We start from the raw sequence: 115,343 nt of genomic DNA on the forward strand, positions 1-115,343 counted from the left end.
AAACACATCTTCTCGGATTTTTTGGTGAAGCTGTTCTAAGGTTCGCAATAGGGATAACAGCATGAGGGTGTCATCATTAGCTTGGACGGTCAAATCCTGGATATTCTGGGTCAACAACTGCAATTGAGCCTCAAAATCAGTCTCCTGCTCCATAATTTCCTATTATGATTATGCTTGTTCACGATTTCATCATAGATCTAACCTGCTACCAATTTCCGCTTAAATCCGTAAATAAACCCAGGTAAAAACACTTAAAGCCGATAAATTTGTACTTCTGGTAACAAAAAAGTCGTAATCAGGGTAAAATGCTGTATTGGACAGCCCCCATATAAATGGGGTGGGATCAGGTGACTCGCTCAATCTAGGGAGCGGGGAGCGTCGATTCTGCCAACTAGAAAATTATGTCACATATCGATTTTGGATATTGAGGTTGAAAATGAAATATCGCGCTTTAGTGGCGACATTCTTGGCATTTTGCCTTTCGGTACTCACAGCTTGCTCTGAAAGTCCATCCGCAAAAGATCCATCATTACTAACTTATGATGATATTCGGAACACTGGTTTAGCGGTTAACTGTCCGAGTCTTCCTGAAACCGCCCGGGGTTCAATTCCCCTTGACCAAAATGCTTCCTATGAAATTACAGGCTTGTGTCTGCAACCTACTAGCTACTTTGTGAAAGAAGAACCGGCTAATAAGCGACAAGAGGCTGAGTTTGTACCAGGCAGATTGTTAACTCGCTTCACTTATAGCTTAGACCAGGTTCGCGGTCTCTTGAAATTTCAGCCAGATGGCAGCCTGAAATTTACTGAAAAAGATGGGATTGATTTTCAGCCCATTACCGTTTTACTCCCTGGTGGTGAGCAAGTGCCATTCCTATTCACTATTAAAGGGTTAGTAGCCACCAGTCAACCTGGACTGACTAGCATTAATACTTCTACCGACTTCTCTGGGGATTTTAATGTCCCTTCCTATCGTGGGTCTACTTTCCTCGATCCGAAGGCACGGGGTTTGGCTTCTGGTTATGATAATGCTGTGGCTTTACCTGCTACTGCTGACGAGGAAGATTATGTTAATGCCAATGTTAAACTTGCTGATACCAAGTTTAAGGCTGGTCATATTTCCCTACAGGTAGCTAAAGTTGATGGCGAAACTGGCGAAATTGCTGGCATTTTTGAAAGCGAACAGCCTTCTGATAATGATTTAGGTGCGAAAGAAGCTGTTGAGGTGAAAATCCGTGGTGCTTTCTACGCTCGTATTGAGCCTAAAGCATAGTCAACAACCCACCACTAATGGCAGTAGCCCTAATTGACGAATTGGGGCTACGGTGCAGATGAGGCATACCGTGCCAACAAGGGTTGCCCCTTCTCCGGGGTGCGGGCTAGATAGCCCGCTATATGATTAAGTGACGGGATTGGCTATTAGTATTTAAGGTCAGAGGCTACTAACATAGAGCCAATTCCCGCGTCGGTAAAGATTTCCTGAAGCAAGGCATGGGGAAGGCGACCATCGATAATATGGGCGGCGCGTACTCCCTGGGCGAGACTCCGCACACAGCAGGTAACTTTAGGAATCATACCGCCAGCCACAATTCCTCGTTCAATCAGTCCCCTGGCTTCCTGAATGTCTAACTTGGCGATTAGGGTCTCGGGTTTATGGTAGTCCTCTAAAATTCCGGCTGTGTCGGTGAGCAAAATCAATTTTTCTGCCCCTAAAGCGGCGGCGATTTCACCAGCAACAGTGTCAGCATTGATATTGTAGGCTTGACCTGTTTCATCAGATGCTACGCTGGACACTACAGGTATATAACCGCCATCAACTAAGGATTCTAGTAACTTGGTATCAATACTGGTTACCTCTCCCACAAATCCTATGCCCTCTTCACCCTGGGGACGAGCGCGGATCAGGTTAGCATCTTTACCACATAATCCTACTGCTAAACCTCCTACCTGATTGATGAGGGAGACAATTTCTTTATTGACTCGCCCCACGAGTACCATTTCGACTACATCCATTGTGGGGGCATCTGTGACCCGTAAGCCGTTTTTGAATTGGGGTTCAATTCCCAGTTTCCCTAACCAGGTATTGATTTCTGGGCCTCCACCATGTACGACCACTGGCCGAATACCCACACAGGACAGCAGCACAATATCTCGCATGACAGTATCTTTAAGGTTACTGTCTTTCATGGCCGCGCCGCCATATTTAACGACAATGGTACGACCAGCAAATTTTTGGATATAGGGGAGTGCTTCGCTCAGAATTTGGACGCGAATGGTCTGGTCTATTTGGGAAAAGTCACTATGTTTGAGCATGGTAGGGCATATAAAAATCTCGCTTAATGATTTTAGCTGCGATTCAGACAAGTATTGTGGGCTGTGTCCGACAAACTTATGTCGGAAATAGCTTGGGTGTACAGACAAATATCAACTCCTAGGGCGATTGTGCAACCTGTCTCGAAGGGCTTATAATCATTGGATGTACTGAAAATTAATCCCCTGTTCATGACAACCACTCCCCTACATTCCAACTCCTCAACGAACCCCAATCCAGTAATTGACCCATCTGTAGGACGGTTTGGGCAATTTGGTGGTAAATATGTCCCGGAAACTTTAATGCCAGCTTTGGCGGAACTGGAAGCGGCTTTTAAACATTATGTGAGCGATCGCGACTTCCAAAGGGAACTAGAAGACTTACTCCGGGACTATGTAGGGCGACCGAGTCCCCTGTATTTTGCCCCCCGTTTAAGCGATCGCTATGCTAGACCTGACGGTAGCGGTCCGAAAATCTACTTAAAACGGGAAGACCTCAACCATACTGGCGCTCATAAAATTAACAACGCCCTCGCCCAAGCTCTCCTAGCCTGCAAAATGCGCAAAAAACGGATTATTGCGGAAACTGGGGCGGGTCAACATGGAGTCGCTACCGCTACGGTTTGCGCCCGCTACGGCTTAGACTGTGTAATCTATATGGGCGTACAGGATATGGAACGCCAAGCCCTGAATGTGTTTAGAATGAGGCTATTAGGGGCAGAAGTCAGACCGGTGGCAGCGGGAACCGGAACCCTCAAGGATGCCACTTCTGAGGCGATTCGGGACTGGGTGACAAATGTGGAAACTACCCACTATATCTTGGGTTCGGTAGCAGGTCCCCATCCTTACCCAATGATGGTGCGAGATTTTCATGGGGTAATTGGTCGGGAAACCCGCGCCCAGTGTTTAGAGAAATGGGGTGGTTTACCAGATATTCTGCTCGCCTGCGTGGGTGGTGGGTCTAATGCTATGGGATTGTTTCATGAATTTGTTAATGAGTCCTCTGTGCGTCTAATTGGCGTAGAAGCAGCCGGCTCTGGTGTGGAGACTGGAAAACACGCCGCCACCCTAACTCATGGGCGTGTGGGGGTTCTACATGGCGCTATGAGTTATCTATTGCAGGATGATGATGGTCAGATTATTGAAGCACATTCTATTAGCGCGGGGTTGGATTATCCGGGAGTGGGACCGGAACACAGTTATTTGAAGGATACCCAACGGGCTGAATATTACAGCGTTACTGACCGAGAGGCGGTAGATGCTTTTCAGCGTTTATCCCAGTTGGAGGGAATTATTCCGGCTTTGGAAACTTCCCATGCGATCGCTTATTTAGAAACTCTCTGTCCTCAACTGGAAGGTAGCCCTAATATTGTTCTCAATTGTTCGGGACGGGGTGATAAGGATGTGCAAACTGTAGCTAAGTTTCTCGATTCAGAGATTTGACTATGACACGCAATTTAATGGCTTTGGCTTCTGTGGGAATGGGGTTAATCTTGGGTTATCATTTCTTCCCGGAAGTGGATTTTTTATCAGTTGTTAATCCCTCAAGTTCTGTGATTGCTTCTACCAGAGATATTGCTAGTTTGGAACGACAGGTTCATCAACAGGTGAATGAGTACCGCCAAAGCCGAGGTTTGTCACCTCTACAACTTGACTCTCGTATCAGTAATGAGTCTCGTCGTCATTCGGAGGATATGGCGGCGGGACGGGTTCGGTTTAGCCATGATGGTTCAAGAGAAAGGTTTGATGCGATCGGTAGTCAGATCCGCTTCCGCCAAATTGCTGAAAATCTTGCCTATAATTCTGGTTATGCTGATCCGGTAAAACAGGCGGTTAAGGGTTGGATTGATAGTCCGGGTCATCATAAAAATATGATCGGCGATTATTCTTTAACCGGAATTGGGGTGGCGAGGAATGCTAAGGGTGAGTATTATTTTACCCAGATTTTTGTCCGCCCTCGCTGAGAGGATGGATGGTTAAATACACCAGAGGGGTGAGTTATTATGAATGATTTTCAGGTGTGCGATCGCGATTTGAGTGATTCTCGTCTTTCGGAGTTCATGGCAGCTGAGGCTTTGGCTATCGATACGGAAACTATGGGTTTATTACCTGGGCGCGATCGCCTCTGTTTGGTGCAAATTTGTGACCCGAAAGGACAGGTGGTGGCGATTCGGATTGAACGCGGACAAAGGGAAGCACCCAATTTAAAAACCCTTTTAGAAACTGCTAATATCCTCAAGGTTTTTCACTTCGCCCGGTTTGATGTCGCTACTTTGCGCCATAATCTGGGGATTGAAGTTAACCCAGTATTTTGTACTAAAATTGCCAGTAAATTAGCCAGAACTTATACTGGGAAACATGGCTTAAAAGATTTAATCATGGAATTGGAGGGGGTGGAATTAGATAAATCTTCTCAAAGTTCCGATTGGGGGAATGCTGCCAATTTATCGGAAAATCAGCTTAATTATGCAGCTAATGATGTGCGATATTTACTATCAGCTAAAGATAAGTTAATTCAGATGCTCAAGCGTGAGGAACGCTGGGATTTAGCCCTGGATTGTTTCCAATGTTTGCCGACTATTGTAACCTTAGATTTAATGCAGTTCGATGATATTTTTAAGCATTAGTCAATCGTGGGCTTAATTAACAGTCAAGTTAGAGCATAGGTTTTTAGATAGGACTAATGGCTAATTCTCGCAGCCAATTCCATCTCGATCGCGATCGAACTTATGGGGGTCAGAACCGATCACCCGAAACTTGCGATCTGAGATATCCTTACAATTGAGGTCTGGTGGGTAAGGTGGGATGCAAATATCAGGATAGGAAGGGTCACATTTAGCCCGCAAATTGTCTGTTCTTTTCCTTGCTGTCTGGTTGACAACTGGCTTAGTTGTCGGGTTACCTTGTCCTCCCGTAACCGCATTTGTAGCAGCAACTGCGGGCGGGACTACCAAAAAAGTGACCGCGATCAACACACCTACAATAATTGCAAACAGCGTCCGTTTCATCTCTTCCAACTTGGTTCGATTGAGTTACAATAGTTTCTACCCCTATGCTAGGTGCAAATTGTCTGCAAATTGTCTGCAACAGAGCGACTACCCGGTTAAGTGTTCCCGTCGATCGCCCTTAGGATAAGGGTTTAAGTAAAATCGGAGCGGCGGGATTTGAACCCACGACCCCCACTACCCCAAAGTGGTGCGCTACCAAGCTGCGCTACGCCCCGATGTGCTTCACCATCATAACACACATAATCGAAATTTCCAACAACTTTTTAGAACATTTTTAAAATTTTCATGGCGGCCAGGAGTTCCGGGACTGCCTCCGGCGGCCAACTGCCCTCACAGCGCCGCCCGTTACTAAGGATAAACTCTAGGCTGTAGGCGTGGGGTACGCCTTCTAGCTGTACCCAAAGGCGATCGCTTTCAGCTTCACAGGCGAGGCGTTCGGAGTCCATAATTTCCGCAGCTATTTCACTAACGGTGTCGGCGAGTTGTCCACACAGACGACACAAATCATCTAATTCCGGTTCCGTTAACTCAACCGCCCATCCTTCTCCCCCGACTAACCCTTTAAACTCCGAGGCGTTGGGGTCCCAGCCTAACCGCCAGCCGACCCCTTTTCTCAAAATTTTGTCCATTTGTTAACTCAACTAAGGAAGCAACAATTCTGAGTCTCCCGGCTGGGGAAGGCGAGGGAGGGAAAAACGGCCATTATCACCAGCATCATTTGATGGGGGAGGTATTGGCGGCGTGTCTGCTGGGGGTTGTCTTTCTGATACAGCATTAGCCGCGCTAGGATTAAATATCCCCACCAGAACATCAACTAAGGCATCCCGTTGTTGTCTATTCAAAGTGCCGATCGCCTTTTTGTCTCCCTCTAGGGGATTTTCCTGCAAAACACGAGCGCGGGGGTATTGCTCAGGTCTCATTATTTGATTAGCACCTAAATAATCAGCCAGGGTCAGTTTCCAGTCTAGGCGAAATTGGGTAGGGCGATTTTGGATATAAACGTGATAGCGAATTAGCCGATCAATTAGGGTGTTATCTTCGGCAGGTTCTCCGGTTTCGGTGGAAATGTGGTGATTTTCCTTGGGTAGGTCTGGTAAAAGCTCATATACCTGTTGCCAGACATCACGCACCCGCAACATTCCCCCTTGGGCTAATTGCGAGGACTCCTGGGGGGGAATTTGGGCGCGGGTCGGAGATTTGGTCAAAGTAGCGATCGCTGTGAATATGATCAGACTCGCCACTGCTAATGCAACGAGTCTAGGATATGGCGCGCGCCGTGTTGAACTTGGTCTCATGAAACTTTAGCGATCGACAATAATTTCCGGTTGGCTTAACTCATCGGACATTTCCACAATAGCCCGCATAACTGGCTTCATCAGGTTGTCGTCAAAATTATCAAAATCCTCGTAGCGGCACTGCTTGGCGCGTTTAGCCACCTGAACAGTAATTTTATAGCGGTTAGAGGCAGCATCAAAAAGTTGTACTGCGCGACGATTAATTTCCAAAGAATCGATAGAACGTCTTTGCATAAGACTCCAACTATAGTTATCTTGTCGGATATATGTTAACCCATTCTAGCAGAACTTCCCCAGCTTCTGCCAAATTCTGACCAAAACTCAAAAAGCCGTCTTCATGTCCTCCCATGACTAAAATTCGCTGATCGGCTAGATTTTCCACCGCGAATAAACGGAACATTTCCTCTGCCATTTGCGGGGTTCCATAGGGAACATTAGGGTTAGTGGTAGGAACTTTAAACATCAATTTCTGCCAAATTTGGGGATGATGAACATGGGCGATCGCCGTAATTTGAGGTTGATGGCTATATATGGCAGCATGGGTTAAGGCTTCTGATGAGGCTTTAATCGGACCGCGACAGGTGATCCAATTTTCCGGCCAACTAAAATCGTAAACCAGGGTATAATGTTGGGGAGTTAAATGGGCTAGGTGTCCGGTTTGGGTTCCGGTGATGATAAATTCCCGGGAGTTTCCCACACGCACACTGACATTACCAAACCCAATGCCATTGTCATAGACTCCAATTAGTCCTAAAGAATATAAGCGATCGCGCCAATACATCAACTCCCCTAAGACGGGTGAGGCTAAGGGTTCAGCCTCTATCCAATTACATTGATATTTGATAACACCTTCATCAATCATGGTCATTTCGAGTTAACTGCCACTGCGGTAGGTTGGGAAATATTACCCGGCAATAATTCCCTCATCGAGTGATTTTATACTGTGTTGTTGATCCGGGCAATGATTCCGGCAATTTCGGGAAGATGAAAATCTCAAAACGGGCGATCGCATATTGACGAGCAGGTGTAATGTAAGATCAACAATAGTAGTGATAACTACCCCAAATATGAAGCGTCAAATCATCTGCACCAATCGCGCCCCTGCTCCTGTGGGGCCTTATAGCCAAGCAGTGATCGTCAATGGTATGGTATTTGTGTCCGGCCAAATTGCGATCGATCCAGAAAGCAATCAACTCATCGGTTCAGGAGATATTGAACAACAGACCAAACAGGTAATGGCGAACCTAGAAGCCATCCTTACCGCCGCCAAAAGCAGTTGGTCAGAAGTAGTCAAAACCACCATTTTCCTCAAGGATATGAGCCATTTTAGCAGCGTAAATGAAATTTATGCAAAATTTTTCGATTCCGAAAATGCTCCCGCTCGTGCCTGCGTAGAAGTAGCCAGATTACCCAAAGATGTACTGGTAGAAATAGACTGCATTGCCACAGTATCTGACAGCTAAAATCTCAACCTTGCCGGAAATGGTTGACGGGTGAGTGAACTTGAGGACTGACAACCACAAGAGCATGATTTAATCACAAATTCGGTTAATATTTTAGGGCAATACGGTATAATAAGCGAGAAGGGTTGAGGATAAACCTATTGCCAGATATGTCAAACCCAAGGAAGCCGCCCAAATCCTTGGAGTCCATGAAAGAACACTCCGCAGATGGGACGACAATGGCTCAATCGACACCATCAGAACCCCCGCTGGGCAACGACGATACAACGTTGAGTGATATACTGATTCCATATCAGGCAGTGACAAACGCAAAGTCGTTATCTATGCCAGAGTTAGTAGCCGCGCCCAGCAGTCCGACCTCAACCGACAGGTGGCCGCACTGTCCAACCTCTACCCCGAAGCAGAAGTCGTCTCAGAAATCGGAGGCGGGCTCAACTTCAAGGGAAAGAAAATGCTGGCCTTACTGGGACATCATTTGTCAGGAGATGTCCGCATGGTTGTCGTTGCCCACCCAGACCGATTGGCAATATGGGGATTTGACTTGTTTCGATGGCTCTGTGAGCAAAACAGGTGCTCACTCATGGTTCTCAACGAGACAAGTCTCAGTCCAGAACCAGAAATGGTTGAGGACATCCTCGCCATCCTCCACTGCTTCAGTTCCCGATTATACGGACTGCGTAAATATAAAACTCAGGTCAAAGAAGATCCGGATTTACCCCAGCCCCGAGCTAAATCAAGTCTGGCGCCAATGGCTGGCCGCTTGTCGGTATTGCTACAACCAAGCAATTGCATTATCTAGGAGTGGTAAACGACTAAGCAAGTTAAAGTTACGCAATAAAGTGATGCAGAGTGACTTACCCGAATGGGTCAAAGAAACACCCTGCCACATTCGGCAAAATGCCATCTTTGATGCCTATCAGGCTTTGAGCGCCAGTCCTGATGCCAGGTTTAGAAGTTGTCGTGACAGCTCTCAAGGGATTAAGTTCAATAATACTAATTTCTCTTCAGGGAGTTGGTATCCAAGACTAACGAAAGGATTAACTTTCATGGTTTCCGAACCCATCCCTAAAACTTGCGGGCAAGGGACTCAGTTGGTGTTTACCAAAGGTCGATGGTTTGCGATTTTCCCTGAACCAGTTGCCGTTACCCCAACTGACGCTACTGGCGTGATTGCATTAGACCCGGGTGTGCGAACTTTCATAACCGGGTTTGATGGTTCACGATTTCTGGAATTGGGCTCCGGGGATATTGGACGCATTACTAGGCTATGTCAACATTTGGATGATTTAATGAGCCGAATCGCCAAGGAACCCTGTCGTTCAAGGAGGCGACGGATGAGGCAAGCGGCTCAACGAATGAGAACCAAAATCCGCAATCTAGTTGATGAAGCCCACAAACAAATTGCTCACTACTTGACTCACAACTACAGCATAATTTTTCTGCCGACCTTCGAGACTTCCAACATGGTTGCCAAAGCCAAGCGGAAAATCAAATCCAAGACTGCCCGCGCCATGCTGACATGGGCGCATTATCGATTCAAACTAACCCTGAGACATCAAGCCGAGATAACTGGAACCACAGTTGTAGATGTGACGGAAGAATACACCAGCAAAACCTGTACTCACTGTGGTCATGTGCATTCCCAGCTAGGTGGCTCAAAAGTGTTCCGATGTCCTGAGTGCGGGTTCACTCTACCCAGGGACTGGAACGGTGCTTTTGGAATCTTTCTAAAAGCTTTGCGGGATACCGCCTCTGTTACCTTAACGGGTAATAGTGCTATCGTCGCATTGTCAGGCAATAGCCGGATAAATGTCGCGTAAATGTATCAGGAACCCTTCACCCCAGATGTCACTATCTGAGTAAACTGGGGTCAAATAGTCAAAGGGGTAGGCAATGGTTTCACGATTACCAGGGTCATCCTAAACCAGATTAGTGAACCTGTCTACCTAGGCAATTTAAATCAATTCACAGGACATAAGATAATGACCATTAACCCCAAAATTTCACCAGCTTTTGCTCCGTTTTTATCCAACACCGACCCCCAAGGGAAACAAGATGCGATCGTAATTTTCCAGGGACAATACCCCACAAATATCGCGCCGCGTGACTCTCAACAAAGATTTAATACTATCCAGCAAACGGCCACCAGTCACCAAGCCGAAGTTAGTAAACTAGCAGCCAGTTATAAAAGTGCTGTCGGTCAAAACTTCAATGTATCTGCTATTGGTTCAGGTGCATTACCCATTGCTACAGTAGAAGTGACCGCAGAGACTTTACCAGCTTTAGTGGAACAGCCAGGAGTGGTAGTGGTTTTACCCAACCAAAAAATCAAATTAATTGAACCTAGCGCCATTGACTATCAACAATTACGGAGACAGGAAGAAAACAACAAATTAACCTGGGGATTAGAACTCTTAGAAATTCCCAAAATGTGGGAAAAAACCAAAGGGAAAGGAGTTACAGTATCCGTTCTCGATACGGGAGTACATGGAGATCATCCAGCCTTAAAAGACCGGGTGAAAGGGTTTGTAGTCATCGACCCTTTAGGGCGACGAATTACCGCTACCCCTTCCTTTGACGGTGGAAATCATGGAACCCACGTTTGTGGTACTGTGGCTGGTGGTAAAACGGAAAGTGGGGTTTCAATTGGTGTCGCCCCAGAAGCTGACTTACTGGCGGGAGGGGTTCTGATTGGTAATGCCACCCTGCGAACCTTAATTGAGGGTATTTCCTGGTCAATTGAGAATGGGGCAGATGTGATTAATATGTCCTTGGGTATGAGTTACTATGAGCCTCTGTTTGCTCAGGTTTTCGATATGCTGATCAATCAATATGATGTTCTCCCAGTGGTGGCGGTCGGTAACGAAAATCATGGTAATACTAGCTGTCCAGGAAATGCTCATAATGCTTTCTCTATCGGCGCGGTGGAAATGCTCCCTAATTCTGAACTGGGAATTACATTTTTTAGCAGTGGCGCAAGTTTAGTATTTCCAGATGATGCTCCTAACCGCTTAGTGACTAAGCCTGATGTATCAGCCCCTGGGGCTCAGGTTTATTCGGCTGTTCCTCCCACTAAACAGGCTAATGGGTCTTTTGAGTATACTTATATGGATGGTACATCTATGGCGACTCCCCACGTGGCTGGAGTGGTGGCGCTATTGTTAGCTGCACAACCTGATGTTCCGGTGAGTAAAATTGTGGAAGTGTTGCGAGAAACCGCCGAACATCCTGGGGGAGAACAAATGCGCCCGGATAACCGTTGGGGATGGGGGTTAATTAAGCCCTGGGAAGCTCTACAAGCTCTGAAATAGGTTTAATTATCATATTAGTTAGGGGGGGGTAATTGTGATGATCCCATACGGCATAATTGGATTGACTTTGCTGGGGGTGGTGCCAGGAGATGCTAACCCAGCAGCGCTCCCCCCATTAACCCCATTAAACATTTGTGTTAGGGAGAACCGCGATATGAAAATTAGCCCCGAATTTGCTGCTCGTTTGGCGCGTCTCAAGTCTCAGGAAAAAATCCGGGTTTTGGTTTTCCTCCAGGTTCCCCCATCAAATCATCAGCGATCGCCACGTCTATCTCCTGAACAGCGAAAAGCTGAAATGGTTGCTACACAAAAGGCGGCGGAAAGTTCCCTTAATCAGATTAAGCCTATTCTGAATCAGTATAATGGTAAATTACTCGCCCCAAGCCCTAGTTTACTGGGTACGATTCCCGTTGAAATAACTGTGGCTGGTGTTTATGTCCTTAGTCAATCTAATGCGGTTAAATCGATAATTGAGGATCAGGATATTAACTGATAGATAGATGGTAATCATGAGGAAATATCTACTACTGGTTTTTTCCCCAATAACCAATAAGTAGTCATCTGTCCTTTTCCTTTGACCGGAATAGGACCGCGTTCTTTAAATATATAATTCTTCTTCAGGCGATTGTAGGTTTCCTCGGTGACTTGAATAGAACCCGGTGTTCCTGATGATTCCATGCGGGAAGCAATATTAACCGCATCTCCCCATAAATCATAAATAAATTTTTTAATCCCAATTACCCCAGCTACCACGGAGCCGGTATTGATACCAATGCGAATTTGGAAGGATTCTGAACCCACTAAATAACTACCTTGAAACTGCTTCATTGCTGCTTGCATTTCTAAAGCCATATCAGCGATCGCCTCCGCATGATTATCTTGCGGTAGTGGTAAACCTCCCACCACCATATAAGCATCGCCAATGGTTTTAATCTTCTCTAATTTATGTTTCTCGGCTAGGTGATCAAAAATCGAAAACATTTCATTAAGTAAACTCACTAAATCAATGGGGTGCATCCGTGCGGACAGCGGGGTAAATCCCACAATATCAGCAAATAAAATAGTCACTTCTTCAATAGCAGAAGCTATAGCTTTTTTATTGGCTTTCAACTGGTCTGCAATAGGCTTAGGTAAAACATTAAGTAATAGCTCTTCCGATCGCTCCTTTTCTTGAAGCAGCGCCGCCGTCCTTTCTAATACCCGTTGTTCTAATTCTCGGTTAGTATTTTCTAGCGCAATAAATGAATCCCGCAAATTCTGTATCATCATATTAAAGGATTCAGATAACATCCCCAATTCTCGGATCTTCTCAACTTTTACCTTTTGATTTAACTCAGCACTAGCGGTAGCATTACGAGCGCCACTAGCAATAGCACTGGAGGCTTCACTGAGGCGTAAAATCGGTTCACTAATCCATCTAGCAGTCAGAATACCCAAAATTATCGCTAACACTAACGCCATCATAAATAATAAAATTGTGATGCGGGTATTTTCATGGATCTGTTCCATAAAATCCGCTTCGGGAACCACCACCACAATTAACCAATCAATTCCCCTAGGGTCAATCATGGGAGTTACCTGGACAAACTCTCGCCGACTACTAGCATAAAAACTGAGGTGATCGTGATTATCTATTTGACTAATATAAGCTAATTTATTAGCCAAATATCGGGCAGTTTCTCTGGTCATTATGTCACTGCTTTCCGCTGCTAAAATTCTTTCAGTGTCGCGATTTTCTTCATCAGTAATAAAGGTTTTTTCTAGGGTAGAAGTTCCCACCAAATAACCATTACGTTCCACAATAAATGTTTGTCCGGTTTTGCCAATTTCTAAGGTACCGAGAAACTCACTAATTCGCTTTAAAGTTAGGTCACTGCTGGCTACACCTAGTAAATTTCCTTCCGGATCATTAATTGGTCGATTAGCAGAAACCACTAAGGCTTGGGAGCCAAAATACCCATAAATCTCACTCCAAACCGGCTTACCCGCCTCCACCGCGACCAGATACCAAGGTCTAACTCTAGGATCATAATTATCCCGGGAACTCACCAACTCAGTTCGGTTCCCCTGATCATCTGTTAACCATTTTTCTAACTGACGATTAGTGCTATCAGCTAAAATATCAAATTCAATAGAACCATCATCATAGCGTCCCGCGCCAATATAATCCCCGTTTTCCATACCCATACCAATATAGCTGGCGGTGGGGAACTGCTGTAATTGTGTCCATAGATAGCGTTCTAGTGCGGGAATGTTATCTATGGAAATTAACCCTTGATTGATAGCATCAACATTAATTTGATTAATCAAGTGAGGAGTTTCCAGATAGGTATTCATTTCCTGTTTAATCCGGTTACTAACCTCAACTTGTAACTGGGTAGCTAGGTCATTCATCGCGCGGGTTCTATTCCGATAAGATAACCATCCTGTTAATCCGAAAGCTATGGTAATTTGTAGCAAAAAAGGGACAATTAAGACTAGACGCAAAGATAACTTGGGTATGGGGGGAATAATAAATAAGCGCATGATTGATTAGTAGTGCCTCCCAAGATGTCTAAACTGAACCCGTGAAATATTGATAGGATTTGATGGTCAATGCGATCGCCATCGGATTTGAGCTTTCATAGCATTTAACTCAGCTTCAATTTCGGCATCAGAATAGTTATCATAGTTGTATTCATCTCCCCGGCTGATTAATTCTTGCGATCGCACTTCTAATTCAATAGCTCGCTCCTCAAGGCGGTCTATAATCCTAGTATAATCAAGGCTTTCCTCCATTTCATTCAAACGTTGGTAAGCCTCCAGAGAATAGGATCTAGACCGATACAGATCCCGCTGAGTTTTAGCATTAGCTGCACGCTCCGAGAGTTCTCGTAAATTAGATTTAAGTTGTGCCAAAATTTGTTGCTGTATCTGCAACTGTTCTTGCATCTGACTAGCTGTATGTAAGTAAGATTTCCTTCTAATTAGAGCCTCCCGTGCTACCGATTCAGAACCCTTTTTCAGACCCAACTGAGCCCTTTTGTGCCACTCCTGGGCACTTTTTTCAGCATCAATATAATCCTGTTCTATTTGTTTTTGGGTGCTACGGGTATCAGCTATGATCTGTCGTAGTTGAACTAGATCTGACTGCATTTGGTCTATAGCTTCCTTGAGCAGTTGGTCAGGATCTTTAGTTTGGTTAAATAGGCGGCTAACATGGGAGCCAACCATCTGCCAAACTTGATTCAGGAGTTGCATTTATTATGACCTGAAAAGGTGAACACTTGACCAATATTCAGAGATGGTCAACGGACAGGCGCGAAGCATGATACTATCCACAGATAGCAGCAATACCTAGCAGGTTAACCTGTCCTTATTGTAGCCTTTCGTTCCCCGAAAATGATCAGCAATTAAGTGGGTTCTACTGGTATTAATACCTCGGAGTTACCAGGAGGGCTTATCATGTGAACCATGGTTAAGATTACTCTCCTGGTGATGGGGTATCAAATTGAACGGCAATTCCTGCGGCTCGTAATTCTTCAGCGAGGAGTTTAGCCGATTCCGCATCACCCAAAGCACCCATTTGAATTTTGACACCTGTTTTAAATCTGCGGATGTAGGCATCAGGAACCACTCGGCGCACTGTTTCTAGCTTGGCATCATTGTCGTAATCTGTTACCACATAATAGAATCCATCTTCAGCCCTCACAGGATTAGCATTAACCTGGGTGGGAGTATTCGCCGGGGTGGGAGTATTAGCTTGGGGGGTAGTTCCGCCTGCGGGTGCTGCGGGTGCTGCGGGTGCTGCGGGTGCTGCGGGTGCTGCGGGTGCGGGTGTAGGTGCGACAGGTTGAGGTAACAGTTCCTGGGATAGGTTATTAAGTCCAGGACCAGTGGGAATCACCACAGACGGAGATGGAGCGGGGGGAGGTGTTGCGCTGCCATCTAGTGGAGCGGCTTGGGGTGCAGTGGTAGGGGGGTTAGGATTAGGATTGATGGTACTGAGGGTATTGAGATCTAACTCCACAAACTCCTGGGTAGCCAGGTTAGGAGATGTCGGTTCTACTCTGTTGGCATCCATTGGCTCAGAAGTAGGAGTCATAGAATCCCTAAACAGACGATTGAAGCCTAGTATTTGCAAGCCGGCACCACCTGTGACGACATAGCCTAAAATGGCACTAGAAATAAACAGCAGCAGCATAGAGACCATCCCCAAGGGGGTAAATAATCTATTAGTCCAACTTTGACTGCGTTGCTGTTTTCTATATTCGGCACGTTTTTCGATGCTGCTAATCAGTTTTTCGGTCGATTCCAGGTAGCCTAACGGTGAGGTGGCGCTTGAGGTTTCGACGCTGGAACCATTGCCGTTGGCTGTTGTTTGGTTTTGGCTATGGGGAACAATGGGAGCGGGTTCTGGTAAGACGACTGATTCCCAGCCTGTGGGGGGGCGCTGTGGTTCTGCTTGACTTGCGGGTAATTCTGGAGTTCTGACAGGAGGAGCGATCGCACCTGGAAATGATTGCGATTGGTTATTAGATGGCTCCCTAGGCTGCTGATTATCAGATTGAGATTGCCTTCTATATCGCCGATAGCGGGTTAGTTCCTGCTCTAGTTTTACGTCTAGGCTTTCCAAAACCGATTGGAGGACTGGTTGTAGTTGGGGGGGGGAGGAGGTAGTTTCAATTTGAGAAGATTGGCTCATAACAAAATTCCTGGAAAATGGGGTTGATTTTAATTGAACTTTGAATCCATTGATCAGATTATAAATACCTTTGCTGACCGGATTTTCACCCCGGAACAACAGCAGTTTCAGCTAGTAGTTAGCCATTGGCCTGATGTGGTCGGAAAATCAGCACAGGCTCATACTCGACCCATAACGATTTACCGAAATATTCTGCAGGTAGCTACTTCTAGCGCGGCTTGGACTCAGGAGCTTACCTTCAGGCGTAAGCAAATTGTCCGACACCTAAATCAGTGGCTGTGTGATCCTTTGCATGATATCAAGTTTTCCACGGCTCAGTGGTCTGATGGGTCTAATCTTTTGGCGGCGGGTGCTTTGACGGAAACCAAGGAGACTCAACAACATCCCAGCACTATCCCGGTTAATGGGGAATTTGGGACTATTGAGCAGAGGGGATCTGAGGATGTGGCTGCACCGAAAACGCCGATCGCTGCTTGGGAAATTTGGGCCAGCAAAATCCAAAGGCGATCGCAACATTGGCCCCTATGTCCTCGATGTCAATCCCCCACCCCTCCCGGTGAACTACAACGCTGGTCTGTTTGCCACATTTGCTTTGCCGAACTCCTGACACCTGATAAATGCCAAGACGAATAGGGGATTCAATCAATTAGCATTGATCCCCAATTGGTTTTGATGTCTTTAAACTGGATCCCCGATGCTTTACATTTCTTTAACAAATTAGCTAAGTTTGTATCTATATATGAAGAGAATATAAAACAATTATAAAGTTTCCTGAACGATAAAAACGGATTCTAAGGCATACTGGATAAGGGATGACGGATTATAGGCAGGGATCAAGGATATACGAGAATATAGGTATTGGATCATTCTTGAGCGAGGAAGCCTGCTATGGGAGCTTCAAACCTGTTAACGTCTGCTTGTCGTTGTTGTCAACACTACACTCCTGAGGGGAGACGTGGCGGGCTATGCCATCAACTCCACGTTCCGGTCCAGGGCAGTTGGAAAGCTTGTCCCCTAGCACTTCCCGTCTTTGCACCTTCTTGGGAAACGGTGGATACAGTAATTCATCTGAATCAAACTCTCCCGACCCTACGAGAAGCAATGGTGGGAGACTTCCCAAATATAACTGCAACTCACCCAGAATTAGAAGCTTCAAGGGATCAACCCTGAGAAGCGATCGCTGTTTAGCGCGAAAGCGGTCAAGGAAGCCATGGATACTGACGAAAATCTGGTTTTCGTTTTTCCAAAAACGCCTGTTTTCCCTCGGCTCCTTCCTCAGTCATATAATACAACAAAGTGGCATTCCCTGCCAACTCCTGTAACCCCGCCTGACCATCACAGTCAGCATTGAAAGCGGATTTCAAACAGCGAATAGCGATCGGGCTTTTTTCCAAAATCTCCAACGCCCATGTGACCCCTTCAGCCTCAAGCTGATCAACGGGAACGACACAGTTAACTAAACCCATATCTAAGGCTTGTTGGGCATTATACTGCCGACAGAGAAACCAAATTTCCCGCGCTTTTTTCTGACCGACAACACGAGCCATATAACTCGCCCCAAAGCCGCCGTCAAAACTGCCAACTTTCGGCCCAGTTTGACCAAAAATAGCGTTATCGGCGGCTATAGTTAAATCACAAATGAGATGGAGAACATGACCACCGCCGATCGCATAACCTGCTACCAGGGCGATAACGACTTTAGGCATTGATCTAATTAGGCGTTGGAGGTCGAGAACATTGAGACGGGGGACACCGATATCATCAATATAACCAGCTTCTCCGCGCACAGTCTGATCGCCGCCGGAACAAAAGGCATATTTGCCATCTGTATGGGGACCAGCCCCGGTAAACAGAACCACACCGATCGCCTGATCTTCCCTGGCATCTGTAAAAGCATCATACAGTTCAAATACCGTTTTCGGGCGAAAAGCATTGCGCTTATCCGGGCGGTTAATGGTAATTTTGGCGATTCCGTCCGCCTTACAATAAAGAATATCTTGGTAAGTTTTAGCGGTCTGCCATTGAATGGACATTGCTTTGCTAAGGTCGCTTTGGTATTTGATGGCGAAATATCATTGTATCTCAAAGGAGCTTTTTTTTAGCCAAAACTTCTCCTGTTGCTATTCCAAACCAATTAATTCTCGATTTCCAGGGACGACCTCCCCGACGGTATAACTAGGGATATGGTGTGATTGAAAGAATGCGATCGCCTCTGAGGCGTGATCGGGTGGGACAAAAACGACAAAACCAATACCCATATTAAAAGTTTCCCACATAGCACTTTGGGGAACATCTCCCAATTCCGCCAACCAGGTAAAAATGGGAGGAATCGGCCAACTGTGGGGAATCATGCGAATAGCAGCATTTTCCGGAATAGCTCGGGGCAAATTTTCCGGTAGTCCTCCGCCAGTAATATGAGCCATACCATGAATGGGTAAACCCTTAGCAATAGCATTCAGAATAGGTTTGACATAAATGCGAGTAGGAGTCAAACAGACCTGGCCAACAGTTTGACCCTCAAATTGAGTAGGGCGGTCATTCCAATCAATTTGGCGCGCGGCGATAATCTTACGAACGAGACTAAAGCCATTACTATGGAGACCACTACTAGCTAAAGCGATCGCCACATCTGCGATTTTCACCTGACTACCATCAAGTAACTGTTGCTTTTCGACAATACCGACACAAAACCCAGCCACGTCATACTCACCTGGGTGATAGAATCCCGGCATCTCGGCCGTTTCTCCCCCCAGTAAAGCACATCCAGCTTGTTGACAACCGGTAGCTATTCCGGTGATCACCTGGGTTAATTGTTCTGGTTCTAGTTTTCCGGTAGCCAGATAATCGAGAAAAAACAGAGGTTCCGCACCACAGGTCAACACATCATTAACACACATAGCCACCAAATCAATACCGATAGTATCGTGGCGGTCAACAGCATGAGCGATCTTTAGCTTAGTACCGACACCATCAGTACCAGATACCAGGACGGGTTGACGGTAGCCTGTGGGTAACTCCAAGCAGCCGCCAAAACCCCCTAAACCACCCAATACTTCTGGGCGATAAGTTCCCTGTACCAGATCGCGGATACGGTTAACAAAATCCCGACCCGCTACCACATCAACACCAGCTTCTCGATAATCCATAATTGATTGTTGTTTTTTTGTGTTCAGGCTTGGCCCGCGAACTCTCCTATAAGGCTTATAAGAAACTTTAATACTTTTTGGAACCACTTAGTATTGCGTCAGTAGAAATTACCCCAAGTCTTGATGACCGGGAATTTGAGCCGGAACCAAACTGTCCAGTTTGTCAGTCCGACGGCAAACTATGCCCCCAGACTAGCTCCCCAAATAGAAAAGTTCGTGCTAGTGTGTTGCAGTTCCTTCAACCCAAGCGAACAGGAAATTGAGTACCCATGACTATGGTGCTGTAATAGGCTCCCATGTAGGGTTTAAGTGAATTTCAGTTCAAACGTGGTTGTTTCATCTAAGAGATTTATGAACGCAAAACCTTGGAGTGGTCTAGTTTCTTTACTGGTTCTATCAGTTTGCGCGCCAGCTTATGCTGAAATTGAATGCGATCGCCTTTTATGTCCAGAAAGTGATGGGAGAAGCCATGTTGAGCAATTAGCCAGATCACAGGGGAACATCACCCAAATTGAAACCCATGAATTAGACGACAAACAAGCTGCAACCCTCTTCGTTCGTAATATCCCCGTTCTCACCTTTGTTCAAAACCCCTCAGAAACGACAGCCCGCCCCATCAACTATCAATCTGTCAATGTAGCTGAGAGTTCAACTGGTAATTTAATAGTGGCTTACCCCACACAAGCCAGCGATCCAGTCGCTAGAGCCAATAATGTCGCGGTCAAAATTAATCAGATCAGTCGAGACAATATTGATGCAGATACCATCAGAGTCCGATGGAATGATCAGGAAAAAAATTATGTGATCCAAGTAGGTGAGGAAAAATTAGTAGCCATTGATGGTAATACTATCCTCCCCGACAATACCCGTGATCTGGCTACAGATGCACTACAAGCTACTAACCGCCTGCGGAGACAGGTAGGTAATGCGCCACCCCTCAGCGACATTGAAGGAAGACCAGAGCCGGAAGTGACTACAGTAGCTGTGCGTTCTGTGGCTAATCGTCTCCAGGGTTGGGCTTCTTGGTATGGTCCTGGTTTTCATGGGAACCGCACGGCTAATGGTGAACGCTACAACCAATATGCTATGACTGCGGCTCACCGTTATTTACCTTTTGGTACAGAAGTCCGTGTTACCAATCAGCATAACGGTCGTTCTGTGGTGGTGAGAATTAATGACCGAGGCCCATTTATCGGAGGTCGGATTATTGACTTGTCTGCTGGAGCAGCACAGGCGATCGGTATGATTAGCAGTGGGGTGGCTCCGGTAACGGTGGAGGTGATCACGCCAGCTAATTAAGGTGGATGGTGCTGTTCCCTATACAATGAAGGGAATGATTGATATTAGGGTGCAATTATTGCACCCACAACTACTTTTATGCGCCTGTTTACAACTGTTGCGGCTTGGCGATCGTATTCCCAAGCCTGCCATAATCGGCAAATAGGTTTAGTCCCCACTATGGGGGGTTTACATTCAGGACATTTGAGCTTAATTCGTCAGGCTCGTAATGGCTCTGATCTAGTGGTGGTTAGCATCTTTGTTAACCCCCTACAATTTGGACCTAGGGAAGATTTCCAAAAGTACCCCCGTAATTTGGAGGCGGATTTAGCACTTGGTCGGGAAAATGGGGTTGATGTGGTATTTGCTCCGTCGGTTGAGGAGATTTATGGCTCTGAGGAGACGGGAAACACAGAAACTGGCTTATCTCAACAAACTTGTGTGATTGTCCCTGACTCGCTCACGTCCCGGCTGTGTGGTGCATCCCGTCCGGGACATTTTCAGGGGGTGACAACTATTGTGGCTAAATTGTTTAATTTAATTCAACCCAACCGCGCCTATTTTGGTCAGAAAGATGCTCAACAAGTGGCGGTAATTAGGCGCATGGTGGCGGATTTGAATTGGCCGATTGAGATTGTGGCCTGTCCGATTATTCGAGAGGCTTCGGGACTGGCTTATAGTTCCCGTAATCAGTATTTGACACGGGAACAGAAACAGCAAGCTACAGTTTTATATAAGGCTTTGCAGGCGGCGGGGCGGCGATGCGGTGAGGGAGTGCGATCGCGTGCGGGTCTGCTACAGGCGGCGCAGGAAATTCTGGCGAGAGTGCCGGGCGTGAAGCTAGAATATTTGGAACTGGTTGCGCCAGATACTTTAGTTCAATTGGAAACTGTTGAGGAAATAGGACTTTTGGCGATCGCCGCCTCTGTGGGAAATACTCGTTTGATTGATAATATTATGCTCAATACTCGCCAGCCTATTGTGGCGATCGATGGCCCGGCCGGAGCGGGTAAGTCTACTGTTACCCGTCATATTGCACAACTTTTAAATTTGATGTACCTTGATACCGGAGCGATGTATCGCGCTATTACCTGGAAGGTGCTTCAGTCTCAAATATCTGTGGATGATGAACCGGCGATCGCTCAGTTGGTTAGTGGTTCACGGATTGAGTTGATTCCTGATCAAGATCAAATTAGGGTTTTGATAGATGGGTCTGATGTGACTGAGGCGATCCGTACCCAGGAAGTTACCCGCAATGTATCGGCGATCGCTGCTCAGGTGGCAGTCCGTCGTGGTCTTGTTAAACAACAACAGCAGTTAGGTCGTCGGGGCGGTTTGGTGGCGGAAGGACGCGATATTGGCACTCATGTTTTCCCCGATGCTGAGTTGAAAATTTTTCTGACTGCTTCTGTGGAAGAACGAGCCAAGCGTCGCTATCTGGAATTACAACAAAAGGGTGATTTAAATACCAGTTTAGAAGAGATTAAACAGGACATTATCCGACGGGATGAATTGGATAGTAACCGAACTATTGCTCCACTGCGAAAGGCAGTTGATGCGATCGAACTTAGTACCGATGGACTAAGTATTGAGCAAGTTACTAATGAAATTGTTAGGTTATATACAGAACATCTGAAAAATGATGATGCTCCTGGCTCCAGTAATGGGGTTTAAGGGAGAGCCGAGATAGAGCTACTGTCTCAGGGATTGAACTTATCTAAAATTCCGGTGAATCTGCTGGGATTAGCGTAATCTGTAGTAACCTAGGGTAATTGTAGATCAATTTCCCCAATAATAACTACCTAGTGAAAATTAACAGAAAATTTAATTGGTGTGAAGGAGATATGACGTGGTTCAGCCTTACTACAGAGTATATCGTCGCCAACAAAGAGTTTTAACTCTGGCAATATTGGCAGCATTAAGTAGTTTTGTGATGGGTGTAGCTTTACCTTGGACTTTACATATAGACCGGGAAGCGAGAGTTACATATCAGCCGCCAATAAGTCAGCAAGTAGCGGCTGAGAGACAGACACAAGGAGAGGTAGAAAACTCTAATAATTCAAGACAGCTACCTGTCCCTAATTTAGGAATACCTGGGGTCAAACTGGCTCTAACTCAAAGGTTACAATCAACACAAAGCGCCTTGAACGAGTTAGAAAATGAACGCTTTACTTTTTCGGTTCCTCAACGATTCCAAGGAACTACTATAAAAGAGGTTAATTTGCCACCCGAACGGAAAGTTATTGCTCTGACTTTTGATGATGGTCCTTGGCCGCGAACGACGGAACAGGTTTTAGATATTCTCAGAAAAAATAATATTAAGGCGACTTTTTTCTTAATTGGGGCGGCTTTGAATAACAACAAGGAGATTGCCAAAAAAGTAGCAGATGAAGGTCATGCCTTGGCTAATCATACATGGAACCACCGTTATCATCAAGTAAGTCAGGCGGAAGCGGCGAAGGAGATTAATAGTACAGGGGATTTAATTGAGGAGGTGACAGGAACTAAAACGGCTCTATTTAGACCGCCGGGGGGGGTAATGACTAATGGTTTGGTTCAGTATGTTCATAGCCAAAATCAAGCTAATATTATGTGGTCTGTGGACTCAGCGGATTGGCGATCGGGTACAGATGCGATCGCTCGTAATGTTTTAACTCAAGCCCAACCCGGTGGCATTGTACTGATGCACGATGGAGGCGGGAACCGTGCGCCTACAGTAGCGGCTCTCCCCAGAATTATTGCGGAATTGAAACGGCAGGGTTATGAGTTTGTAACAATACCGGAACTGTTGGAAATTGCGGATGAGTATATGAGTGATGAAGATATCGCCAGCCAGGAACAAAAGGCTCGAGAAATGTCGGAGAGTGACGAAATGCCGATGTATCAATCCCCTTTACCTTATTAGAAGATCCTGATTAACATTGCCGAAGATGGAAATAATTAAACAATGAACCTGTATTCTTTACCAACTCAGTCAGATTTTGCCATTTCCCTAGGGCAGTTGTCCCTGGAAGATGTTTATAATCTGGTGGACGATCCGGCCAATGGTGCGATCGTGGTAATGAGTGGCATGGTTCGCAATCAAACGGACGGCAAACCGGTTAAGTCCCTGGAATATCAAGCCTATCAGCCCATGGCGCTGCGGGTGTTCCAGGAAATTGCCGAACAGATTAAAACTCAATGGCCTGATGTAACGCGGGTGGTTATACAACACCGGATCGGACATCTACAAATTGGGGATATTAGTGTATTGGTGGCCGTGGGTTGTCCTCACCGCCGAGAGGCTTTTGAGGCTTGCCAGTATGCCATTGATACCCTAAAGCATAATGCCCCGATTTGGAAAAAGGAACATTGGGTTGACGGATCTAGTAGTTGGGTTAGTATTGGCTTATGTGAAGCTACCTGCTAACCAGATGAACATTAGGAACTTAATCCGTTCATGTCGCGTCAAACATCAACAGCCTGCCTCAATACGCAAATTTGAAACCATGATCAGTCAATTTGTACCCCTATCCTGGTCTTCCGGGTCGGCAACCGCTCCCGAAGTTAAATTATCTCCTGAAAAGCTGTCGAACTATGATCTAGTTCTACGATGTCAGGAAGGCTTGCAACCAGACCGTCTTGCCTTTACAGAACTATTACGCCGCTATCAGTCCCATGTGGATAAGATTCTGTTTCACCTAGCGCCTGATTGGCAAGATCGGGCGGATTTGGCCCAAGAAATATGGATTCGAGTTTACCGCAATATTAAGCGACTACAGGAACCTGCTAAGTTTCAAGGGTGGTTGAGCAGGATTGCGACTAATTTATTTTATGATGAACTGCGGAAACGGAAACGGGTGAGACCGGCTTTGTCTCTCGATGCTCCTCGTACTGTTGATGATGGGGAGATGGAATGGGAATTGCCAGCAGATCGTCCGGGTCCTGATGAGGATTTAGCGACTAGAGAGTTTTATGATCATCTACAAGAGGCGATCGCTGATTTGCCCGAGGTGTTCCGCACTACTATTGTGCTGCGGGAAATTCAAGGCCTAGCTTATGAGGAAATTGCCGAAATCACCGGAGTTTCTTTAGGAACTGTTAAGTCTCGTATTGCTAGGGCGCGTCAGCGGTTACAATCTCAACTACAACCTTATCTAAATGATTAGTTGAGATGATGACTAATTCCGTTTGGAGGGAATATAATAGGAAGTTAATGGTCAGAAACCGGCGGTCTGTTGATTTTTGTGGCTCTACATTTTCTCCCCGATTAAATTCAAAAAGGTTGGACCGTTGGTTTCGATTTCTGCTTGCGTTTTAGGGGGGTGTCCCAATGAAGTCTAACCATGACGATCGCTTAGGAAATTTAAATCCGAATTGGCATCCTGAGTCCCAGGGAGAAGGGACTTGGGATGAACCAATGTATTATGAGCTACTTTCAGCCTATATTGATGGTGAGGCGACACCAGCAGAACGCCGCCAGGTTCAGCAGCGGTTGGATATTGATCGCCAATATAAGGCGGCTTATTTGCAAATGATGCAACTGCGATCGCGTTGGCACTCAATGCCGGGGCCGAAAAATACTGAATCCGCCCAACAGTTGGCTGGTGCTGTGTTCAACCAGGTTGAACGCCGGAATAATTTGATGGTGGTCAGTGGTGGGGGTGCGATCGCCGCTCTGTTTTTGGCGGTTTTAGCGAGTTGGGCTCCCACTGGTGGGGGTGGTACTCTCTTTGCTCAGTTGAACCGGGTGGAGTCGGAACCACTACAAATTGCTCTGAATGAGCCTTTGCTACCCATTGTAAATCCAGAGGCGGTTAGTTTGACCATAGATCAACCGCTGATTGTGATTCCTAAAGGTCCCATAGCTCACCCCTAGGTTAATTCTAGCTGGGTTTCCAGTCGCCACAGGGAATCAAGACTCCCTGAAAGGAGCTAACTACTTGGGGATACATGAAATAAGCCCAGGTCTCACGCAGAGGTTTTAGATCTGGGGTGTAGGTGAGAATGCGGCGGCGTTGATATTGGTTTTGCTCCGGTGGGCGATCGCTTTGGTAGTCTTCCAGGCGATCGAGGTCGGCGAGAAGGCTGGGGTCTGTGAAGGATAGGATAACTCCAGATACCCAGCGCGTCCCTGTGGTCATGGCTGGATAACCTAGGGAGAGGGAATATAATTCACCTAGGGCGCACGCTGGTAATTCCTCTATGGTGCGTCCGAGACAGTAACGGTTGTAATTGAACTCGCCGGGTTTGAGACTCCCGTAGACAAATACATGGATGAGATCATTTATGCGATCGTTTTCGGTGACTGTGGGTTTCATCGCCTGCCAAAATGTTTGTTAAGATAATCACTAAATCTGGAATAGGCCTGAAAGCGTTATCAGTTATGTTGCACCCGCAACCTTTCATAGCTACAGCTATCCAGTTCAGTTCTTTATGTTCTATTATCGTTCATGGTTTTAGCCACTAGCATTATAGAAAATTTCCTACCGCATCCACTGCCCCTAGGTGCTTTTTTACCCGAATTGGGCCTCGACAGCATTTTCTCAACTCAAGGGGTAATGGTGATGCTACTGGCCGCTTATGCTGTCGCTATGTGGATGTTCCTGACTAGCGCCCCCAAGGTTCATACCATTATGGTCACTGACTTAAATATGGCCAGACAGTTTTATGAGGGGTTGCTAAATTTGCCAGTGGCTGATGTTCCCCTACACTACTACTATAATTATGAGCAAACTTGGGGAGCTACTGGCATCGATCCTTTGTACCTTTCCACTAACATATCAACTGCTAATAACCAAGATTTAGGGGCTTCTGATGGCTTGTGGTATCAGTTGATGAAAAATACACAACTTCATATTATCAGTGGTGCTAGTTATGGTCCAAAAAATCGCCATCGCCATGTTTGTTTCGATCGCGATTGTTTAGACCAAATTTTGATGCGGGTACAAACCCAAGCCCTCAAGTTTAAAATCCGCAGTGAAAGACCTCTAAATTTTTTGGTGAAGGATTGGGATGGACGGGTGTTAGAGTTTTATGAGGTGAAAAACTAACCCGTAAATAGCCATAATGAACCGAAAAGAGACAAGGTTTAACTTGTCTCTCTGGTGGGTTTCAATGGGAAGATTGGGCAGTGATTAATCAATATCAAACAAATAATAATATTCACCGTCTATTAATTGCGGTGAATTGCCGTGATATTTAGCCACCGCCCTGTCTAAAAATGCTTGAGCTTCCTGGGGAGATATATTGGCGGCTTTGGCTAGGCTAGAAACCGTTACTAAGCCTCTATGATCTCGAATTAGGTGCAGAAATACCGATCGCTTATGTCTTTGGCGGCGGTAGAGTTCCCTGCGTCTTTCGCGATACCATTCCCACATAAACCACCCCCCCATAAACAGGGGAATGCTGCCCAAAATCAACCCCCCCGCCACTTTCCCCCAGGGATTATCTGATATGTTGGTGGGGCTAATTAATTCCGTAGCAGCGGATAACCAGAATATCAACCCCAGGGGAATCAAGAAACTGGCGACTATCAGCTTAAATATCTGCATGGTTTCATCCCCCTGACTTCCTTATTGAGGCTAAATTAATAATATCAACAGCGTATGGCTTCTAACAACCGTGAGAAATAAAACCTGGTAGAAATCATCGATTCTCGGCTAACGGTAAAGCCGTTATCTGAGAGAATTTTGATGATATCTGCCTCCCGGTGTTGATAGGCGCGGGTGGTTTTGCTGGGTCCAGGGAAAAATTCGCCAATTTTTTTAAGTATACTCAGGGCTAAGGTTTTGGGGGCGAAACTCAGAATGATCCTGTTTTCGGCGAGGGAACATAGATGAGAGATCATCTCTGCTGCTTGGTTTTGGGGATAGTGAATTAACACATCTAAGCAAATTACCGTGTGATAGCGACCTGTTAATTTTTCTAGGTCTTGCGCCATAAAGTTGATATTACTGGCGCGGGTGATTAGTTGGTTTCTGGCGCGTTGGGATGCTTCGGCGACCATTTTTTCGGAAATGTCGCTGGCGGAAACGATCGCCCCTGCGTCTCCCAAGGGTATGCTGAGGCTTCCGACTCCACAGCCTGCATCACATACCATTAAGCCGCCTAGGTTTCCATCAGCTTGCAGCCATTCTATGACGCGATCGACGGTTTGCTGGTGTCCGTCGCGGATATCCCGCTGTACCCGGTTGACTTCGCCGTTACCATAAATTCTTTGCCAGCGATCGAAGCCCGTTGAATTAAAATACTGCCGAACAACGGTTTTATCGTCTACCACACTCATGAAACTGCCTGCTGTGAAAAGGGTGTCCAACCCTTGATTCTACCATTTAGGGGTTACAATTTGGAGGTTTTGCTATCCTCAAATTCCTCAAGAAGGGTGGGTTCCTTCGGTACTAATACCCACAGTATGGCATAGATGATAATGCCGGGGGCGGCGGATAGGCCTAAAATAATAAAGGTGAGTCTCACTAGCAAGGGGTCAACATTGAAGTATTGGGCGACTCCTCCGGCTACTCCAGCGATTTGGCAATGTTCACGGCTGCGGTATAATTTTTTCATGGTGTCCTCTCCTCTAATGGGCGATCGTTTTGGTTGACAGTGATCACTTCAATTTCTGATGGAACAATTCCCGATCGCTTCATGATTAATTGGGGTTCGGAAAACCGCCCATCCCCTGTCCGGCTAACCATCCGGTTGTCCAGGCGTTTTGAAAATTGAAGCCTCCTGTCACGCCGTCAATATCAAGAATTTCTCCGGCGAAATATAGCCCCGGACACCGCCGACTTCCCATGGTCTTAAAGTCTATTTCTTTCAGGTTGACTCCGCCACAGGTGACGAATTCTTCTTTAAAGACTCCTTTACCAGTGATTTGATGGCGACTGCGTTTTAATTCTTCGATGAGTTGATTTAAGTGTTTTTTAGATAGTTCCGCCCAAGGTTGTTGGGGGTTGATTCCTACTCGGATAATTAGATATTGCCAGAGGCGACGGGGTAAATTAATCGGACAGTGGGAAGATGGCGATCGCTTGCCAAATTCAGATTTAGTCTGGAGGATAATTTCTCGCAATTGGTCTATATTTAATTCTGGTAGCCAATCAATTATTAAGGGGGTTTTATAACGACATTCCTGCAAAAATCTAGCCCCCCAAGCTGATAATTTTAAGACGGCGGGTCCACTAATTCCCCAGTGAGTAATTAACAGGGGTCCGGTTTGGGTTAAGGGGGTTCCGGTTAGTTTTAGATTCACTGAATCTACGGATATTCCGGCTAATTCCTGCAAGGGTTTATCGGCTATATTAAAGGTGAATAGGGAGGGAACTGGGGGGATGATAGTATGTCCTAATTTTTGGGCAAAATTATAGCCGGCGGGAGTGCTTCCTGTGGCTAGTAATAGGCGATCGCATTGGTAAACTTCCTGGGATTTTAAACAGACTTGAAAGCCTCGCTCAAGTTGAGTAATACCCACAACCGCCGCCCCGGTTTTGACTTTGACTCCCGCATTTTGGGCGCTATTTAATAAGCAATTAACAATGGTTGCCGAATCATCAGTTATGGGGAACATTCGACCATCAGCCTCGGTTTTTAACTTAACTCCTCGCTGGGTAAACCAGTCTACGGTATGTTTAGCTTGAAACCTAGTAAAAGGTCCGCGCAAGGCTTTGTTACCCCTGGGATAGTTGCGAATAAACTCCACAGGGTCAAAACAGGCGTGGGTAACGTTACAGCGTCCGCCGCCAGAAATACGAACTTTGGCTAGGGGAGTTTTTCCAGCTTCTAATAGGGTAACATGGGTTTTAGGGTAGGTTTCTTTACAGGCGATCGCCCCAAAAAAACCCGCCGCCCCACCACCAATTACAATGACTTCGATCATGTCTTGTTTCTCAAAGTTTTATTAATAATTGTACCCGATAAATACCCCAGATAAATGCTGAGTAAATATCAGGCACAATTCAGGAATACTTATCCCGCCAAATGTTCTAGCAGCAGGTCGTGGACAAAACGATATCTTCCCCCTACTCTTTGGAGAATTTGGCGATCGCAGGCTTGATTAAGAAACTCCACATAATTCCAGGGTATTACTTTTTTATCCAACAGAAACCAGCGCAGGCTATAGTGTTCGATTATAGTTGCACCTCCTAAACACAAACTAAACATTAAGGCTATGGCTATTCCCGGAATTATTGCTGATAATATGGTGATATATTCCCCGGTTATATACAGATATAACATCGATAAATTTATACCTATTGGACAGGCTATACAGAACATCACCAGGCTATTTTGGGCCGCTTGATTAATCGGCTGATTCGGATATTTGATATGAGTTATACCCATTTGAGTTAAGGGAAACAGCGCCAGGATAATCAAGACAGCCATTAATCCATAAATAAACCCATAAATCAACTGCCCCATTATCCCAGCAATTAAGGCAGTAATTATGCCGCCTACCATAGCAAAAATTACCCCCTTCTTAATTTTAGACCAACCATAATTTAAGAAATGCGGGTTGAAATCATTAGCTAGTATGCCAGCAATCAACCCCACAAATCCTGATGAAAATACATCCCATAAAAAAAATACATCCCATAAAAAATTATGTATTGTACCAATAAGAATGCCGATTGTCGCGCCAAAAATCAACACAAGAATCATCAGATAAATAAACTCCAACAGTTTATTACCCAAGAAATTATGTCCGATTTGGTGTAGTACAAACTCTGACTGATTTTGTGCTTGCATACGCTTGGCTAACCATCGCAGATACCGTTTAGCCATGACGGGTTCATGGTTCAAAATGCCATGAGATTTATCTGGTGTGTTGGGTAGGTTTTTAGTTAACCTTTGGCTAATATAGATATCTAATAAATCACTCTGCAATTGACTGAGATCAGCATCGTTATTATGAAACAAATAACTATCTATTTGAGGATATAAATTTTCCCTATCAATCACAGTTATTAAATCCAGGAATAAGGGAATACTAGCTAAGGTGAGCAATCCTTTGTCGTTTTGTATTACCTCCCAGATATGTCCGCCGTCTAAAGAGTGGAGATAATTATGAATATGCTGATCAGTTAATGGTTGTAAATACACTAATCCTTGTAAAGAATCAATAGTTTTTCCCGATTGTAAATAGTGGTCATCACGACAACAAACTACTCCATCTCGAACATTGAAAAACTCACTTAGTTTCTCAAAAGGTACTTGTTGTAATCCATCAATAAGAGGCAGTATTTTACCATTTTTCAGCCATTTTTTGGCAATAAATCTGGGTAAATTATAGCGATTTTTTAAATCTTCAACCAGCCAACTATCAATAGATTGTTTAGGATTGTTCAAAGTAGCTAATTCAAATAAAATCGGGATAGCACTATCTGAGTCTTCTTCGGCGATTTTAATTAAATCTCTGGCTAATTTCAAAAGTAGGGTGGTTTTTCCTATTCCTGGTTTCCCTAAAATTAATAGTTTCTGCTGGGATACTTTAAATATATCTAGGACTGTTTGTTGGGGTTCTTCGCCTTCTTTTCTGGTAAAAATATGTTCCGGGAGTTGGTGTCGCCATTGTTCCCTAAATGCAGGGTTTAACGAGGATGTTAGGGATAATTGGGGTATTCTGCCATTAGTTTCTGCTTCGGGTTTAGCCACCCGTGAAATTAATTGATCACTGTGGAGGGAATTGTGCAAACGAACTACTACATCATCTTGTTGAATTTTGAGAATTTGTGTACGCCAGTATGATTGGTCAAAATACATTGATAATCACGTAAAACTCCTGGGAGGGTTGGAAGCTCCGTGATTGATCACGGAGAGGAAAACCGACTCAAGCGGCTGACCGCCGCCAGCACCCCCTTGCGGGGTGGAGGGGTATGGTTGCCCCTCCATGGAGCTATGGTTGGCTCCGACTCCCTTGCGGGGTAATGTTTGCGCTTGCGCTAACGCGCACGCTGCGCGAACGCCAATGTTCAGAGTCGGTACTATCCAAATCGCACGTCCTTAACCCCTTAGAGATGTTTAACGATTCGGTTCTAGGGCCTGGAACTAGCACGCATTCCCGGGTAGGAACTTTAACTCTTGCTCTGAACGGAGCCAGTTAAGGCTATAGCTGGTCAGCTACCTGAAAGGGGGGCACGAAGCCCCCGTGCTTCAGCCGGGGGTGCTGACTTTGCTACAATTGGTCTAAGTACGATTATAGATCAAACTCGGATTTTTCGCAAATCCTATGTTAATGGGGAGGATAAACTATTACACGCTATAGAGTCGGTGTTGTCTACTGGTCTGGCTGAAGGTGAGAGTTTCGCCTAAGTTCATCAACTCAATAACTGTTGGTAGGTCACGAGTAAGGAAATTGGTAACATGGCTAAATCTCCCATCAAACTGCAACTAGCTTTTTTGTATCCGTTATTATACCCTCTGTTAAAATTCGGTTTTCCTAATTGTTTATGGAGTGGTAATTTATCTCAACGACAAATCGCCCTAACTATAGATGACGGTCCCCATCCTCAATATACCTTGGAATTATTGCAAGTTTTGGACTATTGTCAGATTAAAGCTAGTTTTTTTTGGTTGGGAATTTTCGTCGAAAAATATCCTAAAATTGCTCAAGAAGTCCATCAGCGCGGGCATTTGATTGGGATTCATGGTTATCAGCACAAGTCTTTTACTAGGTTAAATAAACGAGAATTAAAGTTAAGTTTAGACCGAACTCAATCGGCGATTTGTCAGATTTGTGGATTGCCAGAAAATCAAGTTATCTATGTGCGTCCTCCTAATGGATTGTTTACCGGGAAAACTTTACAACTTCTGAATAATTGGAACTATCGAACAGTGATGTGGTCTGTGGTTCCGGAAGATTGGGTAGAACCGGGGGTAGAGGTGGTGAGCGATCGCATTTTGCGACAGACTAAAAATGGCTCGATAATTGTCCTTCATGATGGCTATTTTGGTGGCTGTCATGTAGCAGAAACTAGCGCTAAGGTGATTCCAAAATTATTAAAACAAGGATATGAGTTTGTCACTATTGATCAGTTGTGGATGGGAAGAAAAAATGATACCCTGTTCCCTGTTAGTAATAAAATGCGATCGCCTAATTAACTATGGTATTAAGACCTGAAACTGATCCAATTACTGGTTTGCTGCGCCTTGTCGGAGATGATAACCCCGTAGATATCACCTTTTTTGAGAATCAATTAGGGGTGTTTCCCTTGGGAGTATTTCTAGGGTCTGGAAATGATACAGTCCGAAGTTTAGTAGACCCAGCACTAATTTATGGAAACCAGGGGAATGATCAAATATTTGGAGGGGGAGGAAATGACACCTTATATGGCGGTCAGGGAGATGATTATATCGAGGGTAATGAAGGTGATGATTTAATCTTTGGAAATGCTGGGAATGATATCCTATCAGGAGGACCGGGAAATGATACCATATTTGGGGGACCGGGAAATGATGTTATTGATGGAGATGCGGGAAATAATCTAATTTATGGTGGACAAGGTTCTGATATTCTTAGGGGTGGAGAAGGTAATGATTTAATTTTGGGAGATGCTGGAGAAAATACCATCTTTGGCGGACCAGGAAATGATACCTTATATGGGGGAACTGATGATGATCAAATTGGTGGCGGACTGGGAAATGATCTGATTTTGGGCGGATCTGGTGATGATATTATTAGCGGTGGCGAGGGGGATGATACCATCTATGGGGGACTGGGAAACGATCTGATTTTAGCAGACGAGGGTAATAATATACTATTCGGAAATTCCGGGAGTAATACCCTAGTGGGAGGGACGGGAAATGATACCTTTGTCTTAGAGGCTGGTAATGGTTTGACCACCATTGCTGACACTGATCAGATTTTTGATTTTACCCCCGGACAAGATACTATTTTGCTACTGGGAGATGCTCCCATAGACCAGCTAAATATTATTCTTGATGACACTAACCCTAATATAAATAATACCATTCTGGAAACTCCCACCGGAGAAATTATAGCCCTATTGCGAGGTATCCGTCCTAATGATATTAACCGCAGTGACTTTTTTGTTCCGGGTGTTTTATCCTTTGAATCAACCAGATTTGAAGTACAGGATAATGGCATGAGTACCCAACCCATTACCGTGGTGCGTTCCGGTGGTGAAGATGGTGCAGTTAGTGTAACTTTGATTCCCAGTTTATTAACTCCTTTACCTCCCAGGGGTGTTGATATCAGCCCAATTATGATTAATTTTCCCGATGGAGAATTGGGGGGTAAAACTGTATCAATTCTCATCGCTAATAATCCCATTGTTACCTATCCTGAAGTCTTAGAATTATCGTTACAAGATGCCACCGGAAATGCTACTTTAATTAATCCCACTGTGGCGACATTAAGCATTATTTCTGACCAGACTCCCCCTGACCCTATCCAAACCTTTAATAACCCCATACCTGAATCTTTTGCTAGGTTTGGCGCGGCTTTAGAAACTGTGAACAATCAGATTTTAATTGGTAGTCCGGGATGGAATAATTCCCAAGGTCTAGTTTATGTTTTAGACGGCACAACGGGAGAAGTTTTACCAGCCTTTCAGAACCCTTCTGCTAATGCTGGAAGTTCAGAGTTTGGCGCTGCTATTGCTAGTTTAGGTTTAGCCCCGGTAATTGGTGCGCCCACAGATAGTAGCATCGCCTTTGCTTCGGGTGCGGTTTATGTTTATAATACGATAACTGGTTTACCCGTAACTCAATTATTTAATCCCACCCCAGAACCTTTTGATTATTTTGGCTACAGTTTGGCGACTATTGGTAATGATATAATAATTGGTGCGCCAGGGGATAGTACATCGGAATTGCGAGGGGGAATTGCTTATTTATTTGATGGTATAACCGGAGAATTACGGCAAATTTTTAATAATCCTAACCCGCAACCAGATGATTATTTTGGGGCGGCGATCGCCTCTGTGGGAGACTGGGTATTAATTGGCGCACCGGGTAGTTTGGGAATTGGTCAGTCAAACAGTCCGGGTTCGGCTTATTTATTTAATAGTGTAACGGGAGATTTAATCCAGTCTTTCCGTAACCCTAACCCAGGACTAGATAATTTTGGTCATGCTGTCGCCTGGACGGGAATTGGACGGGATATTATCATCGGATCTCCGGGTGATGACCAGCGGGGAATAAATGCTGGGGCGGCATTTTTAATTGATGGTATTACTGGGTCAATTTTGGCAAATTACACACCGGAAAACTTGCGGACAGGCGATCGCTTTGGTGAGTTCATAACCACCACCAGCAACAATAATGTTGTGGTAGGATCTCCCGGTTTCGGTCCTTTCGATTTTGGGGCGGCGTTCAAATTCCAGTTACGCACCGGGGAATTATTAGAAACCTATTTACACCCCGAACTTCCTCCCAGTGATGGAGTGTTGAACTTTGGTAGTGCGATCGCCAGCTTTAATGCAGGGCTAATAATTGCCGCCCCAGACACGAATATCGGCTTAGAAGGTGTTGGGGCGGTTTATCAGTTTTAGGCGACTTTAATGGATTTATACCCGGCGCAAATCTAAGGTTAAAGGGTATTCAGGGCTTAAATTGGGGGTGGAAATTTCCCAAGTTCCGGGAGTGTGACCCATGGCTACAAACCTTTCTAACATCCGGGACTCAGCCTCCCTTTCATTAATGGGAAATGTTGTATAAACTACCCCATTAGGAGGGTTGATATAATAACTACATCCCCCAATAGAACGCATAGCCCAAGTATCAACAATATCGAATAATAGGGGAGTATGGGGGTTAATAGAAGGATGCAATAAAGCCGCATATTGTCGCGCCCGGAACCTGACCCCGCCCACATATTCCCCTGGTTTAAGGGTGGATTTTAACGGCACTGCATAGCCATTACAGGTGACAATATAACGATGGGAAAAGCCATCTAAACCGGGAGAATTTCCCATCGCCCCCCGTAACATAACCTGTAGCCTTTCCATGGAAGAATCAACATATCTAGCGTTACCACCATTTCCGGTTTCTTCTCCTAAAACGTGCCAAGGTTCTATGGCATTTCTTAACTCTAATGTCACCCCATCACGGGTAATTTCTCCATAGACGGGAAAGCGAAAATCTACAAATGGTTTAAACCACGCCAAATTAAAGGGATAACCCGCCGCGTTTAAATCCCTTAAAACTGTGCCTAAATCTTCTTCAATAAAATAGGGCAGTAAAAAGCGATCGTGTAGGGTAGTTCCCCAACGAATTAGGGGTTTAGTATAGGGATGTTCCCAAAACCAAGCTACTAGGGAACGAATTAACAACATTTGCAATAGCCCCATTTGTGCATGGGGAGGCATCGCAAAAGCCCGAAACTCTAATAGCCCTAACTGGTTGCGATAATTCTCTAATGGGTAGAGTTTATCAATACAAAATGCTGAACGGTGAGTATTTCCGGTGACATCAATTAGCAGATTTCGCAATAAGCGATCGACCAATCCGGGTGGTATTTCTCGCCCCTTTTCTAGCTCTTGAAAGGCGATTTCCAACTCATATAATCCTTCGTGTCTGGCTTCATCTACCCGGGGTGATTGGCTAGTCGGTCCGATAAATAACCCCGCAAATAAGTAGGATAAACTAGGGTGATTTTGCCAATAGGAAATCAAACTTCTTAATAAATCTGGGCGACGTAATAGGGGGCTATCTTGAACGCTTTTACCGCCAATGGTGATATGTGCGCCGCCTCCGGTACTTATGCGCCGACCATCTAGGGCATATTTTTCGGTTCCCAACCGACATAGCCGCGCTTCCTCATACAAGGTGGTGGTAATTTCGGTTAATTCTGACCAATTTTTGGCGGGGTGAATATTGACTTCAATTACTCCCGGATCTGGGGTAATCTGAAATCCCATAATCCCATCATTTCCAGGGGGGGTGTATCCTTCAACTAACACGGGAATATTAACAGCAGTGGCGGCTTTTTCAATGGCTGTAATTAAATCTAAAAAACACCGGGCGGAAGTTATGGGAGGAACGAAAACATATATACAGCCATCCCGCGCTTCTACCGCCATGGCTACCCGCACGGAATTTTCTGGTAAATTGATGGGTTCGGAACCAACCACAGCAGGTTTATGATCTAGAGATACTCGCGCTTCTGGGTGCAATTCTTCTGACCAACTTATGCTACTTAATGGCAGTCGAAATCCCAAGGGCGAATCACCTTTTAATAAAATCAATTTCTCCTGTGGTAATTTCCAAGGACAGCTACCCCAGCGTAATTCTTCGGACTCGACAACTGGTAAAATTGGTAAGGCATAACCGGCTAATTCTTCGGTTTCTAATTCATAGGTGGGAATAATGCGATCGCTTTCGATTCCTAAATGTTTAACTAATTCTTGAATAACGATTTCCGCCTGTTTAATCCCATAGCCATAATCGTCACCATCTACCGCCATGAAAGCCCGATTATGCCAAATAGGTTTACCGTCTTCTCGCCAATAACAGCCTAAAGCCCACCTCGGCAAAATTTCCCCCGGATACCATTTTCCCATGCCATAATGTAGCAAGCCGCCACCCTTGGAAAACTTATTTTCTAGGCGGTGTAATAACTGTCCGGCTAACCTGCGCTTTTCCTCTCCCAAGGCTTGTACCTGCCACTGGGGAGACTCAAAATCATCAATAGAAACAAAAGTAGGTTCCCCACCCATGGTTAAACCTACTCCCAAACTTTGCAATTTATCCTCTACTGCTTCCCCGAGGCGGTCTATGGTTTCCCATTGAGTGGGGCTATAGGGTTGACTGGTGCGGGGTTGATTTTCGTAGCGAGAAACTGTCACCGCAAACTCTAAATTTGACCCGCAAGGTTCCGCTGTTCCCTGAACTGGGGAGGCAGCCTGGGGGTCGGCGGTACACACTAGGGGAATATGACCTTCTGCTGCTAAAAAACCAGAGGTGGGGTCTAAACCAATCCAACCAGCGCCGGGAATATATACTTCCGCCCAAGCGTGTAAATCTGCATTATCAGCCTCTGGTCCTGGGGGTCCATCTAATGGGGGAACATCGGGTTTCAGTTGAATCAGATAACCCGATACGAAACGGGCAGCGAGTCCATAGTGCCGCAAAATCTGCACCATTAACCATGCTGTATCTCGACAGGAACCTATTTGAGTTTTTAGGGTTTCTTCGCAGGTTTGAATCCCTGGTTCAAATCTGACTGTATAATTAATATAATCAGAAATTTTCTGATTAATGGTAATGATAAATTCTGGGGTATATATATCTTTGACCCGGTGCTGTTCTACCCAGTCTTTGAGTATGGGGCTGGATTCATCTATTTCTAAAAAGGGGATTAATTCCCGCCCCAGTTGTTCTTCGTAGATAAACGGATAGCGTTCGGCATAGCTTTCCATGACGAAGTTAAACGGATTAATCGGGTGTAAATCCGCAATAATATCTACTGTGACCCCTAGGCGATCGGTTTTTGATAAAAAGTTCAGCCTCCCCAAATAATTGCCATAGGGGTCCTGTTGCCAGGTCATCGTATAATCACTAGGTTCAATCTTGAGGGAATAGCTATTAATGGGGGTGCGACAGTGGGGAGAAGGTCGCAATCCTAATGTATGAGGACCTAGAATTACTGGCTTTTCAAAATGGTAGACAAGCTGATGGTTTAGGCTAACTTTTACTGACATAACTCAATTTGGGCAAGAGGGATATATGGTTCGGAATTTCGCAATTTCAGCCGGCAAAAGACAATACAAAAAAGTTACCTCTCTTGCCTTTTGTCTCTTGCCTTTTGCCCATTGCTATTAATGGAGTTGATGACCACAGCTTCCGCAGAAGCGATCGTCAGGTTGTACTGTCGCACCGCAGTTACTACAGAATTTACGATTTCCTGATGATGGCGCAGATGATGGCTCAGAAGAACCCATTTTTAGTTCCATGGTACCCATCCGCATTTCCATGGGGTTCATACTCATTTGCATATTCCCCATTTGCATCGGTTTCATCGGTTCCATCGGTTTCATCGGTTCCATCGGTTTCATCGGTTCCATCGGTTTCATCGGTGGCATCGAAGATGCCGGGGTACTCGAAACCTGCTGAACTGACATCTGCTGGGCGCTTCCGAGGGAGGGTGTCTGACCCATGACACTCATACTACTTCCCTGGAGTTGCACGAAGTGTTCACCCTGAGCAGTTTCTATTTTCAACACTACCCCATTTCCCGTCCGATACAGGGAGGGGGGGGAAGTCCAGGTTCCGGTCTGGAACCCATTGCTGGCTTGCTGTTGCTGTCCGGGTGATCCACTGGCGATCGTCACAACAGTTTGCGACCCTTGGTTATCAAGATAAACTCTTTGACCGGTGCCTAGCTCGCATACATAAGGCATAATAGCCTCTTCCTACCATAAGAAACATCTAATGCTGATATTGTAAAATTGTTTCCTCACCAAATCCTACTTCTTAACATTTATATTATAAATTCCCCAACACTATACAGATAGCCGACTATACAGGTTCTTAACATTTTGCTGCCCTCCTCATCCAGTATATAAACTTATGTATCAAATTCCCCTAGTTATGTCATCGATATTTGATAAATCTACTGTGGCGATCGCTCTCCATATATTTATCAATACAATTACTCCTTTTTAATCTAATACCAATAACTCATAAAATCCCGAATAAATACTTAGTCATTAATAATCATGTTTGGCACACCCAACTCCCGCCTCCCCATGGTATAATTATCAAAAAATAGACTATACTATAAATACATTACTGGAGACAGCTATGACTATAGCTCAGGAATTAGAACCCACTCAAATCACTCCAGACCAAGATATTGAGTTTCCCCCCGGAGATTTAGAAAGTCAGGAGTTGCCATTGGAAAGTTATTTACACCTACAACAAATCTTGTTACTGATTAAATGCCTAGACTGGTTATGGCAAGACCGAAATGATTATTTTGATGCGGGAAACCTGACAATTTACTATAGTCCTCATCAGAAAAAATCATCAGATTTTCGCGGACCAGATTTCTTTGTGGTGTTAGACACGGAAAGGCGATCGCGGAAAAGTTGGGTAGTGTGGGAAGAAGGGGGAAAATATCCTAATATCATTGTCGAGTTATTATCAAGTTCCACAGCTAAGACTGACCGCACGGAGAAAAAGAAAATCTATCAAGATATTTTCCGCACTCCCGAATATTTCTGGTTTGACCCAGAGAGTTTAGAGTTTCAAGGATTTGCGTTAATTCAGGGAACCTATCAACCGATAACTCCCAATGATATGGGACATTTATGGAGTGAACAACTGCAACTATTCTTAGGGATAGAAAATCGTCAACTCCGCTTTTTTAGTCCTGATGGTGTTTTAGTACCAACTCCGGAAGAATCAGCCACTGAAGCTCAACAACAGTTAGGTAGCGTCCAAAATAAGTTAGTAACTACTCAAAATCAATTAGGAAGTGTTGAAAATGAGTTAGTCACTACTCAAAATCAATTAGGAAGTGTTGAAAATGAGTTAGTAATCACTCAAAATCAATTAGGTAGCGTCCAAAATGAGTTAGTAACCACTCAAAATCAATTAGAAATCGAACGACAACAGAAAGACCAACTAGCGGCTAAACTGCGAGAGTTGGGAATTGACCCCGAACAGTTGTAGATAATTGAGGTAAAAATTATGACAGTTACGGAACAGTTAGCATCACTGGAAACCTCACCAGAATGGGAAGATATCGAGTTTCCTCCCGGAGATTTAGAAAGTCAGGAGTTGCCATTGGAAACCTATTTACACCTACAACAAATCTTGTTACTGATTAAATGCCTAGACTGGTTATGGCAAGACCGCAATGATTATTTTGATGCGGGAAACCTGACGATTTACTATAGTCCTCATCAGAAAAAATCATCAGATTTTCGCGGACCAGATTTCTTTGTGGTGTTAGATACGGAAAGGCGATCGCGCAAAAGTTGGGTAGTGTGGGAAGAAGGAGGAAAATATCCTAATATCATTGTCGAGTTATTATCAAGTTCCACAGCTAAGACTGACCGCACGGAGAAAAAGAAAATCTATCAAGATATTTTCCGCACTCCGGAATATTTCTGGTTTGACCCGGAGAGTTTGGAGTTTCAGGGATTTGCGTTAATTCAGGGAACCTATCAACCGATAACCCCTAATGATATGGGACATTTATGGAGTGAACAACTGCAACTATTCTTAGGGATAGAAAATCGTCAACTTCGCTTTTTTAGTCCTGATGGTGTTTTAGTACCCACTCCCGAAGAATCAGCTACGGAAGCTCAACAACAGTTAGGTAGCGTCCAAAATGAGTTAGTAACCACTCAAAATCAATTAGGTAGCGTCCAAAATGAGTTAGTAACCACTCAAAATCAATTAGGTAGCGTCCAAAATGAGTTAGTAACCACTCAAAATCAATTAGAAATCGAACGACAACAGAAAGACCAACTAGCGGCTAAACTGCGAGAGTTGGGAATTGACCCCGAACAGTTGTAGATAATCGAGGTAAAAATTATGACAGTTACGGAACAGTTAGCATCACTGGAAACCTCACCAGAATGGGAAGATATCGAGTTTCCACCCGGAGATTTAGAAAGTCAGGAGTTGCCATTGGAAAGTTATTTACACTTACAACAAATCTTGTTACTGATTAAATGCTTAGACTGGTTATGGCGAGACCGAAATGATTATTTTGATGCGGGAAACTTGACAATTTACTATAGTCCTCATCAGAAAAAATCATCAGATTTTCGCGGACCAGATTTCTTTGTGGTGTTAGATACGGAAAGGCGATCGCGCAAAAGTTGGGTAGTGTGGGAAGAAGGGGGAAAATATCCTAATATTATTGTCGAGTTATTATCAAGTTCCACAGCTAAGACTGACCGCACGGAGAAAAAGAAAATCTATCAAGAGATTTTTCGCACTCCGGAATATTTCTGGTTTGACCCGGAGAGTTTAGAGTTTCAAGGATTTGCGTTAATTCAGGGAACCTATCAACCAATAACTCCCAATGATATGGGACATTTATGGAGTGAACAACTGCAACTATTCTTGGGGATAGAAAATCGTCAACTCCGCTTTTTTAGTCCTGATAGTGTTTTAGTACCAACCCCCGAAGAATCAGCCACTGAAGCTCAACGACAGTTAGGAAGTGTTCAAAATGAGTTAATCACTACTCAAAATCAATTGGAAATCGAACGACACCAGAAAGACCAACTAGCGGTCAAACTGCGAGAGTTGGGAATTGACCCCGAACAGTTGTAGATAATCGAGGTAAAAATTATGACAGTTACGGAACAGTTAGCATCACTGGAAACCTCACCAGAATGGGAAGATATCGAGTTTCCACCCGGAGATTTAGAAAGTCAGGAGTTGCCATTGGAAAGTTATTTACACTTACAACAAATCTTGTTACTGATTAAATGCTTAGACTGGTTATGGCGAGACCGAAATGATTATTTTGATGCGGGAAACTTGACAATTTATTATAGTCCTCATCAGAAAAAATCATCAGATTTTCGTGGACCAGATTTCTTTGTGGTGTTAGACACGGAAAGGCGATCGCGCAAAAGTTGGGTGGTGTGGGAAGAAGGGGGAAAATATCCTAATATCATTGTGGAATTATTATCAAGTTCCACAGCTAAGACTGACCGCACGGAGAAAAAGAAAATCTATCAAGATATTTTCCGTACTCCCGAATATTTCTGGTTTGACCCGGAGAGTTTAGAGTTTCAAGGATTTGCGTTAATTCAGGGAACCTATCAACCGATAACCCCTAATGATATGGGACATTTATGGAGTGAACAACTGCAACTATTCTTAGGGATAGAAAATCGTCAACTCCGCTTTTTTAGTCCTGATGGTGTTTTAGTACCCACTCCCGAAGAATCAGCTACGGAAGCTCAACAACAGTTAGGTAGCGTCCAAAATGAGTTAGTAACCACTCAAAATCAATTAGGAAGTGTTGAAAATGAGTTAGTAACTACTCAAAATCAATTAGGAAGTGTTGAAAATGAGTTAGTAACCACTCAAAATCAATTAGGTAGCGTCCAAAATGAGTTGGCAATCGAACGACAACAGAAAGACCAACTAGCTGCTAAACTGCGAGAGTTGGGAATTGACCCCGAACAATTGTAGATAATTGAGGTAAAAATTATGACAGTTACGGAACAGTTAGCATCACTGGAAACCTCACCAGAATGGGAAGATATCGAGTTTCCACCCGGAGATTTAGAAAGTCAGGAGTTGCCATTGGAAAGTTATTTACACTTACAACAAATCTTGTTACTGATTAAATGCTTAGACTGGTTATGGCGAGACCGAAATGATTATTTTGATGCGGGAAACTTGACAATTTATTATAGTCCTCATCAGAAAAAATCATCAGATTTTCGTGGACCAGATTTCTTTGTGGTGTTAGACACGGAAAGGCGATCGCGCAAAAGTTGGGTAGTGTGGGAAGAAGGGGGAAAATATCCTAATATCATTGTCGAGTTATTATCAAGTTCCACAGCTAAGACTGACCGCACGGAGAAAAAGAAAATCTATCAAGATATTTTCCGTACTCCCGAATATTTCTGGTTTGACCCGGAGAGTTTAGAGTTTCAAGGATTTGCGTTAATTCAGGGAACCTATCAACCGATAACCCCTAATGATATGGGACATTTATGGAGTGAACAACTGCAACTATTCTTAGGGATAGAAAATCGTCAACTCCGCTTTTTTAGTCCTGATGGTGTTTTAGTACCCACTCCCGAAGAATCAGCTACGGAAGCTCAACAACAGTTAGGTAGCGTCCAAAATGAGTTAGTAACCACTCAAAATCAATTAGGAAGTGTTGAAAATGAGTTAGTAACCACTCAAAATCAATTAGAAATCGAACGACAACAGAAAGACCAACTAGCGGCTAAACTGCGAGAGTTGGGAATTGACCCCGAACAGTTGTAGATAATTGAGGTAAAAATTATGACAGTTACGGAACAGTTAGCATCACTGGAAACCTCACCAGAATGGGAAGATATCGAGTTTCCTCCCGGAGATTTAGAAAGTCAGGAGTTGCCATTGGAAAGTTATTTACACCTACAACAAATCTTGTTACTGATTAAATGCCTAGACTGGTTATGGCAAGACCGAAATGATTATTTTGATGCGGGAAACCTGACTATTTATTATAGTCCTCATCAGAAAAAATCATCGGATTTTCGTGGACCAGATTTCTTTGTGGTGTTAGATACGGAAAGGCGATCGCGGAAAAGTTGGGTAGTGTGGGAAGAAGGGGGAAAATATCCTAATATCATTGTCGAGTTATTATCAAGTTCCACAGCTAAGACTGACCGCACGGAGAAAAAGAAAATCTATCAAGAGATTTTTCGCACTCCGGAATATTTCTGGTTTGACCCGGAGAGTTTAGAGTTTCAAGGATTTGCGTTAATTCAGGGAACCTATCAACCAATAACTCCCAATGATATGGGACATTTATGGAGTGAACAACTGCAACTATTCTTAGGGATAGAAAATCGTCAACTCCGCTTTTTTAGTCCTGATGGTGTTTTAGTACCCACTCCCGAAGAATCAGCTACGGAAGCTCAACGACAGTTAGGCATAGCCCAAAATGAGTTAGCCATTGAACGACAACAGAAAGACCAACTAGCTGCTAAACTGCGAGAGTTGGGAATTGACCCCGAACAGTTGTAGATAATTGAGGTAAAAATTATGACAGTTACGGAACAGTTAGCATCACTGGAAACCTCAGCCGAATGGGAAGATATCGAGTTTCCACCCGGAGATTTAGAAAGTCAGGAGTTGCCATTGGAAAGTTATTTACACCTACAACAAATCTTGTTACTGATTAAATGCCTAGACTGGTTATGGCAAGACCGAAATGATTATTTTGATGCGGGAAACCTGACTATTTATTATAGTCCTCATCAGAAAAAATCATCGGATTTTCGTGGACCAGATTTCTTTGTGGTGTTAGATACGGAAAGGCGATCGCGCAAAAGTTGGGTGGTGTGGGAAGAAGGGGGAAAATATCCTAATATCATTGTGGAATTATTATCAAGTTCCACAGCTAACACTGACCGGACTGAGAAAAAGAAAATCTATCAGGATATTTTTCGCACTCCGGAATATTTCTGGTTTGACCCGGAGAGTTTAGAGTTTCAAGGATTTGCGTTAATTCAGGGAACCTATCAACCAATAACTCCCAATGATATGGGACATTTATGGAGTGAACAACTGCAACTATTCTTGGGGATAGAAAATCGTCAACTCCGCTTTTTTAGTCCTGATGGTGTTTTAGTACCCACTCCCGAAGAATCAGCTACGGAAGCTCAACAACAGTTAGGTAGCGTCCAAAATGAGTTAGTAACCACTCAAAATCAATTAGGTAGCATCCAAAATCAGTTAGTAACCACTCAAAATCAATTAGGTAGCATCCAAAATCAGTTAGCCATTGAACGACAACAGAAAGACCAACTAGCTGCTAAACTGCGAGAGTTGGGAATTGACCCCGAACAGTTGTAGATAATTGAGGTAAAAATTATGACAGTTACGGAACAGTTAGCATCACTGGAAACCTCACCAGAATGGGAAGATATCGAGTTTCCTCCCGGAGATTTAGAAAGTCAGGAGTTGCCATTGGAAAGTTATTTACACCTACAACAAATCTTGTTACTGATTAAATGCCTAGACTGGTTATGGCAAGACCGAAATGATTATTTTGATGCGGGAAACCTGACTATTTATTATAGTCCTCATCAGCAAAAATCATCAGATTTTCGTGGACCAGATTTCTTTGTGGTGTTAGATACGGAAAGGCGATCGCGCAAAAGTTGGGTGGTGTGGGAAGAAGGGGGAAAATATCCTAATATCATTGTCGAGTTATTATCAAGTTCCACAGCTAAGACTGACCGCACGGAGAAAAAGAAAATCTATCAAGAGATTTTTCGCACTCCGGAATATTTCTGGTTTGACCCGGAGAGTTTAGAGTTTCAAGGATTTGCGTTAATTCAGGGAACCTATCAACCAATAACTCCCAATGATATGGGACATTTATGGAGTGAACAACTGCAACTATTCTTAGGGATAGAAAATCGTCAACTCCGCTTTTTTAGTCCTGATGGTGTTTTAGTACCAACTCCGGAAGAATCAGCTACGGAAGCTCAACAGCAGTTAGGAAGTGTTCAAAATGAGTTAGTAACCACTCAAAATCAATTGGGTAGCGTCCAAAATCAGTTAGCCATTGAACGACAACAGAAAGACCAACTAGCTGCTAAACTGCGAGAATTAGGAATTGACCCCGAACAGTTGTAGATAATTGAGGTAAAAATTATGACAGTTACGGAACAGTTAGCATCACTGGAAACCTCAGCCGAATGGGAAGATATCGAGTTTCCACCCGGAGATTTAGAAAGTCAGGAGTTGCCATTGTCAAGCTATTTACACTTACAACAAATCTTGTTACTAATTAAATGCCTAGACTGGTTATGGCAAGACCGAAATGATTATTTTGATGCGGGAAACCTGACTATTTATTATAGTCCTCATCAGCAAAAATCATCAGATTTTCGTGGACCAGATTTCTTTGTGGTGTTAGATACGGAAAGGCGATCGCGCAAAAGTTGGGTAGTGTGGGAAGAAGGGGGAAAATATCCTAATATCATTGTCGAGTTATTATCAAGTTCCACAGCTAAGACTGACCGCACGGAGAAAAAGAAAATCTATCAAGAGATTTTTCGCACTCCGGAATATTTCTGGTTTGACCCGGAGAGTTTAGAGTTTCAAGGATTTGCGTTAATTCAGGGAACCTATCAACCGATAACCCCTAATGATATGGGACATTTATGGAGTGAACAACTGCAACTATTCTTAGGGATAGAAAATCGTCAACTCCGCTTTTTTAGTCCTGATGGTGTTTTAGTCCCGACTCCGGAAGAATCAGCTACGGAAGCTCAACAGCAGTTAGAAGTTGAACGACAACAGAAAGACAAACTAGCTGCTAAATTGCGAGAGTTGGGGATTGACCCTGAACAGTTGTAAATAATGCGGGTTAAATCATTGACAGACATTAGAAACACTTAAATCTATGACGGCTTTCAAACCCTCATAAAATAGGATTTAACCCCGCCAAAATCTCCTTTAATAAGCTGTTCTTCGTCAATATAGAAATAGAAATAATCAGAACAATCAAAAGGATGATTAAATTCTAATAATAATTGTCCTTTGGCATTATGTAAAACTTCTGGTACATAGGAATGAAACTCTGGAAATCCTGCCATTTTAGCGTTAATACCAACTTGATTTTCTGGCTGATAATCTAAAAACCATTCGTCAAATTTATCGCCAATGTCTGTCAATTTATCGGGAATACTATTGTAGCAATAATCCCAAAATATATCCTCTCCTACAGAAAAATCGATTGTATAAATATGGTGATACCATTCATCCCTGTAACGCTTATCTAGGGTGAAGCTAAAATCTGTGACCAGGGTGCTTTCATCTTGAGAAATTTCTGGGAAATAGATAATCCGGTGTGGTTCTGGACCCAGTACACACATGGGGACACTGAGACTAGAATAGAACTGTAATAGACCCTGAGATGGCAATTTAAACCCGGGGAGAGAAGGAACCTCCGCACAGTTAATCTGGAGTAAAAACATCATCATTTCCCCAGTTTGACGATCGCAAGGATACTCCATTCCCTTGGGTAAATAGGGCAACCCTCCGACCTTAGTTTCCCACAACTTCAGGGGATCATTGCTGAGGTCTTTGGCTAAAAAACCCTGTTTATTAAAAGCCAGATTAATATAGGGTTGCACATTACTAACCAGGAAAGAACGCAGAGATTCAAACTCCGGGGGTAAATCTTCTAACAAGCGAGGTGTTACCATAAATAAAACTGCGACGGCGCACAGTCTTAAAGAACTTGATACTGTTTTAGCATAGTTTGGCGAAAGTTGCTAGGTCAAAGACAAATCATATCTTAACTGCTATTTATAATAACACTAATTGTGACTATATTGTTGATTGGTTCCATGTCGGCTTTGTCTCTATAAAATCGATATCGCATATTTAATCCAATCTTCTGCACTATTATTTTCTGATAAATTAGGATGAGATGTAATAGCTTTTAAGGCTTGCATAACTTCGGAAGTGGTATAACCTAAAGCCAACAGAGATATTTCTACTTCCTCTTGGATTTCTGCACTTAAATTAGATGTGGAAACTGTAGGAAGTCCTGCTTGTTTTCGCCACTCTGATAACTTGGTTTTTAATTCTAGGGTAATCCGTTCGGCTGTTTTTTTTCCCACTCCCGGAGTTTTAGTTAAAATCCCGGTATTTCCGCCCACAATTGCTTGGACTAAATCCGGTAATGCGAGGGTATCTAAAAGGGCGATCGCCAATTGCATACCAATACCACTAACACTCACTAATTGACGAAATAGATCTCGTTCCGCCATACTGCTAAACCCATACAAAACCATCAGATCATCCCGGATATGTAGATGAGTAAATACCTGTAAATTTTCGCCTATTTTAGCATCTAAATTCTGCATCCTGGGTAAAATTTGCAACTCATAACCAACTCCATTAACATCAAGCCATAAAAAGACTCTATTTCCCGTCTTTTTATAAATACCAGCTACAGTGCCATTTAAATAACCAATCATAGTCTATTTTTCCTCAAATTATCATAAATTAACCCCGGCTAACGAATAAACTCACTCTGGTTGAGATAGCTATTCACGGTTTGACTGTAATTTGCTACGATCGCCAACATACAAAATAGCATTAAGGCAATAGTTTTGAGTACAAATCGCTTTTGGTCTTGGCTACCTCAACTGTCACGACAAGTGTGGATTTTAGCAGTTGGTCGTCTACTGTCCCAAACGGGAACAGGATTTACCCTATTTTACGCGCCAATTTTCTTTGTTAATCAGGTAGGTTTATCCTCAACCGCCGTAGGAATAGCGCTAGGAAGCGCCCAAATTTCCGGGGTAATTGGGAGAGTCTTCGGGGGGTCTTGTTGTGACTCTCCTCGCTTCGGTCGGCGCTGGACATTATTGGTATCGGCGATAATTTCTGCCCTCTCATCTTTTGTCCTAGCATTTACCACCAATTTTATGATGTTAATTCTAGGGAATTTATTGTTAGGATTAGGTATCGGACTTTACTGGCCAGCCACAGAAACCATAGTAGCTGATTTAACCACGGGAAAGACCCGCAACGAAGCCTATGCTATCACTCGTTTGGGGGATAATATCGGCTTACAGGTCGGCATTATCATGGGTGGGGTAGTGATTGCCACAACGGGGGCTTATCGACTGTTATTTGTGCTAGATGGATTGTCTTTCCTCATCTTTTTTATAGTGATTTATCTAGCGATAGCGGAAACTTACCAATCCCCTATTATATCAACAGATACCGAATCCGCTGCATCTTCTAATAGTTGGATGGTGGCTTTAAGCGATCGCACCCTATTAATTTATGCAGCAGTCAATATTTTATTTACCTTCTATATGTCGCAAATTCATAGCACCATTCCCCTATATCTTAACAACTTTGTGAAAGCCGAATTTTCCAGCATCACCATTAGCGCCCTGTTTGCCGGACACACAGCGATCGCCATCTTACTTTTACTCCCCATGTCCCGCATTCTTAATCCTCTCAGTCGCCCCCATGCCCTAATTGTATCAGCTATACTATGGGGCATAGGATTTTTAATTACGGGGTTAATGGGAATAGTAAAAACCGGAACTTTAACCTTAGCTATTCTGGGATTAGGAATTTTAGCGATCGCTACAGTTACTTATAGCCCCGCCGCCTCGTCCTTAGCGGCTAATCTGGCCCCGGACTCCCTGCGAGGAATTTATTTAGCTATTAATTCTCAATGTTGGGCGATCGGTTATTTAATCGGCCCCCCTCTTGGGGGATTAGCCCTTGATCAAACCCAGGAAATTATTAGCCAATTTTGGTTAGGATTAGCCCTAAGTGTCTTGATAGCGATCGCCATTTTACAGCATCTGCATAAAACCATGAAGCATCTCAACCACTAATCCCTATATATCAATTCTTCAGCTTGAAACTGATGGTTAGTATCTAAACACCAGTTGAGTAAGTCAGTAGCCTGACCCCCGATCACAGAAACAATAATATAGGAGTATTCCGACCAGGCGCAAACCCGATCAAATTCTGAAGGAATCGCAGTATGATCGGGGTGCGAATGATATATACCAATAATCGAAAGATGGCGATCGCGTCCCTCCTTTTGCGCTTTCATTAACGCTTCTGGGGCGATCGTAAAACGTTCTTGGCGAGTGGTTATATTGGGGCTATTGTCTAACCCTTGGAATACCTCAGCAGTGACTGGACTCCAAGCATTTTCCATCGACCAAACTTCCATAATCATTTTGCGATCGCCTGAGTCTTGCCGCCCCATGAGCAAACCACAACACTCCTGGGGATAACTTTGTTCTGCATGATTCCGAATTTTAGCAACTTGTTCAGAGGTGATAATTAACATAATTTTGGCATCAATTAACCATCTACTTACCTAGGGTAGCCATCGGGGGTTAAATCCCAAAAACGGCAATTCTTCCGGTTTCCATTGAGAAGCATTAGCATCTGTTGAACTATCCGTTACTAAAGGCAATAACCACAGGCGACTCGTGGTAATAGTATCTCCCCCATCAGTACGAGGTCGGTTTTCTATCTCTTCATCCATAATTCTAGTTATAGTTTGATCAAACAGTAAAGCCAGACCATCGGGAGATAAACTCAGATTAATTTGTTGCTGATTCGGCAAAATTACCAGCGGGAAAATCTCCTCAGTTTTTAAGTCGATCGCCACAATATAAGGCTGTTCTGTGTATTCCTCGTTATCCTCAATTAGCTCAGTAATTAGAGCATAAATAATTGTCTGGCTAGGGTCAAACTCGATACTCAGAATATTGCCAAACTCAGCAGTTCTATATAATTCCCGTTCATTACCTACCGTATCCACCACAAATAGCGATCGGGTTCCATCGGAATTAAACTTTAGTAGCGCCGCCGCCGACCCATCGGCAGCAAACCCCAAAACCTGACCAAACTTAGGTAAATATTCCAGCACCTCAGCATTGGGTTCTAAGGGTAAAATAGTCGTCAGATCCGGCCCTTGGGAAATCAGCAAAGATTTGCTATCAGGTGCAATCATAAAATTTCCCCCCTGAGTTTCTAAAGGTCTCGGAGAACGTCCCTGCCGAATCACCCAAGGACTAGCATCAACCGGATTTCTTTTGTTGACCCGCTGCACAACAATCACCTTACCATCACGAGACAAATCAAATCGGAGGTTACTGTAATATTTGTTATCTAAAATTGTTTCTAATTGACCACGATGTTGAGGCGCTGAAGAACCTTGACCTACAGATTCAGGGTTAATACCAGTCATCACAGTATACAATTGTGGGTCAAACTGTCCACTACTACGATCGCCCCTTTCTATAGCTAAAAACAAAATGCGATCGCCCCTCGGATAAGGTTCAAACTGTATTACCGTTAAATTTTCAGGAGTTAAAGCCACAGGTGTCGGGTCTTGAGACAAATTCACCAGCATCAGTCTCCCTTCCTGGTCTCCTTCCACCCCAATATATACAAAAGCGCGATCGCGACTACGAAAATAGCCCGTAAACGGTTCAATTAACTGACCTTCCTGATTCTCATATAATTGATCCGTTACCCCTTGTAACTGCACACTGAACGGCGTACCATAGGGAACCGGATCTAGCAAAGTATAAGCCATGCGCTTTCCCGCCCAACTGATTTTTCCCGGTAAAGGCGGGTCAATGCGGAGATTTCTCTCTACCCCCTCCCGGTCCATCGGACGGTTAAATGTCAACAGAAACGCCCTATCTTCCGCCCCTACCAGCCTATTCGCCCAACTGAACTCTCGCACACGAGGAATAGTGCGATCGCCACTCAAAACCACCCCCAAAATTAACACACCCAAAACTAACATCAAAGTGATCGCCGCTCGATCCAACGGTTGACTTTTTTCCGCCAAATTCCTCAATTTAGATGGAAAGCTGGTCATAGTTCCTCTATATGTATGCTTATGATCCTGTCCTACATTAGCACAACTACCAAAATTCAGTTATCACTGATAGACAATTTCACAGGTTTAGCCATTTCTGCCATCTTAATTAATTCATGAATTTGGGTGTCTTTATTAACCGGAATACGAGAAATTCGGAACGGATTTTTTAACTGAGTTGGTCGGGAGACTCGATTATCATAAAGATACCCAGTTAAATGATAGCCTCTCAGATATCTTTCTAATTGAGTAGATAACGCACCAAAAGGATAAGCAATATGAGCAGCCACTAATTGATTACGATCTAAATCTTCGGTACATTTCCGTAATTGAGATTTCCCCCATTCCAACTCAATCCGTAAATTATTAGCATCTAGTTTAGTCAGATTTTGATGAGAATAGCCGTGAGACTGAATATCATAATATCCCTTGGCAAAACCATATCGTAAATCCTCACAACTTAGATGAGGAATATAGGGAGGCATATTAACCCCCATATAAGCAGGATTAACAAATAAAACCACCTTCACTTTTTCACGATAAATATATTCCAAGTCTTTTAAGATTGGCAGTACATGATCATGAACCCCAGCATAACCATCATCAAAGGTAATCATCACTGGCTTGCGGTTTTCATACTCAGCCGGTATAGGTTGAGACTTTTGGATAAAATAAACAAATAAATCCTGGCTAGACAGAAACCAATAATCATTAACTACTAGGTAATTCAAAAAACTATAAAGCTGGCGTTTTTCGTAATCTGTACTAACTAGGGGACGCTGAAATTTAACTAAGTCTTCCCGGCTATCAATAATATCATGAAATCCAAAGATAGGAACTCTCACCCATGGAGATTTACTAGCACCAGAAACACTTATACTTAATAAACTTAACAGGAATAGCCATATACTCCGTATAGATAGCCTTTTAGCAATTATTAATATCTCCAAAAACCTGTTAATATTAGTCATTGATTCTCCACCATTATACCTGCCTCTCCCCAACCCTCTTTCAGAGATAGTTACATTATCCATTATCCACCCATCCTCTCATTTTACCAGGATTGAGTAAACCTAGAGGATCATATTTTCGTTTAAAGTTTAATTGTTGTAGATCAACCTTCTTCATTCCCCCATCTTCCAAAATGTAGGTATGGGGATTAAAAATAATTGCCCCTCGGTCTTCATGATATTGGATAATTTCATTTAACCTAGCTTCATTCGTAAATCGGACAATTGGTAACCCGGCTGGGTGTAAATTTCCCCCAGTACGCAGAAACTCCAAATGCTGAATCACCTCATCCCCAAAATAATCATAACATTCCTGAATCAATTTTAATTCTGGGTCGGCTGGAAATAGGGTTTGTAAATAGGTTAAAGATGGGTCTATACTGCGAGCGTGTAAAGTCGTATGATTCCAGGTAAACTCAATGATAGTTGTACCCTTTACGGTTTCCTGGGTGGATTTTTGATAGCAGATTTTACCCTGAAAATTTTTAATCAATTCTTGTAAAGGTTCGAGGCTAGTTTCAGCTACCATTAACAGTGCCGCCTGTTCACCAGATGGGATCATCTCACGAAAAGGAATAAAATAGGATGGAATTGGGGCGGCGCAAATAGAAACTAATTTTTTGATCATACCATCGGACTGACTTAAAGCCTGACCGAATTTCGCAGCATTCATAAACTCGTTAAAGGTGACAATTAACTCCACCCATGGATATACAGGTGCTAGAGGTATTTCTAATTGGGTAATAATGCCATTAGTACCATAGGCATGATTAATATTTTGCACGGCATCTCCCCTGAGTTCAATTATCCGAGGTTCCGCTTCTAAGGTGACAACACGGACGGCGTGAAGGTTGCCATTATCCCGTAATTGTCCATAAGTAATCGAACCAATACCACCACTACCACCACCAATAAAACCCCCAATAGTCGCTGTCCGATAGGTAGAGGGAAACATCCGCAGTTCCCAACCAATTTCGCGAGTTTTTTTGTCTAATGCTGCTAGTTTAACCCCCGGTTCTACACAGGCACAACCTGGCTTAATCCAGACTATATTATTCATTTTAGACATATCTAAAATTACCCCACCTTTCAGGGGTACACACTGCCCATAGTTCCCGGTTCCGGCTCCCCTAACCGTTAGGGGTATCTGATAGTCAACGCAGAGTTTAGCTACTTTTAAAACTTCCGATTCCGAACGGGGAAGCACTACAATATCACCCGTTTTGTCTTGTAAAAGCGGTTTTAAGATGGGGCTAAAGTGGTAGTAGTCTTGGGATAGTTTGGCTACCTGAGAGCGATCGCTTATCGTTTCAATCTCTCCTAACATGGCACAAAAATCATCCCAGTTGTGCTGGTCACTTGCTCGTGTCATTTGCTTTTACCTTGAATTTCAATTCACCGCACATCCCCGCCAATTACCAGCTCTCTCTCCCAAAAACCAAGTTTTTATTCATTGCTGATTTGCGGATATTGTGCTATACTATATTGTAGCATATACTGGTTAAATGTAATTTTCATTAAAATCCCCAATGTCTGAGGAACGGGTTTACTGGCTGGCATGGTCAAAAATTCATGGTATCGGCCCCATCACCCTTCAAAGATTACAGGAAAGGTTCGGAAGTCTGGCCACCGCTTGGCAGGCATCCCCCATGGAATTAGGTTCTGTAGAAGGGTTCGGAAGACAGAGTTTAGAAAAAGTGATCACTGAGCGATCGCAAATTAACCCCCAGCAACTATTGCAAAATCATCTGATTAAAAACCCTAACTTTTGGACTCCCGCCGACCCAAATTATCCTCGGCTTTTATCAGAAATACCCTCCCCACCACCAGTGCTTTATTACCGAGGAATAATCAACCCCGAAGAAAATCAAGGCCATGTCCCCACCATTGGCATTGTAGGAACCCGCTACCCCACAGAATATGGACGACGCTGGACTCGCAAAATTAGCAGCACCCTAGCACATCATGGCTTTACTATTGTATCAGGAATGGCAGCAGGTATCGACACAGAAGCTCATCGCAGTTGTTTAGAAGCAGGAGGACGTACCCTAGCCGTTTTAGGCACGGGAGTTGATATTGCTTATCCCAAAGAAAATCGCCCCCTTTGTGAGCAGGTATTACAACAGGGATTATTAATTAGTGAATTTCCCAGTGGCACTAAACCCAACGCTACCAATTTTCCCCGACGTAACCGCATTATTGCTGGGCTAAGTCTGGCAGTATTTGTCATGGAAGCACCTCAACGTTCAGGAGCCTTAATTACTGCCCGTATTGCCAATGAATTTGTCCGAGATGTTTATGTTTTACCAGGTCGTTTAGATGATGAGAAATCCCACGGTTGTCTAAAGTTAATTGATGGCGGTGCTGGCGTGATTCCCGTGGACATTGAACAACTCCTAGAACAACTTGGCGCTATCCCTCAATTAGACACACCTACCCAGCTTTCTATTCTGGAACAGACCCAACCCCGACCAGAATCTCCTAATTTAGACCCAGATTTAGCTAAAATATTAAATGCGATCGCCTCCCAACCCACACCATTTGATTTAATTGTCGAACAGTCGGGAATGGATGCCGGAAATGTCTCTAGCCAATTATTACAATTAGAATTATTGGAGTTAGTTACCCAGCTTCCCGGAATGCGATATCAGAGAGCATAATCAATCACCACTTTCCTAATTAATAAAATCCTAACCTACTCGGTTTATTAAAACTCGGAGATATCGGCAGTAATCGTCCCCGCTTTGATTATGTAATTGCCAACCTTTCCCGCAGGATAAACTCAGCAATCTGTAAATCTACAGGAGTAGTAACTTTCAGATTAGTTTCCTCCCCCTCCACCACCTGAACCGGAAGACCACAACGTTCAAACAGCGCCGCATCATCAGTAACGTCCCAACCCAGATGACGGCCTTTTTCGTGACATTCCCTCAGTAGTGGAACTTCAAAACCTTGGGGAGTTTGGGCGGCCCATAATTGACGGCGATCGGGAGTATCCTGGATAAAATTATTACCATCCACTATTTTGATGGTATCCTTGACTGGAATAGCGGCAATCAAACCAGATACCGATTCCAGAGCCTTCGTACAGCGATCGAATAAATCGGGGGTCGCTAAACATCTCGCGCCGTCGTGGATTAAAACCCGGTCGGCTTCAGGGGGAAGAGCTTGTAAGCCGTTATAAACCGACTCCTGACGGGTTTCTCCCCCAATAATGAACTTTATGGGTAGATTCAGGGAAACCTCGTCTACGATCGCCTTAAAATCCGGGAAATCAGCAGTTTGTCCGATAATACCAATCCAAATAATCGATTTAGATGCCCCGGCACTAGCTAGAGTCCAACCAAGTAGGGATCTGTCCAATAATTTCAGTAGCAATTTGTTACAGCTTGCCCCCATACGCCGTCCACTTCCGGCGGCGGGAATTAGTAAATACATGATTACCTAAGTCTTTTGTTTTTGGTGATAGTATTATAGAGCGTCACTGAGAATAGGCAAACCATTCGATGCTCATCTCGCGCCCTCTTTAATTATTCTTCTAAAACCAATTTCCATCCCTTTCAGCCATGGCATACAGGCTGTGGCGCTGCCCAAAAATTATTCCCCCCTACTTCACCCACTCAGGTTAACCCCCGCCCAGTAAACCTGAGATATTTTTCTATGGTTTTCCGAACTGTCTTCATTTAGAATTAAGCTGATAAGTAGATTAACTCTATTAATTAAAATGAAAATACTAGCCCTTGTCCCAGGTGGGATTGGCGACCAAATTCTGTTTTTCCCTACCCTAGACGATTTAAAGCAAGCCTATCCCCATGCCCAAATTTCCGTAGTGACCGAACCTAGGGCCCAAACTGCTTACCGCGTCTGTAAGTCAGTATCCAAAGTTATCCCCTATGATTTTAAAGGGCGCAATAGTCTCGCCGACTGGGGTAATTTGATTGGCATTGTCCGTGACCGAGAATATGATGTAGTGATCTCCCTCGGACAACGATGGACTGTAGGGCTGTTGCTGTGGCTGACGGGAATACCTAACCGCGTCGGTTATGCAGGGAGTAGCGGAGAAATCTTTCTCACCGATGCTGTCCCCCTCAAAACTGAACAGTATGCAGCCCAGATGTACCATGATTTATTGCAGGGCCTAGACATTATCACCCCCTTTAGCGGATTACAGATTAATGTCCCTAAGTCGGACTTGGCTTGGGCTGATAGGGAACAGGAAAGCCTCGGAGTTAAGGAAAGTGGCTATATCCTTATTCATGGCGGGTCTAGTCAGATGGCTATTAATAAGGGCATTGATAAAATTTACCCGGTTGAAAGCTGGCAGAAGATTATTGAGGATATCCAACAGCGACAGCCTAACCTACCTGTGGTTTTGGTCGAAGGACCTGAAGATCAAGCCCTGATTACTCAAATAACCCAGCGTTGTCCTCAAGTTAAGTTGACACAACCAGAGGATATTGGTAAACTCGCGGCGATGATCGCTGCTGCTAATCTTATGGTTTGTACCGATAGCGCCCCCATGCACTTGGCGATCGCCGTTGGTACTTATACCATTGCTTTATTTGGTCCTACTGATCCTCATAAATTACTCCCCCCCAGCGAAAGGGCGATCGCTGTCAAATCTCCCACCGGAAAAATGGCTGATATCTCCCCTGATGAAGTCTTAAAGCGGATTTGGGGAAATTAGGTTTTTTTGTGGACCAACTCGACACGCTGAGGCTTCTGGCTTTCAGTGTGTCAGATTTGAGGCGATCGCCAACAATTCATCAACCCCATTTACAGTTACAATTTTAGTCTGCAAAGTCGCCTCTACTTCCGCCACAGTCAAATCATCCAAAAAGCGAGTATCCCCAGTTTTCAACATTAAAGACGGAAGCAAAACCCCATCACCCAAATCTCGTCCTTGGAGTCCCGCGATTAAATCCTGACCCGTCAACAACCCCGTTACAGTTATTTCCTGTCCCCAATAATCACTAGCCAAAGCCACCATTTCCACCCTTAACCCTTCCACCCCATTCAACCGGGCGACAATAGGCTTAAACGCCAATTCTACAGCATTCCCCACCACCCAAGTCCAGCGCCGAGGACTAGCCACACCATTCCCAGTTTCCCATTTCACCCTCTCAAAAGCCGTCTCAAATTCCCTTAAAAACTTACGAATAGACCCCACCCCATTACCAATTTGCGGATAGTCCTCATAATCAGACTCTGGTGGTAACTCCTCACGGGCGATTAAAAACCATTCATCCGCCAACCACACACAAGTTGACCCCAATTCTTGCTTGAATTTATCCTGGAGGTTTTGCACTTGCTTAATCACCTCCCTCGCCTTTTCCTGGCTTACCGAAATCAGTTGATCTTCCGGGGGTCGAAAACGAGTTAACCCCACCGGAACCACCGCCACCGAAGCCACCGCCGGAATATCTCCCCGGTGAAATTCCGCTAAATCTAGTAAAGTTTTTTCTAGGTGAACACCATCATTTATCCCCGGACAAACCACCACTTGAGCATGAATTTGTAAACGGTGCTTTTGAAACCATTTTAACTGCTCTAAAATCTGACCTGCTCGCTGATTTTTCAGCAGCAAACTTCTCACTTCTGGCTCGGTGGCATGGACGGAAACATACAGAGGCGAAATTCTCATCTGAGCAATTCTATCCCACTCAGATTGAGGTAAATTAGTTAAGGTTAGATAAGAACCATAGAGAAAACTCAGGCGATAATCATCATCTTTTAAGTAAAGAGAACCTCTTTTTCCAGGCGGTTGCTGGTCTATAAAGCAAAAAGGACAGCGGTTATTGCACTGAATTAAACCATCAAATAGGGCGGTTTCAAACTCTAAACCTAGGCTCTCGTCATAGTCTTTTTCTAGCTCAATATGATGGGTTTTTCCCTGACTGTCAATCACTTCAATTTCCAGAAACTCATCCGCACACAGGAATTGATAATCGATTAAATCGCGGGGACGAGTTCCATTAATGGACACGATCGCATCTCCGGGTTCAAAACCCACATCAGCCCCAATGGAGTCCGGTAACACCTCAGTAATTAGCGCCGGACGGATAGAAGATACACTCATACTGCCATCTCAACCTCACAGATAATACCCTACCACAATCAATTATCCATTAATTCCCTGGTGAGGTAGGACGGGTTGGTTTCTTAATCTTCTGGCCCGCCTGGGAGGAACTAGCGGAACTTCCCCCGATCGCGATCGCCCTCTCCCTATTCTATATTAAATATTCTCCAAAGCGCCGCCTACCACTGCCGTTAAAATCGCCACACCAAAAGCTAGTCTATACCACACAAACAGCCATGTACTACTGGTTTGCAGATAACGGATTAACCAGGCGATAGATAGGTAGGAAAATATGGTTGACGAAATTAAACCCACTACTAACGCCGCTGTACTAATGTCGTCTATTCCAGCCTCTAAGAAGTCTTTTAATTCTACCAACCCTGCTAGGGTAATCGCCGGAATTCCTAATAAAAACGAAAATCGGGCGGCGGTTCCCCTTTCTAGTCCCATAAATAACCCGGCGGTTATGGTGGAACCTGACCGGGATACACCCGGTATCAGCGCTAAGGTTTGCGCCAAACCCATCAGTACCCCGTCCTTAGCATTCAGATGGTCAAAGTCTCGCTTTCGGCTTCCTAGTTTTTCCGCGATCGCCAATAGGCTGGCCATCACAATCGAAGCGATCGCGATCGCCACTGTACTCCGCAGAGGTGAACTATCGTAATCGGGTATAAATAATTTAATCAGTAACCCAAAAAACACAATCGGTAGAGTTCCCAAACCAATCCCCAAAGCCATACGAAAATCTACCGACTGGTAATCCGATTTAGCGATCGCATCTATCGCCCCCAATACTACCTTTTTCAGATCAGACCAGAAAAACGAGAAAATCGCCGCCATGCTCCCCAATTGAATAATAGCCGTAAATGCTACCCCAGGATCTCCCCATCCTAGTGCCATCGGAACTATTTTTAAATGGGCGCTGCTACTAATCGGGATAAATTCCGTTAGTCCCTGGACTATCCCTAAAATAATCGCCTGGAATAACGTCATCTGCGATTCTACTTCAATTTCTCCCATTCCTGGCGTGACTAAATCTGCCATATAGACCGGAAGACTCTGGAAATCCATGATTGTGGGGAATTGTCTCATTAACTCTAGATCTGAAATTTACACTTCTACGCACTGGACCAATTTAACATCCTCTCGTCAATTAACAGAGTTTTGTTAAGTTTTGTAACAAATATTAAGAAATGTTAAAAAATTTGCGGATTGGGGAAATGGGATATCTTTTTGAGGTCACTTGTGTTACTATATTAATAATGGGATTTATGCCTTTTTTTTATTTTTGCTAATATCCAATTATTTAACAATATGTCAATATAATACCCCAAATCGTCCCCCCTGTCAACCCCCCTTTATCTTTTTTTTATAATTGACCAAAAAATCAACTATTGATTTTTGTGTAGAATTTATGCCCCTGGGGGGGATAAATATTTGTGATATCATCAATTAATATGAACTTCAGTAACAAATCTTAAAGAAGCCTTGTTTAGCAATATTCTTCTGGCCTACATTCTGACATCAACTCAACCGCTGTGGGTACAGCAGTGGTCTTGGGCAACATTTGTCAAAAAAGCCCAACAGAGTCAAAGGTGGTTACCATTTACGATCGCCGTATTTTTAGTATCAGTCCCAGTATTTTTCCAAGCGCCCCTAGTGAGAATCTGGCCAATGTTGAGCCTAATCATGACCGGGGGATGGTTAGGGGTAAGTTTATATTTACTGAGAACCAAAGAAACGGAATTATGGGGAGATTTGCTATTTGGATTTAGCTGGACTTGGTTAACCGGGTCGATATATTGGGGTTGGCTGAGGTGGGAACCCCTGCTACATTTACCGGTAGAATCGATAGGAGTTCCCTTTGCGGTGTGGTGTCTGTGGCGGGGATGGGGTAAAGTAGGCAATTGGTTTTACCTAGGGTCTCTATTCGGAACCGCCGTTACGGACGGATACTTTTATATAGCAGGTTTAATCCCCAGTTGGCGACAATTAATGCAGGTCGATCCATCAATGGCCATGCCTATATTCCAAAATGCGATCGCCCTAGCAGGAACCCCGTGGGGAATTAGCTGGGCGGTAGTATTAGCCATGACCCTATTCGGAGTAGGAGTATTTCCCCTCCAGTCCCCAGAACCCCAGTGGTGGGTATTTGGCGGCGCAGTTTTAAGCACCATTTTAGTGGATAGCCTATTTTTAGTAGCCGCCTGCTTTGCTTAAATAGGCAAGTCAAGCCTAGTATCCACTGGCTCGGAGATATTGAAGAATACCTTGAGCGATCGCCTGAGCCATGCGAGTTCTTTGTGCTGGGTCAGCCAACAAACGAGCATCATTAGCATTAGTGAGAAACCCCACCTCCACCAAAGCCGAAGGCATAGTCGTATTTCTGAGGACATAAAACCGAGCCTGCTTCACACCCCGATTGTGCAGTGAGAAATTAGCCAGGATGCTGTTTTGAATGTACTGAGCCAAGCTATAGCCAGTTTGATGGTAGAAAGTTTCCACACCCGTAGCACCAGCGCGATAAGCCGCATTGGCATGGATACTCACAAAAGCCACAGCCCCAACACGGTTAGCTAATGACACTCGCGGTTCCAGGTCAATAGTGCGATCGTCAGTGCGGGTCATCACCACATTAACCCCATTCTGCTCCAAAATCTGCTGAACTTGCAGGGAAATAGAAATAACAACATCCTTTTCTCGAATACCACCAACTCCCACCGCTCCTGGGTCACTGCCGCCATGTCCAGGGTCAATAACCACAGATACCCTAGCATTAGGATTTCTACCCACAGGAGGCTGAGGAGATGGACGATTAGGCGGCGGAAAAGGTAGTGGGAGGGACGAAGGTGGTCGATTTTGAGCCGGAGGCGGAAAAGGATTCGGATTATTTATAGGTGGTTGTGTTACCGGGGCTGGAGTTCTGGGGGGAGGAGCGCCAGACGCTAAATGCACACCCATAGGAATAGCCAATTCTTGAGGACTATTTTGGCTAACCTGTCCTACCTGCACCCTGGTAGCTGGTTGAAATAACACCGTAAAAGTATCTGGGTCTTCCTGACGCAACCGAGACCAAATAATCGGTCCTCCCACTTCTCTTTGGGGAAGTCGCACCCCGTCAGCTAATCTAGCCGAGAAAAACGTAATACCATAAGCTCCCGTTTCTGCATCCCAACCGTGAGTATAGTTGAGAGGACCATTACCCCTCACCGCGAAATAGGATTGATTTTGAAGGGTAATCGACTCAATGGTAACTATACTCGAACTTGCCTGCACAGCCGGGGGAACTCCGCCTTGGGGCCAAATTGATACCCCTCCCGCTACTGCTCTGGCTTCCCAATTTTGATTAGTATTAGGGGTACTGAATGTCACCCGCACCACTGGGGGGGTTGTGGAAAGTTGGGTAACTTGACTTATGGCCACGCCTTCCCGGTTGACTGCTCTCCCCCTTGTGGTCGCACCCCTCAAACTCGCGCCGAAAATATCTAAGGTCATCCAAGTGCCGTCTTGAGAGCGTTTCAACTCAATCTGTGGCATTTGACCTGTGGTCTTTAAGACAATGCCGTTATCGCGCATTTCGATTTGTTCAACAAATGTTTGCGGCTGGTTAGGAATTGAACGGTTAGGGTTGGCTTGAGCGGTCTGTTGAAATTGTTGTTGGACTGGCTGCTGAAATTGCTGTTGGACTGGTTCAGTAGCGCTAACCACAGTAGCTTGAGCCGGAAGTGCAGCCGGGGGTGATGATGAGCCAATAGCTTGGGGTTGTGGTAGTTGTACCATCCACTCACTGGCAGAAATCCCTCGAAACTGCACCATTTGCGGGTTTAGGGTATAACCTTCTACCAGTTCTACAATAATTCTGGCATTTTGATTATCGGCTTGTTCCCAACGAATTTCACGAATATTTCCCCCTGGTGATGAACGCTGACCGGACACAGAACCTAAACTTGTCCCTGGTAGTTCAATTACCAGACGGGTCGGGTTCGAGAGCAATTTCGCGGTAGGCTGTACTCCTTCATCTGTAGTAAATGACAGACGATTTTGGGAACTTTCAAATTCCCAAGACCGAACTTCGGCAGCTTCGGCACCTGATGCCATCAGCAAGACACTTACTAAACTGGGGAGTAACCAGCGTTGGAGTAGATTGGATCCAATTCTTAACACGGTAAACAAGTGGAGGAGGTAGTTGAGCTTTTATGGAACACCTGACATTCTAGCTAATCGGGTTACGCTTAACCTGAAAATAGCCCAATGTCTGGTAGCAGGCTAGAGCATGATAACATACAAAGGTTTTGGGTCAACCATAGTGACGGTATCATTGTCGATGTTTAAATATTGCCATAACCATTATTATTTAACGACAGTGGCGATCGCTATTCAGAAAGGTTTGACCCTCATTCCCCCATTATTCTCTGAAATCCCCTAATACTATGAATCTAAATGTTGGTGATCTCGCTCCAGATTTTACTCTCTCCGACCAGGACGGAAATTTGATTACCCTCAGTCAATTTCGCGGTCAAACTGTGGTTATCTATTTTTACCCCCGTGATCACACTCCTGGCTGTACTAAGGAAGCCTGCGGTTTTCGCGATGTCTATGCAGATTATCAAAGTAACAATATCATTGTTCTCGGAATTAGCACCGATGACCCTAAATCTCATACCAAGTTTATCAACAAATACCATCTGCCTTTTCCTCTGCTCTGTGACCCGGATGGTAAAGTTGCCACCCTCTATGATAGTTATGGCTTAAAAAAATTCATGGGTCGAGAGTTTATGGGTATTTATCGCCAAACTTTCATCATTAACCCAGATGGCTATATTCACAAAATTTATCCCAAGGTTAAGCCAGAAGGTCATGCTATCACTATTCTTCAAGATTTATCTGGGGAAGGTTAGAAAATATGTTAGAATTGGTGAAGGGCTGGATGCGTTTTGTTTATACGGTTTTGGGCATTATTTTTCGCCATCCTGTTACCGGAGTTAGCATCGTTCCTCTATTGCCAGATGGCAAAATTATCTTGGTTCGCCGCCAGGATAATGGCAAATGGGCTTTACCTGGAGGTATGATAGATTGGGGTGAAGATATCCTCACCACTGTTAAGCGAGAACTGGCTGAGGAAACAGGTTTAGAACTGGTTAAACTTGGGCGTTTGGTAGGAGTTTATTCGGGCGCTCATCGTGACCCTAGACTCCATTCTATTTGTATTCTTGTGTCGGCAGAAGTTACCGGAAATATGCACATTCAAGACACCTTAGAAATTGCGGAAGTTCGTGGCTTTGACTTGACACAAATACCAATGGATAACCTTAGTCATGATTATCAACAACAAATCCAAGACTACTTGCAAGGTCGCACAGCGATCGCTTAATTTTACGACCATGAACACTGTTAATTACACGGCTATATCTTATTAATAATCGGTGGAGATTTTACCAATATATAATCCTCATTAACCCCCCCTAACAGCCTCAAATTTGGGGGATTTAAGCCTCTGGGATACCTGCCAATTATGCCAATTATATGCCAGGTAAAAGCTATCAACCGTATTTTTTTAGGTCTAATGCTGATAATATATACTATAATGACATCATCTCGCTTCTGGCTATTCCCATCTATGATCTGCGATCCCGGGATATGACTAACCATCGCGAGAATAGTCAACTCATCATACTGCATCTCATTATATGGCTATGTTTGAACGTTCTTTTCCCTATGCTGAGTCCCAGGAAACACCGTTATTGTCCCAACCATTGCGCCATTCCCGCGTGAGACTTTCCCAGGGACAAGTATTCTGGCGTGAAGTTGGCGCGGGTCCTGATGTAGTTTATCTACATGGGTCATGGCAAGATAGTAGTCAGTGGCTGCCGATTATAGAAGAACTATCCTCAGACTATCATTGTTATACTCCCGATCGCCTTGGTTGTGGTGAGTCGGAATCCCCCAATATCCACTATTCTATCACGATGGCGGTGGAAAACTTAGCGGAATATATTGAGTGGCTGAAATTAGATCAGGTTCACTTAGTCGGACATTCTCTGGGGGGATGGATAGCAGCCAGTTACGCAATTCGCTATCAGCATAAAGTCAAAGGTCTAGTCTTAATTTCCCCAGAGGGGGTAGCAGTGAATGGAATCGAAAAACAATGGTGGTGGATGCGGTGGTTATGTGGAAATCCTCCCCTTTTAGCAACTTGGCTAAAACTGGTACATCCATTTACCCGTTTATTGGGGAAAGGGGATGCGATCGCCGATTGGTTAAAAGCGCGAGAAGTGATGATGCGATCGCCTATTTCCTGCCAGTTTTTGTTTAATCGCCGTCTGGCTGAAATCCGAGGGGAATTACTTAATGAGCAGCTAAACTCATTAACCATACCCGTATTAATTTTACAAGGAAATCGTGATCAACCGATGACTCAAGCCATGGCGGAAACCTTGAACTCCATCCTACCTAATTCTAGCCTAAATTCTATGGTTGCTGGCGGCGAAAACCTCCCCCAAGAGTTTCCCGCCGTAGTCAGTGAATATATCCGTCAGTTTCTACAAACTCACCCGATTTAAACTGGGAAGATTTCTATCTCTGACCATAGCTGACATTCCCCAAAAAATAGCTTCAGGGGTATCTACAATCAAAGCAGCTATTTTTGGGTATTGACTGTTAAGGTAGGTCATGAGAGGAATGCGATCGCCTCCTGTAATGCTAATTTTACTGTGGGGGAACTCCTGACACCAAGCAGTTATAAACTCCCGCAGACCAGCTATCATGCTGTGGATAATACCACTGGCGATCGCTTCTGATGTATTCACACCCCACCTTTGAGGTAAACTCTCAGGAAAAGCCACTTGTGGGAGGGTGGCTGTACGATTAGATAAGGAAGAAAACTGTAATCCTAAACCGGGTAATATTGCGCCGCCTATTAATTGGCGGTTTTGATTTACTCCGGTTAAAGTTAATGCCGTCCCTGCATCAATAACTAATATGGGAAAACCCAACTGATTCCCCGCACCTAAAACAGCTAAACCCCTATCTATTCCGAAAGTTGGATATAATCCCCCTAATGGTAACAACTCTAGGGTGATAATTTCAGCTTGGGGGTAGTTTTGCCATAATTGCATTTGTTCAGGCACTACAGAGGCTATAAATAGGGGTACAGGGGATATTTGATGAAGCCAAGACCATCCCATTTCTAAGGGAGATTGATTAAGGTGTTGAGTGTCCCAGGTTTCCACTAAAGTCTCAGCCTGAAATTTCCCCCAGTGTAGTCGGGAATTACCAATCATTAATCCTAGCCAGTTTGGGGGATGCGATCGCAATTTCATCATGGGATAGTAGGGGTCGAGAATGGAGTCGCCTCCATCCCCTCCCATTCAAAACCGGACGTGAGACTTTCACCTCATCCGGCTCCTAGTCTGACTGTTCCATTGTTAAGGATACAGCATTGGCGTTGTCTAACGCCGTTTTATCATCGTGACAGTGGCGGTGTAATAGTTGAAGATTCTTATATTCATCCTTTCCACCTTGGCTTCGAGGTATAATGTGGTCTACTTCAACTAAATCCGATGGTGCGAAATACTGTCCACACCAGGTACACCTACCCTTTTGCTTTTTGAGTAGTTTTGCTACCCTGTTTGACGTTTCGATTGCTTGTCCTTTCCTGGTTGCCCAGTAAGTCCAATTTCCGTCGTATGGTGTTGCGTCTGGGCGTATTAGGGTGTGTCTGACAATCGGAGTCCAATTATGTTTCCATAATTGGTATCCATCCTTAGTCTTGAATAACCAATTTTCATGTCTTTCTTTCCCATTGCTAAGTTTAACCGTTCCTTTGTGGAAGTAGTTTCCTAGCTTTTCGTAATTTGCCTTTCCGCATCTTGATACTGTCCATGCCCGTAACATTGACCAAGTTATATGGTCTAGTTTATTGAAGGTCTCTGATGAGACGACCCCTGAATAGTAGTTTGACCATCCCCTTATGATTGGGTTTAGTTTACTAATCAGGACTGATTGAGGTGCTTTTTTATGTTGTTTTATTACACCTTTTATCGCTTCTGTATGGGCTTTAACTGCTTTTTTACTGGGTTTGATGTGGGTTTTGAGACCCAACATTTTATGTGGGGTTTTGTTAAATAGGAAGCCTCCTTTTCTTCTTCCCCCACTTTTTCCAGATTTATATTTTCCTACTGGATATTGCCTGATATTGAATCCTAGAAAATCAAATCCTGGTACTTCTGTTTTGCCGTTATACTCAATAGGATTGAGTGTATGGCAAATTCGAGTCTTTTCGGGTTTAATTTCTAGTCCTACAGGTTTTAGCCATTCGGAAATGGCAATTTTGCACTGTTCAATGATTCTTAGGTCTTTGGATATGACCACAAAATCATCGGCGTATCTTATGAGGTTTACCTGAAAGGTTGTTCCTTTATTTGGATACATTGTTTTTATGAGCCTAACCATTCCATCCAGTGCGATGTTGGCTAGGAGTGGACTTATTACCCCTCCTTGGGGTGTCCCTGCTTCTGTATCCTCGAATACACCGTTATCTAGCACGCCTGCTTTGAGCCATGATTTCAGGTCTCTTTTTAGACTGCTTGGACAATGAATTTTGGACAGAAGGTAATCATGGTTTATTCGGTCAAAACATTTAGCTATATCTGCATCCAGAACGTAATAACCTCCTTTGTTGATACTCTGAAAGATTCTGGATATTGCATCATGGGCAGACCTGCCTGGTCTAAACCCATAGCTGGTGTCTTCAAATCTCGATTCCCATTCAGGTTCGAGAGCCGACTTAACCAAGGCTTGCCTCGCTCTATCTTGGATTGTGGGTATTCCTAGAGGGCGTTTTTCATCCCTACCAGGTTTTGGAATCCACACCCTTCGCAGTGGTTTTACTTTGAGATTTCCTTTAATGTTCTCAACAAGTTTAAACCTTTGCCTTGGTGAGATTGCTCTCATTCCATCGACTCCAGCCGTTTTCCTGCCTTGATTATCTTGGGTCACTCGCCGTACTGCTAGTAGACGGGCATAATATGATTTGCACAATAGACGTTGCAACCTTCTCGCTTTTGCGTCCTGTCCCGATTTAGCTGCTTGAAATATCCTCTTTTGGAGCTTGAAAACTTTTCTCTGAACTTTCGCCCAGGGAATTTGTTTCCATACATTCGTAGTCTTGATTGGCTTTGATTTCTCAAACCCTTTCTTTAAACTCGCTTTCGTCATAGTAACTCCTACTAGACTCTATTCTTTACAATCAAACCGTGACCCGTTAGCATATCCCTACCATTACAGTTGGGCATTGGCTTCTGGTCACATCTCACCCCCTAATAGGCTTGCGCTTACACTTTCACTACTGACTATCTCGACCAGATAATCAGAGCCTAAAAGGGTTTACAACGTTCCGTTTATATGGGCATTCCATCTTTAGACTTGTCCTATCCACCGGGGTACTTTTAAAGGTCTGTGTAGGTATTGATATAATTACCCTACTTTTCCCCTTATTCTTTTGAACGCAGCGTGTCAACCTGTTTCGCTACTTATTCTTTACGGTGGTTCAAGTCGGAACATTCAGATTTCCTTAGTCATGGATGGTTGGCAGTGGTCGCTTTTGGTAGTAGGTTCTACTTCACGCCTTCCGTTCCCCGCTTCAATCCTGGGGTTGTGATTCCCAAAACTGGGGGTGGCTATCGCCGTTACTCTCAACGCAATTGTTAAGGAATCATTAAGATTTCCAATTTAGCGTTTTGACCTTGAGTTCCCTGCCTTGTTTTGTATATTTCTATACCAAACGTTGGGACATATAAACAGTTATGGGATGGTCAGGGTACGAGTCCCTTATATTTCACCAAGGGGTGAAAGTCCCACTAGGAGGTTATTTCAGGCATTGCAGCCTTATTTGACTCCTAAACGTCTCGCACTACATAGATAATATAGGATGAGATGATTATAATTAATCAGGGGTCATTCAATGGCTGGCGGCTATCTGGGGGATGAAAAAGCTAAATTATCATTAAGAATTTCGTGAATGGTGGCTAGGGGGTAGTAAAATCCATTAGCAGTTAAGATTAACTCCCCCTAATTCCTAAGCTAATGAGTTACTGTCTGAACCCCCTGTGTTTAAATCCAGTAAATCCTCTGGGAAGCCAAGTCTGTTCAAGCTGTGGCTCATTATTGTTATTGAAACAACGTTATAGAGGCTTAAAAAGTCTGGGGGGTGGTGGTATGAGTCGGACATTTTTAGGGGTTGATGAAGACCGCCTGCAAACCCCCTGTATTATTAAACAATTTTCTCCACAACAGCAGAATGTCGCCCAAATTCAGAAAGCCACGGAACTATTTTATCAAGAAGGGAAGCGACTACAGGAGTTAGAAAATCATCCGCAAATCCCCCATTTATTTGCCTGTTTTGAAGCCAACAGCAGACTCTATTTAATACAGGAGTATATAGAAGGAGATAACCTCCTAGACGAACTAGAATTGGGGGAACCTTTAGAGGAGGGTAAATTGCGGGAACTGCTCTTAGATTTACTACCCGTAATCCAATTTATCCATGACCATCAAGTTATTCATAGAGATATCAAACCAGAAAACATTATTAGGAGACATTTAGACAGTAAATTAGTATTAGTAGATTTTGGAGTCGCCAAACACGAGATAGATATTTTACATCCCAGAACCGGAACCATGACCGGAACGATAGGATATGCTCCCTTAGAGCAAATTCGCGGCGGGAAAGCCTATGCAGCCAGTGATTTATATAGTTTAGGGGTAACTTGTATTCACCTATTAACAGGAGAAAATCCCCAGAGTTTATTTGACCCATATAAGGGAGAATTTATTTGGGAATCGCACCTAGAGAAAAGCGATCGCCATATTAGTCATCAACTGAAGCATATTATCAATAAAATGCTGGCGGATAAAGTACAAGATCGTTATCAATCAGCCGCCGCCGTGTTAGCGGATATACAGCCACCAGTGAGTCTAAAACTCCCGGCTTCCAGCCTACAGATTATGGTAGCAGTTCACATAGCAACTCATCAATCAATTTGGGGAATGCCGCCGCCTGTCCCCTGTGTGTTTCCGTCACTATTATCGACATCACGCGCCAATTTTAGCGGACAGATAAACCCAGAGATATCGGGGACAAATTGGGAATGTCAAACCATCATGAAAGGTCACAAAGCGCCAGTAAATGCGATCGCCATTAGTCCGAATCGATATATATTAATTAGTGGTAGCGCCGACCAAAGTATCCGACTATGGAACCTGAATACAGGTCAATTAATCCAGCGTTTTTGTGGTCATGTAGCCGCCATAAATGCGATCGCCATTAGTCCCAATGGTCGTCGTTTAGTCAGTGGTAGTTTTGACCGCACCCTACTAGGTTGGAACCTGAATACAGGGACCATGACCGATAGATTTTTCAGTCATTCAGGTTCCCCCTATAGTCACCGTTGCGGACCAATTCACGCCGTCGCCTACAGTCCTGACGGTCACATAATTGCCAGTTGTAGCGGTAATGCTACCATCAAATTATGGAATCAACGCAACGGGGAACTTCTCTATCGTCTGCGTGAACATTCCGGGGAAGTTTTTTGTGTCACCTTTGCATTTTCCCCAGCCAATAATTCCCGTAATCACGAAGGTTTATTTAATCATCCCCAGTCCAGTATATTCGCCAGTGGTGGTGCGGACGGACAAATCAAAATCTGGCAATTTGGGAAACTCCACAGCCTGCAAACTTTGACCGGACATTCAGGGGGAGTCCTGTCGTTAGCATTCAGTCCTAACCAGACAATTCTCGCCAGTAGTAGTGAAGATGGCACAATTAAACTCTGGGATTTTCAACAAGGAATTATACTAAGTACACAGACTGTAGACCCAGCCATAATATCTTCAATAGCAATTAGTCCTGACGGTAAATTTATGGCAGGTGGTAGCAATGATGGCAAAATTAGACTCTGGAAAATTGAGATGCAGGGACTATCACAGCAGCCACTCTCAGAGATTTCTGGATACAGTCCTATTACTTTTGGCATAGATAGTCATACCTTAATTTGTCGGGGAGAAAATCATCAACTGTTAGTTTGGCGCTGTCGGGAAGATTAACTCTAAGGAGGTAGATCTAAACTCTAGCTGAGGGTAGATGTCATCACCTCAATAACTAGCTATAGTTAAAGTGTTATTCGCAATCAAATCATTTTTAATTATGGCAACTAGCACTGAAACTAGAAAAGCCTACAAAGGTAAGGTTAAAGCACAAATCGAGAAACTCAATGCTGAACTAGATGAAATGAAAGCTAAAGGCAAACAAGCCAAAGCAGATGCTGCTATTCAGTATCACGAGAAAATTGAGGAACTACAAGCCAAGCGAGATGATGCCAACCAGAAGCTACAAGAGTTACAAGATGCTGGTGGAGAAGCCTGGGAAGAAATCAGAAGTGGCTTTGAAAAGGCTTGGAGTGATGTAGAAAGTGCCTTTCAAAAAGCCTCTGAGAAATTCAACAGCTAGAGATTAGTCATTTTAGTGATTAACTGAAGCCAGGGACAACACCATTAATCAGGTTAATCATATCCTGATCTAGTGTGTCCCTTTAGCTAATTAAAGTAGCTCAATGCGACAATGACCTTCGCCAACATGACCTAATTCAGTCACAGAAAATACGAGGGTATTATATTCTTCCTCAGTCAAAAGCTGTTGAAGTTCTTGGCTGGTAACATTAAGAGTATCTCCCTCAGCGATATTAGCAAAAGGCTGGAAACCAATAGCCTCATCATTGGGAGATTGGTCAATGGGACGGTCAGAACGACCAAAAAAGTGGTCAAAGTGAAAAGTTGTTTCTAATTCAGCTACCCCATTAGCTTTTAAATACCCTTTACGTTCATCTCCGACATACTGACCGCAAAAATGAGCTACAGGTTTATTTAAAGCGATCGTAAAATTGATAGTGCGACCATCTCTTTCCGCTGTACCATCTAAAACCAGCGTAGACCCCGCAAATTCTCCCTCTGTAGCCGTCACCATTTCCCAGGAAAGAGCATTGTAATGTCCTGGAGGTGCTATGGCTGTGGTCACTGTGGGAGTGTCTTCTGTTCCACCAACTAAATCTACAGTGGTCGGTGAGTTGAGAAGCTCAACAAACGTGATATAATCCGGCTGAGAGTCAGTATCTGGATCAAAAGGTGATTGTGCTTGGTAAGCTCTGATATTATTAAAAGTGACATGAGCATGATTAAAATTAAGTTCCCAACCATCTTTACTAACGAACCCTTCTCGCATTCTATCTTCTGCATCTGCAATTAGGGTTAAGGTTCCCCCTTCCTGACCATTAGTTACAATTTCATTAGCAGTCTCAGTAGCAGTCTCAGTTTCTGGCGCGCACCCCACTAACGCCATAGGTGCTAACAAAATTAAGCCAGTAAGGCAGAGTAATTGTTTCATTGATATTTGATTCAGATTATCCATTGACAGCATATTGGGATTATCTTGGTTTCTCCCAACATTTGCAATCCCCCGGAGGGGGAATAATTTAGCCCATGTCACCATTTAATTACACTTGAGGGTTTTTAAAAACGGGTTCAGCCAGTATAAACCGCGCATTTGGGGGGGGTTGCCATCTGCGAACTAGATTTTTGAGTCTAATTAAACCGGATATTTGCCACTTTTTACCAGCAGGAAATATCCGATATAGCAGTTCCCGGAGTGATGAGGTACTTTTCAAAGCCCCTCTCCTTTTCTGGGAGAGGGGTTTGGGGTGAGGGCTGTATTTCATAGAGATGAGAAGCGCTAGATTAACTAAATTGACTGGCGCTGCCACTTTTTACCAGCAGGAAATATCCGATATAGCAGTTCCCGGAGTGATGAGGTACTTTTCAAAGCCCCTCTCCTTTTCTGGGAGAGGGGTTTGGGGTGAGGGCTGTATTTCATAGAGATGAGAAGCGCTAGATTAACTAAATTGACTGGCGCTGCCACTTTTTACCAGCAGGAAATATCCGATATAGCAGTTCCCGGAGTGATGAGGTACTTTTCAAAGCCCCTCTCCTTTTCTGGGAGAGGGGTTTGGGGTGAGGGCTGTATTTCATAGAGATGAGAAGCGCTAGATTAACTAAATTGACTGGCGCTGCCACTTTTTACCAGCAGGAAATATCCGATATAGCAGTTCCCGGAGTGATGAGGTACTTTTCAAAGCCCCTCTCCTTTTCTGGGAGAGGGGTTTGGGGTGAGGGCTGTATTTCATAGAGATGAGAAGCGCTAGATTAACTAAATTGACTGGCGCTGCCACTTTTTACCAGCAGGAAATATCCGATATAGCAGTTCCCGGAGTGATGAGGTACTTTTCAAAGCCCCTCTCCTTTTCTGGGAGAGGGGTTTGGGGTGAGGGCTGTATTTCATAGAGATGAGAAGCGCTAGATTAACTAAATTGACTGGCGCTGCCAATTTTTACCAGCAGGAAATATCCGATATAGCAGTTCCCGGAGTGATGAGGTACTTTTCAAAGCCCCTCTCCTTTTCTGGGAGAGGGGTTTGGGGTGAGGGCTGTATTTCATAGAGATGAGAAGCGCTAGATTAACTAAATTGACTGGCGCTGCCACTTTTTACCAGCAGGAAATATCCGATATAGCAGTTCCCGGAGTGATGAGGTACTTTTCAAAGCCCCTCTCCTTTTCTGGGAGAGGGGTTTGGGGTGAGGGCTGTATTTCATAGAGATGAGAAGCGCTAGATTAACTAAATTGACTGGCGCTGCCACTTTTTACCAGCAGGAAATATCCGATATAGCAGTTCCCGGAGTGATGAGGTACTTTTCAAAGCCCCTCTCCTTTTCTGGGAGAGGGGTTTGGGGTGAGGGCTGTATTTCATAGAGATGAGAAGCGCTAGATTAACTAAATTGACTGGCGCTGCCACTTTTTACCAGCAGGAAATATCCGATATAGCAGTTCCCGGAGTGATGAGGTACTTTTCAAAGCCCCTCTCCTTTTCTGGGAGAGGGGTTTGGGGTGAGGGCTGTATTTCATAGAGATGAGAAGCGCTAGATTAACTAAATTGACTGGCGCTGCCACTTTTTACCAGCAGGAAATATCCGATATAGCAGTTCCCGGAGTGATGAGGTACTTTTCAAAGCCCCTCTCCTTTTCTGGGAGAGGGGTTTGGGGTGAGGGCTGTATTTCATAGAGATGAGAAGCGCTAGATTAACTAAATTGACTGGCGCTGCCACTTTTTACCAGCAGGAAATATCCGATATAGCAGTTCCCGGAGTGATGAGGTACTTTTCAAAGCCCCTCTCCTTTTCTGGGAGAGGGGTTTGGGGTGAGGGCTGTATTTCATAGAGATGAGAAGCGCTAGATTAACTAAATTGACTGGCGCTGCCACTTTTTACCAGCAGGAAATATCCGATATAGCAGTTCCCGGAGTGATGAGGTACTTTTCAAAGCCCCTCTCCTTTTCTGGGAGAGGGGTTTGGGGTGAGGGCTGTATTTCATAGAGATGAGAAGCGCTAGATTAACTAAATTGACTGGCGCTGCCAATTTTTACCAGCAGGAAATATCCGATATAGCAGTTCCCGGAGTGATGAGGTACTTTTCAAAGCCCCTCTCCTTTTCTGGGAGAGGGGTTTGGGGTGAGGGCTGTATTTCATAGAGATGAGAAGCGCTAGATTAACTAAATTGACTGGCGCTGCCACTTTTTACCAGCAGGAAATATCCGATATAGCAGTTCCCGGAGTGATGAGGTACTTTTCAAAGCCCCTCTCCTTTTCTGGGAGAGGGGTTTGGGGTGAGGGCTGTATTTCATAGAGATGAGAAGCGCTAGATTAACTAAATTGACTGGCGCTGCCACTTTTTACCAGCAGGAAATATCCGATATAGCAGTTCCCGGAGTGATGAGGTACTTTTCAAAGCCCCTCTCCTTTTCTGGGAGAGGGGTTTGGGGTGAGGGCTGTATTTCATAGAGATGAGAAGCGCTAGATTAACTAAATTGACTGGCGCTGCCACTTTTTACCAGCAGGAAATATCCGATATAGCAGTTCCCGGAGTGATGAGGTACTTTTCAAAGCCCCTCTCCTTTTCTGGGAGAGGGGTTTGGGGTGAGGGCTGTATTTCATAGAGATGAGAAGCGCTAGATTAACTAAATTGACTGGCGCTGCCACTTTTTACCAGCAGGAAATATCCGATATAGCAGTTCCCGGAGTGATGAGGTACTTTTCAAAGCCCCTCTCCTTTTCTGGGAGAGGGGTTTGGGGTGAGGGCTGTATTTCATAGAGATGAGAAGCGCTAGATTAACTAAATTGACTGGCGCTGCCACTTTTTACCAGCAGGAAATATCCGATATAGCAGTTCCCGGAGTGATGAGGTACTTTTCAAAGCCCCTCTCCTTTTCTGGGAGAGGGGTTTGGGGTGAGGGCTGTATTTCATAGAGATGAGAAGCGCTAGATTAACTAAATTGACTGGCGCTGCCACTTTTTACCAGCAGGAAATATCCGATATAGCAGTTCCCGGAGTGATGAGGTACTTTTCAAAGCCCCTCTCCTTTTCTGGGAGAGGGGTTTGGGGTGAGGGCTGTATTTCATAGAGATGAGAAGCGCTAGATTAACTAAATTGACTGGCGCTGCCAATTTTTAATATCCCAAGTATTAGCATCCCAAGGGGAGGGTTCAATACCAGTTAAAGTATTACTAATTCCCGTAGTAGTCGCACGTTCAACAATGGGCATTACTGCGACATCTTCCCGTAGAAACTCATCCATTTGACGGAATAATAAGGCTCGTTTTTCTGGGTCTAGTTCGGTGGTTGCTTTTCGCCACATTTCGTCATATTGAGGGTTGCAATAACGAGCATAATTAGGTCGTTGCCAATTATTTTCTTTTTGGGAAATTTCCCCACAGGTCCACCACTTCATGTGAGGTCCTGGGTCGGGACTTTCATTTCCTGTAGTTAACATTTGGAGGTCTGCATAAAAATGATTAATGGTGTCGGTATTGGCGGGGTCGCCAGAGAAGAAGATACCCGGATCAATGCTTTTTAATTCGACCCTTATCCCGATCGCCTCTAAAGACTGTTTAACTATTTCTTGAGTTTTCTGGCGCACGGGATTAACTGATGTTTGAAACACCACGCGCATTTCTAATCCATCTCGGTCACGGATACCATTATTATTAGTATCTTTCCAGCCAGCTTCATCTAACAAAGTTTTAGCTTTTTCTAGGTCGTGGCTATAGTTAATTTGATTGGATCTATAAGCGGCTGGAATAACTATTAATTGCGCGGTCGGACGACCTGTTTTCCCATAAAGTTGATTAGCTATAGTATCACGGTCTATAGCCAAATCAAAGGCTTGTCGGACTCGTTTATCACTAAAAAAGGGATGGGGGAATTGAACACTAGAACGTTCTCCATCTGCGGTAGCTTGATTAGGGTCGGTAAAATTAAACATAATCCTTTCCACATAGGACCCAAAATTCGCCAAAATTTTGCCTTTCCCTCCGGCTGCTAACTGTTGGAGAATATGACCTTCTACCTGTAAGTTAAAAGCATAATCAAAATCTCCCGTTTGTAAGACGGCTCTAGCGGCTGAGGTTGCATCACCACCCCCTTTAATTTCTACTCTTTCAAAAAAGGGTTTATCTGGCTCCCAATAATTGGGGTTAGCTTCATAAAGGGCTAAGTCTCCCGGTTTAAAACTTACCAGTTTATAGGGTCCGGTGCCAATGGGTTGATTATTCGCCCTAGCGGACCGAATATTAGAGTTATTGTAACTAGCAAAAATATGCTCTGGGAGAATTAAGCCTCTTTGACCAGTAAAAGGAACCGACCAACCCGGAGTAATATTTTTAAAAGTAATTTTGATGGTGTAATCATCTAGGGCTTCTACGCTTTCAATACCTGCGTAAACCTCAGCACTAGATGAACCTACATCAGGGTTCATAATAAAGTTATAAGTGAAAACCACATCTTTGGCGGTGAAAGGTTCGCCGTCAGACCAAGTTACACCCGATCGCAATTTCCAAGTTACCGATTTTCCATCTGCTGCGACACTCCCATTTTCTCGACTGGGAATTTCCGCCGCCAGAAGAGGAATCAGGCGATCGCTATGATCATAACTCGCCAAAGGCTCATACACTAACCTAGCCGCATCAAAGTCTTTAAATCCTGTCGCCAAGTGAGGATTAAGGATAGTAGGAGACTGCCAATAGAGAAGTTTAAGGTTTTTGTCATTTTGAGTAGTTGGCGCGTCCTGGGGGCTACAGGCTGCGAAGGTGATAGACAAGAAACAGGAAAGAATCACTAGAGGTAGGAATAAACGCCGAATCATATTTTTAGGGTAATCAATGTCCGCCCTTAAATTTGTAGCAGACATTAGCACATTTGGCGAACCGATTTAGTTAACCACCTCTCGATTAACTACTTTCCCTAAAAATAGGATTGTCAGAATCCCAAGATTATGCTATAAGTCTATAGTCTATGTAACGGACCTTTTATAATCCCTCTTTTAGGGCGATCGGCGAGACAGGCTGAGGCTTGGCATCTTTCTCCCTTTATATAAGTCTAAGCAATTCTACCGGGAACTAACTCATGGATACTTTGGGATACTTAATCAATACAGACGTAGATGGGTTTTCCATGATTAATCTGACCACTCCCCTCGCGCAAATTTTATCACAACCCATTCAGGACCCCGTAGCGGTTTTCTTAATTATTATGGGGATGATGCTCATTGCTCCCCTAGTATTTGAACGCATAAAACTACCTGGTATTGTCGGATTAATCTTAGCCGGAGTTATTATTGGTCCCCATGGCATAGGGTTACTTGCCAGAGATAATACCATAGTTTTATTGGGGACTGTGGGATTGTTATTCTTGATGTTTCTAGCAGGCTTAGAAACCAGCTTAGACGACCTCAAACTAAATGCCAAGTCAGCCTTTTGCTTCGGTTTACTCACCTTTTTATTACCGATGATACTGGGAACTATAGCCATGATGGCTCTGGGTTACAGTGTATTAGCTGCCATCTTAGTAGCCTCTTGTTTTGCTTCCCATACTCTCCTAGCTTTACCCATCTTAAACCGTCTGGGAATTATGCGTGCTTCCTCCGTAACCGCCACCCTAGGAGGAACCTTAATTACCAATGTGTTAGCCTTATTAGTTTTAGCAGTTGTCGTCAAAGCCCATCGCGGCGATTTAACCCTAGAATTTTGGCTATTTTTAATTCCGGCTTTAACCATTTATACCTTCGCATCTCTCTGGGGAGTTCCCAAAATTGGTCGCTGGTTTTTCCGAAAATTTGGTCATGACGAAGGCGCAGAATTTACCTTTGTTGTCGCCACATTATTAGTAGCTTCCTATGTAGCGCAACTCATCGAAATTGAACCCATTATTGGCGCTTTCTTGGCTGGTATTGCTCTGACTCCTATTATCCCTAACTTGAGTCCATTAATGAACAGGATTCAGTTTATTGGCAATACCCTATTTATTCCCTTCTTTCTCATCTCTGTAGGGATGTTAATTGACCCTCTAATTTTAATCAAAGAACCTCGCTCTCTTTTAGTCGCAGTAGTCATGATTGTGGCAGAATTTATCAGCAAGTATGCAGCCGCTTGGACTTCCGGCAAAGTTTTTGGCTGGCCGTTTCCAGAGAAAATGGTTTGCTTTGGTCTGTCTGTAGCTCAAGCTGCTTCGACTCTGGCGGCGATTACGGTAGCTTTTAATATTGAATTAGTAGATGAGTTAACTGTTAATGGTGTTATTGCCATGATTTTATTTAGTTGTATCGCTTCTCCCTGGATAGTCAATCGTTGGGGTAAATTAGTCAAACCAGCCGAAAAATTAGACGGCGACAATCAGCGCAATTGGTCGGAAAGGGTATTAGTTCCGGTCGCTAACCCTAGCACAGAAGATAACCTATTACAATTGGCGATTTTGCTGGTCAAAAAATCTAAAGGTACTCTATTACCTCTTAATGTGATTTCTGACAAAAACGGTAATATTTCTTCCTCGGCTAAAACTAAACAAAGCCGTTTATTGTCTGTGGCTGAACAGATAGCTCACGCCGCAACGGTTAAGGTTGAGTCTATTGCTAGAATTGATGCAGCTATATCCAGGGGAATTGTTCGTAGTGCCACCGAACGCAACGCGACGCTGATTATTTGCGGTTGGAAGGGGTATTCAACCTATCAAGAGAATTTCTTTGGTAGCGTAATTGATCAGATTATCAGGCGTTCACCTGTGCCAGTTTTGATTACTCGCTTCCCTCAGCCTCTGGAAAATACGGAGAGGGTATTTATGGTATTCAATCAAGGGGAAATTTCCTCTTGGGAATTTAAACAAACTCTGGAAATAACTAAAGCGATCGCTGAAGAAATTAAAGCGAAATTACACTTATTGGTATTGGTGACTGATTATCTGACCGTGGATTTAAATCTTTCATCCTTCGGTCTAAGTAAAGATACCCCAGTTCAACAAATACAAGGGAATTTTATTATGAAAGTTTCCCGAATGCTCAAAACTAATGATTTGTTATTATTAACTCCCGGCAGTCATGAGAATCAGGCTTTCGGATTCTCTAGAAGCGGCTTGGTAGAACCAGAAACAATTGTTCGCGCTCATTCAGATGTTGCGACTATTGTCGTTCATTTCCCTAAACTTAGTTAATGGTTGCTAAATCTCTCTCTTGATATGTTCGTTAATGGTCAAAATCATGTTTAAATCTTCTCAACAATTCAGCCATTTTTCGGTATATTTCCTAACAGTAATTGACAAAACCAAATTCGGCGTGATATTTTAAAGATAATGCCTATCTTGTGTCTATAACTGGATAACCTGCCGGAAACCATGATTCTGTCGTGAACTTCTGAAATTGACAGGAGTCGGAGAGGGAATGCGGCGACACCAATTTAGGGAAAGGTGGGGGGGGAAAGGCGATCGCTCTATACCCCTACCGGAAAAGGTTACAGCCACACCCGTCTAATTTACCTCCCCCAACTCACGAGTTAACCCTCACGCCAGGAAGAGTTTTTAAATGTATCGGAAATACTACGGGTAATTGAGTGATTTTGTGGTCTATTTCCTAACAGTAATTGACAAAACCAAATTCGGCGTGATATTTTAAGGATAATGCCTATCTCGTGTCTATAACCGGATAACCTCCCCGAAACCCCTATGGTGTCGTGAACTTCTGAAATTGACAGGAGTCGGAGGAGGGAATGCGGCGACACCAATTTAGGGAAAGGTGGGGGGGAAAGGCGATCGCTCTATACCCCTACCGGAAAAGGTTACAGCCACACCCGTCTAATTTACCTCCCCCAACTCACGAGTTAACCCTCACGCCAGGAAGAGTTTTTAAATGTATCGGAAATACTACGGGTAATTGAGTGATTTTGTGGTCTATTTCCTAACAGTAATTGACAAAACCAAATTCGGCGTGATATTTTAAAGATAATGCCTATCTTGTGTCTATAACTGGATAACCTGCCGGAAACCATGATTCTGTCGTGAACTTCTGAAATTGACAGGAGTCGGAGAGGGAATGCGGCGACACCAATTTAGGGAAAGGTGGGGGGGGAAAGGCGATCGCTCTATACCCCTACCGGAAAAGGTTACAGCCACACCCGTCTAATTTACCTCCCCCAACTCACGAGTTAACCCTCACGCCAGGAAGAGTTTTTAAATGTATCGGAAATACTACGGGTAATTGAGTGATTTTGTGGTCTATTTCCTAACAGTAATTGACAAAACCAAATTCGGCGTGATATTTTAAAGATAATGCCTATCTTGTGTCTATAACTGGATAACCTGCCGGAAACCATGATTCTGTCGTGAACTTCTGAAATTGACAGGAGTCGGAGAGGGAATGCGGCGACACCAATTTAGGGAAAGGTGGGGGGGGAAAGGCGATCGCTCTATACCCCTACCGGAAAAGGTTACAGCCACACCCGTCTAATTTACCTCCCCCAACTCACGAGTTAACCCTCACGCCAGGAAGAGTTTTTAAATGTATCGGAAATACTACGGGTAATTGAGTGATTTTGTGGTCTATTTCCTAACAGTAATTGACAAAACCAAATTCGGCGTGATATTTTAAGGATAATGGTTATCCTGTGTCTATAGCCAGACAACCTGCCGGAAACCATGATTCTGTCGTGAACTTCTGGAATTGACAGGAGTCTGCGAGGGAGTGCGGCGACACGAGTTTAGGGAAAGGTGGGGGTGAAAAGGCGATCGCTCTATACCCCTACCGGAAAAGGTTACAGCCACACCCGTCTAATTTACCTCCCCCAACTCACGAGTTAACCCTCACGCCAGGAAGAGTTTTTAAATGTATCGGAAATACTACGGGTAATTGAGTGATTTTGTGGTCTATTTCCTAACAGTAATTGACAAAACCAAATTCGGCGTGATATTTTAAAGATAATGCCTATCTTGTGTCTATAACTGGATAACCTGCCGGAAACCATGATTCTGTCGTGAACTTCTGAAATTGACAGGAGTCGGAGAGGGAATGCGGCGACACCAATTTAGGGAAAGGTGGGGGGGGAAAGGCGATCGCTCTATACCCCTACCGGAAAAGGTTACAGCCACACCCGTCTAATTTACCTCCCCCAACTCACGAGTTAACCCTCACGCCAGGAAGAGTTTTTAAATGTATCGGAAATACTACGGGTAATTGAGTGATTTTGTGGTCTATTTCCTAACAGTAATTGACAAAACCAAATTCGGCGTGATATTTTAAAGATAATGCCTATCTTGTGTCTATAACTGGATAACCTGCCGGAAACCATGATTCTGTCGTGAACTTCTGAAATTGACAGGAGTCGGAGAGGGAATGCGGCGACACCAATTTAGGGAAAGGTGGGGGGGGAAAGGCGATCGCTCTATACCCCTACCGGAAAAGGTTACAGCCACACCCGTCTAATTTACCTCCCCCAACTCACGAGTTAACCCTCACGCCAGGAAGAGTTTTTAAATGTATCGGAAATACTACGGGTAATTGAGTGATTTTGTGGTCTATTTCCTAACAGTAATTGACAAAACCAAATTCGGCGTGATATTTTAAGGATAATGGTTATCCTGTGTCTATAGCCAGACAACCTGCCGGAAACCATGATTCTGTCGTGAACTTCTGGAATTGACAGGAGTCTGCGAGGGAGTGCGGCGACACGAGTTTAGGGAAAGGTGGGGGTGAAAAGGCGATCGCTCTATACCCCTACCGGAAAAGGTTACAGCCACACCCGTCTAATTTACCTCCCCCAACTCACGAGTTAACCCTCACGCCAGGAAGAGTTTTTAAATGTATCGGAAATACTACGGGTAATTGAGTGATTTTTCGGTATATTTCCTAACAGTAATTGACAAAACCAAATTCGGCGTGATATTTTAAAGATAATGCCTATCTTGTGTCTATAACTGGATAACCTGCCGGAAACCATGATTCTGTCGTGAACTTCTGAAATTGACAGGAGTCTGCGAGGGAATGCGGCGACACCAATTTAGGGAAAGGTGGGGGTGAAAAGGCGATCGCTCTATACCCCTACCGGAAAAGGTTACAGCCACACCCGTCTAATTTACCTCCCCCAACTCACGAGTTAACCCTCACGCCAGGAAGAGTTTTTAAATGTATCGGAAATACTACGGGTAATTGAGTGATTTTGTGGTCTATTTCCTAACAGTAATTGACAAAACCAAATTCGGCGTGATATTTTAAGGATAATGCCTATCTCGTGTCTATAACCGGATAACCTCCCCGAAACCCCTATGGTGTCGTGAACTTCTGAAATTGACAGGAGTCGGAGAGGGAATGCGGCGACACCAATTTAGGGAAAGGTGGGGGGGGAAAGGCGATCGCTCTATACCCCTACCGGAAAAGGTTACAGCCACACCCGTCTAATTTACCTCCCCCAACTCACGAGTTAACCCTCACGCCAGGAAGAGTTTTTAAATGTATCGGAAATACTACGGGTAATTGAGTGATTTTGTGGTCTATTTCCTAACAGTAATTGACAAAACCAAATTCGGCGTGATATTTTAAAGATAATGCCTATCTTGTGTCTATAACTGGATAACCTGCCGGAAACCATGATTCTGTCGTGAACTTCTGAAATTGACAGGAGTCGGAGAGGGAATGCGGCGACACCAATTTAGGGAAAGGTGGGGGGGGAAAAGCGATCGCTCTATACCCCTACCGGAAAAGGTTACAGCCACACCCGTCTAATTTACCTCCCCCAACTCACGAGTTAACCCTCACGCCAGGAAGAGTTTTTAAATGTATCGGAAATACTACGGGTAATTGAGTGATTTTTCGGTATATTTCCTAACAGTAATTGACAAAACCAAATTCGGCGTGATATTTTAAAGATAATGCCTATCTTGTGTCTATAACTGGATAACCTGCCGGAAACCATGATTCTGTCGTGAACTTCTGAAATTGACAGGAGTCGGAGAGGGAATGCGGCGACACCCCCAATTTAGGGAAAGGTGGGGGGAAAAAGGGCGACATAGCTCTATACCCCTCCCGGAAAAGGTTACAGCCACCACCCGTCTAATTTACCTCCCCCAACTCACGAGTTAACCCTCACGCCAGGAAGAGTTTTTAAATGTATCGGAAATACTACGGGTAATTGAGTGATTTTGTGGTCTATTTCCTAACAGTAATTGACAAAACCAAATTCGGCGTGATATTTTAAAGATAATGCCTATCTTGTGTCTATAACTGGATAACCTGCCGGAAACCATGATTCTGTCGTGAACTTCTGAAATTGACAGGAGTCGGAGAGGGAATGCGGCGACACCAATTTAGGGAAAGGTGGGGGGGGAAAGGCGATCGCTCTATACCCCTACCGGAAAAGGTTACAGCCACACCCGCCTAATTTACCTCCCCCAACTCACGAGTTAACCCTCACGCCAGGAAGAGTTTTTAAATGTATCGGAAATACTACGGGTAATTGAGTGATTTTTCGGTATATTTCCTAACAGTAATTGACAAAACCAAATTCGGCGTGATATTTTAAAGATAATGCCTATCTCGTGTCTATAACCGGATAACCTCCCCGAAACCCCTATGGTGTCGTGAACTTCTGAAATTGACAGGAGTCGGAGAGGGAATGCGGCGACACCAATTTAGGGAAAGGTGGGGGGGGAAGTTAGAACCGAAACCAACCGAAACTGTGGTAGGATGTAAAATTGTCCGAACACTGACCACCTGCACTGTCTCCCATGCCTAGCTTTTTACTCGAAGTCGGTACAGAAGAATTACCAGCAACCTTTGTCGAAGGCGCGATCGCCCAATGGGAGGCGATGATTCCCGCCAGCCTAAAAGAACAATACCTCACCTGCGAGTCGGTGAAAGTGTACGCCACACCGCGAAGACTGGCTGTAGTCATAGCGGGACTGCCACAACAGCAACCTGATCGCGAAGAAGAAATCAAAGGTCCCCCCGCCAGTGCTGCCTTCAAAGACGGGAAACCGACGAAAGCAGCGGAAGGTTTCGCGAAAAAACAGAATATCAACTTAGAAGATATCGAAATTCGCCCGACCCCCAAAGGGGATTTCGTGTTTGTCCTCAAACAAATTCCCGGACGGAAAACGTCGGAAATTTTAACGGAATTAATACCCCAATGGATTAATCGGTTAGAAGGTAAAAGATTTATGCGCTGGGGAGATGGAGATATCCGCTTCCCCCGTCCGATTCGTTGGTTAGTAGCCCTATTAGATAAGGAGATATTACCGCTAAGTATCCCCAACGGTTCGGAAACTATTAGCAGCGATCGCCATAGCCAAGGTCATCGAGTGTTACACTCGAACTCAGTGAGTATTGCGGAAGCGACGGACTATGCGGAAACCCTGGGTAAAGCGTTTGTAGAAGTAGATCCGCAGACCCGAAAAACAGCGATCGCCAACCAGGTAAAAGTAGCAGCGAACAGCGTAGGCGGGGAGGCGGAAATTCCCGAAGAGTTACTGAATGAAGTGGTTAACTTAGTGGAATGGCCGACAGCAGTAGTGGGAACTTTTGACGCGGACTTTTTAGTGCTGCCACCAGAAGTGATTAAAATGGTAATGGTGACACATCAGCGCTATTTCCCAGTCCTAGATACCCACGGTAATCTGAAACCATATTTTATTACGATTTCTAATGGTGATCCAGCCAAAGCTGCAATTATTGCATCGGGTAATGAACGGGTAATCCGCGCGAGATTAGCAGATGGAGAATTTTTCTATAAAACCGATTTAAAGAAACCCCTAGAAAACTATCTCCCCGACTTGGAAAATGTCACGTTTCAAGAAGATTTGGGTTCAGTTCGCGACAAGGTGAATAGAATTATTGCCAATGCCGATCGCATTGGTAAACAGCTAGAAGTAAGCGAAGGGGAACTCGCCCAGATAAAAAGGGCAGCCTTATTATGTAAGGCGGATTTAGTCTCTCAGATGGTTTATGAATTTCCCGAACTTGAGGGAATCATGGGGGAAAAATATGCTTTAGCTGGCGGCGAACCTGAAGCGATCGCTAAGGCTATAGTTGAACATTATCTCCCCAAAGGAGCAAGTGATCGCCTCCCGACAAATATCATTAGTCAAGTGGTCGCCCTAGCTGATAAACTCGACACGCTAGTTAGTATTTTTGGCTTGGGAATGCTTCCCACAGGTTCATCAGATCCCTTTGCTCTGAGAAGGGCGGCTAATGGAGTTGTGAATATTATCTGGTCTGCTGACCTACCTTTAAACTTGCATGAACTGCTAAAGGATTTAACGACGGATTTCGTTAATAGTCATCCTAACGCGATGTTAGGTCTGATTCATCATTTAGAAGATTTCTTTTTACAGCGCATTCGGACTTTGTTGCAGGACGAGAAAGCCATTGATTATGATTTGGTTAATGCGGTGTTGGGAGATGAAGACATAGAATATAAGGAACGCGCGTTACAAGATTTATTAGATGTACGCGATCGCGCTTTGTTTTTACAAGAAATTCGCGGTGACGGTACTTTAGACATCATCTATGAAACTATCAACCGTTCCACCCGTCTCGCTAAACAAGGCGACCTCGACACGGGGGAACTTCAACCCCATGCGGTGATTAACCCTTCTCTGTTTGAAAAGTATTCAGAACAAGCATTTATGGAAGCCCTAGAAGACTTGATACCCAACACTCAAGCCGCATTAGAAACTCGCAATTATCGACAATTAGTGACAGCCTTAGCAGCAATTGTTCCCACAGTTACCCAATTCTTTGATGGTGAAAATAGCGTCTTGGTGATGGACTCTAATCCGAAAGTACAGCGAAACCGTCTCAACCTACTAGGGTTGTTGCGAAATCATGCGCGTGTACTAGCAGATTTTGGCGCAATTGTCAAGGGGTAAATGGTAGATTTTAAAATTCTGTCATGATTTCTTTGGGAAAAAATTTGAATCCATTAAGCACCAAAATGACTAACCCGGTCAGAATCACCCAATTAGCCAAGAGGAAACTGGAGACAACCGCAACTAAAGCAATGCCTCCTGAGACTAGCTTGATTAATTCTTCTTGGGTGTGGGTATAAACGAAAATGGCAGCAACAGAGATAGCGATCGCAATTAGGGAAGGTAGATATCCAGCGAAGTTGATTTCCATGACCATGAGACTCCTAGTGGTAACTGTTATGGTTGCTAGACCCAAAATAGAAGCCTGTGTAATTATCCAATCAAGCGATACTGCAACTTTCCTAACCGACCTATAGGGAAATTGCCTATAACAGTTGTCAAATAGTGGAATTGCTGGTTATTGACCGTTATTCCAGGTGACTGTAACTGTGCTAGTTTCCTGATTGACACAATGACAGTCAACTCCCCTGGTGGTAGAAAGATGTTGGAGAGAGAGATAAAGGTCGGCTGTTGTCTGGGTGGGGAGAATTTTTAAAAACTCTGGTAGATATGGAAATCATCTGCGATCGCGAAAATATTGTGCCACCAAAATGGAAAAATTGAGGCACAATAAATATTATGCTGTCACTCACAATGCGATCGCTATGACCTGCTGCATCAACCCCAACTGTCCGCAACCGATAAACCCCGACAACCTTACATATTGTCAAAGCTGTAATACCCCCCTAATTTCCCTACTGCGGGGACGCTACCGCATTCTTAAACCGTTAGGAAAAGGAGGGTTTAGTCGCACCTATCTAGCTGAGGATACGGATAACCTCAACCGTCGGTGTGTAGTCAAACAACTGGTGGCGGAGGTAAAAAGTAACTGGGGACTACAAAAGGCAGCCGACTTGTTCAAGTTGGAGGCGCAACAATTACAGCAACTAGAAGGTAACCCACAAATTCCGGGAATTTACGGTTATTTTGAAGAAGATAATTGTCTATATTTAATCCAACAATATATAGAAGGAGAAAACCTGGCGCAACTTTTAGAACAGGGTGGAAGATGGAATCAAGCACAAGTCCGCCAACTGCTGTTAAAATTGCTTCCGGTTTTAGAATTTATCCATAGTCGCCAGGTGATTCACCGAGATATTAAACCGGAAAATATCATCCATCGTAGCAGGGTTCCTCAACCGATAAGCGATCGCCATAATTTAACCCCTACCCCTAACCAAAGCGCACCCACTATCATTCAAGATAAAGTAGTTACCCAAACCACAGATATCGGTGATTTAGTATTAATTGATTTTGGGGTATCCAAACAACTATCAGAAACGGTGATGGTTAACCCTCTAGGGACAAGAGTAGGTTCAGATGGTTATGCGGCTTTAGAACAAATGCGTGGGGGAGAAGCCTACGCCGCCAGTGACCTATACAGTTTGGGTGTCACCTGCTTTCATTTACTCACGGGAATTCATCCCTTTGAATTATGGACAGAAGAAGGTTATGGCTGGACAAAAAACTGGCGTAATTATCTACCAACTCCTATCAGTCCAGAATTAGGACAAATTATCGATCGCCTACTTCAGAAAGACCTAAGCGATCGCTATACCAACGCCGCCGAAGTTTTAAGAGACCTCAACTCTAATAGTCATCCTCTCCCAGTGATTTCCCATCCTTTATTTATGGGATTATCCCGCCGCCGAAAACCTGCGAAAACGATAGCGATCGCTAGTGCGGCATTATTGTTATTGGGGACGGGTGGAAATATACTATTAAAAAATACCCCCCCAACGTTAATGTCTTGGATAACTCCGGTGTCGGCGTGGAATCAAGCGAGGTTAGGACAAACCTTAACCGGACACACTGCTAGGGTATTAACTGTGGCTATTACCCCTGATGGTAAAACTCTCGCCAGTGGTAGTGATGATAATACGGTGAGATTATGGAGTTTACAAACCTTTGAACATCTTTCTACTTTAACGGGACATGGAGGCGCTATCAACTCGATTGCTATCAGTCCTGATGGTCGAGTTATCGCCAGTGGTAGTCGCGACAATACGGTGAAATTGTGGGATCTTCACAGCAAACAAGAAATCGCCACGCTGAAAGGACATGAAAGGGATATTACGACGATCGCTTTTAGTCGAGACGGTCAAACTCTCGCCAGCGGTAGTCACGACCATACTATTACTTTATGGTATTTAGGGACTAATGAACTCATTGGTACATTAAGAGGGCATAATCGGGAAATTCGCGCGGTGGCTTTTAGTCCTAATGGTAGACTGCTGGCTAGTGCTTCCCAGGATAATACGGTGAAATTGTGGGATCTTAACCGCCGCGAGGAAATCTCGACTTTATTATCCCATGATAACTCAGTTAATGCGATCGCCTTTAGTCGAGATGGTCAAACTCTCATCAGCGGAAGTAGTGATAAAACTCTGAAATTATGGGACGTTACCACTAAGGAAGTTATGGCTACCTTACACGGACATTCACAGGCGATTAAATCTATCGCGGTGAGTCCTGATGGTCGAATTATCGCCAGTGGTGGTGATGATGATACAGTCCAACTTTGGGACCTCAAAAATCAAGAAGCGATCGCTACCTTGCGAGGACCTTCCTCTAAAATTGAAGCGATCGCCTTTTCTCCCAAACGTCCCCTCTTAGTTAGTGGTAGCCATAATCGCAACCTGGAAATTTGGCAAATTCCTGACTAATCTACCAGCTATTTATAGCAGGGATTATCAAGTCGTGATTAAACCGGGGATTTTCCGATAGGCTTTGATAGGGAGATTTTCCATTTATGGTCAACCTGGTTGACCTCAAGATCTGGAATAGTCCACGATTAAAAATTTCGGATTTTCCTAAAAAAACAGTTGACATCAAGTTAGTATCATGCTAAGATAATCGGTGAGTGTCAAAATTGCGCTGTGCTTTGAGTATTTTAGGATTATCCCTATTCGGCTAAAATTGGAAGCTGGTGAAATAGAGGCGATCGCATGACCCCAAGTTACGCAAATAGGAGGGACATCAGACAATTAGGGATTAACCCCCATTGCTGGTATGTTGTTAGTAGCAGCCAGGAAGTCACCAGTAGCCCGGTGGGGGTAATTTTGTGGAATCAGCCGATTGTGTTATTCAGAGACACTCAGGGGAAAATAAACGCCTTAGAAGACAGATGTCCCCATCGCCAAGTGAAACTAAGTCACGGAAAAGCGATCGGAGACGAGATAGAATGTACATATCACGGCTGGAGGTTTAATGGTGGTGGAGACTGTGTTTATGTACCGTATTTACAGGAGAATCAAAAACCACCAAAATGCGGAATCAAGACCTATCCAGTGCGAGAATTATATGGATTTATTTGGATATTCATAGGAGAGGAAAAGCCAGATAATGAACCCCTAGAAATTCCCGAATGGGAACACCTGAACTACATAGCCACCGTGGCGACAATTCACACCCAGGCGCACTATTCTTTTTTAGTCGAAAACCTGATGGATATGTACCACGGACACCTACACCAAAACTGGCAAGCCTGGACGGAGGCGCAATTAGATTATATCACAGAAACCGACAATAAAGTTGATGCTTATTATGAAGCACAAAGCTATTATAAAATAGACAAAATCTGGTCTATATCACAACTATTTTTCCGGTCGCTGCGACAACTCCACCCGGAAAGGCTGACGGTTAGTTATATATATCCCCATTGGTATTCTACTCTCGGTGAAGACTTCAAGATTTACTGTTTACTCTGTCCAATTAGTGTAAGTGAAACCCGCGCCTACTTAATCCATTTCACGTCACTTAACGCCTTTTGGAGACTGCATAAACTCCCGATTAAATTTCGTAAATTCATCAAAAACAGGTTATTTGGTTGTGCGAAAAAAATGTTAGATGGTTTAGTGGCAGAGGATGTAAAAATGATAGAGGAGGAACAACGGGCTTATCAAAATCACCCCCAGCGGCGGGGTTATGAATTAAATAAAGCGATCGCATCTGTGCAGCGAGTGATGAAAAAGCAGGCGATCGCCAATTAATCAACTAACCATCTAATTCTCCTGATTATCAGTAGATACAGCGGCGGATTTTAGATTAACAAATAGGTCATAACGGCTGGTGTGGTTATCGATGACAGCGGTAGTCAAACCGATAGATTGAATAGCATTTACCCAGACTTCTTGTTGAGGGGGTAAAGGGGGTAAAGAAAGGTTTTGGCGATTAAATACCTGTTCAACATTAATATAAAAATTCCCATGTTTAGGACTAAGACTAGAGGGGAAAGTTTGTCGGAATAAAGAACTGGAACTAATGGCGGTTTGAGGTTGTGGTATAATTTGGTTAGCCACAGGAGCGCCCAAATTGACAAAAGCGACATCTCCATCTAACCAACCGCGAAGCACAGTAAAGCCGCCATAGGGAGAAGTCCACTGAACCACAGGCTGACCATTAAGTTGAGCATCACCAACCTGGAAACCGCGACCCCTGAGAATTTGATCTAATTGTTGTAAAGCGTTGTCCGCCGCATTGCGATCGCTCGCCCTAACCATAAACACCAAACCAGCCATAAAGCGTTGAGGGGTGTTAGGATTAGAAATAGCGGGAATTACAGACAGAGAAAACTCCCCATCCATCCAGCTAAGGAAATCTCGCTGCAACTCCATACCAATAGACTCTTGTAAAGTAGCAGCCAAAGCCTGTGGATTAAAAGGAGCGATCGGATTAGCATTAGCCCCCTGATTATAATCACTCCAGAACTGTTTAAGGTTGGTGCCACCGAGAGTCATAATCGCCGTATCTGGGATACGTCTGAGCATTCCATCAGTAGAATTCCCAACAGTGAGTTTTCTATCAGTGTTAGGCCGCAACCAGGAAACCCCCTGAAAATTAATGCCATTATCTCTTAAAATAGCAGTAGTAGCAAAGCCCTGGTGTCGTTTCAATTGTGCCAAACTTTCTGGGGGAATAGGCTGCGCCGCCGTCATAGAAGCCAAAGAAGCAGCGACGGGAATATTCAGATAAACCTGAGCAAAAGCCTGGGAATTTCTAATTTGTTGAATGGCTGCGGAATATCCAGGAGTAGCAGCGAGGGAACTATCACCGTGATAAGTATCGATCGCCCTATCAGTAGCACGAGGGTCATCAGAAACGAGAAGAAACTCTCGACCCAGGACTGCAATAGAATAATTTTGCAATCGTCCTTGAGTTTCAAAGATATCAATTCCCCGGTAGTTACGTTCGAGAATTTCTCCTTGATTTAAAGACTTTCGTGCGGACAAAATTTCTTGAGCGCGGAGAGGATTAGCGATAGGAAGTAATAAGATCCTAGCGGAAGCCATGGGAGACTGACGGGGAGTATCACCGGAGGGGGAAGGCTGACCAGAGACCAAAGCCGGATCAGGCAACCAAGCCATCATCACCTCATTACCAATCCAGGGCTGAATATCTTGCTCAAAATTATAGCCCTGATCAGTAAAAATGCGATCGCGCCACTGAATTAGCAATTGTTCAAAAGCCGCCTGAGACTGTGAAGTGCCATACTGTTGAAGTGTTTGCCATTTTTGTGGCGCAGTAGAAACAGAAACAGCTAACAGCGCATCTTGGGGAACAATATTAGCCCCCAAAGGCACATCTCTAATAGTTCTTCTAGCGGTGAGTGCGAAATAGGCAGCAACCCCACCACCAACCAAAACAGCGATCGCACCTATAGTTACAAGCAGGGACGGTTTATTTTTTGCAAGCATAACTAGCCCATGGGAAATCGAAAAAACTCAGATCTCAGTTCACAGTAGCACTAAATCAATCAAAGTGTAGAAACCTAGAGCCAACAATAGGATAGCAACCAATTGGGTAAGCAGTAAGCGGTTAGAGGGAAAAATCGCCTCTCGAACTAACATAGAAGCCGAAGACCCCATCACATAACTAAGACACAAGACCAAATATGGCCACCGTCCTGTTAAAGCCCACAGCAGCAATAGTGTCATCCCCAACAGTAGCATGAGAACCTCAATAAATTGAGGCGGATTATATTGGGTTAGATAAACCAGATTCTGCCACCAAACTTGCCAAAGTCTCATCAGGTTATCTCGCTGTCAAATTCATCTACTTTCCAGGATAGTCCCTGAACAGACCAGGAAGCAAGGGAACCGGGACAAAAAGGTGTTACCATAGGTTTTAGGGTCCAGACAGTCGCCGTCGGGAGCTGCCGAAATCATCCTCGATCTGTAATTGTGGCTCAGTTTCCTCCTGAAATTTAGCTTCGTATTTTTCCAGCCAATCCAATCCTACCTGAATGGTAATATCGGACTGTAGATGACCGGTACTTTCCACCACAACTTCCCCAAATCCCAAAGCCTCCTGAATAGTTCGTGCGCCTCTGACATCGCCATCTTGAGCAATAATACGGGTGACATCAAGTGGTTGATTCCAGGGTCTTGTCAGTCTCAGATTCCAATATCCCTTACTATTGAGAGAAGACATGAAATCATCAACGGCATAGGAATCATCAGTGCTGTCTTGGATAGCAATTCTCAAATCCCTGGGATCAACATTATCAAAACTCCAACGGTTATGACCAAAATCAAAATGTTTGGTCACCATGGCATCAAGGCGACTATAATCTGCTAGCCAATAACTAGCCCTATACTCTTTCGGGTCACTAAACTGTCCAGGAACCATAAGCATTTGTACATCATCGGGACTCACCTGGGCGGCAAAATTCACCAAAGCCACCAATTCTTCTAAGGTCAAATTTGTATCAATATGAGATTGAATAATGGACACTAACCGAGGTATACGGGAGATGGTACTCACATCTAAAACTTGGTTAATAAAAGAGCGGATCAGCATTTGCTGACGCTGTACCCGACCAATATCACCTAAATTGTCATATCGGAACCGCAAAAACTGTAAAGCACGATCACCATCAAGATGTTGTTCACCCTCTTTCAGATTAATATAAAGATGTTGGCTATCATCTTGATACCTCATATCTTTAGGAACATAAACGGTGACTCCTCCCAAGGCATCAATTAGCTTTTCAACGCCCAAGACATTAACGCGAACGTAGCGATCGATACCGACACCGCCCATCAATTCACTGACGGACTTAGCGCTAAGTGCCGGACCACCATAGTAGTTAGCATCATTAATTTTAGTCATCCCCCGTCCCTTGACAAAAGTACGGGTATCCCTAGGAATAGAAAGAACTTTTAACTTATTAGTATTAGGGTCAAAACGCAACAGAAGCATGGTATCAGAAAGACCCTTAAAGGAGTCTACCACCGCATGATATCCCAGGTCTTCTTCTGGCGGTTCATCTAAATCGGAGGTTAAAACTTTAATACCCAAAACCAGAATATTTACCGGACGAGTTAATTCCGGTAAACGCATATTCACCCGCGCCATTTCACCCTTAGAAAAAACCGCCTCTTGTTCAGGTGTTAACTTTTCCTGCATGAGGGGAGTTGAAGATAAGGAAACAGCCAGCAAGGCTCCGGCCGTTGCCGAAATCATAGCCACTCCAGTTAAACCCATACCAATACCAAGCCATTTGGCGGGGCTAGACCTGGTGAACTTTTTCAGAATAGGTCGAGAAGGTTGAGATCTAAGTGGTTTTTGCCGTTTGATTCGATGATTTGACACAGGCTTCCTCACACACCAATTTTAATATACAAAGAGTTGACAGACACTTCCGAGAAATTTTGAGATCAATTGACTACTCATCAATTGTAGTCTTCGATCGCCCTGGTTAGCAATGGTTAGCTATCAGTAGTGGGTAGATCAATGGGGAGTAATCAGAGCCGCCAGAATAATCCATTCTTTCAGCATCAGCCAGCGCTAACAGGATATACAACTCACCAAAATCTACCGGTCCTGTAATATTAAGAGACTCAGGAGTTAGGGGGATTATCCCGCAGATAACGACGCATAACCTTTTCGGCAAAAGGACTGATTGCTGGCAACCATAGGGGTTTATCTTTCCATAGACGCACCATTAAGCCAAAGTTAACTAAAAAGTAAGTTGTGGTCAGGACACTGCTAGTGAACAACACAGGTAGTTCGGGGATTTCCGCAAGACTAGCACCACCGCGCAAAAGTAAATTGCCAATCAACCAGCTAAATGCTAAAGTCACCACTAAGCGACAGGTAGCGCGTTCTTGGGGTGTACCCTGATGGCGATACAAAGTCCAGATGGCGGGGACAAAGCCCAACACGGGAATTAAATACACAAATTGTTGGATAGATATTCTATCGGTGGGTTGGTAAGGATCATGCCGCATAAGATATCCTCATCTCCAGGCTGATAGGTTGGATGGCTGGGGTCGGTATGGGAAGATATTCCCTAGGGAAATCACCAGCGGGGATGGCAAAAGCACTTTTTTTGTTTGTCCCTTGGGGTCAGCAAATTCTGATACACTGGATAAAAAGACCAGATGTTGGAGGAAACACAATCGCTATGAGCCAATCCCAAAAATCAGTTGTTATCGCCCCATCTATATTATCAGCAGATTTCAGTCGTCTTGGAGAAGAAATTCGCGCCGTTGATGAGGCTGGCGCAGATTGGATTCATGTTGATGTTATGGATGGTCGCTTTGTCCCTAATATTACCATTGGTCCCCTGATTGTTGATGCTATTCGACCGGTTACGAAAAAGCCTCTGGATGTTCACCTGATGATTGTGGAACCAGAGAAGTATGTTGAAGATTTTGCTAAGGCTGGGGCTGATATTATCTCGGTTCACGCTGAACATAATGCTTCCCCCCACCTCCACCGGACTCTCAACCTGATTAGGGAATGTGGTAAACAGTCCGGTGTGGTATTAAATCCTTCTACTCCCCTGGATTTGATTGAGTATGTTTTGGATGTGTGCGATCTGGTGTTGATTATGAGTGTCAACCCCGGTTTCGGAGGTCAGAAGTTTATCCCGACTGTGGTTCCTAAAATTCGTCAACTGCGCCAAATGTGCGATGAGCGGGGTCTTGACCCTTGGATTGAAGTTGATGGCGGCCTGAAGATTGATAATACCTGGCAGGTGTTGGAAGCTGGAGCTAATGCTATTGTGGCAGGTTCGGCGGTGTTTAATGCTGATAATTATTCGGAAGCGATCGCCGGTATTCGTAATAGTAAGCGCCCTACTCCTGAATTAGCGACGGTCTAAAGTCCTAGTTTGAGTGAACTCAGGGGGGGCGTGATCTGGGAGTATCCTACTAGGGACTTGCTAAAATCGCTCCCCCTAATCCCTTGATTCGATAAATGCAATCACACGCCACATAGTGAGTTATTATGGGTGAGCCTTCCTGTTGAGCTACTAAATGTGGACATCGAGTTAGGATTGGCATGGCTTCAGAATCTAGGTTATCTAAGAAAGTATGGCTCAAACACTAATCACATCAGGCATCATCAATCCCCGCCAATGGCCTTTAGCCCGTGTTTGGTTGGAGGTGGCTACTTATCTGGGAGTCCCACCTCGCCAAATCGATCGCCTAGAGTTCTGGACACATCAAATTTGGGTTAAACTCCTAGGGATGAGGGCCACATTAGTTAGTTTTCGGGTTCTCCCTCTGTGGGTGGAACAAGGAATTGCAGCTATTAGGGAGACGCGCGATCGCGATCGCCTAGATCTTCTGGGGGAAATATTTAGCACAGAAATCTCACGCTACTCGAAACACTATAATTCCCCCAAAATAGAAGCGTGGCGATCGGCTTGGGCGGAACAATCCCAGAAACTCAAACAACAAGAACTTATCAGAATTCAGGAAGAAGAAAATCTATCACCCCTTCGCGAACACCAGCAGGCTTGTCAACAATGGCTGGAAGGTTGGCGGGTGATTCTGAAACACTGCCAAAGTCTGGAATCTCTCGATAATTTGGCCCCGGAAATTGAACGACAAATGCCGGAATTTTCCGACTTGGAGGAAGCAGCCACAGCCATGGAAATTTGGAGCGATCGCCGTCAGGAAGTAGCCCAAATTACTGACGGAATTCCTTAATTTTCCCGATACCTAATCTGATTTAGCCTTTAATCATCTGGTAAATATCATTAAGTTTAGCTTCAATTACAGGAGGTTTAGAAGTGAAACGAATATAAAATTTACCCGGTTCTGCTGGTTTTTCTAATACCTTGGCATAGATATCTTCCCGCAGTTCCAAGTTAGATGATTTCAGATTCAGTTTGATGTTAGTTAACACCAGCGGTAAAGAGTCTGTACCATCTTCTGCACCTATTAAAGCACTGCGATCGGAGAGTTGTAATAACCGCCCAGAAAATAGGTTTTCGCCAACGTGCTTACCTTCTAAGACGGTATATTGTAATGATATCGGCTGAGACAAAGAATAAAATATTTCGGTTTCTTTAGGTAAAAATAGGTTATATTTCCCGGCAATTCCAGAGACTTCATAGATAGCTATGGGATTTTTCACCCCCTTGGGTTGTACCAATTTCTTGTCATCAATTTTGACCCAATTAGGAGTAGTACAATTTAGGGTTTCTTCGGAAATAATAATTTGTCCGCCTGTGGTGTAAGACTCGATTCTGTAGGTGAGATTAACATGACTTCCTACAACTCCGTATTTGGTGCGTTTTTCCGAACCCAAATTACCAACGACAACTTCCCCGGTATTAATGCCAATTCCCATTTCTAAAGCTGGTAATTCCCACTTCTCCATTTGTTCATTTACCTGAGCCATAGCCAATTGCATGGCTACGGCACAAGCCACGGCCCTTTCCGGGTCATCTTCGCGCAGGGTAGGCGCACCAAATAACACTAAAATACCATCCCCCATAAATTCATCAATTGTCCCTTGATAATGGGTAATGACATCAGCCATATAGGATAAATAGAAATTCAGCACCTGCACAACTTCTTCCGGTGGTAAGCGTTCAGAAAGCGCGGTAAAACCCCGTAAATCGGAGGTTAAAATAGTGATTTTACGACGTTCTCCACCCATTTTTAATCCCTCTGGGTGTTCCAGCAAATTAGCAACTATTTCATCACTGAGATATCGACCAAAAGTTTTACGGATATCTGATGCTGAACGAGCAATATAAGCAGTAATTACGGCTACAGAACCCACCAAAGCGATGGATGAAGGGACAACAGGCAACCACCAACTGCCTAAAAAAGCGACCCAGGTAAAGCCTAATAAAATACCCCCAGCCAGAACCAAAATCACAACTCTTTTAAATAGGAATTGTCCGACTCTAGTGGGGTCGCGTAGTCGCCAAGTCAAGGTCGCCCCCAGACCAGACCAGAACATAATCAATAGCCACTCGACAACTTCTGGTAAAGTTCTAATCAGAGGTCGATTTTCCAGGGCGGCGCTGATGATTTTACTAACAATATTAGCATGAATTTCTACGCCAGTCATGCGTTGATCAGGCGCTAGGGTGTAGGGGATAGAAAATAAATCTTTCATGCTTTCGCCGACGGAACCAATTAAAATAATGCGATCGCTTCCCCAGTCTGAGGCTACCCGGTTTTCAAAAATATCTCGCATGGAGACAATTTCAAAATGCTGGCTAGGTCCTCGGTAGTTAAGTAAAACTTGATAGCCACCATCATCGGCGCGCACATAACCCCCATCATTCCCCTCAAAAGGAACAAACACGACATCACCAAATTTCCACCAATTATCTGTACCTTCTACAATCTCAACGGAAAAGTCAGGTTCTGCATTTAAATATCTCAGGGCTAAATGAACGGCAAAACTATGGACAGTTTCCCCATTTTCTCTAGGTAAATATAGCAAAGCGCGACGCACCCTATTATCCTGATCAACAATCAGGTCATTCGCCCCAACTTGTCCTCTAGCAGCCAAGGCGGGAGGGGGTCCCACCCGACTAAAAAAGTGATCACCTATAACTTTTTCAATACCAATTAGATTATCTGTAGTTTCAAAAAGCCGCACCAATTGGGAATGGCCAGGTTCAAAGGGTAAATCTCGATAAATATCTAATCCGATTACCCTAGGATTCATGGCATTGAGTCGTTGGATTAACTCAAAATAGACCCCATCTGGTACATAACCCTGACCAATAAATTTAAGGTCATCCTCATCAATACCAACGATGACAATGCGACTATCACGGGCTTCTGGGGGCCGCCAGCGCATATACTGGTCATAGGCCCCCAATTCCAAGGTTTGCAAAACACCAGTTAGCCGTAATAAAATCACGGCTAGGGTGACAGAGGGGGTCGTCACCAGGACAACCCGCCAATTCCAGAATCGTTCTCTAATGGTTTTGAACATTAGTTAGGATGCTTCGATTTCCGAACCCACAGTTTCCTCAGTTTCTGGGGGACAACAGGGGGCGATCGGTTCAGAGGCGATATCTTTTAATCCTACGGACTCCATCAACTGTTCCCAAATTTCGGGATGGGTTTCTCGCAGTCCCAACGCTATCAGGAGAGTTTCCGGCCACATCTGTTGTTCTGCATACAGTATGGCTTGATCAATGGGGTCAGTTTCGGCGGCAATTCTAGCTCTGTGTTCGTCATCTAATTCTATCCGTTCAATAGCCCCGGTGATGGATTCGTCTAAATCCCTTTGATTAGGATCGCAAAATAGGGAAAATTGCCAGGTGTAGGTTTCTCCCACTCTCAAGGAAACGGTTTCCGGTAGGCTAATTTTCATAATAGACCCTTGTGCAGGTGTGGCGAAACTTCCAACATAGACATCGCGACCTTGGCTATCTAGCACCAAAAATTCAGCCTTTTCGGCTTTGGTTTTCGGAACGTACAGGAAAAAGGTGGGATTGGGGGAAGCTGTCTTTAAGACCTCGTAACCTATGGGTAATAGGGGGATGAGAAAATCACTGTTGTTGTCACAAGTGCCATCGACCATGGTGGTGGCATTCCCTCGGGTTCCTCCCCCAGCGGTTGACTGAGGTGGCTGGCGACTTGGACCTTGTGGAAATTCTAGGGCTGTGGTCATGGAAAGGGGAGTTGCGATCGCTAATATAGTAGATGCGATCGCCGTTAACAGTGTCCGCCCACGCCAAAATTTGATTTTCATGTAAAACTATATACCTCCATAATCCGTTGAGCCAATTTACAGACAACTGATGCACTCAACTGATGACCCTAGTTTAATCTTTTCAATTCAAGTTGGTAAAAACAGCACTAATTTATTTTAGAGACTCATAGCATAATCGGCACGTTCCCGAACCTTGTAGTCAAATCCCCTAACATTATATGCCCAAAACTAAAACCTACGCCCAACCCCCCCTAGAATTTCTCCCCCCCAAGTTTAACCCTCTGGTTTTGCGACTGTGCCAGATCTTGATGCCTCTCTGGATGGCCGGGAAAACACCGATCGCTGATATTCAGATAGAACAAGGCGATCGCATCATTGAATTATTCCAACAATTCCAAGCCTCAAAAATTCGCTTCCTCCTTGCTTTTCGTCATCCCAACCCCAATGACCCCATCGCCCTTTCCCAGGTATTTTGGCGACGTATTCCAGCCTTGGCAAAATCTCAGGGTGTCAACCTTCAGGACCCCGTGCATTTTCATTTTATTTATGATCGCGGTATTCCTCTGTGGGCGGGAAATTTCGTGACTTGGTTATTTCCTCAATTGGGCGGCAGTTCCATTTTACGCGGCACGATAGATCGCCCTGGCTTAAAATCTGCCCGCCATTTATTTGTTAACGGTCGTTTCCCCATAGCTGCGGCTCCAGAAGGTGCAACTAACGGCCATAATCAACTAATTAGCCCCCTAGAACCCGGTATCGCCCAAATGGCTTTTTGGTGTGTGGAAGACCTCCACAAACTCCAGCGCACAGAAACAGTTTTGATTGTTCCCCTGGGAGTTCAATACTCTTATGTTCAAGATAACTGGAAAGCCTTAGAGTCCCTGTTAACCGAGATGGAAACAGATTGTGGCTTATCGACATCTAACCATCAGCCTGTTTTTGAGCATTTATATCCCCGTTTAATTAACCTGGGTAACTATTTACTAAATTTGATGGAAAATCTCTATGGTAAATTCTATCATCAAAATATTCCCCAGTCAAGTGATAATCAAGATTTATCCCAGCGCCTCCATTCGCTGCTAGATATCGCGTTAAAGGTTTCTGAAAGCTATTTTGGGATTCAACCTATAGGGGATTTAACTAGCCGTTGTCGCCGTCTGGAACAGGCGGGTTGGGAGTATATATATCGGGAAAACCTCAAGTCTCCAGAAGATTTATCAGCGGTAGATTTAGGACTAGCTAATCGCCTGGCGGAAGAGGCAAGTTTGCGAATGTGGCACATGAGATTAGTGGAAAGTTTTGTAGCGGTGACTGGGGAATATATTAAACAAAATCCCTCGTTCGATCGCTTTGCGGATACGGTAATCATTATTTGGACGGCGATCGCTAGATTAAAAGGCGTTAACCCTAATAAAACCCCCAACTTAGGTAAACAGTTGGTTAAAACTAGAGTGGGTGAACCTATTGCTGTATCCCCACGTTGGGCTAGTTATCAAAGCAGCCGTCGTCAAGCGATCGCTGATTTAACCCAAGATTTACAAATCGCCCTAGAAGAGTTAATTGTTTAGGCAGATTTATTTTAATTTATACTCCCGAAAATTCTCCCTTTCATTACCATTAATCCGTAACACAGCCAAGGGTTGATTTTGTTGATCACGGATTAAATAATACCATTGAAAGCTACTTTTCCCATTCAAGGCTTGCAGAAGTTCCGGTTGTCCCCGAAAGGCGCTTTGAATCGCCTGTTCATATTCCTTAGCCACAATTTGACGTTCAAATCCTTTTTTGGGATTATCAACCCACATAGAATTATAATTCCAGATAATAATATCATCCTGTTGGTCAGGTAAATACAGAGTAATATCATTGACAAAGGATAACTTTTTCACGCTCCTAATTAAATCATCCAAGGTGTCAGGAACATCAGTCCTCGGCGGTTCATTTAATAAAGATACCTGCTGCAAAAACTCATCCCTTAGTTGCTGCATTTGTTCTGTAGCAATGCGTTTAAATACCCGGTTACGATGATTAGTAATCATCAAATTAGCGACAGATAAAACACTAATTAACACAGCAAAAACCGCCACAACTCCCGACATATATAACATATAGGTAGTTTTGGGCGCTTCGCTAACGGTCTCCAACTCCTCTAAACCTCGACTTTTGTTGAGTAAGCCAATAGACTTAACAATTTCTTGAATACCCAACACAAAAGTAATGGCGACACCAAAAACACTCAAGACAATACACCCGGCCATAATTGCCCTTAAAACCTGTTCAACTTGAGGGCTAAAAATATCCCAGTTTAACATATCATCAAAAATGCCTAACACGGCTAATGTCGCGCCTATTACCAACAGACAAACTGTCATCGCTACAGTGAAAGACAGAAGTTTAACTCGTTTTTTCATGGTTTAATCCAGCGACTAGATGTGAGTGTGCTTTTTTTGTCCGAAAATGCTAGGCTATTCGTTAACGTTATGAGGTAATCGACTCAATGACTGAACACGAAATGTTGATGCTAGGTATTCTCCTATTACCAGGTTTGGCATTATCCATCATCATTTTAGGGACTTTTGCGGCTGGCGGTTAATTAGAGATACGCACCCAGGGGACTAAGTGGGGTGATCCCCACCCCTGCTAATTAATAAACAACAGGATTATGGCAAATTCCGCAAGTGTGATTGATCACTTATTGATTATTTGCTGGCTTGGTCTTCCCCAAAAATCTGAAGCTGGAAATAGACTAAGACTAGGGCGATCGCTAACAATAAAGTCGCCGCTGCTGCTGCGTAGCCAAAATCAAACTGGGAAAAAGCCTGTTCGTAAATATAGTAAACCAGTAAATTAGTAGAGTTGAGGGGACCGCCGCCAGTAATTACATAAACTGGTTCAAAACTTCTCAGGGTAAAAATAACTGTAGTGACTGTAGCAAATACTAAGGTAGGTTGGAGACCCGGTAAAGTCACATACCAAAATTTTTGCCAGGGTCCCGCGCCATCAAGTTCCGCCGCTTCATAACGGTTAATGGGAATGGTTTGCAGTCCGGCTAAAAATACCACTAAGTTAAAGCCTAATTGTTTCCAAATACTTAGTAAAATTAAAACTGGCATAGCCCAGACTGTACTACTTAACCAGGGAATTGGATCGAAGCCAATTTGTGATAAAAACCCGTTGACGGGACCATCAGTTTGAAATAGCCATCGCCAACCCAAACCTACGGCGACTAAGGAGGTAATAGAAGGGATAAAATAAGCCGTCCGTAAAAACCCCCTAAACATCAAGGTTTGGTCTAGCATTACAGCTAGGGCGAGGGGGATGACTAAACTCGGAATAACTGTAGCAATGGTAAAGTAAATTGTATTACCAATAACCTGCCAAAAATCAGGACTGACAATTAAGCGCAGATAGTTGGTGAATCCTACAAACTCGACCCCAGACAGGGTAAAACTTCCCTGAGTGAAACTGAGGTAAATTAAATAAATAATCGGCCAGACAATAAATATCGCCATCAGAAATAAGGCGGGAGTTAGGAACACCCAGGCGGCTACTGATTCTTGATCTAAGGTTAACTTGGGGGTTGATTTTTTAGGATTCATATAATAGGGTATGGGGAATATTCATTGATTAAGTAAGATTAGTTTTATCTGCTGGAGTTTCCATGACTGATAAAACATAATCAAACTCATTAACACTGTGGTTGGTGGCGATATCGAAGACTACACCATCAGCTTCGGCGTAGACGGGGATAATTGTGGATGTTTGTTTATCTTTGTGGAAGGATAGTATATCATAGATTTTACTGTCTTTGGTAATGGCATCGCCAATGTTAATACAATTTTTAAACATACCGCCCTGGGGCGCATAGTATTTTTTTATCTGAGTTTTGGGAATCAGTTTAATGGGATAATTAGCGGTTTGCGGCTGGGGGAAACCTTCAATCTTTAACATACCTTTAGCGGCGAGATAATTTTTAATACCGATTAATCCGCGATTGACTGACTCTGGGTTCATGGTCATACCTGACCCTAATTCGAGAGTCCAAGATTCAATGTCAAAAATTAGGGGTTTTCCTAAAAGTTTTAATTGCTGTTCTAGGGCTAACCAAGGTTTGAAAAAAGCCTCGTCAAAAGCATCTCCATCATATTCATTCATCCAAATACCATAATCTAACAAAAAGGCCCTGGCGCTTTCTTCTCGACTATGGAAACAATACAAATAATCGATCGCTTGATTAGTGGAACTGTGCAAATCCATGACATAATCGGCATCAAGGCACAGGGATTGTAGTTGATAGCGGTAATATTCCCCGTAGGTCAGGCGACTGTTACTCTGGATTTTATGATCATGTAAATCGTGGAATTTTGCCAGGATTGTTTGCCGATAGTTGGCGATAATTTCTGGGGGGGTTAAATGCTGGTTAGCCCGGGCAAAACTGGCGATATCATCCCCGGTTTTTTGATAATCCCAAAAAATCCGATTCCAATCTTTGCCATCATAAACATGATAGCGACCATCAGAAAAATGGTGCGATCGCTGATTAACTCCTAGGGGATTACAAACCGGGACTAACCAAATTTCCCCGACCAATTGGGATGGGTCTAAATGAGACAAAAACCCAATCAAATGGTGAATTACCTCATTGCCACTAATTTCCGCGCCGTGCAAATTAGACTGTATATAGGCTTTTTTGCCAGGGTCTGCACCCTGAAACCGATAAACCTGTAACCCCAGGCGATCGCCCGAAGCCAACTGCAATAACGGAATAGTCGAAATTGTCGGTATCATTATGACACACACCCGATAGTATAATCTCAAACCTGTATCAAGACCCAGGGAGCCTGGGCAACTCCTGATTTTCAGGGAAAGGTTACAATAGCCTGATAGGTTAGTGCCAGCATCTAGCTGGCTTGGTAAAAGCGTCCAGCTAGGTTGGTAACTCACCAGCTTGGTAACAAAATCATTTAACTTATTTGTTCATTTTCTGAAAACATTACCCTGTGTCAAATCCTATCCAAAACAGCCCCAAACTCGATTTAAGTGATCTATTCCCTTTTGAACTCGACGATTTTCAGAAGGAGGCGATCGCCGCTTTAGACGAGGGAAAATCCGTAGTAGTATGCGCCCCCACCGGTGCCGGAAAAACCCTAATTGGGGAATATTCCATCCATCGCGCCCTCGCCAACGGTCGCCGAGTCTTCTACACCACACCCCTAAAAGCCCTCTCCAATCAGAAATTAAGAGATTTTCGGGAACAATTCGGTGATGAGATGGTGGGACTACTCACCGGGGATATCTCCTTTCATAGGGATGCCCCCATTTTAGTAATGACCACAGAAATTTTCCGAAATATGCTCTATGGTACTCCCATAGGTCAAGTAGGCACTTCCCTAGAAGGAGTGGAAGCCGTAGTCCTTGACGAGTGCCACTACATGAATGATAGACAGCGCGGCACTGTTTGGGAAGAATCAATCATCTACTGTCCTCGAAATATACAACTGTTAGCCTTATCGGCTACTGTAGACAACCAACAGCAACTCACCGATTGGATCAGAAGAGTTCACGGTCCGACAGAATTAATATCTTCCGATTCTCGTCCAGTCCCAGTAGAGTTCTACTTTTGCAATAGCAAAGGGATGTTTCCCCTTCTCGATGGTAGCAAACGCCGCATCAGTCCATCATTAGCCAAAAGCAGTAGAGCGCGTCAGCGTGGCGGTTATAACCGCAAAAGCAGTGTACCGGAAATAGCCGATATTGTATCGCGACTGCAACAACGGGATATGTTACCGGCCATTTATTTTATATTTAGCCGTCGTGGGTGCGATCGCGCTGTGGGTGATGTTAGCCATCTATCCCTAGTCAACCGAAAAGAGGCGGCTATTTTACGCGATCGCATTGACCGTTTCATCAAAGACACCCCCGGTGCGGCTCGTCCCAAACAACTCGAACCCCTCGCCAAAGGCATTGCATCCCACCACGCCGGACTACTTCCCGCCTGGAAAATGTTTGTAGAAGAACTATTTCAGGAAGGACTCATTAAAGTAGTTTTCGCCACCGAAACCCTAGCCGCTGGCATAAATATGCCCGCCCGCACCACAGTAATTTCTAGCCTATCCAAGCGCACAGACGACGGTCATCGCCTCCTGAGAGCCTCCGAATTTTTGCAAATGTCAGGACGTGCGGGACGGCGCGGCATGGACACCATCGGCCATGTAGTGACCGTAGAAACCCCTTTTGAGGGAGCCCAGGAAGCAGCCTATTTAGCCACATCCAAACCCAACCCCCTAGTGAGTCAATTTAGCCCCAGTTATGGCATGGTCCTGAACCTGTTGCAGACTCACAGCCTAGAAGAGGCAAAAAACCTAGTTGAATCCAGTTTTGGTCAGTATACGTCCACCATACATTTAGTTCCCGCAGAACAATATATTAAAAACCTAGAAGCAAAACTAGCGGAAGTTGAAGCCGAATTAGGGTTAGGAGAGGACTTAGACATCAATACCCTAGAAGAAACCCTAGCTGACTATGAAAAGCAGCAGCAACGCCTCAAGCAGGAAAAACGACTGTTAAAAACCCTGCAAAAACAAGCACGAGAAGCCCACACCCAAAAAATGGCGGAAGCCCTCGACTTGGCAGAAGTTGGTACTTTGGTCAGCCTCCGGGGTAAGCACGTCCCCACCGCCCGCAAGTCAGACTCAGAGCCAATTTCCGCCGTACTGGTTGCCCAAACTCCTAGCCCTGGACAAGCGCCCTATTTCATAGTTTTGGGGCGAGATAACCGTTGGTATATAGTGGGTGCTATGGATGTGGTTAGTTTACAGGCTGAACTTCCTAGGCTGACCTGGGCAGATCATTTGGAAATGCCAGAAATGCAGTTTAAATTAGGACAATCACGACGGGGAGATGAAATAACTGAAGCGCTGGCTGTACAAATTCCAGAACTGTTGGTGGAAGATACCGCCCCAGAGGTAGCTAATCAAATAACTCGCATTGAACAGGTGGAGGAAATTTTAGCTACACACCCCGCCGAAAAGTTCGGGAAACCTCAAAAAATCCTCAAACGCTTGCGCCGTCGGAAGGCTATTCAGAAGGAAATTGTTGATTATCAGGAGGAGTTGCGTCAATATTTAGAACGCAATTGGCGGGAATTTCTGAATCTGATTGACATTTTACAAGAGTTTGAGGCTTTGGATGATTTGCAGCCAACTAAGTTGGGACAGGCGACAGCAGCCCTGCGAGGGGATAATGAGTTGTGGTTGGGGTTGGTGCTAATGTCGGGAGAATTTGATAACCTAGAGCCTTATAATTTGGCTGGTGCTTGTTCTGCTTTGGTCACTGAGGTTTCTCGGTCTGATAGTTGGACTCATTATCAGCTTTCGGAGGTGGTACAGGAAACTTTGAACCGCCTCTGGTCTTTGCGTAGATCTCTGATTAAGGTTCAAGGTCGCCACCATGTAGAGTTTTTGGTGCTTCCTGAACGCCGAGAACATCAGCGCCTCAGTGCTATTCTTGAACAGTGGGCTGGTGGGGTAGAATGGGCGGAATTGGTGAAAAATACCACTCTTGATGAAGGGGATATTGTCAGGATTATCAGACGCACTCGAGATTTTCTCTCGCAAATTCCCCATGTTCCTCACCTCAGTAGCACGCTGAAAGATAATGCGATCGAGGCTAAAAATTTAATCGATCGCTTCCCGGTTAATGAGGGTGTGCAGTAAAGGGATCATGGATGATTTTGGCTTCCTCTCCCTTCTGGGGAGGGAGGCTAGATGATGGCTAGATGTCGCCCCTACAACTTACTTGATAATGGGTAATATTGGTTATTACGAAAATGTCTCCAATTTCCACCAAAACTGAAACTATTGCAGCGATCGCCACCGCCATTGTACCACAACAGGGCAGTATTGGCATTGTCAGAATGTCTGGCTCGGAAGCTGTCGCGATCGCTAAAACCCTATTTAAAGCCCCAGGAAATCAGCCCTGGTCAAGTCACCGCATTCTCTATGGTTATATCCATCATCCCCACACACAGCAACTCGTCGATGAGGCTTTATTGCTATTAATGCTCGCTCCCCGCTCCTACACCCGCGAAGATGTGGTAGAATTTCACTGTCACGGTGGTATTATCCCCGTTCAACAGGTCCTACAGCTTTGTTTACAAGCGGGAGCCAGACTAGCCACCCCTGGAGAGTTTACCCTGCGGGCGTTTCTCAATGGGCGACTAGACTTGACTCAAGCTGAGAGTGTCGCTGAACTGGTTGGGGCTAAGTCTCCCCAGGCTGCTAGTGCGGCTTTGGCTGGACTGCGGGGAAAATTGGCGGCTCCCATACATCATCTGCGATCGCTCTGTTTAGATATTTTAGCAGAAATTGAAGCCAGGGTCGATTTTGAAGAAGATTTACCCCCCTTAAATGAATCGGAAATTATCCACCAATTGCAAGAAGTCTTACAGCAATTAACGGATATATTAGACACAGCAGATAGGGGAGAACTCTTACGCACAGGTTTAAAAGTGGCAATTGTCGGTCGTCCTAATGTGGGGAAATCTAGCTTATTAAATGCTTGGAGTCGTAGCGATCGCGCCATTGTCACAGACCTACCGGGAACCACTAGAGATGTGGTAGAGTCTCAGCTAGTGGTCGGTGGTATTCCCATTCAAGTTCTCGATACGGCTGGGATTCGTAAATCTGATGATAAAGTGGAACAAATTGGGGTAGAAAGGTCACAGATAGCGGCTCAATCAGCGGATTTGGTATTATTTACCCTCGACTGTGAAAACGGCTGGACAGAAGCGGAAAATGAGATTTATCAGCAGGTCAAAAATCGACCGATAATTATAGTGATGAATAAAAGCGATCGCCTATCCTCAGCACAGCTAGAAAATTTACGTCAATCTATTATTAACCAACTGGACATTAAACCCTCGTTAATTATTGCGACCGCCGCCACTCTTAATCAAGGGATTACCGATTTAGAAGAGAGTATCCTTAACGCTGTTCACACCGAAAACCTACAATCAGCTAATCTGGAATTTGCCATTAACCAGCGTCAAGCAGCAGCCCTTACCCGCGCGAAAATAGCCCTAGAACAAGTGGAAAACACCATAAGCGATCGTCTACCCTTTGACTTTTGGACTATCGACCTACGCGGCGCAATTCACGCCCTAGGAGAAGTCACCGGAGAGGAAGTTACCGAATCAGTATTAGACCGGATTTTCAGTCGATTTTGTATTGGGAAATAATCAACAATCATCCATCATTACTGACAGGAGGGAGAGTAATCATAGAATTAATGCGATCGGCAAGTCGAGAGAATGGTAAACTTTGAACAATCACAATACCCGGTCCCGTCATTTTCGCCAAAAATAAGCCTTCCCCACCAAATAACGCATTACGAAAGCCACCCACAAATTGAATATCATAGCGCACCGAGGGAGAAAAAGCCACCAAACACCCCGTATCAACTCGCAAAGTTTCCCCAGGTTGTAAATTTTTTTGAATCATCGCCCCTCCCGCTTGAATAAAAGCCAGACCATCCCCTTTTAGTCGTTGCAGAATAAATCCCTCTCCCCCAAAGAAACCAGCCCCTAATTTCTTAGTAAATGCCACATTAATTTCCGTACCATTAGCCGCACACAAAAACGCATCTTTTTGGCACAAAAATTCGCCACCAATTTGAGCTAAATCAACCGGAATAATTTGCCCTGGTGAAGTCGCAGCAAAACCGACCCTAGAACGTTGTTTCCCATTATTTAAAAACGTAGTAATAAAGAAACCTTCTCCAGTAAGCATCCTTTTAAAACCAGAGAATAAGCCCCCTTTTCCCATACCCGTTTGCATTTGAATACCATCTTCCATATAGGTCATGGTTCCCACTTCTGCTTGAACTCCCTCACCGGGGTCTAGTTCAATTTCCACCAATTGCAAATCATTACCATAGATTTTGTAATCAATTACATCAGCCATAAGTAAAAACACCGTAAAAAGCCACTATTGAGGGCAAGCCCGAAGACTTGCCCCTGTATGTCAAGGGAAATGAGATTAGCGGTCTACTGACCCCATAATAATATCTACACTTCCCAAAATCGCCACAATATCAGCCACTTTTTCACCTTTAACTAAATCGGGAAAAATTTGCAAATTATTAAAGTCTGCTGCCCGAATTTTAAACCGCCAGGGGAAAACATTATCATCACCGATAATATAAATGCCCAATTCTCCTTTACCGCTTTCCACCCGCACATAATGTTCTCCAGAAGGAATCTTAAAAGTCGGAGCAATTTTTTTCCCAATAAACTGGTAATCAAAATTATTCCACTCAGACTTAGGCCCTCCCATCATCCGTTGTGCCTCTAAATTCTCGTAGGGACCCCCAGGAAGACCATCTAAGGCCTGGCGAAGAATTTTAACAGATTCCCGCATTTCCCGAATTCGCACCACATAACGGGCGAGGCAGTCCCCGGCAGTTTCCCAGTGAACATCCCAATCAAAATCATCGTAACACTCATAATGATCCACCTTACGAAGATCCCAATCAACCCCAGAAGCGCGCAACATAGGGCCAGATAGTCCCCAGTTAATCGCTTGTTCACGGGTAATAACTCCCAAACCCTCAATACGGCGGCGGAAAATCGGGTTATTGGTGATTAGTTTTTCATACTCATCAACTTTGGGGAGAAAATAATCGCAGAAATCGTGGCATTTATCAACCCAACCATAGGGAAGGTCGGCGGCGACTCCACCAATGCGGAAGTAGTTGTTATTAACCATGCGATAGCCAGTAGCAGCTTCCCAAAGGTCATAAATCATTTCCCTTTCCCGGAAGATGTAGAAGAAGGGAGTTTGCGCCCCTAAATCTGCCAGAAATGGTCCTAACCAGAGTAAATGATTGGCGATCCGGTTTAACTCTAACATGATTACCCGGATGTACTGGGCACGTTTGGGAACCTCAATATTAGCCAGCATTTCCGGGGCGTTGACTGTTACCGCTTCATTGAACATCCCGGCGGCATAATCCCAACGGCTAACGTAGGGAACATACATGACATTAGTCCGGTTTTCGGCGATTTTTTCCATGCCCCGATGTAGGTAGCCGATGACTGGCTCACAGTCTACTACATCCTCGCCATCAAGGGTGACAATTAGCCTCAACACTCCGTGCATGGAGGGGTGATGAGGTCCCATGTTGATGACCATGGGTTCGGTGCGAGTTTCGATTCTGCTCATATCGTTTTTGATCGCGCTAGAGTTTATGATGGTCTTATAGTCTCGTCAAATCTGCGTAACTTGCCGATTAATTTGAGTTTCCTTTAACTGATTATAGGTATTTTGGGGTGTCTGAGAAAGGTAGAGATTTGGATAATGTGGAATTCGGTGGGAAATTTGTCCATATTCCGGTTCTGGGGCGGGAGTTAATTGAGGGGTTAGCAGTCCAGGAGGGTGGTCACTATCTCGATGCTACGGTTGGCGGCGGGGGACATACAAGGATGATTTTTCAAGCAGCCCCTAATGTGCGAGTGACAGCCATTGACCGTGATTTAGAAGCGATCGCCGCTGCCAAGTCCATGTTAATGGATACTATCGGTAATTGTGGCGCGCGCCTGAAATTTTGGCACGGAAACTTTAGCCAATATCCATCGAGTCCCTCACAATTTGACGGCATCATAGCCGATTTAGGGGTGAACTCCCATCAACTCGATACCCCAGGACGAGGATTTAGTTTCCGTCATTGTGGACCATTAGATATGCGAATGAACCCACAAGACCCCCTCAGCGCCGCCGAAATCATTAACACCTGGGACGAAAAACAACTGGCTGACATCTTTTATACCTACGGCGAAGAAAGGCTATCTCGGCGCATAGCAAGGCAGATTGTCGAAAAACGCCCCTTTCAGACCACCGAACACCTCGCTAATGCGATCGCCAATTGTGTACCCTCCAAGTACCGTTATGGGCGAATACACCCAGCTACCAGAGTTTTTCAAGCCCTACGCATAGCCGTTAACGGAGAACTAACCGCCCTAGAAACCTTCCTAGAAACCGCCCCCACCTGGCTCAAACCCCGAGGACGTATCGGCATCATCAGTTTCCACAGCCTAGAGGACAGACCAGTTAAACACGGATTTCGCCATCATCCCCTACTGAAAGTCTTAACCAAAAAACCCATAACTCCCCAGCCAGATGAAATTAACCAAAATCCTCGCGCCCGTTCCGCTAAACTTAGATTAGCCGAAAGAAGTGCAAGTCAGCACCCCCGGCTGAAGCACGGGGGCTTCGTGCCCCCCTTTCAGGTAGCTGACCAGCTATAGCCTTAACTGGCTCCGTTCAGAGCAAGAGTTAAAGTTCCTACCCGGGAATGCGTGCTAGTTCCAGGCCCTAGAACCGAATCGTTAAACATCTCTAAGGGGTTAAGGACGTGCGATTTGGATAGTACCGACTCTGAACATTGGCGTTCGCGCAGCGTGCGCGTTAGCGCAAGCGCAAACATTACCCCGCAAGGGAGTCGGAGCCAACCATAGCTCCATGGAGGGGCAACCATACCCCTCCACCCCGCAAGGGGGTGCTGGCGGCGGTCAGCCGCTTGAGTCGGTTTTCCTCTCCGTGATCAATCACGGAGCTTCCAACCCTCCCAGGAGTTTTACGTGAAACAACCCCCCCTTTTCCGAGGACCCGGCGTGAACTGGATCATCCTTAGCACGCCAGTGTCCGACCCCACTCAAGCAGCCGTCCTATCCCTTCCCCTACCTGTACCAAGGTATTCGTTTCTCGGAGCCAGAATTTAATCCAAGATTTGCTTGACATCTTAGGACAATAAGCTACAATACCCAAAAAGATTCGCAACTCAATAATGAGTATACGGTCAAACCCCAGACCATGCCAAATTTCCTTGACGACATACTCATCAAGTCGGATTCTTCATGGTAAAATCCAATCATGCCTTACAAAGCTTTCCGGACAAAACTAAAACTCAATGACCGTCATCGCACCTTGATGGCCAAACACGCGGGGTATGCTCGATTTGTGTTCAATTGGGGATTACACTTATGGATGTCAGCTTATGAAGAGGGACTCAAGCCTAACGTCAACTCCATCAAAAAGGTTTTTACTCATTATGTGAAACCTCAATATCCTTGGATGTCCGAATTGTCTTCTAAAGTTGATCAATATGCCTTCATTAATCTAGGGGATGCCTTTAAGCGCTTCTTCAAGGGAATAAGCAGTTATCCTAAATTTAAGAAGAAAGGCCACCATGATAGTTTTACGCTTGACAATTCCGGAAAGCCATTCAAGTTGTCAGGAACTCGCCATAAGCTGCCTTTTGTGGGCTGGGTTTCTACATTTGAGGCTCTACCACCCAGTCTAGTTAAGAAAGTCACTATAACGCGCCAAGCAGGTGACTGGTATATGAGCTTTTTCGTAGAAATCAGACCAGAAATCACACCGAAATTCCGAGAGAGAATCGGGGTAGACCTAGGAATTAACAATTTGGCGACTTGCTCCGATGGGACCCAATTCTCTAATCCCAAGGCTTATAAAGCAGCCACCAAAAAACTAGCCAGATTACAACGCCATTTAAGTCGCAAAGTCAAAGGCTCAAAAAATCGGGCTAAATGTCTCTTAAAAGTTCAAAAGCTACATCAAAGAGTCGCTAATATTCGCCGTGACACGATTCATAAAATAACTACTTTTTTGGCTAAAAACCACAGCCAAGTAGTCATTGAAGATTTGAATGTGTCAGGTATGCTGAAAAATCATTGTTTGGCGGGTTCTATCGCTGATGCTTCATTTTATGAGTTCCGTCGTCAACTAGGTGACAAGGCAGAACGTTATGGTTCAAAGTTGATTATTGCCGATAGATTTTATCCATCCAGTCAACTGTGTTCTAATTGCGGTTATCGTCAAAAAATGCCCCTAGTCCGTCGGACTTTTGAATGTCCAAACTGTGGCCTGAAGATTGATAGAGATTTGAACGCCAGTATAAATTTAGAAAAATCGCCTGGTTCAGACGATTACACTTGTGGACGGGGTGCTGCCGACAGTCCCGGACGAAGCCAGAAATAAACGTCAATATCCGGCTATGTCCGGTTTTGTTTAAGTTTTATAGAGCAGATTATTTAATGAGACTTTAAACCCAGTTTTTCGGTAAGATGTTTAAGATGCCTGATTGATCTAGGAGAAACGTAGAGCATGAGTCGGGGAGAAGGTCGCAAACTGAAACTAATGGTCGTCGATGACGAACCCGATAACCTAGACCTGCTGTTCAGGACGTTTCGCCGTGATTTCAAAGTCCACAAAGCCGATAGCGCCCTAACAGCCCTCGAGATTCTTGATCAAGAGGGAGAAATGGCTATTATCATTTCCGATCAGCGGATGCCTGAAATGAATGGGACAGAGTTTCTCGGTAAAACCGTTGAACGCTTTCCCGACACTATCCGTATTTTGCTGACCGGATATACTGATGTCGAAGATTTGGTCGAAGCTATCAACTCCGGTCAAGTCTTCAAATATATCACCAAACCTTGGAATCCAGAGGAACTGCGAACCGTTGTTCAGCAGGCCTCCGAAACCTATAAATTTTTTAAACAGCGCACTAACGCCCTGCGTCGGTCTTTGAAACGAGAGCGGCTATACAATGATGTGGTAATTGCCTTGCGCGAGTCTCTCGACTACGCAAGTATGCTGCAAACCATTGCAGATACCGTAGGTGAAACCTTTGAAGCCTTTGCTTGTAAGGTCAAACCTATCGAATCGGGATCTTTGTCAGAACAGGAGTTCTCTTATCAAGGTGAGTCGCACCCGGAACCCGAAAATACCATAGCCTTGATGCAAGCCGCTGTAGAAACCCGTCAAACCCAGATACCAGGCTGTCAGGGAGATGATAGCATCAGCCAAATTGTTGTTCCCCTTACCTATCAACACGACCTGTTAGCGGTTTTAGCCGTTTACCGCCATGCCGCAGACCAACCCTGGTCCGAAGAGGACATTCAACTGCTAGAAGTAGTTTCCGAACAAGCATCTCTCGCCCTGTCTCAAGCTAGACTATATCAACGTACCCTAGAACTCGCCGAGCAAATGCAGAGTGAGTTAAAGGTGGCTCGTCAAATTCAGATGAATTTACTCCGCCAAAGTTGGCCGGAATTTGACAATCTGAAGCTACAAGCCTGCTGCTATCCAGCTAGAGAAGTTGGGGGCGATTTCTTTGAGGTCTATATCCACTCTATGGGGGATATTTGGGTGGCTTTGGGGGATGTTTCCGGGAAGGGAGTTCCCGCCGCTTTGTTTATGGCTAGTGCCATTTCTGTCTTGCGCCGAGAACTCTCTCAAGATACCTCCCCAGAACCAGAACAGGTAATGCACAATCTTAATAGTATCTTATCTGATGATTTGATTGGCAATAACCACTTTATTACCATGGTTTTGGCTCGCTACACACCCGCAACAGGAGAAATATCCTATGCTAACGCTGGACATATCTACCCCCTGATTTGGGATCATCGTACCCTCCAACAACAAAACCTTAATGGTCATGGCAATGTCACAGTTGAGCCGATTTTTCTCAAGGAACGGGGTATTCCTTTAGGGATTCTTCCGGTCTGGCGCGGAAATGTAGGTAGTCGTGTCTTGTCCCCTGGAGATGTATTTTTACTCACCAGTGATGGAATTACAGAGGCTACTGTGCTACAACAAGGCAATGATGGTAATTCCGCTCGTGCCATGCTGCAACAGGAGGGGTTATGGCAACTCCTAAAACAACAAACTAGCCTATTAAATTTAGAGGCTTTACTGGCTTCCATCCGTGAACAAAATCCGGTTCAGGAGGACGATCAAACCATACTCTCTCTGGAGGTTGTGTCAACAGATGATCACTGAGTTACAGGTGCCGAGCGATATTCGGTTTTTAGAAGTTGTTGAACACTGGCTATTAAGCAGTTTGGAAGTCCAGTTAGGGGACTCGGTGGATTGGCCCCGTCAGTCGAATCGGTTTCGCCTAGTCCTAGCTGAAGCCTATTCTAATGTCATTCGCCATGCTCACCGCGATCAGCCTGAACTTCCGGTGATTATTCGCCTAGAACTTGATCAGGGTGACATTCGCCTGGAAATTTGGGATCAGGGTAAGGGGTATCAAATGAGTGATTATGAACCACCGTTACCGGAAGATAAGCCAGTACATGGCTATGGGTGGTTGATTATGAAGCGCCTAATGGATCGGGTTGATTATAAACTTGAAACTGATGGCCGTAATTGTTTGGAGTTACAGGCTAGTTTGGGTTCTAAGGAGTCCTCGTCTTGACACTCTAACCCCACCCCCCCTAGGGTGGCATTGGCTCGATGATTAATCACTTGGAACTGTTCACTTTTTCTCTCTGATGGCTGCTTCTGTTGACCGTTCTCAAATTCAACAATATCTCCTAG

Annotated in this window: 99 protein-coding genes, 1 tRNA gene and 1 pseudogene (2 of these 101 only partly in view); 54 read left to right on the top strand and 47 right to left on the bottom strand. The window is 44.4% G+C overall.

Features of this window, described 5'->3' with window-relative positions:
• Positions 1-153, bottom strand: partial view of a hypothetical protein gene (locus tag HFV01_RS10450; protein ID WP_006625083.1) — the 5' end (the start) only. 159 nt of this gene lie to the left of the window's left edge; 153 of the gene's 312 nt are visible here — the first part of the coding sequence; its start codon is at positions 151-153; its stop codon lies beyond the left edge, outside the window.
• 283 nt (positions 154-436) lie between these two features.
• Here HFV01_RS10450 and HFV01_RS10455 point away from each other — a divergent pair, with 283 nt between their 5' ends.
• Complete coding sequence (locus tag HFV01_RS10455; protein WP_006616815.1) at positions 437-1,273, top strand: photosystem II manganese-stabilizing polypeptide; 837 nt, start codon at positions 437-439, stop codon at positions 1,271-1,273.
• A 146-nt stretch (positions 1,274-1,419) separates the two neighbouring features.
• Here the strand turns inward: HFV01_RS10455 and argB are convergent, their stop codons facing one another.
• Complete coding sequence (gene argB, locus HFV01_RS10460) at positions 1,420-2,313, bottom strand: acetylglutamate kinase (protein WP_006616814.1); 894 nt, start codon at positions 2,311-2,313, stop codon at positions 1,420-1,422.
• 189 nt (positions 2,314-2,502) lie between these two features.
• Here argB and trpB point away from each other — a divergent pair, with 189 nt between their 5' ends.
• The 3 genes from trpB to HFV01_RS10475 are packed head-to-tail and all read left to right on the top strand — an operon-like array spanning position 2,503 to position 4,937.
• Positions 2,503-3,753, top strand: coding sequence for a tryptophan synthase subunit beta (trpB, locus tag HFV01_RS10465; RefSeq protein WP_006668781.1), 1,251 nt, complete (start codon positions 2,503-2,505; stop codon positions 3,751-3,753).
• Positions 3,754-3,755: 2 nt separating this feature from the next.
• Entirely contained in the window at positions 3,756-4,274 is a 519-nt protein-coding gene (locus tag HFV01_RS10470) for a CAP domain-containing protein (protein WP_006668782.1), read from the top strand.
• A gap of 39 nt (positions 4,275-4,313) precedes the next feature.
• A complete protein-coding gene (locus HFV01_RS10475; protein ID WP_006625087.1) occupies positions 4,314-4,937 on the top strand; it encodes a ribonuclease H-like domain-containing protein in 624 nt (207 codons plus the stop codon).
• A gap of 60 nt (positions 4,938-4,997) precedes the next feature.
• On the opposite strand, the gene HFV01_RS10480 is transcribed toward HFV01_RS10475, so the two are convergent.
• The 6 genes from HFV01_RS10480 to HFV01_RS10505 all read right to left on the bottom strand — a co-directional run bounded on the left by HFV01_RS10480 (position 4,998) and on the right by HFV01_RS10505 (position 7,481).
• The gene (locus tag HFV01_RS10480; RefSeq protein WP_006668783.1) at positions 4,998-5,318 is read right to left on the bottom strand and encodes an excalibur calcium-binding domain-containing protein; all 321 of its coding nucleotides are present in this window, start codon (positions 5,316-5,318) and stop codon (positions 4,998-5,000) included.
• Between the two features lie 141 nt (positions 5,319-5,459).
• A tRNA-Pro gene (locus HFV01_RS10485) sits at positions 5,460-5,533 on the bottom strand.
• Between the two features lie 48 nt (positions 5,534-5,581).
• Entirely contained in the window at positions 5,582-5,947 is a 366-nt protein-coding gene (locus HFV01_RS10490; RefSeq protein WP_006625089.1) for a DUF1818 family protein, read from the bottom strand.
• 12 nt (positions 5,948-5,959) lie between these two features.
• Positions 5,960-6,559 (bottom strand): hypothetical protein, encoded by a 600-nt coding sequence (locus tag HFV01_RS10495; protein WP_228116348.1) that lies wholly within the window; start codon positions 6,557-6,559, stop codon positions 5,960-5,962.
• Between the two features lie 60 nt (positions 6,560-6,619).
• Positions 6,620-6,847 (bottom strand): DNA-directed RNA polymerase subunit omega, encoded by a 228-nt coding sequence (locus HFV01_RS10500; protein WP_006625091.1) that lies wholly within the window; start codon positions 6,845-6,847, stop codon positions 6,620-6,622.
• A 16-nt stretch (positions 6,848-6,863) separates the two neighbouring features.
• Positions 6,864-7,481 carry a class II aldolase/adducin family protein gene (locus HFV01_RS10505; protein WP_006625092.1) on the bottom strand — a complete coding sequence of 206 codons (618 nt, stop codon included), beginning with the start codon at positions 7,479-7,481 and terminating at the stop codon, positions 6,864-6,866.
• Between the two features lie 199 nt (positions 7,482-7,680).
• Between HFV01_RS10505 and HFV01_RS10510 the strand changes: the two genes are divergently transcribed.
• The 5 genes and pseudogenes from HFV01_RS10510 (at position 7,681) to HFV01_RS10530 (ending at position 11,880) form a co-directional block, all read left to right on the top strand.
• The gene (locus HFV01_RS10510) at positions 7,681-8,076 is read left to right on the top strand and encodes a RidA family protein (RefSeq protein WP_006625093.1); all 396 of its coding nucleotides are present in this window, start codon (positions 7,681-7,683) and stop codon (positions 8,074-8,076) included.
• Positions 8,077-8,215: 139 nt separating this feature from the next.
• A pseudogene (locus HFV01_RS10515) lies at positions 8,216-8,875 on the top strand (IS607 family transposase).
• Positions 8,787-9,896, top strand: coding sequence for an RNA-guided endonuclease InsQ/TnpB family protein (locus HFV01_RS10520; protein ID WP_235720184.1), 1,110 nt, complete (start codon positions 8,787-8,789; stop codon positions 9,894-9,896). The pseudogene HFV01_RS10515 and the gene HFV01_RS10520 overlap by 89 nt, the downstream one beginning before the upstream one ends.
• A gap of 162 nt (positions 9,897-10,058) precedes the next feature.
• On the top strand, positions 10,059-11,387 hold the full coding sequence (locus HFV01_RS10525) for a S8 family serine peptidase (RefSeq protein WP_006668787.1): 1,329 nt from the start codon (positions 10,059-10,061) through the stop codon (positions 11,385-11,387).
• 154 nt (positions 11,388-11,541) lie between these two features.
• The gene (locus tag HFV01_RS10530; RefSeq protein WP_228116347.1) at positions 11,542-11,880 is read left to right on the top strand and encodes a DNA primase; all 339 of its coding nucleotides are present in this window, start codon (positions 11,542-11,544) and stop codon (positions 11,878-11,880) included.
• A 14-nt stretch (positions 11,881-11,894) separates the two neighbouring features.
• Here the strand turns inward: HFV01_RS10530 and HFV01_RS10535 are convergent, their stop codons facing one another.
• The 3 genes from HFV01_RS10535 to HFV01_RS10545 all read right to left on the bottom strand — a co-directional run bounded on the left by HFV01_RS10535 (position 11,895) and on the right by HFV01_RS10545 (position 16,071).
• Complete coding sequence (locus HFV01_RS10535; protein WP_006625097.1) at positions 11,895-13,913, bottom strand: adenylate/guanylate cyclase domain-containing protein; 2,019 nt, start codon at positions 13,911-13,913, stop codon at positions 11,895-11,897.
• A 66-nt stretch (positions 13,914-13,979) separates the two neighbouring features.
• Positions 13,980-14,627: a PspA/IM30 family protein gene (locus tag HFV01_RS10540; RefSeq protein WP_006625098.1), complete on the bottom strand. Its 648-nt coding sequence runs from the start codon at positions 14,625-14,627 to the stop codon at positions 13,980-13,982.
• A gap of 223 nt (positions 14,628-14,850) precedes the next feature.
• On the bottom strand, positions 14,851-16,071 hold the full coding sequence (locus tag HFV01_RS10545; protein WP_006625099.1) for a hypothetical protein: 1,221 nt from the start codon (positions 16,069-16,071) through the stop codon (positions 14,851-14,853).
• A gap of 33 nt (positions 16,072-16,104) precedes the next feature.
• On the opposite strand from HFV01_RS10545, the gene HFV01_RS10550 reads away from it, so the two are divergent.
• Positions 16,105-16,704, top strand: a complete 600-nt coding sequence (locus HFV01_RS10550; protein ID WP_006625100.1) for a DciA family protein — start codon at positions 16,105-16,107, stop codon at positions 16,702-16,704.
• A 255-nt stretch (positions 16,705-16,959) separates the two neighbouring features.
• Positions 16,960-17,241, top strand: coding sequence for a hypothetical protein (locus tag HFV01_RS10555; protein ID WP_006668788.1), 282 nt, complete (start codon positions 16,960-16,962; stop codon positions 17,239-17,241).
• A 29-nt stretch (positions 17,242-17,270) separates the two neighbouring features.
• On the opposite strand, the gene menB is transcribed toward HFV01_RS10555, so the two are convergent.
• Together menB and purM are read right to left on the bottom strand one after the other, a co-directional pair.
• Positions 17,271-18,104 (bottom strand): 1,4-dihydroxy-2-naphthoyl-CoA synthase, encoded by an 834-nt coding sequence (gene menB, locus HFV01_RS10560; RefSeq protein WP_006625102.1) that lies wholly within the window; start codon positions 18,102-18,104, stop codon positions 17,271-17,273.
• Between the two features lie 87 nt (positions 18,105-18,191).
• On the bottom strand, positions 18,192-19,217 hold the full coding sequence (purM, locus tag HFV01_RS10565; RefSeq protein WP_006668789.1) for a phosphoribosylformylglycinamidine cyclo-ligase: 1,026 nt from the start codon (positions 19,215-19,217) through the stop codon (positions 18,192-18,194).
• 351 nt (positions 19,218-19,568) lie between these two features.
• Between purM and HFV01_RS10570 the strand changes: the two genes are divergently transcribed.
• The 6 genes from HFV01_RS10570 to HFV01_RS10595 all read left to right on the top strand — a co-directional run bounded on the left by HFV01_RS10570 (position 19,569) and on the right by HFV01_RS10595 (position 25,353).
• Complete coding sequence (locus HFV01_RS10570; protein ID WP_006625104.1) at positions 19,569-20,516, top strand: septal ring lytic transglycosylase RlpA family protein; 948 nt, start codon at positions 19,569-19,571, stop codon at positions 20,514-20,516.
• 78 nt (positions 20,517-20,594) lie between these two features.
• On the top strand, positions 20,595-22,169 hold the full coding sequence (locus HFV01_RS10575; RefSeq protein WP_006625106.1) for a bifunctional pantoate--beta-alanine ligase/(d)CMP kinase: 1,575 nt from the start codon (positions 20,595-20,597) through the stop codon (positions 22,167-22,169).
• A gap of 175 nt (positions 22,170-22,344) precedes the next feature.
• Positions 22,345-23,400 (top strand): polysaccharide deacetylase family protein, encoded by a 1,056-nt coding sequence (locus HFV01_RS10580; protein ID WP_006625107.1) that lies wholly within the window; start codon positions 22,345-22,347, stop codon positions 23,398-23,400.
• Between the two features lie 42 nt (positions 23,401-23,442).
• A complete protein-coding gene (locus HFV01_RS10585) occupies positions 23,443-23,904 on the top strand; it encodes a molybdenum cofactor biosynthesis protein MoaE (RefSeq protein ID WP_006625108.1) in 462 nt (153 codons plus the stop codon).
• Positions 23,905-23,983: 79 nt separating this feature from the next.
• Positions 23,984-24,643, top strand: coding sequence for a sigma-70 family RNA polymerase sigma factor (locus HFV01_RS10590; protein WP_396442569.1), 660 nt, complete (start codon positions 23,984-23,986; stop codon positions 24,641-24,643).
• 164 nt (positions 24,644-24,807) lie between these two features.
• Positions 24,808-25,353 (top strand): anti-sigma factor family protein, encoded by a 546-nt coding sequence (locus HFV01_RS10595; protein WP_006625110.1) that lies wholly within the window; start codon positions 24,808-24,810, stop codon positions 25,351-25,353.
• Positions 25,354-25,360: 7 nt separating this feature from the next.
• Here HFV01_RS10595 and HFV01_RS10600 read toward each other — a convergent pair whose 3' ends face one another.
• A complete protein-coding gene (locus HFV01_RS10600) occupies positions 25,361-25,795 on the bottom strand; it encodes a gamma-glutamylcyclotransferase family protein (protein WP_006625111.1) in 435 nt (144 codons plus the stop codon).
• 132 nt (positions 25,796-25,927) lie between these two features.
• Between HFV01_RS10600 and HFV01_RS10605 the strand changes: the two genes are divergently transcribed.
• Positions 25,928-26,527 carry a VOC family protein gene (locus HFV01_RS10605; protein ID WP_006625112.1) on the top strand — a complete coding sequence of 200 codons (600 nt, stop codon included), beginning with the start codon at positions 25,928-25,930 and terminating at the stop codon, positions 26,525-26,527.
• An 84-nt stretch (positions 26,528-26,611) separates the two neighbouring features.
• Here HFV01_RS10605 and HFV01_RS10610 read toward each other — a convergent pair whose 3' ends face one another.
• The 5 genes from HFV01_RS10610 to HFV01_RS10630 form a co-directional block, all read right to left on the bottom strand.
• Positions 26,612-27,028 carry a hypothetical protein gene (locus tag HFV01_RS10610; protein WP_006625113.1) on the bottom strand — a complete coding sequence of 139 codons (417 nt, stop codon included), beginning with the start codon at positions 27,026-27,028 and terminating at the stop codon, positions 26,612-26,614.
• A gap of 44 nt (positions 27,029-27,072) precedes the next feature.
• Positions 27,073-27,762, bottom strand: a complete 690-nt coding sequence (bchM, locus tag HFV01_RS10615; protein WP_006625114.1) for a magnesium protoporphyrin IX methyltransferase — start codon at positions 27,760-27,762, stop codon at positions 27,073-27,075.
• Between the two features lie 53 nt (positions 27,763-27,815).
• Positions 27,816-28,040 (bottom strand): PspC domain-containing protein, encoded by a 225-nt coding sequence (locus tag HFV01_RS10620; RefSeq protein WP_006625115.1) that lies wholly within the window; start codon positions 28,038-28,040, stop codon positions 27,816-27,818.
• Between the two features lie 85 nt (positions 28,041-28,125).
• Positions 28,126-29,352, bottom strand: a complete 1,227-nt coding sequence (locus tag HFV01_RS10625) for a BaiN/RdsA family NAD(P)/FAD-dependent oxidoreductase (RefSeq protein ID WP_006668791.1) — start codon at positions 29,350-29,352, stop codon at positions 28,126-28,128.
• An 89-nt stretch (positions 29,353-29,441) separates the two neighbouring features.
• Positions 29,442-31,235, bottom strand: coding sequence for an NACHT domain-containing protein (locus tag HFV01_RS10630; RefSeq protein WP_006668792.1), 1,794 nt, complete (start codon positions 31,233-31,235; stop codon positions 29,442-29,444).
• A 600-nt stretch (positions 31,236-31,835) separates the two neighbouring features.
• Between HFV01_RS10630 and HFV01_RS10635 the strand changes: the two genes are divergently transcribed.
• Both HFV01_RS10635 and HFV01_RS10640 read left to right on the top strand, forming a co-directional pair.
• Positions 31,836-32,573 carry a polysaccharide deacetylase family protein gene (locus HFV01_RS10635; RefSeq protein ID WP_006668793.1) on the top strand — a complete coding sequence of 246 codons (738 nt, stop codon included), beginning with the start codon at positions 31,836-31,838 and terminating at the stop codon, positions 32,571-32,573.
• Between the two features lie 2 nt (positions 32,574-32,575).
• Positions 32,576-34,987, top strand: a complete 2,412-nt coding sequence (locus tag HFV01_RS10640) for a calcium-binding protein (protein WP_193521069.1) — start codon at positions 32,576-32,578, stop codon at positions 34,985-34,987.
• Positions 34,988-35,002: 15 nt separating this feature from the next.
• On the opposite strand, the gene HFV01_RS10645 is transcribed toward HFV01_RS10640, so the two are convergent.
• The gene (locus HFV01_RS10645) at positions 35,003-38,137 is read right to left on the bottom strand and encodes a transglutaminase family protein (RefSeq protein WP_006625120.1); all 3,135 of its coding nucleotides are present in this window, start codon (positions 38,135-38,137) and stop codon (positions 35,003-35,005) included.
• A gap of 117 nt (positions 38,138-38,254) precedes the next feature.
• Complete coding sequence (locus HFV01_RS10650; protein WP_006668794.1) at positions 38,255-38,836, bottom strand: zinc-ribbon domain-containing protein; 582 nt, start codon at positions 38,834-38,836, stop codon at positions 38,255-38,257.
• Positions 38,837-39,239: 403 nt separating this feature from the next.
• On the opposite strand from HFV01_RS10650, the gene HFV01_RS10655 reads away from it, so the two are divergent.
• Genes HFV01_RS10655 through HFV01_RS10695 form a run of 9 tightly spaced genes read left to right on the top strand, consistent with a single transcriptional unit; the run spans position 39,240 to position 46,508 of the window.
• A complete protein-coding gene (locus tag HFV01_RS10655) occupies positions 39,240-40,112 on the top strand; it encodes a Uma2 family endonuclease (RefSeq protein WP_006625122.1) in 873 nt (290 codons plus the stop codon).
• Between the two features lie 18 nt (positions 40,113-40,130).
• Positions 40,131-40,964 carry a Uma2 family endonuclease gene (locus tag HFV01_RS10660; RefSeq protein WP_108614852.1) on the top strand — a complete coding sequence of 278 codons (834 nt, stop codon included), beginning with the start codon at positions 40,131-40,133 and terminating at the stop codon, positions 40,962-40,964.
• An 18-nt stretch (positions 40,965-40,982) separates the two neighbouring features.
• Positions 40,983-41,732, top strand: coding sequence for a Uma2 family endonuclease (locus HFV01_RS10665; RefSeq protein ID WP_193521070.1), 750 nt, complete (start codon positions 40,983-40,985; stop codon positions 41,730-41,732).
• A gap of 18 nt (positions 41,733-41,750) precedes the next feature.
• Complete coding sequence (locus HFV01_RS10670; RefSeq protein ID WP_048895109.1) at positions 41,751-42,605, top strand: Uma2 family endonuclease; 855 nt, start codon at positions 41,751-41,753, stop codon at positions 42,603-42,605.
• Positions 42,606-42,623: 18 nt separating this feature from the next.
• Positions 42,624-43,415, top strand: a complete 792-nt coding sequence (locus HFV01_RS10675) for a Uma2 family endonuclease (RefSeq protein WP_006668796.1) — start codon at positions 42,624-42,626, stop codon at positions 43,413-43,415.
• Positions 43,416-43,433: 18 nt separating this feature from the next.
• Positions 43,434-44,162: a Uma2 family endonuclease gene (locus HFV01_RS10680; RefSeq protein WP_048895107.1), complete on the top strand. Its 729-nt coding sequence runs from the start codon at positions 43,434-43,436 to the stop codon at positions 44,160-44,162.
• A gap of 18 nt (positions 44,163-44,180) precedes the next feature.
• Complete coding sequence (locus HFV01_RS10685) at positions 44,181-44,993, top strand: Uma2 family endonuclease (RefSeq protein ID WP_006668798.1); 813 nt, start codon at positions 44,181-44,183, stop codon at positions 44,991-44,993.
• Positions 44,994-45,011: 18 nt separating this feature from the next.
• Entirely contained in the window at positions 45,012-45,782 is a 771-nt protein-coding gene (locus tag HFV01_RS10690) for a Uma2 family endonuclease (RefSeq protein ID WP_193521071.1), read from the top strand.
• 18 nt (positions 45,783-45,800) lie between these two features.
• Positions 45,801-46,508, top strand: a complete 708-nt coding sequence (locus HFV01_RS10695) for a Uma2 family endonuclease (protein ID WP_193521072.1) — start codon at positions 45,801-45,803, stop codon at positions 46,506-46,508.
• A 56-nt stretch (positions 46,509-46,564) separates the two neighbouring features.
• Here the strand turns inward: HFV01_RS10695 and HFV01_RS10700 are convergent, their stop codons facing one another.
• Positions 46,565-47,359 carry a DUF1963 domain-containing protein gene (locus tag HFV01_RS10700; RefSeq protein WP_006668801.1) on the bottom strand — a complete coding sequence of 265 codons (795 nt, stop codon included), beginning with the start codon at positions 47,357-47,359 and terminating at the stop codon, positions 46,565-46,567.
• Between the two features lie 159 nt (positions 47,360-47,518).
• Positions 47,519-48,139: a Holliday junction branch migration protein RuvA gene (ruvA, locus tag HFV01_RS10705; RefSeq protein ID WP_006625125.1), complete on the bottom strand. Its 621-nt coding sequence runs from the start codon at positions 48,137-48,139 to the stop codon at positions 47,519-47,521.
• A 135-nt stretch (positions 48,140-48,274) separates the two neighbouring features.
• On the opposite strand from ruvA, the gene HFV01_RS10710 reads away from it, so the two are divergent.
• Positions 48,275-49,525 carry an MFS transporter gene (locus HFV01_RS10710; protein WP_006625126.1) on the top strand — a complete coding sequence of 417 codons (1,251 nt, stop codon included), beginning with the start codon at positions 48,275-48,277 and terminating at the stop codon, positions 49,523-49,525.
• Here the strand turns inward: HFV01_RS10710 and HFV01_RS10715 are convergent.
• From HFV01_RS10715 to HFV01_RS10730, 4 genes are read right to left on the bottom strand one after another with little or no spacing between them, the layout of a single operon-like run.
• Positions 49,522-49,992, bottom strand: a complete 471-nt coding sequence (locus HFV01_RS10715; protein ID WP_006625127.1) for a M67 family metallopeptidase — start codon at positions 49,990-49,992, stop codon at positions 49,522-49,524. The genes HFV01_RS10710 and HFV01_RS10715 overlap by 4 nt on opposite strands.
• 30 nt (positions 49,993-50,022) lie before the next feature.
• Positions 50,023-51,543 (bottom strand): hypothetical protein, encoded by a 1,521-nt coding sequence (locus tag HFV01_RS10720; protein WP_006668803.1) that lies wholly within the window; start codon positions 51,541-51,543, stop codon positions 50,023-50,025.
• 56 nt (positions 51,544-51,599) lie between these two features.
• Positions 51,600-52,514, bottom strand: coding sequence for a polysaccharide deacetylase family protein (locus HFV01_RS10725; RefSeq protein WP_235677490.1), 915 nt, complete (start codon positions 52,512-52,514; stop codon positions 51,600-51,602).
• 55 nt (positions 52,515-52,569) lie between these two features.
• Positions 52,570-53,925 (bottom strand): FAD-binding oxidoreductase, encoded by a 1,356-nt coding sequence (locus HFV01_RS10730; RefSeq protein ID WP_006625130.1) that lies wholly within the window; start codon positions 53,923-53,925, stop codon positions 52,570-52,572.
• Between the two features lie 157 nt (positions 53,926-54,082).
• On the opposite strand from HFV01_RS10730, the gene dprA reads away from it, so the two are divergent.
• Positions 54,083-55,213 (top strand): DNA-processing protein DprA, encoded by a 1,131-nt coding sequence (gene dprA / locus HFV01_RS10735; protein WP_193521073.1) that lies wholly within the window; start codon positions 54,083-54,085, stop codon positions 55,211-55,213.
• An 88-nt stretch (positions 55,214-55,301) separates the two neighbouring features.
• On the opposite strand, the gene ispD is transcribed toward dprA, so the two are convergent.
• Positions 55,302-55,991 (bottom strand): 2-C-methyl-D-erythritol 4-phosphate cytidylyltransferase, encoded by a 690-nt coding sequence (gene ispD / locus HFV01_RS10740; protein ID WP_006625132.1) that lies wholly within the window; start codon positions 55,989-55,991, stop codon positions 55,302-55,304.
• A gap of 286 nt (positions 55,992-56,277) precedes the next feature.
• Here ispD and HFV01_RS10745 point away from each other — a divergent pair, with 286 nt between their 5' ends.
• Positions 56,278-57,240 carry a glycosyltransferase family 9 protein gene (locus HFV01_RS10745; protein ID WP_006625133.1) on the top strand — a complete coding sequence of 321 codons (963 nt, stop codon included), beginning with the start codon at positions 56,278-56,280 and terminating at the stop codon, positions 57,238-57,240.
• A gap of 42 nt (positions 57,241-57,282) precedes the next feature.
• Here HFV01_RS10745 and HFV01_RS10750 read toward each other — a convergent pair whose 3' ends face one another.
• Positions 57,283-58,632, bottom strand: a complete 1,350-nt coding sequence (locus HFV01_RS10750; RefSeq protein ID WP_006668805.1) for a TIGR03279 family radical SAM protein — start codon at positions 58,630-58,632, stop codon at positions 57,283-57,285.
• Between the two features lie 156 nt (positions 58,633-58,788).
• Entirely contained in the window at positions 58,789-59,703 is a 915-nt protein-coding gene (locus HFV01_RS10755; protein WP_006668806.1) for an undecaprenyl-diphosphate phosphatase, read from the bottom strand.
• Between the two features lie 417 nt (positions 59,704-60,120).
• Between HFV01_RS10755 and HFV01_RS10760 the strand changes: the two genes are divergently transcribed.
• On the top strand, positions 60,121-60,852 hold the full coding sequence (locus HFV01_RS10760) for a DUF3120 domain-containing protein (protein WP_006625136.1): 732 nt from the start codon (positions 60,121-60,123) through the stop codon (positions 60,850-60,852).
• A 15-nt stretch (positions 60,853-60,867) separates the two neighbouring features.
• Here HFV01_RS10760 and HFV01_RS10765 read toward each other — a convergent pair whose 3' ends face one another.
• Positions 60,868-62,796 (bottom strand): N-acetylmuramoyl-L-alanine amidase, encoded by a 1,929-nt coding sequence (locus tag HFV01_RS10765; RefSeq protein WP_006668808.1) that lies wholly within the window; start codon positions 62,794-62,796, stop codon positions 60,868-60,870.
• A gap of 266 nt (positions 62,797-63,062) precedes the next feature.
• Here HFV01_RS10765 and bcp point away from each other — a divergent pair, with 266 nt between their 5' ends.
• The 3 genes from bcp to HFV01_RS10780 all read left to right on the top strand — a co-directional run bounded on the left by bcp (position 63,063) and on the right by HFV01_RS10780 (position 65,192).
• Complete coding sequence (gene bcp / locus HFV01_RS10770; RefSeq protein ID WP_006625139.1) at positions 63,063-63,530, top strand: thioredoxin-dependent thiol peroxidase; 468 nt, start codon at positions 63,063-63,065, stop codon at positions 63,528-63,530.
• A 5-nt stretch (positions 63,531-63,535) separates the two neighbouring features.
• Positions 63,536-64,003 (top strand): NUDIX hydrolase, encoded by a 468-nt coding sequence (locus HFV01_RS10775; protein ID WP_006625140.1) that lies wholly within the window; start codon positions 63,536-63,538, stop codon positions 64,001-64,003.
• 322 nt (positions 64,004-64,325) lie between these two features.
• Entirely contained in the window at positions 64,326-65,192 is an 867-nt protein-coding gene (locus HFV01_RS10780; protein ID WP_235677491.1) for an alpha/beta fold hydrolase, read from the top strand.
• Here the strand turns inward: HFV01_RS10780 and HFV01_RS10785 are convergent.
• Positions 65,172-65,954, bottom strand: coding sequence for a pantothenate kinase (locus HFV01_RS10785; RefSeq protein WP_193521275.1), 783 nt, complete (start codon positions 65,952-65,954; stop codon positions 65,172-65,174). The two genes, HFV01_RS10780 and HFV01_RS10785, sit on opposite strands and share 21 nt — an antisense overlap.
• 82 nt (positions 65,955-66,036) lie before the next feature.
• Positions 66,037-67,848 (bottom strand): group II intron reverse transcriptase/maturase, encoded by a 1,812-nt coding sequence (gene ltrA, locus HFV01_RS10790; protein ID WP_193520857.1) that lies wholly within the window; start codon positions 67,846-67,848, stop codon positions 66,037-66,039.
• 294 nt (positions 67,849-68,142) lie between these two features.
• Here ltrA and HFV01_RS10795 point away from each other — a divergent pair, with 294 nt between their 5' ends.
• The 3 genes from HFV01_RS10795 to HFV01_RS10805 all read left to right on the top strand — a co-directional run bounded on the left by HFV01_RS10795 (position 68,143) and on the right by HFV01_RS10805 (position 71,137).
• On the top strand, positions 68,143-68,340 hold the full coding sequence (locus tag HFV01_RS10795; RefSeq protein WP_193521354.1) for a hypothetical protein: 198 nt from the start codon (positions 68,143-68,145) through the stop codon (positions 68,338-68,340).
• Positions 68,341-68,715: 375 nt separating this feature from the next.
• A complete protein-coding gene (locus tag HFV01_RS10800; protein ID WP_193521074.1) occupies positions 68,716-70,734 on the top strand; it encodes a serine/threonine-protein kinase in 2,019 nt (672 codons plus the stop codon).
• A gap of 100 nt (positions 70,735-70,834) precedes the next feature.
• Positions 70,835-71,137, top strand: coding sequence for a sll1863 family stress response protein (locus tag HFV01_RS10805; RefSeq protein ID WP_046319431.1), 303 nt, complete (start codon positions 70,835-70,837; stop codon positions 71,135-71,137).
• Positions 71,138-71,227: 90 nt separating this feature from the next.
• On the opposite strand, the gene HFV01_RS10810 is transcribed toward HFV01_RS10805, so the two are convergent.
• Positions 71,228-72,067, bottom strand: a complete 840-nt coding sequence (locus HFV01_RS10810; protein ID WP_318286238.1) for a hypothetical protein — start codon at positions 72,065-72,067, stop codon at positions 71,228-71,230.
• 3,144 nt (positions 72,068-75,211) lie between these two features.
• Complete coding sequence (locus tag HFV01_RS10815) at positions 75,212-76,975, bottom strand: peptide ABC transporter substrate-binding protein (protein ID WP_193521076.1); 1,764 nt, start codon at positions 76,973-76,975, stop codon at positions 75,212-75,214.
• A 215-nt stretch (positions 76,976-77,190) separates the two neighbouring features.
• Between HFV01_RS10815 and HFV01_RS10820 the strand changes: the two genes are divergently transcribed.
• From HFV01_RS10820 to glyS, 3 genes are all read left to right on the top strand, one after another.
• Entirely contained in the window at positions 77,191-79,266 is a 2,076-nt protein-coding gene (locus HFV01_RS10820) for a cation:proton antiporter domain-containing protein (RefSeq protein ID WP_006668815.1), read from the top strand.
• 551 nt (positions 79,267-79,817) lie between these two features.
• On the top strand, positions 79,818-79,985 hold the full coding sequence (locus HFV01_RS10825) for a hypothetical protein (protein WP_193521077.1): 168 nt from the start codon (positions 79,818-79,820) through the stop codon (positions 79,983-79,985).
• A 3,838-nt stretch (positions 79,986-83,823) separates the two neighbouring features.
• A complete protein-coding gene (gene glyS / locus HFV01_RS10830) occupies positions 83,824-85,965 on the top strand; it encodes a glycine--tRNA ligase subunit beta (protein WP_008051471.1) in 2,142 nt (713 codons plus the stop codon).
• Between the two features lie 10 nt (positions 85,966-85,975).
• Here glyS and HFV01_RS10835 read toward each other — a convergent pair whose 3' ends face one another.
• Positions 85,976-86,215, bottom strand: coding sequence for a hypothetical protein (locus HFV01_RS10835; RefSeq protein WP_006625155.1), 240 nt, complete (start codon positions 86,213-86,215; stop codon positions 85,976-85,978).
• 268 nt (positions 86,216-86,483) lie between these two features.
• On the opposite strand from HFV01_RS10835, the gene HFV01_RS10840 reads away from it, so the two are divergent.
• Together HFV01_RS10840 and HFV01_RS10845 are read left to right on the top strand one after the other, a co-directional pair.
• Positions 86,484-88,670, top strand: a complete 2,187-nt coding sequence (locus HFV01_RS10840; protein ID WP_315690209.1) for a protein kinase domain-containing protein — start codon at positions 86,484-86,486, stop codon at positions 88,668-88,670.
• A 282-nt stretch (positions 88,671-88,952) separates the two neighbouring features.
• Positions 88,953-89,996, top strand: coding sequence for an aromatic ring-hydroxylating dioxygenase subunit alpha (locus HFV01_RS10845; RefSeq protein WP_006625159.1), 1,044 nt, complete (start codon positions 88,953-88,955; stop codon positions 89,994-89,996).
• A 12-nt stretch (positions 89,997-90,008) separates the two neighbouring features.
• Here HFV01_RS10845 and HFV01_RS10850 read toward each other — a convergent pair whose 3' ends face one another.
• From HFV01_RS10850 to HFV01_RS10865, 4 genes are all read right to left on the bottom strand, one after another.
• Entirely contained in the window at positions 90,009-91,700 is a 1,692-nt protein-coding gene (locus tag HFV01_RS10850) for a DUF3352 domain-containing protein (RefSeq protein ID WP_193521078.1), read from the bottom strand.
• A gap of 39 nt (positions 91,701-91,739) precedes the next feature.
• Entirely contained in the window at positions 91,740-92,033 is a 294-nt protein-coding gene (locus tag HFV01_RS10855) for a hypothetical protein (RefSeq protein ID WP_006625161.1), read from the bottom strand.
• Positions 92,034-92,130: 97 nt separating this feature from the next.
• Complete coding sequence (locus tag HFV01_RS10860) at positions 92,131-93,600, bottom strand: LCP family protein (RefSeq protein WP_434475090.1); 1,470 nt, start codon at positions 93,598-93,600, stop codon at positions 92,131-92,133.
• A gap of 248 nt (positions 93,601-93,848) precedes the next feature.
• Positions 93,849-94,238 (bottom strand): hypothetical protein, encoded by a 390-nt coding sequence (locus HFV01_RS10865; protein ID WP_006625163.1) that lies wholly within the window; start codon positions 94,236-94,238, stop codon positions 93,849-93,851.
• A gap of 176 nt (positions 94,239-94,414) precedes the next feature.
• On the opposite strand from HFV01_RS10865, the gene rpe reads away from it, so the two are divergent.
• Together rpe and HFV01_RS10875 are read left to right on the top strand one after the other, a co-directional pair.
• Positions 94,415-95,116 (top strand): ribulose-phosphate 3-epimerase, encoded by a 702-nt coding sequence (gene rpe, locus HFV01_RS10870; RefSeq protein ID WP_008051461.1) that lies wholly within the window; start codon positions 94,415-94,417, stop codon positions 95,114-95,116.
• A gap of 211 nt (positions 95,117-95,327) precedes the next feature.
• On the top strand, positions 95,328-95,948 hold the full coding sequence (locus HFV01_RS10875; RefSeq protein WP_006625165.1) for a hypothetical protein: 621 nt from the start codon (positions 95,328-95,330) through the stop codon (positions 95,946-95,948).
• Positions 95,949-95,970: 22 nt separating this feature from the next.
• Here HFV01_RS10875 and HFV01_RS10880 read toward each other — a convergent pair whose 3' ends face one another.
• On the bottom strand, positions 95,971-98,208 hold the full coding sequence (locus tag HFV01_RS10880) for a CHASE2 domain-containing protein (RefSeq protein ID WP_006625166.1): 2,238 nt from the start codon (positions 98,206-98,208) through the stop codon (positions 95,971-95,973).
• A 3-nt stretch (positions 98,209-98,211) separates the two neighbouring features.
• Positions 98,212-98,973, bottom strand: a complete 762-nt coding sequence (locus HFV01_RS10885; RefSeq protein WP_046319438.1) for a DUF928 domain-containing protein — start codon at positions 98,971-98,973, stop codon at positions 98,212-98,214.
• 179 nt (positions 98,974-99,152) lie between these two features.
• Between HFV01_RS10885 and HFV01_RS10890 the strand changes: the two genes are divergently transcribed.
• Entirely contained in the window at positions 99,153-100,502 is a 1,350-nt protein-coding gene (locus tag HFV01_RS10890) for a lysophospholipid acyltransferase family protein (RefSeq protein ID WP_006625168.1), read from the top strand.
• 6 nt (positions 100,503-100,508) lie between these two features.
• Here the strand turns inward: HFV01_RS10890 and HFV01_RS10895 are convergent, their stop codons facing one another.
• The 3 genes from HFV01_RS10895 to HFV01_RS10905 form a co-directional block, all read right to left on the bottom strand.
• Positions 100,509-101,345, bottom strand: a complete 837-nt coding sequence (locus tag HFV01_RS10895; RefSeq protein ID WP_046319440.1) for a hypothetical protein — start codon at positions 101,343-101,345, stop codon at positions 100,509-100,511.
• 288 nt (positions 101,346-101,633) lie between these two features.
• Positions 101,634-102,533, bottom strand: a complete 900-nt coding sequence (locus HFV01_RS10900) for a carbohydrate ABC transporter permease (protein WP_193521079.1) — start codon at positions 102,531-102,533, stop codon at positions 101,634-101,636.
• A gap of 28 nt (positions 102,534-102,561) precedes the next feature.
• On the bottom strand, positions 102,562-103,722 hold the full coding sequence (locus HFV01_RS10905) for a M14 family metallopeptidase (protein WP_006625171.1): 1,161 nt from the start codon (positions 103,720-103,722) through the stop codon (positions 102,562-102,564).
• Between the two features lie 212 nt (positions 103,723-103,934).
• Between HFV01_RS10905 and HFV01_RS10910 the strand changes: the two genes are divergently transcribed.
• Both HFV01_RS10910 and mnmE read left to right on the top strand, forming a co-directional pair.
• Positions 103,935-106,649, top strand: coding sequence for a DEAD/DEAH box helicase (locus tag HFV01_RS10910; RefSeq protein WP_193521080.1), 2,715 nt, complete (start codon positions 103,935-103,937; stop codon positions 106,647-106,649).
• 113 nt (positions 106,650-106,762) lie between these two features.
• Entirely contained in the window at positions 106,763-108,172 is a 1,410-nt protein-coding gene (gene mnmE / locus HFV01_RS10915; protein WP_006625173.1) for a tRNA uridine-5-carboxymethylaminomethyl(34) synthesis GTPase MnmE, read from the top strand.
• 7 nt (positions 108,173-108,179) lie between these two features.
• Here mnmE and HFV01_RS10920 read toward each other — a convergent pair whose 3' ends face one another.
• On the bottom strand, positions 108,180-108,896 hold the full coding sequence (locus HFV01_RS10920; RefSeq protein ID WP_006625174.1) for a TIGR00266 family protein: 717 nt from the start codon (positions 108,894-108,896) through the stop codon (positions 108,180-108,182).
• A 75-nt stretch (positions 108,897-108,971) separates the two neighbouring features.
• Positions 108,972-110,156 carry an NAD(P)H-quinone oxidoreductase subunit H gene (locus tag HFV01_RS10925; protein ID WP_006625175.1) on the bottom strand — a complete coding sequence of 395 codons (1,185 nt, stop codon included), beginning with the start codon at positions 110,154-110,156 and terminating at the stop codon, positions 108,972-108,974.
• A gap of 107 nt (positions 110,157-110,263) precedes the next feature.
• Between HFV01_RS10925 and rsmH the strand changes: the two genes are divergently transcribed.
• From rsmH to queG, 5 genes are all read left to right on the top strand, one after another.
• Positions 110,264-111,238 (top strand): 16S rRNA (cytosine(1402)-N(4))-methyltransferase RsmH, encoded by a 975-nt coding sequence (gene rsmH / locus HFV01_RS10930; protein WP_006625176.1) that lies wholly within the window; start codon positions 110,264-110,266, stop codon positions 111,236-111,238.
• A 625-nt stretch (positions 111,239-111,863) separates the two neighbouring features.
• Positions 111,864-112,991: an RNA-guided endonuclease InsQ/TnpB family protein gene (locus tag HFV01_RS10935; protein WP_193521081.1), complete on the top strand. Its 1,128-nt coding sequence runs from the start codon at positions 111,864-111,866 to the stop codon at positions 112,989-112,991.
• Between the two features lie 126 nt (positions 112,992-113,117).
• Entirely contained in the window at positions 113,118-114,800 is a 1,683-nt protein-coding gene (locus HFV01_RS10940) for a SpoIIE family protein phosphatase (protein WP_193521082.1), read from the top strand.
• A complete protein-coding gene (locus tag HFV01_RS10945) occupies positions 114,790-115,221 on the top strand; it encodes an ATP-binding protein (RefSeq protein WP_006625179.1) in 432 nt (143 codons plus the stop codon). The genes HFV01_RS10940 and HFV01_RS10945 overlap by 11 nt, the downstream gene beginning before the upstream one ends.
• Positions 115,222-115,297: 76 nt before the next feature.
• On the top strand, positions 115,298-115,343 hold the 5' end (the start) of the coding sequence (gene queG, locus HFV01_RS10950; RefSeq protein WP_006625181.1) for a tRNA epoxyqueuosine(34) reductase QueG. Its footprint extends 884 nt past the window's final position; 46 of the gene's 930 nt are visible here — the first part of the coding sequence; it begins with the start codon at positions 115,298-115,300; its stop codon lies off the right edge, out of view.

It is taken from the genome of Limnospira fusiformis SAG 85.79 (assembly GCF_012516315.1).
GTDB lineage: Bacteria > Cyanobacteriota > Cyanobacteriia > Cyanobacteriales > Microcoleaceae > Limnospira > Limnospira fusiformis.

Bases quoted from the DNA above. Each gene is read 5' to 3' on its own strand.
- HFV01_RS10505 (WP_006625092.1), bottom strand. From the start codon at position 7,481: ATGACCATGATTGATGAAGGTGTTATCAAATATCAATGTAATTGGATA.
- HFV01_RS10555 (WP_006668788.1), top strand. From the start codon at position 16,960: ATGGGAGCTTCAAACCTGTTAACGTCTGCTTGTCGTTGTTGTCAACAC.
- HFV01_RS10660 (WP_108614852.1), top strand. From the start codon at position 40,131: ATGACAGTTACGGAACAGTTAGCATCACTGGAAACCTCACCAGAATGG.
- HFV01_RS10545 (WP_006625099.1), bottom strand. From the start codon at position 16,071: ATGAGCCAATCTTCTCAAATTGAAACTACCTCCTCCCCCCCCCAACTA.
- HFV01_RS10725 (WP_235677490.1), bottom strand. From the start codon at position 52,514: ATGACTAATATTAACAGGTTTTTGGAGATATTAATAATTGCTAAAAGG.
- trpB (WP_006668781.1), top strand. From the start codon at position 2,503: ATGACAACCACTCCCCTACATTCCAACTCCTCAACGAACCCCAATCCA.
- HFV01_RS10755 (WP_006668806.1), bottom strand. From the start codon at position 59,703: ATGGATTTCCAGAGTCTTCCGGTCTATATGGCAGATTTAGTCACGCCA.
- HFV01_RS10535 (WP_006625097.1), bottom strand. From the start codon at position 13,913: ATGCGCTTATTTATTATTCCCCCCATACCCAAGTTATCTTTGCGTCTA.
- HFV01_RS10630 (WP_006668792.1), bottom strand. From the start codon at position 31,235: ATGTATTTTGACCAATCATACTGGCGTACACAAATTCTCAAAATTCAA.
- HFV01_RS10715 (WP_006625127.1), bottom strand. From the start codon at position 49,992: ATGTTAATTATCACCTCTGAACAAGTTGCTAAAATTCGGAATCATGCA.
- HFV01_RS10875 (WP_006625165.1), top strand. From the start codon at position 95,328: ATGGCTCAAACACTAATCACATCAGGCATCATCAATCCCCGCCAATGG.
- HFV01_RS10920 (WP_006625174.1), bottom strand. From the start codon at position 108,896: ATGGCTGATGTAATTGATTACAAAATCTATGGTAATGATTTGCAATTG.
- HFV01_RS10900 (WP_193521079.1), bottom strand. From the start codon at position 102,533: ATGAATCCTAAAAAATCAACCCCCAAGTTAACCTTAGATCAAGAATCA.
- HFV01_RS10610 (WP_006625113.1), bottom strand. From the start codon at position 27,028: ATGCAGATATTTAAGCTGATAGTCGCCAGTTTCTTGATTCCCCTGGGG.
- HFV01_RS10570 (WP_006625104.1), top strand. From the start codon at position 19,569: ATGAACGCAAAACCTTGGAGTGGTCTAGTTTCTTTACTGGTTCTATCA.
- HFV01_RS10935 (WP_193521081.1), top strand. From the start codon at position 111,864: ATGCCTTACAAAGCTTTCCGGACAAAACTAAAACTCAATGACCGTCAT.
- HFV01_RS10835 (WP_006625155.1), bottom strand. From the start codon at position 86,215: ATGGAAATCAACTTCGCTGGATATCTACCTTCCCTAATTGCGATCGCT.
- HFV01_RS10700 (WP_006668801.1), bottom strand. From the start codon at position 47,359: ATGGTAACACCTCGCTTGTTAGAAGATTTACCCCCGGAGTTTGAATCT.
- HFV01_RS10750 (WP_006668805.1), bottom strand. From the start codon at position 58,632: ATGAGTGTATCTTCTATCCGTCCGGCGCTAATTACTGAGGTGTTACCG.
- HFV01_RS10855 (WP_006625161.1), bottom strand. From the start codon at position 92,033: ATGAGACTTTGGCAAGTTTGGTGGCAGAATCTGGTTTATCTAACCCAA.
- HFV01_RS10810 (WP_318286238.1), bottom strand. From the start codon at position 72,067: ATGAAACAATTACTCTGCCTTACTGGCTTAATTTTGTTAGCACCTATG.
- HFV01_RS10845 (WP_006625159.1), top strand. From the start codon at position 88,953: ATGACCCCAAGTTACGCAAATAGGAGGGACATCAGACAATTAGGGATT.
- HFV01_RS10640 (WP_193521069.1), top strand. From the start codon at position 32,576: ATGGTATTAAGACCTGAAACTGATCCAATTACTGGTTTGCTGCGCCTT.
- HFV01_RS10510 (WP_006625093.1), top strand. From the start codon at position 7,681: ATGAAGCGTCAAATCATCTGCACCAATCGCGCCCCTGCTCCTGTGGGG.
- HFV01_RS10685 (WP_006668798.1), top strand. From the start codon at position 44,181: ATGACAGTTACGGAACAGTTAGCATCACTGGAAACCTCAGCCGAATGG.
- HFV01_RS10695 (WP_193521072.1), top strand. From the start codon at position 45,801: ATGACAGTTACGGAACAGTTAGCATCACTGGAAACCTCAGCCGAATGG.
- HFV01_RS10655 (WP_006625122.1), top strand. From the start codon at position 39,240: ATGACTATAGCTCAGGAATTAGAACCCACTCAAATCACTCCAGACCAA.
- HFV01_RS10525 (WP_006668787.1), top strand. From the start codon at position 10,059: ATGACCATTAACCCCAAAATTTCACCAGCTTTTGCTCCGTTTTTATCC.
- ruvA (WP_006625125.1), bottom strand. From the start codon at position 48,139: ATGATTGGTTATTTAAATGGCACTGTAGCTGGTATTTATAAAAAGACG.
- HFV01_RS10800 (WP_193521074.1), top strand. From the start codon at position 68,716: ATGAGTTACTGTCTGAACCCCCTGTGTTTAAATCCAGTAAATCCTCTG.
- menB (WP_006625102.1), bottom strand. From the start codon at position 18,104: ATGTCCATTCAATGGCAGACCGCTAAAACTTACCAAGATATTCTTTAT.
- HFV01_RS10635 (WP_006668793.1), top strand. From the start codon at position 31,836: ATGGCTAAATCTCCCATCAAACTGCAACTAGCTTTTTTGTATCCGTTA.
- HFV01_RS10575 (WP_006625106.1), top strand. From the start codon at position 20,595: ATGCGCCTGTTTACAACTGTTGCGGCTTGGCGATCGTATTCCCAAGCC.
- HFV01_RS10940 (WP_193521082.1), top strand. From the start codon at position 113,118: ATGAGTCGGGGAGAAGGTCGCAAACTGAAACTAATGGTCGTCGATGAC.
- purM (WP_006668789.1), bottom strand. From the start codon at position 19,217: ATGGATTATCGAGAAGCTGGTGTTGATGTGGTAGCGGGTCGGGATTTT.
- HFV01_RS10885 (WP_046319438.1), bottom strand. From the start codon at position 98,973: ATGAAAATCAAATTTTGGCGTGGGCGGACACTGTTAACGGCGATCGCA.
- HFV01_RS10625 (WP_006668791.1), bottom strand. From the start codon at position 29,352: ATGATCGAAGTCATTGTAATTGGTGGTGGGGCGGCGGGTTTTTTTGGG.
- HFV01_RS10815 (WP_193521076.1), bottom strand. From the start codon at position 76,975: ATGTCTGCTACAAATTTAAGGGCGGACATTGATTACCCTAAAAATATG.
- ltrA (WP_193520857.1), bottom strand. From the start codon at position 67,848: ATGACGAAAGCGAGTTTAAAGAAAGGGTTTGAGAAATCAAAGCCAATC.
- HFV01_RS10590 (WP_396442569.1), top strand. From the start codon at position 23,984: ATGATCAGTCAATTTGTACCCCTATCCTGGTCTTCCGGGTCGGCAACC.
- HFV01_RS10645 (WP_006625120.1), bottom strand. From the start codon at position 38,137: ATGTCAGTAAAAGTTAGCCTAAACCATCAGCTTGTCTACCATTTTGAA.
- HFV01_RS10650 (WP_006668794.1), bottom strand. From the start codon at position 38,836: ATGCCTTATGTATGCGAGCTAGGCACCGGTCAAAGAGTTTATCTTGAT.
- HFV01_RS10675 (WP_006668796.1), top strand. From the start codon at position 42,624: ATGACAGTTACGGAACAGTTAGCATCACTGGAAACCTCACCAGAATGG.
- HFV01_RS10865 (WP_006625163.1), bottom strand. From the start codon at position 94,238: ATGCGGCATGATCCTTACCAACCCACCGATAGAATATCTATCCAACAA.
- dprA (WP_193521073.1), top strand. From the start codon at position 54,083: ATGTCTGAGGAACGGGTTTACTGGCTGGCATGGTCAAAAATTCATGGT.
- HFV01_RS10775 (WP_006625140.1), top strand. From the start codon at position 63,536: ATGTTAGAATTGGTGAAGGGCTGGATGCGTTTTGTTTATACGGTTTTG.
- bchM (WP_006625114.1), bottom strand. From the start codon at position 27,762: ATGAGTGTGGTAGACGATAAAACCGTTGTTCGGCAGTATTTTAATTCA.
- argB (WP_006616814.1), bottom strand. From the start codon at position 2,313: ATGCTCAAACATAGTGACTTTTCCCAAATAGACCAGACCATTCGCGTC.
- HFV01_RS10890 (WP_006625168.1), top strand. From the start codon at position 99,153: ATGCCCAAAACTAAAACCTACGCCCAACCCCCCCTAGAATTTCTCCCC.
- mnmE (WP_006625173.1), top strand. From the start codon at position 106,763: ATGTCTCCAATTTCCACCAAAACTGAAACTATTGCAGCGATCGCCACC.
- HFV01_RS10905 (WP_006625171.1), bottom strand. From the start codon at position 103,722: ATGATACCGACAATTTCGACTATTCCGTTATTGCAGTTGGCTTCGGGC.
- HFV01_RS10620 (WP_006625115.1), bottom strand. From the start codon at position 28,040: ATGAAAAAATTATACCGCAGCCGTGAACATTGCCAAATCGCTGGAGTA.
- HFV01_RS10730 (WP_006625130.1), bottom strand. From the start codon at position 53,925: ATGACACGAGCAAGTGACCAGCACAACTGGGATGATTTTTGTGCCATG.
- HFV01_RS10665 (WP_193521070.1), top strand. From the start codon at position 40,983: ATGACAGTTACGGAACAGTTAGCATCACTGGAAACCTCACCAGAATGG.
- HFV01_RS10825 (WP_193521077.1), top strand. From the start codon at position 79,818: ATGCGGCGACACCAATTTAGGGAAAGGTGGGGGGGAAAGGCGATCGCT.
- HFV01_RS10500 (WP_006625091.1), bottom strand. From the start codon at position 6,847: ATGCAAAGACGTTCTATCGATTCTTTGGAAATTAATCGTCGCGCAGTA.
- HFV01_RS10785 (WP_193521275.1), bottom strand. From the start codon at position 65,954: ATGATGAAATTGCGATCGCATCCCCCAAACTGGCTAGGATTAATGATT.
- HFV01_RS10720 (WP_006668803.1), bottom strand. From the start codon at position 51,543: ATGACCAGCTTTCCATCTAAATTGAGGAATTTGGCGGAAAAAAGTCAA.
- HFV01_RS10490 (WP_006625089.1), bottom strand. From the start codon at position 5,947: ATGGACAAAATTTTGAGAAAAGGGGTCGGCTGGCGGTTAGGCTGGGAC.
- glyS (WP_008051471.1), top strand. From the start codon at position 83,824: ATGCCTAGCTTTTTACTCGAAGTCGGTACAGAAGAATTACCAGCAACC.
- HFV01_RS10585 (WP_006625108.1), top strand. From the start codon at position 23,443: ATGAACCTGTATTCTTTACCAACTCAGTCAGATTTTGCCATTTCCCTA.
- HFV01_RS10480 (WP_006668783.1), bottom strand. From the start codon at position 5,318: ATGAAACGGACGCTGTTTGCAATTATTGTAGGTGTGTTGATCGCGGTC.
- HFV01_RS10745 (WP_006625133.1), top strand. From the start codon at position 56,278: ATGAAAATACTAGCCCTTGTCCCAGGTGGGATTGGCGACCAAATTCTG.
- HFV01_RS10945 (WP_006625179.1), top strand. From the start codon at position 114,790: ATGATCACTGAGTTACAGGTGCCGAGCGATATTCGGTTTTTAGAAGTT.
- ispD (WP_006625132.1), bottom strand. From the start codon at position 55,991: ATGTATTTACTAATTCCCGCCGCCGGAAGTGGACGGCGTATGGGGGCA.
- HFV01_RS10690 (WP_193521071.1), top strand. From the start codon at position 45,012: ATGACAGTTACGGAACAGTTAGCATCACTGGAAACCTCACCAGAATGG.
- HFV01_RS10925 (WP_006625175.1), bottom strand. From the start codon at position 110,156: ATGAGCAGAATCGAAACTCGCACCGAACCCATGGTCATCAACATGGGA.
- bcp (WP_006625139.1), top strand. From the start codon at position 63,063: ATGAATCTAAATGTTGGTGATCTCGCTCCAGATTTTACTCTCTCCGAC.
- HFV01_RS10475 (WP_006625087.1), top strand. From the start codon at position 4,314: ATGAATGATTTTCAGGTGTGCGATCGCGATTTGAGTGATTCTCGTCTT.
- HFV01_RS10670 (WP_048895109.1), top strand. From the start codon at position 41,751: ATGACAGTTACGGAACAGTTAGCATCACTGGAAACCTCACCAGAATGG.
- HFV01_RS10605 (WP_006625112.1), top strand. From the start codon at position 25,928: ATGGTTTTAGCCACTAGCATTATAGAAAATTTCCTACCGCATCCACTG.
- HFV01_RS10530 (WP_228116347.1), top strand. From the start codon at position 11,542: ATGAAAATTAGCCCCGAATTTGCTGCTCGTTTGGCGCGTCTCAAGTCT.
- HFV01_RS10850 (WP_193521078.1), bottom strand. From the start codon at position 91,700: ATGCTTGCAAAAAATAAACCGTCCCTGCTTGTAACTATAGGTGCGATC.
- HFV01_RS10600 (WP_006625111.1), bottom strand. From the start codon at position 25,795: ATGAAACCCACAGTCACCGAAAACGATCGCATAAATGATCTCATCCAT.
- HFV01_RS10680 (WP_048895107.1), top strand. From the start codon at position 43,434: ATGACAGTTACGGAACAGTTAGCATCACTGGAAACCTCACCAGAATGG.
- HFV01_RS10780 (WP_235677491.1), top strand. From the start codon at position 64,326: ATGTTTGAACGTTCTTTTCCCTATGCTGAGTCCCAGGAAACACCGTTA.
- rpe (WP_008051461.1), top strand. From the start codon at position 94,415: ATGAGCCAATCCCAAAAATCAGTTGTTATCGCCCCATCTATATTATCA.
- HFV01_RS10880 (WP_006625166.1), bottom strand. From the start codon at position 98,208: ATGTTCAAAACCATTAGAGAACGATTCTGGAATTGGCGGGTTGTCCTG.
- HFV01_RS10805 (WP_046319431.1), top strand. From the start codon at position 70,835: ATGGCAACTAGCACTGAAACTAGAAAAGCCTACAAAGGTAAGGTTAAA.
- HFV01_RS10540 (WP_006625098.1), bottom strand. From the start codon at position 14,627: ATGCAACTCCTGAATCAAGTTTGGCAGATGGTTGGCTCCCATGTTAGC.
- HFV01_RS10455 (WP_006616815.1), top strand. From the start codon at position 437: ATGAAATATCGCGCTTTAGTGGCGACATTCTTGGCATTTTGCCTTTCG.
- HFV01_RS10895 (WP_046319440.1), bottom strand. From the start codon at position 101,345: ATGAAAAAACGAGTTAAACTTCTGTCTTTCACTGTAGCGATGACAGTT.
- HFV01_RS10820 (WP_006668815.1), top strand. From the start codon at position 77,191: ATGGATACTTTGGGATACTTAATCAATACAGACGTAGATGGGTTTTCC.
- HFV01_RS10470 (WP_006668782.1), top strand. From the start codon at position 3,756: ATGACACGCAATTTAATGGCTTTGGCTTCTGTGGGAATGGGGTTAATC.
- HFV01_RS10595 (WP_006625110.1), top strand. From the start codon at position 24,808: ATGAAGTCTAACCATGACGATCGCTTAGGAAATTTAAATCCGAATTGG.